Here is a 115,343-nt window from a genome sequence, read left to right as displayed (position 1 = left end):
AGTAAAATTAGGAATTACTGGTATCAAATATTCAGAATATTTTTGATTTTCTAAAATTGATGTTTTCTCAATATATTTATCCAATCCTTTTGTTGCCAAATTATCAAAAGAAGTCTCATAAGTTCCTTCAAAATTAAAGAAAACCTGAACTTTATAATTACCTAATATCATCATCAAATTAGTTAATGTTTCTATTGTATTTTTTTCTGTTTTTTCATCATTCGAAGTCCCTTTAAATCTCGCTCTAACCTTTTTCTCACCTTTTTTAATATCTAAGTCAACATTTGGATAAATTGCAAACCAAACTGTATTATCGAAATCATTTTTCATATTAACCGTATTTAAAAACGCTTGCAATCTCTCTTTATTCCCTGATTTTGCAATCATTTCTGCCTTTACATTAGTAATTAACAAAGTTGGTTTCATCATAGAAATTTTCGTTTCATATTGTTCAAAAAACATTTTTATTCCTAATAATTTCTCAATCAAAGGTTTTGCAATTTTCACAAAATCTTCCTGTGCAAACTTATAAAAACTCAAATAATTATTATAATTCTCAACTTCTTGTTCTTGATCAATCTCAACAAAGTTCTTAGCCAATGGAACAAAAGTTCTCACCACTAAATCTTTAATATACTGATTTGGTTCTTCTGTAACACTTTCATAATCATCTTGAAACGCTTCCATAAGTGCAGTCGTATTCTTCTCTTCAATTAGAGCTAACTCATTTGATTCATTTTGTTTATACTCGATAACCTCTAATTCTCCCTTTTCTCCAACTTGCAACATTCCCAATTTAATTTTTTCAGATTTAAAACTACTCTCGTCACTTCCAATCAAAAGCCGAGTTTTTATATCCTCAATTGCCAATGGCAACATTCCTAAAATATTATTATAATTTTGAGAAGCTTCCTCAAACTTATTATTCAGTTTATCTCCATACTCTAACTTTTTAGGATTTTCGTCATCTAATTCCTCATACTTATTAAAAATATACGCAATTTCCTTTCTAGTCTGCTTTATATCTTCAATAACCTTCTTCGGCGAAATCAACTCTAAAATATTCTCAAATTTAAATTCAACATTCTTATTCCCTTGTGATTTCCTAGCCTCCATTAAAGTACTCAGCATTTTAAAAAATACATTTCCATTATCAATTTTTATTTCATTAATAAATTCTTCTGGAATTCCTTCTGGCTTCTTTAAAATATACTGAATTCTCTGATTTTCTGCATTATAATAACTATAAACCTTTGGCTCAAACTTCTCCAAAAATTCATCAAAACTCGACACTAAAAGATGTTTATTAATCTCAAGTATCTTCTCATCATCCAAAGAATCAATTCCTTTGACATCATCAATCAATGTAAGCAAATCCATTTTCTCTGGATTAATTTCCTCAAATAACATAGTTCTATTAGTTTGATTAATAACCCCTTTATTATTCATATTTTTTCAATTATAAATAACATTAACAAAACCTCAATTTATAATCTATTATTTATAATCTTATTTTCCCCCTTTCTCAAATTTTTGATTTTTAAGATTGTTTTTTAATCTTTTTTTAATCTATTTCATAATACATTATTTTAAGTTTTTTGTCAACAATTTTTTTAATTTATTTTTAATTTTTATTTAGAATTGTATTTTTTTCTTTTTCGATATGCTACAAAATTTAGGATTGAAGATAAATAATTCCTATTTATCTCCATTTCCACACATTTTTTTAATACTAAAACCTCTTATTTATCTAACTTTTTTAACACCCCAACACACTCAATATGTGCTGTCTGAGGAAACATATCCACCGCAGTAATTTTCTCCAATTTATACCCTTTTTCAATCAAAAATTTACTATCTCTAGCAAAAGTTGCTGGATTACAAGAAATATAAACAATTTTTTCAATTTTATTTTTCACAACGCTTCTAAGTGCTTTTTCATCAATTCCTCTTCTAGGCGGATCAAAAATTATTCCACTAATTTTCTCTTTTTTCAAAATTTCAGGTAAAACTTTTTCAACTTTTCCATTTAATAAACTCACATGCTTCAACCCATTTTCTTCAATAGTCATATTCCCCGCAACAACCGAACTTTCAACACTTTCAATACCAATTACTTTTTCCACATCTTTAGAAAGTATCATCGCAATTGTCCCAGTCCCAGAAAACGCATCAATCACGGTTCCTTTTTTATTTTCTCCAAAATATTCAATCGCTTTGTCGTACAATTTTATTGCCTGTCTTTTATTAATTTGAAAAAATGAATCTGGATAAATCTTAAATTTTATTCCTTCAATTTCCTCTTCTAAATAACTTTCACCAAAAATATGTCTACTCTCATCACCTAAAATCACATTATTCTGCTCTTTTTTTACTGAAATATAAACTGATTTTACTTCTTCATTTTCTTCATACATTTTTTCTAAAACTTTAACTAAATGTTTATATTGCGAAGTTTTATTCACAACAACAACAATCATAACATCGTTTTTTTCGTTATTTCTAACCATTATATGCTTCAAAAATCCGCTATTATTGACTTCATTGTAAACTTTAAATTCATTTTTCGTTCCATTAAAACTGTTTATTTCTTCCAAAAATTTATTTATTATTTTATCAGCAATTTCTGAACGCAACAGATTTTCCTTCGCTGTAAAAACATCATGAGATCTTCTCGAATAAAATCCTGTCATAATTTTTCCATTTTTTTTATAAATCGGCTCTGCTGTCTTGTTCCGATAATTTTTTTTATGTTCACTCGCAATTATATTTTCCAAAATAACTTCTTCAAGATTTATCCCACCAATTTTTGTCAAGACCTCTTTCAACATCTCATTTTTATACTCTAGCTGCTTCTCATATTTAAGCATTCCAAAATCACATCCGTCAAAATCTTCAAAACTAACTTTTGACAAATCTTCAACTCTGTCCTTCGAAGGCTCAATAATCCGTGTAATAAGTCCTCTCCCGTAAGTTTTTTTCAAAGAAATTATCTCAATTTCAAGTCTATCTCCAGGCACACTCATCGGCACAAAAATCGCAAAACCATCAACTCGCCCTATTCCTTCGCCACCAAACACAATTTTTTCAATCTCAATTTCTACTTTTTGCCCAATTTCAAATTTATTTATCATTCCCTAATTTTTCTCCTAATTTTATAAATCATTTTTTCAATTCCAAAATAGTTACTTTAAAATTTCTTACTATTTATTCAAATACTCCAAAATATTTTTTAATTGCAATCCAATCCCATATTTTATTGCTTCTTCATCTACATTAAATTTTGGATGATGCAAATCGTAAACCATATCTTTCGCTTCATTTCTTGTCCCCAATCTAAAAAAACATCCTGGAATTTCATTCAAGAAATAACTTACATCTTCAACATCCATTCTTGCCTCTTTAATTGTTTCAAGTGCATCTTTTCCAAGCAAATCAACAATATTTCCAGCAACAAAATCTGTCATTTCCTCATTATTTATCACAGGTGCGTAACCGAGTCTTATACTAACTTCAGCTTTTCCTCCAAGACTTTCCACAAAAATTGGTAAATCCCTCTCAATTGTTTCTTTTATAAAAAGTCTAGTCTCATTTGAAAGAGTTCTAATTGTCCCTAACATTTCCACTTTATCACAAACAATATTATTTGTTTCTCCACCTTTAAACGAGCCAATCGTAATAACCGCACCCTCTCTAGGATCAATTCTTCTGCTCACAATTGACTGAAAGAATTCCAAAACTTTTGCTCCAATTAATATCGCGTCAACCCCTTTATGTGGTAATGCCGCATGAGCTGAAACTCCATGAATAGTAGCTTTCAATTGTGCTGAACAAGCATGGGTCTTTCCAACTTTCACTCCAATTTTCCCAGTTGGAATTTCAGGTGCCATATGAAGTGCAAAAAATGCATCAATTTTTCTGTCGGTACCTTTACTATTTTTCTCTTTATCCTCAAAATCACTATTCCCAGCAGATCTTTTTTCAAATTTCAAAGCACCGCCTTTTATCATTCTATCAGCACCACCATCAGTTTCCTCTGCAGGTTGAAAGAAAAATCTCACAGTTCCATTCCATTTATCCTTATTTTCCGCCAAAACTTTTGCAACTCCCAATTGAATAGTTGTATGGGTATCATGACCACAAGCGTGCATTTTTCCAAGATTTTTCGACTTATACTCCACATCATTTTCCTCAAAAATTGGCAACGCATCAATATCCGCCCTAGTCGCAACAGTATGATTTTTACCATTTTTTTCATCATCATTATAAATTGTCGCAACCACACCAGTATTTATAATCTCAAAAAATTCAATATTATTTTTTGCCAAAAATTCTTTAATTAGTTTACTCGTTTCAAATTCTTTGTCCCCCAGTTCAGGATTCATATGTATAGTTCTTCTAATTTTCAGCATTTCATCATAAATTTTATCAACATTTTCTTTTATAAATTTATTTAATTCTTGTGAATTCATCATTATCACTTCTTTCTCTTTTTGTTTCCTATATTATATTTGAAAAATCAAATAAAATCAATGTTTATTTGATTAATGACTAAATAAACTTTTTTAAAAAATTGTATATTAAAACCAAACTTAAAAGCTATGGCTATTTACTTAAAACCTAAATTTTTACCATTTCATTAGTTTAATTTCAAATTGATTCGAATATATATTTTAAAAAATAAAAATAATTATAAAAAGCACCAAGAAATTTTTTTCTCAGTGCTTTATTTTTTTATCTTTAAATTTAATAATAATCTATATTTATAATATTTTTAGTTTAAAAATTCATTTAATTTACACAATTTATCCAATTTTCCCCTTTACAAACGCTCCTATTTTAACAATTAACATTATAACAATCAAAGCCACTATTATAGCTGGTCCTGATGGAATATTGAAAATATATGAGAATAATAATCCGAATAATATTCCTAAAAATGAGAATAATATTGACAAATATATTATTACACTGTATTTTCTTGCGATAATTGCCGCTGTTGCTTGTGGTATTGTTAAAATTGAGATTATTAGAATAATTCCAATTGTTTTTATATTTATAATAATCGCTGATGAAATTATTATAATCATGAAGTAATTTACAAACTTGACTGGTACACCATATAATTTATAAAAATTTTCATCAAAACTTGAATAAACTATTGCTTTGTAGAAAATTACGAAAAATATGATTGTAATAATGTCTAAAATTAATAGCGAAATTATATTTGTGCTATTTGACAACAAAATATTTCCAAAAAGATAAGTTGACATATCTGCTTGATAACCTGGCGTCATAAAAGAAAATATAATTCCAATCGCCATTCCAAATGACATCATTATTCCAATTCCTAAATCACCATTTACACCAAAAAAATCTTTTAGTATAAGTATCAATACTCCCGATAATATTGAAAATATTAATCCAAAAATCAATGGATCATTTAGTGGCAATTTGAAAAAATATATTAAATATACTCCAATTCCGATTCCACCATATGAAGCATGACTGATACTCGACGATATGAACACCATTTTTTTGTTTACTATGTAAGTTCCTATTATTCCACAACAAATGCTTGATAAAATCCCTACAATAAGAGCATTTCTCATGAAAGCATAGTTAAAAATTTCTAAAAATTCCATTTTTCTCCCATTCTTTATGCATTTCCTTTTTTGTAAAAATATTAATATTTTTATGATTTATTAATTTTACTGTATTCTTACTATTTTTGAAAAATTTATATTTTTAATAATCGTTAGCTAAAAATCTAAATTTTATGATTATGAACATGCCTGTGAGCAAATTCACTCTTGAAAAATTCATTTTTATCTTCAAAAATACGAATTTCTTCTTCTACAATAAAAATCGAATCGACATAACAGCACAATTTATCCAGTTCATGCGAAATTACAACAATCGTAGAATCCGATAATTGTTTTATTTTCTCATACAACTCAAACTCAAATTTTTTATCCAAAAAAGATTCAGGCTCATCTAAAAACAAAATCTCTGGTGACGATATCAGAGCTCTCGCAATCAAGGCCCTTTGCAACTGACCTCCAGATACTTCGCTAATTAACTTATCTTTTAATTTTTCAATCCCAAATTCAACAAGCAAATCATTTGTCTTTTTTCTATCTTCTGCACTAAATTTTTTAAATAAATTCGACTTTTTTGTAAGTCCTGAAATCACTAAATCAAAAATATTAATCGGAAAAGAAGTATCAAATTCTCTAATTTGTGGCAAATACCCAATTTTATTCTTGTCAACATAATAATTTATTTCTCCAGATTTTTTCTTCAAAAAACCAAGCATCAATTTTACTAAAGTTGACTTTCCGCCACCATTTCTCCCAATTATTGCAACATTTTTCCCTTTATAAATATCTAGCGAAACATCGCTCAAAATAGCATCTTTTCCATAATTAAAATTCAAATTTTTTACTGATATTAACTTTTTGTTATTTTGCTTATTATTCTGCATCTTTTCCCCTTAATTTTGTAACTCTATTTATTAATTACACAAAAACAATTATTGTAAACTATCCACAAATTTTCTTAAATTTTCAAAAACATTTTCTTCATCTGTATTAAATGTTACAATTTTTGCATTTGGAATTTCTTTTGCAATAATGTCAATACTTTGTTTTGGAAATTGAGGTTGCACTAAAATAGTTGAAATTCCATGTTCTTTTGCTTCACTTATTATCTCTTGAATTTGCTTAGCTGATGGTTCTTTACCTTCAGATTCAATCGCTTCTTCTTCAATTCCAGTCCCTTTCAAGAAATATTCCAAAGCTGGATGGTAAATCATAAATTCTTTTTTTATTTTTTTAGACATTTTTTCTGAAATTTCTTTTTTAAATCCATCCAATTCTTTTATAAAGTCATTGTAATTTTTCTCAAATTTATCTTTTTGATTCGGATAAGTTTCAACCAATTTATTTTTTATATTTTCTGCAACTTTCGGCATCATCTCTAGTGAAAACCAAACATGCGGATCAAACTTCCCATTATGTTCATGCTCATCGTGATGATGTCCACCATGTTCGTCGTGATCGTGATCTTCCAAAAATAAATGTGGATCAATTCCATTTAAAACATTCAAAACTTTATTTTTATCATTAATCGTACTTGTAATTTTTTCTTCAAAATTTAAAGCATCATATGTAAAAAATAATTTAGATTTTTCAAGTTTTATCAAGTCATCTGTTTTTGGCTCAAACAATTCGTGATTCATATTCGGCTGAATTACAGAAATTACATTATACTCGTTTCCTGCTATTCTTTGAACTATCCATTTTAATGGTGGAACACTCGCAACCAAAGTTTCTTTTTCTGCATTTTGTGATGAAATTTTTTGTGAACTAGCTGAATTTTTCCCATTCTCTGACTTATTCCCACACGAAATAAGTGCCATTCCTGCTAAAAATACAATTATCATTTTTTTCATTTTATTGCCTCCTCATTATAATAAAATCTCATAAATCTGTAAATTCAATTTTACTATAAAATGGTATTAAAGTCAACAAAATTACATATGAATACTTGTTTAGATGTGTATGAATAACCATTTTCACGATTAATTTCCTTTTCTTAATCTCGACACAACCTCCATATGTGGCGTAACTGGAAACATATCAACCGTAACCATTTTCACTAATTCATACCCATTTTCCTGTAAAACCTTCAAATCCATATTAAATGTTTTTGGATTACAAGACACATAAATTATATCTTTCACATCGTATTTCAGCAATTTATTAAGCGTCTTTTCACCAACACCTGCACGAGGTGGATCCAAAATTATAATATCTGGCTTGATTCCATTTTTATCAAACTCATCTAATTTTTCAAAAACATCTCCTGCGATAAAATGTGCATTTTCGATACCATTCAATTTTGCATTTTCATTAGCTTTTTCAACAGCTTCTTCCACAAGCTCAATTCCATAAACTTGTTTTGCCTTTTTGGAAACAATTTGCCCAATCGTACCTGTTCCACTGAATAAATCGAAAACAACCGAATTATGAATGTTTTCCCCTTCAATTTCATCTAAATAATCCAATACTTTTCCGTATAATTTTGCCACTGTTTTTGAATTTGTTTGAAAAAAACTGTACGGACTAATTTTAAATTTTAATCCTAAAATTTCTTCTTCCAAATCTCTTTTTCCAAAAAGAATTTCCTCACTTTCAGAAACAACCGAATCAGAAAAATTATCATTAAATGTATGTAAAATTCCTGTTATTTTAAACCCATTTTCAAGCTCCAAAGCCAACAATCCTTCAACTAAACCTTTTTGAAATTCCAATTTTTTCTCATCTTCAATTTGAGTTGTCGTAACCATATTTACTAAAATTTGTTTCGTAAAATCCGCTTTTCTAATAACCAAATTCCTAAAAAAGCCAATATGATCCAATCTATGATAAAAATCCAGCCCTGTCGCTTTTGAAAATTCATTACAAAAAACATAAATTTTATTAAAGTTATCATCCATCAATTTCAATCCATCTACTTCAACAATATCATGAAAACTATTTTGTTTATGAAGTCCCAAAATCATAGGCCCATCTTTCACAGCATTTCCGTAGCTAAATTCCATTTTATTTCGATATTTTTCTACTTCGACACTTCTAACCGGCTCTTCAAAAGTAAAATCATATTTTGCAATTTTCTTCACCTCTTTTTCAATGTTAGAATTTTTCATCGCAAGTTGCTCATCGTATGAATAATACTGATAATTACAACCACCATTTTGTCTAGCAATTTCGTCATAAATCGCATTTTTTCTTCCTGCAAAATCAATAATTTCACATCGAATCAATTCATACTTTCTTCTTCTCTTCACAAAAATTCCTTCAACAATTTGCCCTTCAGCCGCATTTATATTTGGAAAAATACGATTTTCGTCATCTCCATAAAAACCGTACGCACGACCTTTCGTATTAAGTCCTGCTATTTTCAGCTGCATTTTATCACCTTTTCTTAAAACTTTTTTCTCTTTATTTTCCATTCCATCTCCATTTTCCATAAAATTTTTTTCACTTTAATTAAAAATAAATTTGGTAATCCCATCATTTATACAAGATTACCAAACAAATTTTCTAAAATTTCAAAAATTAATTTTTATTTTTATTTAGATTCAATATATTTTTTCAATCTCGCAATCGCTTCTTCCAACACAGGCAAGTTATGCACAATTGAAAATCTCAAATATCCTTCCACTTGGAATGTAACCCCAGGAACTATCGCCAATTCTGTTTTTTCCAATAAATCCAAGACAAAATCAAAAGAATCCACATCTTTAAACTTATCAATTGTTTTATATGTCGCAAACACATAAAATGCCCCTTTAGGCTTCAAGCACTTAAATCCTAATTTTTCCAATTCTTCCACAAAATAGTAAACTCTTTTTTTGTAAATTTCTGACAATTCAGTCGTGTCTGAACAGTAATCTAATGCTGCAATTGCTCCATATTGTGACAATGTCGAAGCACTTGTAACTGTATATTGACTAATTTTTTTCACTTGTGACTGTAAATTTTCACTGGCAATCGTATAACCTAATCTGTATCCAGTCATTGAATGTGATTTTGAAAAACCATTAACAACTATCAATTGCTCCTTCAAAATCTCACTATATTTCGCAAACGAAGTGAATTTTTCAAATGCAATTTGAGCATAAATTTCATCACTCAAAAGATAAATTTCTTTATCCTTCAAAAATTCAACAATTTTTATCATTTCTTCCTCTGGAAGTGTTATTCCTGAAGGATTATTTGGATAAGTCAAAATTATTAATTTAGTTTTTTCTGTAACATATTTTTCCAAAATTTTCTCAGTCAAAACAAAATTATTTTCTTCTAAATCCATAAAAATTGTTTTAGCTTGTGAAACTGTAATTAATGGCTCATACCCAACATATGCTGGTGTTGGAATAAGAACTTCATCCCCTTTTGCCAAAATTGTTTTAAGCGTAGAAGAAAGTCCTTCAGTCGAACCAACTGTAACTAAAACATTATCTTTTTTATAATTTCCACCAAAAGTTTCATTATAGAATTTTGCAATTTTTTCTCTTAATTCTGGAATCCCACCTACTGGCGAATATTTTATAGGACTATTTAACGCATGATACGCAACTGCTTCTTTCACCTTTTGCGGTGCATCTGTATCTGGCTCTCCAATTGTCATATTTATAACATTTTTATAAGCCGACAATCTTTCATGAATTTTTCTTATATCTGATATTTCTATTCCTTTTATTATTGGATCTATATACATTTATTTACTTCCTTTCTTGATTTTTTATTTAGTTTTTGTTGCTTTAGTTTTTGGAATTACAATAACTTTCTTTTCCTTTGCTTTTACATCTTCTTTTTTAACTTTCACAGCTTTTGGTGCTTTTGTTGTAGCTGGTGTCGATGTTGCAGGTGTTGTAGTAACTGTTGCATTTTTTAAATTTGTATTTATCACTTTTACTTCATTTTTTACTTTTTTTGTTGCATTTTTTGTTTTTTCTTTTGTACCATTAACATTTTTTTGAATTTCTTCAGTTTTCACTTTAACAGCTGCTTTTGTATCATTTACTTTTGTATTTCCCACATCAATTTTTTCTTTCACTTTGTCTTTTATAGTATTTTTTGCATCATTATTTTTTACATCATTTGCAGTTGATTTTGAAGTATCATTCTGTATTTTGGTATCATTTTTATTTGGTGTTTCCATTTTGTTTAAAAGTTCAATAGCTTTGAATTTTATCTCGTCATCAACTTTACTCGAATTTGAACTATTATTTTGATTACTAATTTTCACATCATTTTTTGTTTTAAAAGTGCTCTTGTAATCTGATAATTGATTAATCACATTTTGTAATTTTTTATTAAACGCTTGAATTGAAAGATCTTTCAAATATTGCTTTTCAATCGTATACAAAACTATCGTTTCTTTTTTGCTTGAAGTCCATTGACCTCTATTTTTTACAGATTTTATCGCCTCACTTGAAATTTGATCAGCTAATTCTTTCATTGTTTTATTATCAAATCCAGGCCCGCTCACAACTGAACTTGCCAAATAATTACTCAAAATCTCATACGAATAATTTTTTATCGCTGTTTGCATTGTTAAAATCCCGTCATTTTGAGCTTTTGTTACTGATTCTTGTGTATTTCCCTTAACTTTTGAAGCTACTGCTAATTCGGTATCCAAGTTATAATTTCCAAATATTAAATTTTTCATTTCTTTATTTGAAGAAAAAATATCTTGTGTTCGATTATTCAAATATTGAGCTGAAAAACCAGTCATCATCAGTAAAAAAATTGACAATGTTACATATTTTTTCATTACACTCACCTCTCTATTTCTTAAATTTTATTAAACTTTTATTTTTTATTTTGTTATATTATATCATATTTTCAAGATATTTCTATCCTTTTATTGTTGTATTCTTTATAAAAATAAAATCTCAAAATCTTGTTATCTATTCAGAAATATGTTAAAATTAAACAATCTTAAATATGAAAAAATATAATTTTAATGGAGGTCTTATGAAAAAATTATGGGAAGGACGTTTTAATAAGGAAACTAATAAATTATTAGAAAAGTTTAATGCGTCGATTACTTTTGATAAAAGAATGTATGAAGAAGATATAACAGGAAGTATCGCTCATAGCAGAATGCTTGCTAAACAAGGAATTATTGGAAAAGATGAGCAAGAACAAATTGAAAAAGGATTGTTGCAAATCAAATCTGAAATTGAAAATGGTACTTTTGAGTTTAAAATTGAGGATGAAGATATTCATATGTCGATTGAGAAAAGATTGACTGAAATAATTGGTGCTGTAGCTGGAAAATTACATACGGCTAGAAGTAGAAATGACCAAGTTGCTTTGGATGTTAGAATGTACGTTAGAAAAGAAGCTAAAGAAATCAAAAAATTATTGTTTCATTTAGAACACACTTTATTGGAATTGTCTGAAAAATACAAAACTACTATCATTCCAGGATATACACATTTACAAAGAGCTCAACCAATTCTTTTTTCTCATCATTTGATGGCTTATTTTCAAATGTTTAAAAGAGATATTTCTAGAATTGATGATTTTTTAGTAAGAATTGATGAATTGCCACTTGGAGCTGGAGCTTTGGCAGGAACTACTTTTAATCTTGATAGACATTTTGTTGCTGAGCAATTAGGATTCTCAAAACCAACTGAAAATAGTTTAGATTCTGTAAGTGACAGAGATTTTATCATTGAATTAGCAATGATTATTTCTGTAATTTCAATGCATTTGTCAAGATTTTCTGAAGAAGTTATTATCTGGTGTACTTCAGAATTTTCATTTATTCAATTAGATGATTCATTTGCAACTGGTTCATCTATCATGCCTCAAAAGAAAAATCCTGATATTGCAGAATTAGTTAGAGGTAAAACAGGTAGAATTTACGGAAATTTAATGGGAATTTTAACTACAATGAAAGCGTTGCCTTTGGCTTATAATAAAGATATGCAAGAAGACAAAGAAGGAATTTTCGATTCGATCGACAACATTAAATTATCTATCGAAATTTTTTATTCAATGCTTGCGACTATTTCTGTAAATGAAGAAAAAATCTTAAAATCTATGAGAGCTGGTTTCTTAAATGCTACAGACGTTGCAGATTATTTAGCAAAACATAATGTTCCATTTAGACAAGCACATAAAATCGTTGGAGAAATCGTTTCTTACTGTGAAAACAAAAATATAGCAATTGACGATATGTCACTTGATGAATTCCACAATTTCTCTAAAGTTTTTGGTGATGACATTTTATCAGAAATTACTATTGAAAACTGTGTAAATAAAAGAAATTCTTTCGGTGGAACTTCTGTAAAAAATGTTGAAATGCAAATTGAAAATGCTAAGAAATTTTTGGATGTAGAATAATTTTTTTAATCTTAAGATAAAGGGAGTTTCCATTTACTTCCTTTTCTTTTTAATTTTTTCTAAGCAAAAAAACAACTTCTTCATTATTAAGAAGTTGCTAAAAAATAAATTTCAATATTTTTTAATTTTTATAGATAATATTTCTATTTACATTCAAAACTACTTGCCTTATTCTTGTCCCCACCAATATAAGTTGCTACCTTTGGATATGGACAAAGTGGTTGTTCTTTATTTGGATCTGGATATTCTTTTCCAGCTTTTCCGACAATGTAATCTGGAGCAACACCATTTTCTGTCCATTTTTCAAGGGCTGTCAATGCGTCAAAGTTTTCCATTGCAGGGCCTCCACCACAGTGATTCATTCCAGGAACCATGAATAATCTTACAAAATTATCAACATTTCCCATATTTTCCACTAATTTTTTATACCAGTCTCTAATATCATTAGCAGAAAATACTGGATCAGATACACCTTCATAAATAATCATTTTCCCACCACGAGCTTTAAATGTCGACAAATCAGTTTTATCAGCATCATTTAATCCACCAATTTCATTTGTTTTGGCAACATCCTTATCAAAATCAAATTCTGTTGATTTCATTCCAGGTTTTGCAGGTTTCATATAATAATCACTCAAACTTGACACACCCATCATGAAATTCATTGAATTTGGTGTTCCTGTTTTTGAAGTACCATGTTTCCACATACGCCAACCTCTTGTACTTATTCCCGCATCATAAGGCCAAGACGCATAAACATTTTTGCCTTTACTATTTTTCGCACCATTGAATATTGCATTTAATAACGCAACTTTTTTCTTTCCTATCTTTTTCTCAACCATTTCAGGTTTAAAGTCACATTTTTCCCAATTATTTATAATTCCATCCTTCAATCCATCTTTAGCATCGCATCTGTCAAGCACACCTTGAGCAACAGCATCCAAATCTTCTTGCGTCAAAGCATCTGCAACTATTTTGTTACCATTTTTATCAGTCGGTGCATATTTCAGAAACTGATTATTATCCCATGCTTCACCAATCGCAGCTTTCGATAATCTAAATCCAGGATTTCCTGCTATAATTCCATCAAACTCATTTGGATAGTACATGGCAGCCTGCATTGCTTCACGACCTCCATTTGAGCATCCCATAAAATAACTGTGTTTTGGCATCAAATTATACATTTCGTCAATTAATTGTTTTGCAACATTTGTAACTTTTCCAGTAGATTGGAATGCATAATTTAAAACAGCCTGCTGATCTTTTGCAAAACTTGTATCTCTTGATCCTGAATGTCCGCCATCAGTACTAACAACTGCATATCCACGAGTTAGAGCAGGTGTTGCTGTTGACCCTGATGGACGAGCTTTTCCAACTGCTGGTGAAACAGTTCCATCCAGACCTCCTCCACCTTGAAACAGAAATTTATTATTCCATTTCGAAGGAAGTCTCAACTCAAATCCAATCGAATAATCTTTCCCATCTGCACCTTTTCTCTTTTCAATTTCCCCTCTAACTACACAATGTGCGGGAGCTGAAGCCTTAGCTGTACTGGAACCGCTAAATCTGGCATTTTCATCTTCTTCCAGAGGCCCCTCCTCTTTCCATTCTGTGCTTATAATATTCGTTTGATAAATCTTAATATTTTTCAAATTTTCACATTGTTCTTTTGTCGCAACTTTTGGAACTTCTGAATTAATTTTTTTCACTTGCGATTTTTGATTATTCAACTTTTGTGCAAAAGCAGTTACACTTATCGCAGTCGCAAGTAATGCTGTCAATACAATTTTTAATTTTTTCATAACTTTATTCCTTTCTGCTCTAATCTCTACTCTTAGTATACCACATTTCACAATAAATCATATAATAACATATACAAACTTTAATAACTTCTTTATAAATTTAATACTCTTCATTTTTTTAAACATACTAAATATCGTATATTTTTTATTCTCTTTCTATGAGTCAAACATTTCTCAAAATCCAAGCAAACCCTTTCCCAGTCCGCACATCCGAATCTCTAAAATGATTTCCCTCATTCCATTCCAAGACACATTTTTCCAAATCTTCAGAATTTCTCAAAATCTCAAAATATTCCCTTATATTATCCCCAATCTTTGATAAAACCTGATGTTTAGTCTTTTCCTCCAAATCTCCAAGACTCAAATAAACATTTTTTACCAAAATTTCATTATTTTTCACAAACTTAATCCAATCTTTATACCAAACTGATGGTGAAGCTCCAACAACTCCTGCAAAAATATCTGTCTGATACCCACACCACAACGAAAATAATCCCGCAAGTGAATATCCTCCTAAAACATATTTCACATTATTTTCTTGAATATTCATAAGTTTTACCAAATTTGGAATCAATTTTTCCTTTATAAACTCTAATGTTTTACCAGCTCCATCGCCAAAATTTCCTTTTCCACGAAGAAGCGGCATTTCCCAAGGTGTCAGCTCACTATTCCAGTCTTCTATTTTGAAAGCTGCCAAGCTAAAACTTTTATCTGTATTTTCAGAAATATATTTCACTTCATTGTCTAAAAGTTGCATATCATGCTCATCAACAGGCTGTATTAAAATATATTCTGTCTTTTTATTTTCATTTGTATATAAAATACATTCTTTTTCTTCTATTTTGAAATTTAATTTTTTCATATTTGCTCCTTTTTTAATATTTTTTGAATATTGAATTTATTTTAAATAGATTTTGATTAATATAATTAATTATAGCATATGTTTTTAAAAATTTTATTCAATTTATTTATACTATTTTTATAATTTTTTTCTTTGCTTAAATATATTTAATTTTTTTTTAAATTATGGTAAAATAAACTAAAATATTTGATAAAATCTGGAATTTTTGTAAACTCTATCAACAAAAAAATATTTATAGAGAGGATAATGAAATGTTTAGAAGGAAAAAAGAAATTTTTTATGTTGGAAAAGTTAAAATTATTATTAATGAATCAACCCTTGATGTATTTAGAAATACAATCTATTATGTAGATGTGAAAGATGCTCTGTGTATTAAAAGTGTTCCGTTTATTACCTGTGATATTTATGAAGATGAATTTTCTGACCATTTAATTGCTCAGGTGGGACTGGAAGATGATGAGGAAAATGATACATTACCAAGTATAGAGGAACTGAAAAATAAAAAAATTGTTTGCTTTATTCAGTTAGATGAGCATATAATAAGATAAAATTGTTGAAGTGTTCAAAATTATATACAAAATATTCAAATGGAGGTTATTTTTATGAATATAGAAACAGCACAAATATGTAATATTGTATTGTCCACTAAAAGTGCTTTGAAAAAAAGAAATAGGATTAGATATAAGCCCATATATTATGAAAAAAAAGTTGAATTTATATTTTTTAATAATAAAAAATATAAAGCTAAAAGTGTTGAGGAATGGTTTGATTATTGTATTGATAGAGGATTACAAAATATTAAGTTCTTAATTCCTCTACCTATAAAAGATAGTAATTTTCTTAATTTTACTAATATAAGTCAAGCTAGTATAGTCTGCTTTTTTGACAATAAATTAGTTACTTATTTTACTCCAAAATGGGAAGATTACAATAATGAATGGTACATTATTTACACAGAACATGAATGGGAACCTCCTCTAAAAGCAAAACCTAAATTTTATGATAATACAGAAGATTTTAAAGATGTATTGAATAGAATAGCAATTTTAGCTGATAAAATTGATTTTCAAAATTTTGGAAATATCTTTAGAAAAGCTATTAGTATTTTAAATGGCGAAGAGATTGAAAATATACAAAAAACTTTTTATGGAATATATTTTTCTGAATTACCCAAAATTAATAAACTCCTTTTTTATGCCTCAGATATTTCTGACGTTTTTGGCGGAATGGGTTCCTGGAATGACAGCCCTCCTTATTATGCACACGAAAAAGGGCTTGAAAGTGAATATGACAATCTTACGGAAGAACTTTTGACACAAATTAGGCTTGCTCTTTTATATTCTGTAAATGAATGGTAAAATATAGTAAAATTATAATGAAGGATTTATGGAATTTTTTCAAAAAGATACACTTATTGTTGTAGTTGTAGTAACAATTATTTTTCTAATAAAAAAATTAATGGTAACAAAAAAATTGGAAAAAAAGGAGAATAAAAAATTGGAAAACAAAAATTTATCTATATATGAATTAATCAAATCTTCTATTCGAGAGTGTGGAAAATTACCTGAAGATTTTGCTTTGCCTCAAGAAGAGGAGAATGGAATTCCTTGGGCAGATGGTGCAATGGATGGCGTTTTTTTGTATCATAGTAATACAAATGAAGAAAATATAGAAACTTTGAAGAATATTGTATTTCAAATTTCAGAAGGAAAATTTAAAGAAGCTCAAAATAATTTAGACCATTTAGATTTTTTAATGATTTCATCAAGAACTTCCTTGCTAAATTGGATTATTCAAGAAAGTGAAAAAATAAATGCTAATAATTTGTATGAATTTACTATCTCTCAATTGAAAACTTCTAAAAATAAAGAAAGTATAAAATTTTCTTTAGCTGTACTATTATTAATGGGAGTTGAGAATGATGTTAAAGCAATGGAAATAATAAAAATTTTAGCTCTTTCTAACGAGTTTACCTTATTTTGTTTAGATATAATAGCTAGGCTAGAAAATTCAAATGAAGAGATTTTTGAAATTGCTAAAAAGGTTAAAGGATGGGGAAGGGTACATTCTATCGCATATTTAGAAGTTACTAATGATGAAATAAAAGATTGGTTATTAGAAGAAGGTTGTCACAATGAAATAGACCCAGCATATACTGCTCTAACTTGTGCAAAAAAAATAAATTTACTAGAATTATTAGATGAAGAAAATATTTCTAATAAAAAATTTAATGATATTTCATATTTAATTACTGCTTTATTAAATGAAGGACCTGCTTTTGGAATTTCATCCTTAGAAAATAAAGAAATGCTGATTGAAAAATATTTAAAAAAAGCAAAATATTTATCTTTAACAGAAAACGATTATCGTGCTGTTATGATGATTCAAGAATATATAAAAGATGATGAAAAAATCAATAATAATTTTATAAAAATTTGCAATGAGATTTTAAATTCTGAAAGAACTGTAAATAATATAAAAGAATTAATGAAAAAAGGATATTCTTATGATATAGCAAAATATATAAAAATAGACATTGAACCGTATGCTTTAGAATATTTACAAAGTAATCTTCTAAAAAATCCCTATATAATATATGATATATCAAAAAAAGAAAATATGGAAAAACTTGTCTCACTCGTAGAAAAAAGACTACCATTAGAAAAAATGAAAGGATCTCCTACTGATAAAATCAATTTTAAATATGAAGAATTTACAGTTTTAGATGTTGCAGTTAGAACTCTAGAAAATTTTGAAGGGACAGGAAAAAATTTAATTATATGTGCCCTAAATTCTCCTTATGTAAATGTGAGATATGGAGGAACTAATACATTGCAAAAATGGAAAGATACAGGATATATTTTTCCTAATGAAATAATAGAAAATATAAAAAACTTAGAAAAAATTGAAGTTGATGATGAATTGAAAAAAAAATTAAATAAATTAGTAAAATAATACATTATATCTTTTTATAAATTTGAATAAAATTAAAAAACAAATTAGTAAATCAAAAAATATGGAGGATAAAGAAATGAGTATAAGTTTTTATGTGAAAAACAAGAAAAAATTTTTAGGTTATAAATCCGTTTTAAATGTTGAAACTGCATTGAGTTTACTTGATAAGGAGCTTTATACCTACAATACTGGAAATATTGATATTAATGATTTGCTGTTATCTCCAGTTTCTAATTATCAGTGTCTTTTAATAGGAGATGGCAAGGAAAGTTCAAGAGGATTTGAATTATCTTATGATACAAAATATAATAATTATGTTGTAAGGATTTTTACGCCATCATCTAGGGAAGATTGGATTTTGGCGTTGGAATATATAAAAGCGTTGGCTAAAGAATTTGATTCGGAGATTTTGAATGAGAGAGGTGAAGTTTATACTGCTGGTAACATTAATAAATTTGACTATGAATCAGATATACTTTATGGAATAAAAGTAATTACAGAAAATATAAAAAGTGGAGAATCAGATACTTATGTTATTTTTGGTACAACTAGACCTGTTTCTTTCAATGAAGAAATGGTAGATGAAATAAATAATTCAAATAATCCCATAGATACTTTTTCAAGAATAGTAAGAAACATTCAAAATTTAGATGCTTATTCGGCAAATCAACGTTTTTATAAAAATGATGAAGATGAAAGAATTATGGGAGCTTATAGTCTGACAGAAAATGTTAGAACAATTCTTCCTTATAAACCTAGCGTTGAATTTCATAATTTAGATATCGTTAAAAATGATGATATAGCTTTTTGGAATATAGGTTTCGTTACTATTGATGGAGATGAAAATGACCCAAACAGTTATCAGGTTATTGGTCAATTAGATTATAATGATTTTATAAAAAAATTACCAAAAGATAAGTATCGTTTTATTGACGCTTCATACATTCTTGTTGAACCATTAAGTAAAGAAGAAATTTTAGGATTTTTGGAAATATCTGTTAATTAGAATAAAATGACTTTAAAATACTAAAATTAGGAGGCATAAAATGGATAAAAATCGTAAAAGATGGGGTTATATCTTTGATGAAAAATTAGATATGTTGATTCCTAATATTCCAAGACAGAAAAAATTTGTAAAAATATTTTTGATTTTATCATTAATATTTTTTATCATTGCTCTAATGCAATTATATTTTTTAGATAAAACTTCCCCAAAACAAATAATATTTTTGATTTATAGTGGAGGTTCAGTTTTTTTTCTTTTATTTTTGGCTATTGTTATAAAAGTAAATATTTCTTTCATCGAAAGAAAATTGAAACAACTTGAAGAAATGACATTGCCATATGAATTTGAAATTCATCCACTAAAAGATAATTCATATATTTTTTTGTGTATTATATTATTTATTATGTTTATTACAATACTCTATTTTAAATTAAATGAATTGTTAAAAAATTTTACATCAAAAGATATTTTTTTCGTTATTTTTATGATTATAACGATTGCCGTCAATTTTAGCTTTTTTTTGGAAAATCTCAAAAAAAGAAAATATTCTTTAATTATAAGTGGAAGAATTATAAAATTATTATATGAAAACAATGAAATAGAATTTATAGAAATTGATAATATCCGTTATGCCAAATTTTATGCGGCTAATGCTGGAAAAGGCAGAAAAGAAAGAAATCCCACTTTTCAAATTTTTGATAAAGAAGAGAAAAAATTTGTTGAAATGTCTATCAAGCCAACTGATTATTGTTTGCTGAAAAAATATTTTACAAAATATAATGTGATGATTGTTGATTTATATGATTATTTCTAAGAGTCTATATGATTTTAGAAATAAAAATTTTTTTTAATTACAAAATTAAAAAATAAGGAGAAAAATATAATGTTTATTTTTATGTTGATATTGCAATTAGTAGTACTTATTATTAGTATCACAACTATTATCTATTTAATAACAAGAAAAAATACAATGGAATGTTTTTACATAGAAAATGAAATTTTATGCCTAAACTCTATGCCTACAAAAAAGATTCCACTTTCTGATATTGATTACATAGAATTTTATTGCAGTCGTTTTCGTAACAGTTGCAGAGGATTGATAAAGATTCATACGATAAATTCAAAAGTAGTCAAACGATTTTTTCAAACAAGTAAATTTACATTTTTTGTCACTGAACAAATGGTTTTAGATGAAATTAATAAATTGACACCTATTTTGAAGGAATATTCGATACCATATACTATTAATTATAATTAAACTTCGAATGTTGTAGTTATAGAATTTTAAAAAATTTAATTATATTTATTAAAAATAACAAATCTTATACTAAAAAGGAAGTGTTTTAAATGGGAATATATGAAATAATTATAGGAACAATGTTTATACCATTTTTATTTATTTTATCAATATTTTTTTCTTTATCATTAAGAAAAAGAAACATGCAAAAAATTATATCTGCTGAAATTAGTGACGACTTAAAAGACTTAAAACCACGAGAATTTTTTTATAATTTATTAAAAATGGAAAGAACAGCAAAACCAGTTTACTATGCAGAAATTTTTTTGTTGACAATAGATACCATTTATATCTTATTCGGTGGGTATGCTGAATATCTAAAAGAGTTAAAATTTGCACAAGAGTTTCCTGATTTTCCAATAAATCCTATGTTATTTGTATTCATTAAATTTGGTATCCCAATTTTCTTATGGTTTACTATACTTTTTCTATTATTATTTGCATTATTTATGAAAAAGAAAGAAAATAAAAGATTAGCCGACATGCTAGATAACTTAGAAAAATACAGATTTTTAAATTATGCAAAAGAAGATTTTATCAACTCTGAGAAAATAGTTAAAACTGGAATGGTCGCACAAAGTGATTTAAAAATTGGAAGCAGATATTTATTTTCTGTCTATCCAGCATACATAATTCCTTATTCTTGGATTTCTGACATAAAAGTTGATAGAGTTTATAATCGTGGAGGAAGTTATTCATCTTTAACTTTTATTTTTACTAAATCTTTTAAATCTGAGAAATTATTTTTTGCTAAAAAGGAAGTTGCTGAAAAGGTTAGAGATTTTATTTTGAAAAATGAAGATTTTCATTAAATACATAAATTGAGTGTGTTTATAATTTTGTATAAACTAATAGATAATCCAGTGAATTCAATACTTTACTGTTCTATTTACACAAAATTTTTACACACTCTTTTGAAATTATCAAATTTTACTTCTCTAAAAATTCCTTCTCAAATTCCTCCTCTGTCAATACTCTAACTCCTAATTCTTCTGCTTTCGATAATTTACTTCCAGCTTTTTCACCAGCAATCAAATAGTCTAGTTTCTTTGTCACACCTGAAAGATAATTCCCACCTTTTGCCAAAATAATATCTTTTATATCATTTCTTTTATATTTTTCTAATTTTCCAGTCGCTAAAAAACTCTTACCTTTTATAGGATTATCCTCAATCTTTTCTTCCTCAGCTTTCTCTGCTTCAAACTGTAAACCAATTTCCTTCAATGCAACAATTTTCGCCCAATTATTTTCATCATTCAAATAAGTATGAATCGCAACAGCAACTTTATCGCCAATTCCCTTTATTTCCAACAAATCTTCTATACTTTTTTCTTTTAGCAACTCAATGCTATTATAATTTTTTGTCAATAAATTTGCATTAAATTTCCCAACGAAAGGAATTCCTAACGCATACAAAACTTTTGAAAATCCCTGTTTTTTACTTTCTTCAATACTATTGATCAAATTCTCAACACTTTTTTTACCCATTTTCTCTAGATTTTCTAGCTCTTCTGCATAATTTTTTAATGAATAAATATCAACAACCGTTTTTATTTTTCCAAGCTCAATAAATTTCTCAACAATTTTCTCTCCAAGCCCAGTAATATTCATCGCATCCCTTGAAACAAAATATGCAATTTCACGTTTAACTTTTTCTGGACATTGCGGATTCAAGCATTTTAAAGCAACTTGTCCTTCTTCTTTCACTAATTCACTATCACAAATTGGACAATTCGTAGGAACTTCGATATCTTTTTCATCACCTTTTCTATCTTCAAAAACAACATTCACAACCTGTGGAATAATTTCGGCCGCCTTTTCGATAATAACGTTATCTCCTATTTTTATTTCTTTTCGTCTGATTTCATCAAAATTATGTAAACTAGCCCTCTTCACGACAGATCCCGACAAATTTACAGCTTCAAGCTCAGCAACTGGCGTTACAACACCCGTTCTTCCAACTTGAAATGTCACATCATAAAGTTTTGTTTTCACTTGCTCTGCTGGAAATTTATAGGCAATCGCCCATCTTGGACTTTTTGTCGTATACCCAAGCTCATCATAATGCTCAAATTCATTGACTTTTATTACTAATCCATCTGTTTCATAATCCAATTTCTCCCTTTTAGTTTTCCAAACATCAATTGCCTTTTCCAGTTTTCCAAAATCATTATACAACTCAAAAATTTTTGTAGTCTTAAATCCTAATTTTTCAATATATTCAATACTTTCTTTATGTGTTTTCATGCCATATTCTTCAGCATTAACCAAATAATACAAATAGCAATCCAATTTTCTTTCCTTAACAATACTTTTATCCAACTGACGAATCGTTCCAGCCGCTGCATTTCTAGGATTCGCAAACACATCTTCGCCTTCATCTTCCCTTTCTTGATTTATTCTACCAAATTCACTTATTGGCAAAATTACCTCTCCCCGAACCTCAAGTGAAATAGGCTCTTTCAACTTTTTAGGAATCGACTCAATCTCCATTATATTTTCCGTAACATCTTCTCCAATTTGTCCGTCACCTCTAGTAATCCCTTGTTTCAAAACTCCATTTTCATAAATCAAGCTAATACTCAATCCATCCAATTTAAGCTCCAAAACATAATCAATTTTCTTTTTAACATCTATTATTTTTTTTACTCTCTTATCAAAATCCTCAATTTCAGAAATATTATAGGTATTTGATAAACTAAGCATAGGAACTCTATGTCTAACTTTTGAAAATTTCTCACTTGCAATTCCACCTATTTTTTCAGTCGGACTCACATTTTCATTTTCACTTTTCTCACTTCCAGAACCCACTTTTGAATTTTTTATCTCATATTCCACTTTCAAGTCAGGATTGCTCTCCTCTAAATCCCTCAACTCTCTTATTAATTTATCATATTCCATATCAGAAATTATTGGATTATCTTCATTATAATACAAATTATTATGCTTCTCTATCTCTTTCCTCAACTTTTCATATTTTTCTTTCATTCCATCTTCAAATAATTTAATATCTCCACTCATTATTTTCTCCCTATATTTTTATATCCTTTAAGTATTTTATCATTTTATTGAAAAATTTTGTATCTTTTTAACAAAATTTATAAAAAAAAATTCGATATTCTAAAAAATAATTTAAGTTTAAATTTTCTAGATTTATCGAATTTTTCTATTTATCTCTATTTTTTATATCTATCCCATTCTTAAACTAAATCTCTCACGACTTAAATCATGAAAAATCACAAATGTTCTAGCTTAATTAATAAAATTCTTAAAAATTATTTCAAAGCAAATGCTTTATGATTTAAAGGACCTACAAATTCACCTAATTTAAATGATTGTCTTAACGCTTCTGTAATCAATGTTTTTGTAGTTTCCAAAGCCTCTTTCACTGTAGCACCCTTAGCTAATTCAGCAGTCATACATGCTGCAAATGAACATCCAGCTCCATGAGTATAAGGTGTATCGATTTTTTCAGTTTCTATTACATCAAAATTTGATCCATCATATAAAACATCTATCGCAGAATTTTTACTAAATGATTTTCCACCTTTAATAACAACATTTTTTACCCCAAAGTCATATATTTTTTTAACAGCTTCTTTTAAATCATCTAAATTTGTTATTGGCTCAACATCTGCTAATTGTGCGGCTTCAAATAAATTCGGTGTTGTAACTGTTGCATTTGGAAGCAATGCTTTTCTCATTGCAATTGTATTTTCAGGAAAAAGAGCTTCTTTTACACCTTTACAAACCATAACTGGATCAATTACGATTGGAGTATTTTTTAAATCTTTAATTAATTCTCCTGCATAATTGATAATTTCTACTGTTGGTAACATCCCTGTTTTTACTGCATCTACTCCAATTGCATTGAAAACTGTGTTTGCTTGTTCCTTAATAGTATTCATATCAACTGGAAATACTTTATGCGACCAATCTTTTGGATCCATTGTAACAAGAACTGTGATGATGTTCATTCCATAAACGCCTCTTTCTTGGAATGTTTTCAAATCAGCTTGAATACCAGCTCCTCCACTTGTATCTGATCCTGCAATTGTAACTACTTTCTTTAAATTTGACATATTGATTACCTCCTAAAATATGGTATTAAAAAATTCTAAATACTTTACTTATCTATAAGTATATACTAAACTTATGATAAAGTCAAGAAATTCCCTTAAAAAATAATTTTTAAATTTTTAATTTTAAAAAGATATTAATTTAATGATATTCTCAAATAAAAAAATACTATTAGCTATCGAAATATGATATAATAAACGAAATGAACAATTAAAGAAAGGAAGAGGATAAATATGGAAGATAATACAAATATTACTGAAAAAAAAGACTATAAAAAATGGGGAACGGGAATTTTAATTGTTGTCGTTGTATTGGGTGTTTTATGGAGCATTTTTGGTGGAAGAAAAACTACCGTTCAAAAAGTCGCTACATCTAATGTTTCAAATTCAGAAACTAAAAAAGCATCAACTAAAACTTTTAAAATGGGAGAAAAGATAACTACCGAAGTTGCCGAAGTTATAATCGAAGGAAAACAAGTTAAAGATAAGTTAATGGATGAAACTGGATATTTTGAAAATAAACCTAGTGCCGAAGGAAATAAATTTTTAATTTTATATGTGAACGTAAAAAACCTTACACAAGAACCTTTAAATCTTAATTCTAGTAGCTTTATTTTGAATGCTTCTAGCACACAATCATTTTCACCTGTAACTCTACTTATAAAAAATAGCTTGTTTATTGATGCAATTAATCCAGGACAACAAGTGAAAAAACTAGTATTTTTTGATGTTCCTGCAGCAGTTGCTAATTCAAAAAATTTGAAAATAACTTTAGGAACAAATATTTCATCTAAAACTAGCGAAAATAAAGAGATAATTTCTGTTAACTTACAATAATATAATTTTCTTAAAATATGTTTCAAAAACATATAAAGTATTAAAGATTTTTCTATATTATTTTTATAGAAAATATGTTATTATATAAAGAAGTTAAGTACAGATATTAAAGGAGGGAAAACGAATATTTTGAGATATTCTTAGCAAATATGATTAAAAAAGATAAAGATGGAAAAATTGATATAATTGGAATGAATCTAGAAGAAATGGTAACTACTTTCGTAGGTTTAGGGTTGAAAAAATTCAATGCAACACAAGTTTTTGACTGGATTCATAATAAAATGGTATTCAATTTTGATGAATTTTCCAATATTTCAAAAAAAGATAGAGAATTTTTAAAGGAACATTTTTACATTGCACAATTAACCTTTAAAACTCATCAAATATCAGATGATAAAGATACTGAAAAGTTTCTTTTTGAATTAAGTGATAATAGGTTAATTGAAAGTGTGTTGATTTCACATAAAAATCGTCATACTCTTTGTGTTTCTTCACAAATTGGATGTTTGATTGGTTGTGATTTTTGTGCCACTGCTACGATGACTTACGAAAGAAATTTAAGTGCTTCTGAAATTTTATTACAGTTTTATTATGTGCAAAAATATTTATCAGAAAGAGGCGAAAGATTAGGAAATGTCGTTTATATGGGAATGGGAGAACCATTTTTAAATTACGATAGCGTAATCGAATCAATTAATATTTTAAATTCGCCTAAAGGACAAAATTTTTCAAAAAGAAACTTTACAGTTTCAACGAGTGGAATTGTTACTGGAATTGAGAAATTTACTGAAAATGAAAGCCAAGTTAATCTTGCAATCTCACTTCATTCTGTTAGAGATGATAGAAGAACTGAAATTATGCCTATTAACAAAAGATGGGGTGTGCAAGAATTGAAAAAAGCTCTGATTAATTATCAGAAAAAAACTAAAAACAGGATTACTTTCGAATATATTTTAATTGATGATTTTAATTGCGAGTATAGTGATGCGTTTGAATTAGCTGATTACTTGCGTTCGTTCTCTTGTTTAGTAAATCTTATTCCTTATAATCCTGTAAAGGGTAAAATTTATAAAACGCCTTCTAAATCGAAGCAAAGAGAATTTTATAAATTATTAAAAGACAAAAATATTAATGTAACATTGCGTGAAACAAAAGGTCAAGATATTGCCGCTGCTTGTGGACAATTGAAAGCCAAAAAGGAGATGGAAAATGGCACAGAAAATTAATCCTAACGATTTTAAGAATAATGGGACCGATCCTGTTAAAGCTACAAGAAGAAAATTTTTTCTTTCGCTTTTCTTAAAATTTATTATATTTTTATTTATTGTTTGTTTAGGTGTTTTAGGGTATATTTTTTATACAATTCGAAGAGAAACACCTGTAGATTTAATTGACAGTTACGCACCAACTTCTCCGTCGATAATTTATGATATTAACGGAAATCAACTTGATACAGTAAATGTAGAAAATCGTTCGCCTGTAAGTATAAAAGATGTACCTCTTAATGTACAGAATGCTTTCTTGGCAATCGAAGATAGAAAATTCCGTTCACATCATGGATTCGACTTTTTACGTACAGGTAGAGCTATTTTAACAACTCTTTCTGGAAGAAGAAGAGAAGGTGGAAGTACCATTACTCAACAATTAGCAAAAAATGCTTTCTTGACACCTGAAAGAACAGTTATGAGAAAAATTAAAGAGGCTATTTTAGCAGTTGAGATTGAAAGAAAATATACTAAAGATGAAATTCTTGAAAATTATTTAAATACAATTTATTTTGGTCAAGGAGCTTATGGTATAAAAAATGCTGCTATCAGATATTTTAATAAAGAACCTAAAAATTTAACAATTGCTGAAGCTGCAGTTTTAGCAAGTTTACCTAAATCGCCTACCAAATATTCAAAAATTGAAAATGCGGTTGAAAGGGAACATGTTGTTTTGAAACAGATGTTGTCTTACGGATTTATCAATGAAAACGAATATGAAGAAGCTGCTGCTGAAAAAATTAAATTTAAAAATGGAAATATTAAAAACAAAAATGAAGAAGAACAAATTTCTACTTCAAATACTGCACCTGAATTTACAACTATTGTATTGAGTGAAGCTAAAAAAATATTGAAAATTGATGAAGAAGATCAAAAATTCCTTTTTGATGGATATAAAATATATGCAACTGTTGATTTAAATATGCAAAGAGCTGCTTATAAAGCATTCAACAGTAATTATAATTTAAGAAATCGTGCTAATATGAATGGAGCTTTGATTTCAATTGATCCAAGTAATGGTTTTGTAAAAGCAATGGTTGGAGGAAAAAATTATAAAAAAGGTGAATTTAATAGAGCTTTAAACTCTTTAAGACAACCTGGATCTTCATTTAAACCATTGATTTATCTTGCTGCTTTGCAAAAAAATATGGGAATGAACAGCGTTATGGAAGATTCGCCTATTAAAATTGGAAACTGGACTCCAAAAAACTATGATGGAAGTTTTAGAGACAGTATGACACTTGATAAAGCTATTGAAATTTCTAATAATATTATTCCAATAAAATTATTACAATATGTTGGAATTGATGCTGTTGAAAAAATTTGGCGTGATTCTGGTGTTACTGGTGGAGATTTCCCTAAAAACTATACACTTGCTTTAGGATCTATTTCTACAAGACCTATTGATATGGCATTATTTTATGCAGCACTTGCAAATGGTGGATACCAAATTACACCACAATATATTTACAAAATTGAAAATAAATATGGTGAAGTTATTTACGAAGCAAAAGCAAAAAATAAAAAGATTTTTGACTCAAAAGATGTTGCAATCCTAACTCAAATGCTTGAAAATGCAGTAAATTACGGAACTGGACAATCTGCGAAAGTATTTAAAAACGGTCAACTTATTCCAATGGCTGGAAAAACAGGAACTACAAGTGATTATATCTCAGCTTGGTTTACTGGATATACACCTACTCTAGCTACTGTAGTTTATGTCGGAAACGATGACAATAAATCAATGGGTAGTGGTATGACAGGAGGAAGTGCAGCTGCACCTTTATGGAAGAGTTATATGCAATCTGTTGTAGATATGGATAATTATAATGTTGGAGTTTTCGAATTTATTGATGATTACATAAAACGTAAAGATCTTATTCAAAAAGATATTGACTTAAAAATCGGATTACTTGATTCTGATGGTGTAGATAAGAGAAATGCATTATTCAAAGCTGGTACTGAACCAATAGAATTTGAAAATAAATTTAAAAATGGAATTGTTTTCTAGATTATTTCTTAGATTAAAGAAAATAAGAGAAAACTAGTTTTTTATTATTCTTATTTACAAATTTATAAAAAAATTTTTATATCTAAAATAAAAAAAAGAGTTGTTTTAAAGTATTTTACTTATAAACAACTCTTTTTATTTAAAAATTAATTTTCTCTTAACGCTAAAGGCATTGTAAAGTAAAGCGATTTGTCTGAATCTTCATCTTTTATAATTACAGAACTTTTGCTATTCAATAATCTTATTTCTGTCACTTTTCCGCTTATTATAGAAATATAGTCTAACAAGAATTTAACATTTAATGAGATTTTTATATCATCACCCTCTTGAATAGTTGGCAATTCTTCTTTAATTTGAGCATATTCATTTGTACCTGTTAAATACAATTTATTATTTTGGAAATTAAAAATTCCTCCATTTTTTGTCTCTTTATTATCTCTCGCAAATATTAAAGTTCTTCTTAATACTGATGTAAAATCTTTTGTATTCAATAATATTTTTTTATTATGGTCTACATTTTTCAATATTGTTTTATAATCAGGGAATTGCAATTCAATTACTCTTGTCAAAATTTCAACATTAGCTATTTTGAAAAATACTTTTGAACTATCAGATTTTATTGTAATTGTTTCCTCGTCTATAAGTTTCATAATTTTAATTAATCCATCAATAGTTTTTAATGGTATGCTTACATTTAAGTCTTCTTTATTTCTTTGACTTTCTGGCAATTCTTCTTCAATAAAAGTTAATCTATAAGTATCAGAAGAAACCAATTTCAATTTATTTTCTCCAATTTCAAGTCTTATACAGTTTACAGCCAAATTTTCCACTTCAGTCGCAGCCGAAATTTTTACATTCTCTATATGAGTCAATAATTCGTCTTTATTAAAATTATATTCCACTCCTGTTTCCAATTTCGTTTGAATAGGAAAATTTTCTGCATCATATATTGAAAATTCTGTATCTGTAGCACTTGTCTTTATTACTAATTTACCAGATTCTTCATTCAACTCAATTTTATCATCTGATATTTGTTTCAAAAATTCTTCTATCAATTTATGTTTAATTACAATTTTCCCTTCTTGAATAACTTCACATTCTATCTCAGTACTAATCGATACTTCTAAATCTGTACCTTTTAAAATCACCTTATTTTCTTTCGCCTCAATGTATATTCCTGATAAAACTTCTCTAATTTTATTCTCTTTTACAGCATTTTCTACAATGTGAATAGCTTTTAACAATTCTCTTCTATTTACAATTACATTTAACATTTTCTCACCTCTTTTTTATTATCCCTAAAGTCACACATACTTGTATTATATCATATCTTTATAATTTTTAAAGTGTTCTTTTAATTTTGTTATTGCTTTTTTTTCTATTTGTCTTACTCTTTCTCTTGTGATATTCAATTTAAGACCAATCTCTTTCAAAGTATGAATTTTATTATCGTATAAACCATATCTTAACTCAAGTATCTCTTTTTCTCTTTCAGTTAAGACCTTATCTAATAATTCTCTCATTTCGTATAGTTGATCTTCTTTTATAATCTTTTCTTCAACATTATCTTCTTTTCCTACAATATCCTCCAAATAAATATTATCTCCTATAGTTTCATTTAAAGAAACTATATCTTGGAACTCATTTAACAACAAAATAACTTTACTTTCTTTCAAATCAACTTTCTTTGCTATGTATTCTGTAGAAGGGCCTTCACCGTACTTAGCCGTATATTCTTTAATAACTTTATTCACCTTTGCTAATTGTTCGTATTTATATGAAGGTATTCTGATATCTCTCCCTGTATTAATAATTGACTTTTTTATCGCCTGTTTTATCCACCAAACCGCATATGTACTGAATCTATGTCCCTTTTTATAATCAAATTTATTAATAGCCTTTATCAATCCAATATTTCCTTCACTTATTAAATCTATCAATGGTAATCCATTTCCTAATGATTTTTTAGCCGTACTTATTACTAATCTTAAATTTGATAAGATTAAAAGTTGTCTAGCTTGTTCATCATTTTCTTCTCTTATTCTTCTTAATAAATCGTATTCTTCTTCCTTTGATAGCAAATCAAATTTTTGAATATCACTTAAATATAAAGAAATTAAGTTTAAGTTGTTTTCTTCCATTTCACTCTCCGTTGGTAATTAATTTTTTTCTTTTTGTTTTTATATGAATTCTGATCTTAAATTTCTATTCATAAACAACGAAACTAATTCGTTTACAGGTCGATTTTCATAAATCACCTCATAAAGTGCTGACATAATTGGTGCTTGAATATTGTTTTCTTTAATAATTGCATATAAAGCTTTTATTGTTTCAGCTCCTTCCGATACCATTTTCATGCTTGAAATGATGTCGTCTATTTTTCTTCCTTTTCCCAATTCTTCTCCTACATATCTATTTCTACTATGTTTACTTGTACACGTAACAATTATATCTCCAAGTCCTGATAATCCCATAAATGTTTTTGGATCTGCATGATAATATTTACCAATTTCCAAAATTTCATTTATTCCTCTTGTAATCAATGCTGCTTTTGAATTATCTCCAAAACCAAGACCATCAGAAATTCCTGCTGCTATTGCCAAACAGTTTTTTACAGCTCCTGATAACTCTGCTCCCACTAAATCAGTTCCAGTATAAACTCTAAAATAAGAATTACTAAATAAATGTTGGATTTCCAATGCTGCTTTTTCATCTAATGATACTGATAAAATGGCTGAAGGTAATTTCAATGCAACTTCTTCTGCATGTGTAGGTCCAGCTAACAATACATAGCTATAATCTTTTCCACTAAGCTCTTCATCGATAACTTCTGAGATTCTCTTCTTAGATTTAATTTCTATTCCTTTAGCCACATTTACAATTATCACTTTATAACTCAAACACTCTTTTAAATTTTTTAAAATCGGTCTTAAAAATTGTGTTGGAGTAGCCAATAAAATCACATCTATCTTTTCATTTTTCAATGTTTCGCAATAACTATCAACCACATTTAATTCGTTTGGCAATTTTATGTTAGGTAAAAATACTGGATTTTCTCTTTTTTCTCTAATTACATTTCTCGTTTTCTCATTATACTCCCATAAAAATACATTATTTTTATTTTCAACAAGTAATTTTGATAAACAAGTTCCCCAACTTCCACCACCAATCACTAATATATTTTTCATCATTTCCACCAACTTTCTTATTTTTTTATTCTTATTTTTATTTTAAAATTATTTTTTCTTATTTATTGAAAATTTTGATTCTGTCCCATTTAGTAATCTTTGAATATTACTTTTATGTCTCACTATTATCAAAATAGCAATTATTATACCAAAAATAGTAAGTGGTATATTTTTATAAAATAATATTATCCAAATTGGCAAAGAAATTGCTCCAATCATTGAAGATAACGAAACATATCTTGTAATACCAAAAACTAAAAAGAAAATTACAGCTGCTAACAAAATCGCACCTGGAACTAACACAATAAATACTCCAACTGTTGTAGCTACTGCCTTTCCACCTTTAAATTTCATAAAAATTGAAAAACTATGCCCTAAAATCGCACAAATTCCAACTAAAATTACACTAATCGATGATTCTAATAACATTGTCGCTATCAAAGTAGGAATTGCACCTTTAGATATATCTAAAATCAATGTCAAAATACCTAATTTAGCACCTAAAACTCTTGCTGCATTTGTTGAACCTGTATTTTTGCTTCCATGCTCTCTAACATCAATTCCTTTAAATACTTTCCCTATCCAAAGAGCATTTGGTATACTTCCAAGTATATACGCAACTATCATTAATACTACTACCATATCAATTTTCTCTCTCTTTCATTTCAATATTTTTTTGTTTTCTACTCAAATCTTTTATTTCTAATATTGTAAATATTAACAACACTACAAAAAATATAATATCTGTAGCTGGCTGTGCATACCAAACCCCAACCAATTTCCAGTAATATGAAAATATCATCATAAGTATTAAAAATATTACAACTTGTCTAAGTATATTCAATACTGTTGAATATTTTGGACGCCCTATTGCTTGGAAATAATTTGGTACTATTATTCCGAATGAAGATAAAATCGATGTTGAAAAATAAATTCTTAGCGCTCTTACTCCTTCTTTTAAAGCAGATTCAGTACTTTTTTCATTGAAAAATAATACTAATTTGTCTGGCATCATCATCATTGTTAGGCAAAAAATTCCAGATAGAACAATACTTATTAAAATTGACATTATTAATGATTTTTTTACTTTATTATACCTTTTTGCACCGTAATTAAATCCGATTATAGGTTGCATCGCTTGTGACACAGCATATATTGTCATTGTCATTATCGGTAAATAAGAATTTATAATTGTAACAACAGCTACTCCTGAAGTACCACCATTTACCTCAACAATTTTATTCGTTACTAACCCTACAACAGAACTTGCTAATTGAAGTAAAAAAGGTGACATACCAATTGTTAAAATATCCTTTACTGTTTTTGGAAATAATTTCAAATATTTAAATCTGAACTTTATATTACTCATATATTCCAATTTGTATCCAAATAAATTTATTTTAAATGGTAATTTTCCAAATACTATAAACCACATTACAATAAGAGCTGCTAATACGTTTCCTATTAGTGTAGCATAAGCTGTTCCCTCTACTCCTGTTTTCAAAATCATTACAGCTACATAATCTAAAATAATATTTGTTACTGCACCTACAAGCATTGAAAACATTGCCACTCTTGGTGTTCCAGCTGCATTTAAAAGATTTGATATTCCATATGAAAAAAACAATGGAATTATAGCAAAAAGCATTATTTGCAAATAAGTTTTCGCATATGGTAATGTTTCTCTATTTGCACCTGAATATAACAAAATGTTATCTAAATTTAATTGCAATATTAAAAATAAAAGCGCTCCTAATATTAGAAATATTGTAATCGTATTTCCTAATATTTTTTGAGTTTCAGCTTTTTTCTTTTGACCAAGTCGAATCGAATAAATCGTTCCTGCTCCAACTCCAACTAACATCGAAAAAGCTATAAATATCATAACTATATAAAATGATACTCCTACTGCAGCCAATGCTTCTTCACTAATTTTTCCTACGAAAAATCTATCAACTAAATTATACAAAACTACTAAAACAGAACTTATTAATATAGGAATAAAATTTTTAATAAATAGTTTAAATATCGAGTTATTCATTAACTCTTCTCTTTTTTCTTTCATTTCACAATCCTCTTAAATAATATTTAATAATTATTATTTACTCTCTTTTATTTTTTCAATTAGATAATCTGATATTTTATTTAAAACACCGCTATTACCCAATTTTTCTCGTTCTTTTTTTAATTCCAAAACAATTTTTTCTTCATTTTTTTCAAAATTTTGACATTGTAATAATAATTTTTCAGCTGAAAAATTTTCTTGTAACAACTCTGGAAAAATCTCTTTATTTGCGTTTAAATTTGTTAAACTAATATAAGTTATTTTAACAATTTTTCTAGCAATAAACGCATTAATAGGAGAAGTTTTATACACAACTATTGTTGGTAATCCCATCAATGATAATTCAAATGTTACAGTCCCTGAAGTTGCAATCGCATATTTAGAATCTTTTCTCAAATTTTCAATAGCATCAAAACTTATTTCTACATTTTCAATATTTTCTAAATTATATTCTTTCACATATTCTAAGTGTAATTTATCCGCAAATTTTAAAATAAATTTCTGATTTTTCATTTCTTTTAATTTTACAAATTTTACTATTTCAGGAATAAATTTTAAAATTTCTTGTCGTCTACTTCCTGGCAATAATAAAATTTTATCACCTAAATTTTCAGAAAACTCATATTTGTCAACCAACGGATTTCCAAAATATTTCACGTTTATTTTTTTTGAACTTTCTAAACTGTCATAATACGCTTTTTCAAAGGGAAAAATTACTATTACATCATCAAATTTCTTCAATTCTTTTATTCTCGATTTTCCCCAAGCCCAAACTTTTGGTGGAATATAATAAATTGTCTTTATTTTTGGTATTTCCTTTTTCAATAAATCAAAAAATTTTAAATTAAATCCACCAAAATCTACAAATATAACCGTGTCTATATTATTTTCTTGTATGAATTTTAAATATTCTTTAGCTTTATTTTTAAAATATTTATATTTTTTTAAAGCTTCAACAAATCCCATGATATCATTATCTTTAATGTGATTTACTTTATTCGCTCCAGCTTTTATAGACTTATCGCCTACAACACCGTAAAATTCTATTTCACTATCTTTTTTTCTAATACTATCAATAATATACGATAAATGTAAATCTCCCGACATTTCTCCACAAGATACAAATACTTTTTTCATTTTATTCATGTTTTATTCCTTTAATAAATATTTTATTTTTATTCGCATATTCCACAACTTCATCTTGATTAATGAATAACATTTTATCCGCTTCTATTACAATTCCTCTTGCTTTAATTTCCACAACTTTTTTTATTGTTTCAACACCTATTGTCGGCACATCTATTCGGTAATCTTGATTTCTTCTAGCCATTTTTACAACAATACAGTCTTTTCCAGCTAATTCTCCACCTCTCAAAATCGCTTTATCAGTACCTTCAATTCCCTCCAAAGCAACGATAGATTCATCTTTAGCAACTACCGTTTGCCCTGCATCAATATCTGTTAACATTTTCGCAGCTTCTATCCCAATTTTGATTGTTTTTTCGTCATTTTCGCTAGGAATTTTTTTCGTATAAACCTTCTCTTTAGCTATATAATCATCCAACAAATAATTTTGTGGCAATACTGTTATTCCTTCAGATTCAATGTAATCAATAATTGCCTTCAATATATTTTTATCCTTCTTATTTTTTGAAGAAAATAAAATTTTTGCTGCAACAAAATCAAACTTTAAATTTGAGAAGATTAAATCTTTTTCAACTTTTCCAAGCATAACAACTTGGGAAACACCCTTTTTCTTAAAATAAGAGATTATTTTCCCAGGTTGTGCTACACTATATTTAGCTGAATTTATATGTTTTTTCACACTTTCTTCAACACTATCGAATAAATAAACAGAGAATAATTCTATTCCCTGTAATTCACATTGTTCTAAAAATAATTCTGGCAATTTACCATTTCCAGCTATTAAACCTACTTTATTCATAATTTATCTTGCGATTCCTCTTTTACTTTTTCTAATAAATTCAACCAATTTTACTACATCTTCATTATCTTTGTAGTCATTTTCCAATATATGTAATGCTTCTTCTAATTTTAGTTTTTTCTTAAATATAATTTTATAAACTTCTCTCAAAGTTTTAATTTGTTCTTCCGAAAAACCTCTTCTTTGAAGTCCTACAATATTAATGTATACCGCTCTAGCTTTATTTCCTTCAGAAAGCATGTAAGGTACAACGTCTTGAGTTACAGCTGAGCATCCTCCTATCATCGCATGTCTTCCTACTCTTGTAAACTGATGAATAGCTGTCAATCCTCCAACAACTGCCCAATCTTCCACTTCCACATGACCTGCAAAAGTAGCAGCATTTGCTAATACGCAGTGGTCTCCTATAATACAATCATGTGCAATATGAACATACGCCATTATCAAACAATCATTTCCAACTCTTGTTTCATATTTATCAGTAGTTCCTCTATGAATTGTTACAAATTCTCTAATTTTGTTATTATTTCCTATTACAACTCTTGTCTTTTCACCACCAAATTTTAAATCCTGTGGATCCTTTCCAATTGATGCAAAAGAAAAAATATAGTTATTTTCACCTATAATTGTTTCACCTTCGATAACAACATGAGATTCTATAGTAGTTCCGTTACCGATAGTTACTTCTGGTCCTATCACCGAATAAGGACCTATTTTTACATTCTCTCCGATTTTAGCATTTGGATCAACAACTGCCGTTGGATGTATATTGTTCATATTCATAAATTAAAACCTCTTCTTTTGTTTTTTCTCTTTATTATACAAATTACATATCTGTAACTGCGAATTTTAGTTCTCCTTCACTAACTACATTTCCATCAACTACACATCTTCCTTTAGCGACAATAATATTTCTTCTAACGCTTAATTTTTCTACTTCTAATCTTAATTGGTCTCCAGGTACTACTGGTTTTCTAAATTTACATTTGTCAATTGACATAAATAAAGGTATTTTCCCTGGTTCTAACATTAATAATCCTACTGCTTGTGCCAACGCTTCCATTTGCAATACTCCTGGCATTACTGGTTTTCCTGGAAAGTGTCCTTGGAAAAATTCTTCATTCATTGTTAAATTTTTAATCGCTACTAAACTATCTGTTCCATTTTTTTCAATTACTCTATCCACCAATAAAAATGGATATCTGTGTGGTAATATTTTCATAATATCTTCTATATTCATAACTGTTTCCATATCTCTAATCCTCCTAAATTTTTCATCTTTTTATTTTTTAAATCTTAAATCAATTACTTAAAATTTGATAAAATTAAAACTAATAAACCTTCAATATTGAAGTTTTAATATTTTATATAGTTGTATATATTATATTTAATTTTTAAACAAATTACAACCATTTTTTTACTTTTTTACAAATTATTTATCATTAATTTTTTCAATTAAACTTTTTTACAATTTCTATTATAAATATTTTTTTGCAATCATTGCTGTCATTTTAGCATTTACAAAATGTCCAGCTTTTACAGCAATTATATGTCCCTTTATTGGTCTTCCCAAAACATACAAATCTCCAATAATGTCCAAAATTTTATGTCTTACAAATTCATCTGGATATCTTAAACCTTCTGGATTCAAAGGCCCATTTTCTCCAATTACAATCGCATTATCCAAACTTCCACCCAATGCTAAATTATTTTTTTTCAAAAAATCAATTTCATAATCAAATGCAAATGTTCTACATTTAGAAATTTTTTCAACATAATTATCAAAAGTTATTTCTGTTTCAAAATATTGTGATTTTAAAAAGCTGTGATTAAAATCAATTGTATAAGATATTTTAAACCCATCATAAGGCAATCCAATCACATATTTACCAGCTTTCTCATCACTAAATATAATCGGTTCTATCAAAACAACTGGTTCGATTTCTGTTTCTAGTTCCTTAAATCCTGCTTCTTGAAATTTTTCAATAAATTTGATAGAACTTCCATCTAATATTGGCAATTCATTTCCAGTTATTTCAACAAAAATATCGGTTATTCCTGAAACAGATAAAGCTGATAAAAAGTGTTCGATCGTATGAACTTTTACATCATCTTCATTTCTTATATTAGTCCCTCTTTCTAAATCAAATAAATGCGTATAATCCACAGTCACAATTGGATTTTTCCCTTCAACATCCATTCTTTTAAAAACAATTCCTTGTGGTATTTCAGGATTACTTCCATCATTAGGATTTAAAACCAATTTTATTTCCTCACCTTTATGAAGCCCAATTCCTACTATTTCCACTTCTTTTCCAATAGTTTTTCTTTTCATAAATTTACCTCCATTTATTTAATCTATCAAAAATTTTTCAGCTAAAATCAATGCTAATTTTTTTTCTCCAACCATAAAATCTATCGTTAAACTTTTTTTATCGACATGTTTTATTCTACCTTTTCCAAATTTTTTATGAGTTACTGTATCTCCAACTTTATATTTAGAGTTGGTTTCATGAATTTCTTTTGATTTCCTTATCGAAAATGGGTTAAAATTTTCTTTTTTAACTTGAAATTTATCTTCTCTAAAACTTGAACTTGAAATTTTCTTAGTTTTGGATAAAGTGATAATATTATTTACCAAATATTCAAGGTTATCTTGTTTCATTTCATATATAAATCTAGACGGTTTTCTATTATAATTCATTTGTCCCCAAGTCATTCTTTCTGACGCATACGAAATATACAATTCTTTTTTCGCTCTAGTTACTGCCACATAACAAAGTCTTCTTTCTTCTTCAATATCCTCTTCCGAACTTTCAAAAGAACATGAAGGAAATAACCCATCTTCCATTCCAGCAATAAATACATAATCAAACTCTAACCCTTTCGAGCTATGAATAGTCATTAACTTCACAAAATTCTCATTTTCTTCCATTTCATCAGTTGAAGCAGTCAAAGAAACCATATCTAGATAATCAGCCAACGAAATATGTGGATTTCTCTTCTCTAATTCAATAATGCTATTCAAGAGTTCTTCAATATTCTTAATTCTATCTTCCTTATTATCTTCAATTGAATCAAAATATTTTGTTTTAGTAATAACTTCATCAAAAACTTCTTTTACCGATAATTCATCTAAGCTAAGATAAATTCCTTGTATCATATTGTAAAAATCTTTTAAAGTATTTTTTACAGCTCCTCTAATATTAGTTTCATCCACAAATTGTAACGCATCTAACATTGGAATATTTCTTTCGTTTGCTATTTCTGCTATTTTCTCTAGCGTTTTTTCTCCTATTGACCTTTTCGGAACATTAATAATTCTATAAAAATTATGATTGTCATTTCTGTTATTCAATAAATTTAAATATGCCAAAATATCTTTTATTTCTTTTCTTTGAAAAAATTGCATTCCACCATAAATTTTATATGGAACATTTCCTTCTAATAATTTTTCCTCTAAAACCCGTGACTGTGCATTTGTTCTGTATAAAATTGTCATATCTTTGTAATCTACACCAGATTTTGATTTTGCTTTAATTTCTTTTACAATAAATTCTGCTTCATCGTAAGGCGTTTTCGCATTGAATATTTTAATTTTTTCACCTTCAGAACCATCTGTCCAAAGTTTTTTCCCTTTTGAACTTTTATTATTTCTTATTAATTCATTTGCTGTATCAAGAATTCTCTTCGTAGAACGATAATTTCTTTCTAATTTTATAGTATACGCATCTGGATAATCTTTTTCAAAATTAAGAATATTTTCTATATTCGCACCTCTAAATGCGTAAATACTTTGATCCTCATCTCCAACAACGCAAATATTTCTATATTTTGCAGCAATCAAATTAATAATTTCATACTGAATATTATTTGTATCTTGATACTCATCAACTACGATATATTGATATCTATTTTGAATAATATCTAGTACATATTTATCGTCTAAAAGTCTTCTCGCATTTAACAACAAATCTGAAAAATCCATTGCATTATTAGCCTTCAAAACCTCATCATATTTTTTATAAATATCATAAAATAATCGATTTGCTGGTATTTTTAAATCTAGCTGTCTAGAAACCTCATCTAATCCTACTCCATCTTCCTTTAACTTACTAATTCTATTTGCAATTCTCCCAGGTGCAATGTCATCTTTTATATTCATTTCTTTTTTTATTTTTGTAATTATTGACTTTTGATCATCGACATCGTATATATTAAAATTTCTTCCATAACCAATTCTTTCTGAATAAGTTTTCAATATTCTTACTGCAAACGAGTGAAACGTCGATACAACTAAATTATATGAATTTTCTTCACCAATAAGCTCTTCTGCTCTCTCCTTCATCTCTCTTGCTGCCTTATTAGTAAACGTCAACGCTAATATATTTAATGGAGAAATATTTTTTTCTTTTATCATATGAGCTATTCTATAAGTAACTGTCCTAGTTTTACCACTTCCAGCTCCAGCTAATATTAATACAGGCCCCTCAATCTTTTCTGCTGCTTTTCTCTGATTTTCATTCAATTTATTTAAAATACTCATTTTGTCCCTTCCTTTTTTGCAACTATTTTTATAACTATTGATTTCAAGCGAACTTTTTAAAATTCAAGTTTTATATAATATTTTTTCATTTCATTATACCATAATTTAAAATTTTTGTCTTTTTTATTTTCCACTTTTACTATAAATCTAATCTTTCAAATTAATCTATTATAAATCTATTACAAAAATGAAACAAAAATCAGATGCCACTTAACATCTGATTCTTTTCTATAAGTCTTATTCCTCTTCAGTCACTTTTTTTGAAGTTGTTTTCTTTTTGGCTACTGCTTTTTTTGCTGGTTTTGCCTTCGTATCCACAAAAACAATTTTTTTAACATCTTCATAAGTTTTCGCAAAATGGAATTTCATTTCACTTGCTATTTCTTTTGGTAATTCTTCTGTATCAACTTTGTTATCAAAAGGAAGTACAACTTCTCTAATTCCAACTCTATGAGCTCCGATAACTTTCTCTTTAATTCCCCCTACTGCTAAAACTTCTCCCGTAATCGTAATCTCACCAGTCATTGCAACATCTTGACGCACTTCTTTATTTGCTAATACTGAAATTATTGCAGTTGTAATTGTAATACCTGCTGAAGGTCCATCTTTTGGAACCGCTCCTTCTGGAAAATGTAAATGAACATCTGTTTTTTCATTGAATTTTTCTTCAATTCCCAATTCATTTTTTATATGTCTAACATAAGAATAAGCAACTCTAGCTGATTCTTGCATTACATCTCCTAGTTTTCCTGTAAGTTGCAATAATCCTTTACCTTCCATTTTAACTGCTTGAACTTCCAATGTAGTTCCTCCAACAGCCGTCCACGCAAGACCATTTACAACCCCAATTTTACCTTCATCCTTCTTAATCTTATCAGCTCTATATTTAGCATTTCCTAAATATTTCTTAATTTTAGTTTCTGTAACTGATAATTTTGATGTTTTTTCAAGTAAAATTTCTTTAGCCATTTTTCTGAATATTTTACTAATTTCTCTTCTTAGACTTCTAACTCCTGCTTCTCTCGTATACTCGTTTATAACTTTCAAGATTGAAGCATCTGAAAACGGTATTTTATAATCATTCAATCCATTTTCTTCTTTAGTTTGCGGAATCAAATATTTTTTAGCAATATTTAATTTTTCAAATTCTGTGTATGATTCGATGAAAATAATTTCCATTCTATCTCTTAATGGTCCTGGAATTCCACCAATATCATTTGCTGTACATACAAAGAACACTTTTGATAAATCAAAAGTATGATCAATATAATGATCTTCAAATGTACTATTTTGAGCTGGATCTAACACTTCCAACATTGCTGAAGCTGGATCTCCTCTAAAATCTGACGCCATTTTATCAATTTCATCAAATAACATTACAGGATTATTTACTCCAACTTGTTTCAATGAATTTACAATTCTACCAGGCATTGCTCCAACGTAGGTTCTTCTATGTCCTCTAATTTCAGCTTCATCTCTAACTCCACCTAAAGAAATTCTAGTGAATTTTCTATTCATTGAACGAGCTATCGAATGTGCAAGTGAAGTTTTACCCACACCTGGAGGCCCTACTAAACAAATAATTGAACCTTTTAACGTATTATTTAATTTTTTTACAGCTAAAAATTCTAAAATTCTCTCTTTTACTTCTTCTAATCCGTAATGATCTTCATCAAGTATTTCCTGAGCTTTTTTTATATCAATTTCATCTTTTGTAGATTTATCCCAAGGTAATTCTAACACAGTTTCAACATAACTTCTAATTACAGAAGCTTCTGAAGAAAAATCTGGCATTCTTTTTAATCTTGCAATTTCTTTTACTAATTTTCCTTTTAAATCTTCAGGAATTTTAGAATCCTCTATTTTTTGTTCTAATTCAGCAATTTCTTCATCAGAATCAGCTTCTTCTCCGATTTCTTCTTTTATTGCTTTTATTTTTTCCCGTAAATAATAATTTTTTTGAACCTCTGCCATTTGTTCTTTTACTCTATTCTCAATTTCTTTTTCAAGAGTAAAAATTTCAATTTCTCTTTCAATAATGCTTAAAATTTTATATGCTCTTTCTTCTACATCTAATATTTCAAGCAATTCTTGTTTCGCTACAGTCGGTATCATCAAATTTGTACAAATCAAATCAAATGCTTTATCTGTATTTTTAATATCTTTAATGTTATAAATAATATCTGGAAGAACTTTTTGAGTAATTTTTGCATAATTAGCAAATTCATCAATTACTTTTCTTTTCAATGCTTCAGATTTACTTTCATCAATTGGTTTTGAAAAAACTTCTGTATAATCAGCATAATTTATTCCATCAATATTAGTAACATCAGTAATTAAAACTCTATGTTTTGCTTCTACTAAAACTTTTACATTCCCATTAGGCATTCTCACGCTTTGAAGTACATGAACTAAAACCCCTGTTTCATAAACATCTTCAGGTAATTTTGGTTCTTCTATTTCTCCGTCTTTTTGCGAAGAAAGAACTAATTTGTTATCAAATTTCGCAAGTGATTCTTCAATACTCGCCAAACTTGATGGTCTTCCAATAAAAATTGGTGTTACGACACCAGGAAATACCACTAACTCCCTAGTCGCTATAAATGGTTTTTTCTGCATAATTCCCCTTTCTTTTTAAACTTACTTAAATATTATGCTTATTTATATGTTTAAAATATTTAAAATAATCTCACCCACAATTATTTTAACATACAAATGAAAAAAAGTATACCTATTATTTACTCCACTATTACTTTACTTTTATCATCAACAGCTTCTTTCGTAATTATAACTTTTGAAACTTCTTTCTTTGAAGGAATTTCATACATCAAATCAATCATTACACCTTCAATAATCGAACGAAGTCCTCTTGCTCCAATTTTTCTCTTCAAAGCTAATTTTGCTATTTCTTCAATAGCATCCTTTTCAAATACCAATTCAACATTTTCCATTTCAAAATATTTTTGATATTGTTTTACTAATGAATTTTTAGGCTCTGTCAAGATTTTTATCATCGCTTCTTCATCCAATCCATGAAGTGCAGTAATAATCGGTAATCTTCCTATCAATTCTGGAATTAACCCAAATTTAACTAAATCTTCTGGCAACACATTTTCAAACAATGTTAAGTCATCTAGTTTAGTTTCAGCAGTTTCCAATCCAAATCCTACTCGTTTTTCGTTAATTCTATTTTTTACTTTACTTTCCAATCCTTCAAATGCTCCACCAACAATGAATAAAATATCTTTCGTATTGATTTCAATCATTTCTTGGTTTGGATGTTTTCTTCCACCTTGAGGTGGTACACTTGCAACTGTTCCTTCAATTATTTTTAATAATGCTTGCTGAACCCCTTCACCAGAAACATCTCTCGTAATAGACATATTTTCTGATTTTCTAGCAATTTTATCAATTTCATCTATATAAATAATTCCATGTTCTGCAGTTTCTATATCATAATCTGCAGCTTTAATCAATTTCAATAATACATTTTCTACATCATCACCAACATATCCAGCTTCTGTCAATGTAGTCGCATCAGCAATTGCCAAAGGTACATTTAATATTTTAGCCAATGTTTGCGCCAACAATGTTTTACCACTTCCTGTAGGTCCAACTAATAAAACATTAGATTTTTGTAATTCAACATCGTCTTCTTTTCTTTCCATTTTATGAGTGATTCTCTTAAAATGGTTATATACTGCAACTGAAAGAATTTTTTTTGCATTTTCTTGACCAATAATATATTCATCTAATTTTACTTTAATTTCTTTTGGTTTCAACAATGTAATTTTCTTTCCACTATTATTTTCATCGTAATAATCATAACTCTCTAACAATTCTACACAGTCATCGACACAATCATTACAAATAAATACATCTGGATCTTCTGTACTTTGAATTAATCTTCCAACTTCATCTTCTTCTCTTCCACAAAAAGAGCAAAAATGTTCTTCTTTTTTTGGCATTTTTTCACCTCTTCTAAATATTTAAAATTTACCATTCACAAACTAGAATTACAATATTTTATCGATTAATCCATATTCTAACGCTTCTTCAGGAGACATAAAATTATCTCTTTCTGTATCTTTATAGATTTCTTCTACCGTTTTTCCAGTTCCTTCTGATAAAATTTTACTTGTTATTTGTTTCATTCTTTCAATTTCTTGTGCTTGAATTTGAATATCTGTCGCTTGTCCTCTTGCTCCACCTAAAGGTTGATGTATCATTATTCTAGAATTTGGTAATGAATATCTTTTCCCTTTAGTTCCAGCTGTCAATAAAACAGCACCCATACTTGCAGCTTGTCCTACACAAACTGTAGAAACATCACATTTAATATGTCTCATTGTATCATATATAGCCAATCCAGCTGTTATAACTCCACCAGGACTATTTATATACATAACAATATCTTTTTCTTTATCTTGAGCGTCTAAAAATAATAACTGTGCAACAATTGCATTCGCCATATTATCTTCAACTTCTCCACTCACAAATATTATTCTATCCTTTAACAATCTTGAGTATATATCGTAACTTCTTTCCCCACGACCATCGTTTTCAATTACTACAGGACTATACATCAGAACCTCTCCTTATTTTTAATTTTTAAAGAGGTAAGGGAATACCACTATTACTCGAGGTTAGACCCTTACCTTCTTAACATTTTTATTAACTAATAACTACTATTTAACTTTTGCTGAATTTACTAATAAATCTATTGTTTTTTCGTGAGAAAGTCTATATTTAGTTTCATCAATAAATCTTGCATAGTTTCCTGATTTTCTTACATCTGCTAATAATGCTTCTTTATCCATTCCATACATTGTAGCCATTTTATCGATTTCAGCATTTACCTCATCATCGCTTACTTCAATGTTTTCAGCTTTTGTAATTTCAGATAATACTAATTCAGTTTTAACTGATTTTTCAGCCATTTCTCTTGATTCTTCTCTCATTTTATCAAGAGTTTGTCCAGTCATTTGGAAATATTGTTCCAATGAAATTCCTTGCATTTGTAATTGTTGAGCAAATCTATTAATTTGATATTCAACTTCTCTATTTGTTAATTCAGCTGGTACTTCAACATTTGTATTTGCTACAACTGCTTCAACTACTTTTCCTTTAAATTCATTATTAATTCTAGTTTCTTCTCTCTTAGTCAAACTTTCTCTAGTTTTAACTTTTAAATCTTCAAGAGAATCATATCCTAATTCTTTAGCCAAATCATCATTTAATTCAGCTTCTTCTTTTCTCTTAATAGAATTTACTTTTACTTTGAAAATAGCTGGTTTTCCTGCTAAGTTTTCTGCACCGTAGTTTTCAGGGAACATAACTGTTACATCAAATTCATCACCTTTTTTATGTCCAACAATTTGGTCTTCAAAGTTGTCGATAAAACTATGTGAACCTAATGTCAAGTCAAATCCTTCAGCTTTCCCTCCTTCGAATGCTTCTCCGTCTATAAATCCTTCAAAATCAATATTTGCAACATCATTTAATTCAGCTGTAGCATCTGCTTCAACTTCTTTTAATTTAGCAGCTCCTTCTTTCAATCTTTCAATTTCAGCATTTACTTTTTCATCAGTAATATCTAAAGTTTCTTTTTCAACTTCTACACCTTTATATTCACCTAAAGTAATTGCAGGTAATACAGGAATTACGAATACAACTTCTACTGTTCCTTCTTTATTTTCATATTTTTCTAATCTTGGATCAGCTATAGGTCTTAATTCGTTTTCTACTACTGCTTTTTGGTATTCTTCAGAAATAATATGATTTAAAATTTCCCCTTCAATTTCTTTTTGAAATTTTTGTTCAAGAACTTTTGCAGGAACATGTCCTGGTCTAAATCCATCTACTTTTGCATCTTTAAAGTGTGATAAAACATGCTCTTTCAAGTGAGATAATTCATCTCCTGTTCTTGTTACTGATACTTCATAACTAGTTTCTGATAATTTTTTTACTGTTGCCATTTGTTTAATCCTCCTATAATTTCATATAAATAAATTGTTATGTTACTTTTCATCGAGCAATATTTCCTTTTTAAGCTATAAATTTAATAGCAAGGCTATGGCTTTTTTATGAGGAAAAACCTTCCCAAATGCTCTTTTTGGTACTGTAATCTTACGAATTACTTTTGCAAACCTAAAATTATTTTTATGAATTCATATATAAAAAACAATACGATTTATTAATAATATTTTAACATAAATTTATCTAAAATATCAATTAAAATCTTTTATTTTTAGTTCAATAAATAAATCCGAATGAACAGATTTAAATACTGGTGTATAGACTATACTATATTTTTTTGTCATATTTCTTGATTTTAATTTATGTCCTAAGTTGTATCCTATAACAGATATTATTCTATCATTTTTTCTAACAAAACCTTTAAAATGTCTATTATTTATTCCAAATTTTGTAAAACTGATAAAAGATATATTATTGTCGATAAAATTTGGTTCTTGGTTATCCAATCCAAAAGGCGATAATCTATTAATATCTAAAAGTTTATTTTTATTCATCCCTTCTATACTTAATTTACTATCTACATCAAGTACTTTCTCAACATTTTTCTTATTTGCATTCAACAATCTATGTTTCAAATATCTCTCAATCTGATTCAAATACTTTTCTGACACCAAAAAACCTGCTGCTAAATCATGTCCTCCAAATCGTTCCAATTTATCAGAAACATCATTTAATATATTAAAAATGTTCAAACCTTCAATACTTCTACAAGATGCCTTTCCAAAACCATTTTTTATCGAAACTAAAATCACTGGAATGTTATATTTTATTGATATTCTAGAACACACGACTCCAATCACGCCTGAATGCCATTTTCTACTTTTCATAAAAATATATTTTGGATTATTCAATTTTTGAATTTTTCTTTCAATCTCATCATAAATTTCTAATTCAAAATATCTACGCATTCTGTTTGCTCTTTTCATTTCTTCTATAATCGAATAAAGCTTTTCATCATCCTCTTGAATAAAGAAATTAACTACCATTTTTGAATTATCTACTCTTCCCAAAGCATTGAATATCGGTGCTATATAAAATCCAATATCACTTGCTGTTATATTTTGCGGATTCATTCTCAAATAGTTTATTATATATTTTAATCCTTTTATTTTCGTTTCTTTTAGATTACTTAATCCTTTTTTTATAATAAATCTGTTTTCATCAGTCATTGGAACAACATCTGCGACAGTTCCAATCATAACAATATCTATATAATCATAAAGTATCTTTTTATCTGCTCCTATCACTTCATAAATCGCATCCGCTAATTTAAAAGCAACTCCAGATCCTGACAAGTTTTTATTAGGATAATTACCTACTTTAGGATTTACCATCAAAACTCCTAAATCGCTAATATCCTCTATTTGTCTATGGTGATCTGTTATAATTACATCAATATTATTATCTCTTAAAAGTTTTATTTCATTTCTATCATTAATAGTTATATCTACTGTTATAAATAATTTTGTATTTCTTTTTTTTAGATATCTTATTAAGGATTTATTTATACCAACCCCTTCATGAGCTCTGTTTGGTATATAATAATCTACATCCATTCCTAGTTTTCTTAAAATTATTACTAAATAGGCAGTCCCAGAAATTCCATCAACATCATAATCACCGTAAATAACTACTTTTTCTCTATTATTCTTAGCTCTTAATATTCTATCAACTACCTCTCTCATTTCTTCAAAAAGAAACGGACTATACAAATCTTTTTCACTAGGATTCAAAAATTCTTCAACCTTTTCTGGCGTTGTAATTCCCCTATTTAGCAATAATTTAGTTATCAATTTACTTTCTTGAAACTCTTTACTTTTAGAAATTAAATAATTGCTATTATAGTTTTTTAATTTCCATTTCACAAATTATTCACTTTCCTTTTTCTTTATTTCATTCAAAATACTAGCGATTTTCACGCCATATTCAACACTATCATCTAAATGAATTCTTATTTCAGGAACAAATCTCATTGATAACTGTGACCCTAATTTTTTTCTAAAAAAACCTTTTAATTTATTTAATTCTTCAGACATTTTATCTTTATTTACATTATTTTTTAAGTCTAGAATCGAAAAAATTAAATCAAGATATCTTCCATCTTTCGTAAGCTCTACTTTATGAATTGAAACATAATTTTTTACAGTTTCATTTTTCACATCAGTAAGAAGTGTCATCCCAATTATTCTTGAAATTTCTTTTTCTAAACCTTTTTTTCTTCTATCGTTCATAATCCACCTACCTTTTCACATCTTATTTTTAAAATAGTGAACTATCGACTATCTTGGTATTTCTTCTAAAATATATGATTCAATTATGTCGCCTTCTTTGATGTCGTTAAAGTCTTGAATTCCAATTCCACATTCTTGTCCCATAACAACTTCTTTTGCGTCATCTTTAAATCTCTTCAATGATGCTAATTCTCCATCAAAAATAATAATTCCATCTCTAACAACTCTTATCTTAGAATGTCTACTTACTTTACCATCTACAACTATCGCTCCCGCAATATTTCCAACATTTGAAACTTTAAATACCTGTTTAACTTCAATTCTTCCTAAATAAACTTCTTTAAATTCAGGATCAAGCATTCCAGACATAGCTTTTTCAATTTCTTCTGTCAAGTGGTAAATTACGTTATAGTTTCTAATTTCTACACCTGTTTTTTCAGCTTCACTTATTGCTGGTGTTGTTGGTCTTACATTAAATGCGATTACAATTGCGTCTGATGCTTCAGCAAGTTTAACATCTCCTTCAGTTACTGCTCCCGCACTTGCTTGAATAATATTAATCATAACTTTTTCATTATTTAATTTAGCTAACGATTCTTTTAATGCTTCAACAGATCCTTTTGAATCGGCTCTTATGATACATTTTAATTCTTTCAATTGTTGTTCTTCCAACTCTTGTGATAAACTTTCCAAAGAAATATGCTTTTTCTTGTTTTGTTCGTTTATCTTTTTCTCTTTAATGAAGTCTTCAACTATTTTTTTCGCTTGTTTATCGTTGTTTACTCCATATAAAATATCTCCAGCATTAGGAACTGTACTAAATCCTGTTATCTCAACTGGTTGTGATAATGTAGCCTTTTTAATTTTATTTCCTCTATCGTCAACCATTGATCTTACTCTACCGTGAGATTCTCCTGCTACAAATATATCTCCAATTTCTAATTGTCCTTCTTGAATTAATAAATCGGCAACTGCTCCCATTTGAGGATCCAATCTCGATTCGATTACAACTGCTTTAGGACGTTTTTTAGGGTTAGCTTTTAATTCTTGTAATTCTGCAGTAATCAAAATTGTTTCTAATAATTCATCTAAATTAATTTTTTGTTTAGCAGAAATTTCTACAAACTCAGTTGTTCCACCCCAATCAGGCGACATTAATCCATATTCAGTTAATTCTGTTCTAACTTTCATTGGATCTGCACCTGGTTTATCAATTTTATTAATCGCAACAATTATTGGCACTCCAGCTTCTTTAGCATGTGAAATTGCCTCTACAGTTTGTGGTTTAACTCCATCATCTGCTGCAACTATCAAAATCGAAATATCTGTAATATTCGCTCCTCTAGCTCTCATTTCAGTAAACGCCTCATGTCCTGGAGTATCGATAAATGTTATTTTTTGACCTTTCCAGTTTACTTGGTACGCTCCAATTTTTTGTGTAATTCCTCCTGCTTCTCCTTGAATTACATTAGTATGTCTTAACGCATCCAATAATGAAGTTTTACCATGGTCAACGTGTCCCATAATTGTAATAATTGGTGCTCTTGTAACTAAATCTTGTTTTTTATCTTCTACTTCTAGATGATATTTTTCTCCGTAACTTACTTCTTCAACTTCTTCTTTTTCAACGATTACTTCATACTCTAGAGCAACTTCTTCAGCTTCTTCAAAACTCAAGATAGCATTAGCAGTAAGAACCTTACCTTCCATAAAGAATTTTTTAATAATATCAGAAACATTGATTCCTAATTTTTCAGCTAAAGTTTTAACAGGAATTTCTTCACCAATTGTTATCATTCCAATTGATTCTCCTTCTAATCTTACGATTTCATCTTTAACTGCTTTTTCTTGTTTTTTGTTTTTCTTTTTCTTTTTGTCATCTCTTCTAAAATCAGTTCTCAATTCTCTTAATTCTTGTTCTTTTTTCTTTTTATCTTTTTCATATTTTTTCTTATCGAATTTAGCTTTTCCTTTTCCACCTGATTTTGGTTTTTCTGTTGCTGGTGTAACTACTGCTGAAACATCATCTTTTGGAGCTTCTTTTCTTTTATTCCCAAAGTTTCTATTATCCCTATCATTTCTATCTCTGTTCCCAAAGTTTCTGTTATCTCGGTCATTTCTATCTCTATTCCCGAAATTTCTATTTTCTCCGTTTCTGTCGTTTCTGTCTCTATTCCCAAAGTTTCTATTGTCTCGGTCATTGTTTCTGTCTCTATTCCCGAAACTTCTATTTTCTCCATTTCTGTCATTTCTATCTCTGTTCCCAAAGTTTCTGTTGTCTCGGTCGTTATTTCTATCTCTATTCCCGAAATTTCTATTTTCTCCATTTCTGTCGTTTCTATCTCTGTTCCCAAAGTTTCTATTGTCTCGGTCATTGTTTCTGTCTCTATTCCCGAAATTTCTATTTTCTCCGTTTCTGTCGTTTCTATCTCTGTTCCCAAAATTTCTATTGTCTCGGTCATTATTTCTGTCTCTATTCCCGAAATTTCTATTTTCTCCGTTTCGATCATTTCTATCTCTGTTCCCAAAGTTTCTATTATCTCTATCGTTATTTCTATCTCTACTCACAAAATTTCTATTTCCTTCTCTATTTTCTGAAAATTTTCTATTTCTATTTTCGTTATTTTTATTGTTTTCTACATTTGACTTTTGATTATTGTTACTTTGATTACTCAAACTGTTCTTCATCTCCAATTTCTGATTATTTTGTTTTTTATTTTCAAATTTTTTATTTCGATTATTATCTAATTTATTTTTTTCTACTTCAACAGTTTTTTCTACTTTATTTTCACTAGCTTTTTCCTGTTTTTTTTGAAGTCCTTTTTCAATTATTTTTACTTCATCTTCGGATAGACTACTCAATGTCTTTTTATTTTGTATACCCATTTCTGATATTTTCCCAATAAAATCTGAGCTATTGTATCCTAATTTTTTAGCTAATTCATGTACTCTCACCCGTTGTCACCTCCACTTTGCTTAGTATTCCATTAATTACTTTCTTATTAAAGATTCCCACAACATTCAAATCTCTTGAAAAAATCTCTAAAAATGCTTTTTTCTTCTCAACAAATAAAATATCTACATTAAATTCTTTTCCTAATTTAATAAATTCATTGATGTACTTCTGTTTAATATCTTTTGGCAACACAATCAATTTAACTTTTTTAGACTTTATCGCCTCTATATTTTCATCTATTCCAAAAACAAAGAAATCCGAATTTTTCATAGGTTTCAATACATCAATTATATTTTTTTTGTTTTTCTTCAACTCTTCTAACATTTGTAGTAAATATTGAATATCTATATTATATTTCTTATGCTTTGATAATCTTTCTACACATTTTATATCTTTACAAACATAAAATCCCCTCGATTGAACATTCATTTTTTTATCAAAAACATATTTCCCTTCAAATTCCGATATTCTAAAAAAATCTTTTTTTTCTCGTTTTTTTCTACAACATACGCATGTTCTTTCAGGCATCTTACTCCTTTTCTTCTAGCTCTTCTGCTTCTTTTTCACTTTCTTCTTTATTTACATTTGCTGTATGAATATCAATTTTTATTCCACACAATTTTGCAGCCAATCTAGAATTTTGTCCTTTTTTACCAATCGCTAATGACAATTGATCTTCAGCAACTACTACTCTAGCTACTTTTTCCTTTTCTTTATCTTCTCCTTCTTCCCCTTCAACTATATCAACCGATAAAACTTCAGCAGGATTCAAAGCATTTTTTACAAAAACTTTCATATCTTCATCCCATAAAACGATGTCGATTTTTTCTCCTCTCAATTCATCAATTATACTTTGAATTCTCATTCCATTTTTACCAATACAAGCACCTTTTACATCTAAGTTTTTATCCTCAGAATAAACAGCTACTTTAGTTCTACTTCCAGCTTCTCTAGCTATTTGCTTGATCTCAATAGTTCCTTCTTCAATTTCAGGGATTTCTAATTCCAATAAACCTCTCATTAATTCATCAGCTTTTCTTGATAAATAACATTTTGTATATTTAGTAGCTTCTTCAACTGTTCCAATATAAAGTTTTATTCTATCTCCTTGAACGAATTTATCCACTTCTGATAATTCTTTTTCTGGAATAATAGCTTCTAAACCATTTATATCAATGTATAAATTCCCTTTTTCGTCTGTTTTTCTAACAACTGCTGACACAATAGTTTTTTCAATTTGTTTAAATTTATTATATATATTTTTCTTTTCACATTCTCTAACTTTTTGAACAACTATTTGTTTTGCATTTTGAATTGCGTTTCTTTTAAAACTTTCTGCACTAATTTCTAAGTTTAAAGTATCACCTATTTTTATTCTTTTTCTTACTCCCAATGCATCTTCAAAACTAATTTCTTCATCAGGATTTTCCACTTTTTCTACAACTAATCTTTTTGAAAATACTTTAACTTCTCCTGTTTGTCTATTAATAGTTACCTCTGCATTATCTTTTTCACCATAATTTTTTTTATAAGCCGCCATTAATGCAACTTCTACTGCCTCCAGTAACTCTTCTTTTACAATTCCTTTTTCTTTTTCTAATTCATCTAAAGCTTCCAAAAAGATTCTTTGATCTCTTGATTTCATTATTCCTCCTCGCTATTTAATATATCATTTGGTAATTCATATACAATATTTGATTTTTTTAATTTAATTATCGGTATTTCAATTAATTTTTCCAATCTTTCATCTTGAATGAATATCACTCCATTCTCACATTTTTCCAAAATACCTTCAAATGTCTTTTTCCCTTCGATTTTACTTTTTGCGTAAACCTTTATTTTTTCACCCAAAAATCTTAAGAAATCTTTTTCTTTCTTCAATTTTCTTTCAATTCCTGGAGTCGAAACTTCCAAAAAGAATTTCTCATCTATCATTTCATCTGCTATGTTATCAATTCTTTTACTAACTTCAATACAATCATCTAAGCTCGTAGTTCCATCTTCTTTCTCAACATAAATTCTTAAATAATTATATCCTCCCTCTCTTACATACTCAATATCTGAAAGTTCCAAATCCGTATCTTTTAAATGCTCTTCTATTTTATCTTCAAGTTCACTTAAAATTTTTTCCATATATTCACCTCGTAAAACTAAAGAGTGGGAAATAATCTCTCCCACTCCTCTCGTTAAAAATATCTTATCTTGATGTTAGTATAGCATATTCTTTTGCTTTTTGCAAGTGTTTTTAAAAAGCTCGACAGAGTAAAATGTATAGTTGTCAAACATTTGTTACAAAAACTTTAAAAATAAATAGAAAAGTTATCTTACTAATGTCTTAGCCTAATTGTTTGTCCTGTATTCTTTCAACATTTCATTTGGACTTTTAAAATTTAATACTTTTCTTGATATATTATTGTATCTGCTGCAATATCTTTTTACTGACCTTCTTAATTCTTCCAGACTTCTAAATCTTTTTCCTAAATAATAATTGCTATCTAGCCTGTGGCTCCTTTCCACTTTTCCGTTCTGCCACGGCGAACACGGTACTCTTCTGATATACTATTCATAGAAAGGTTTCTCCTTATGTAGTTTTGGTTGGCTTACATTATATCAGAAACCTTTCTTTTTTTCTTCTTTTTTGTTACATATGTATTGTACCACGACACTCTCCTTTAATTTAAAGTAAAAAAAAATCAATTTCTCTATTATTCCATGTTATACTTGACTTATTAAAATTATTTTAAAAATTTAGAGGTGATTATTTATGAAATCAGGTTATGAAATTTTGAATGATCCTTTTCTTAACAAAGGAACAGCATTTACAAAAGAAGAAAGAAAAAAATATGGATTATTGGGACTATTGCCAGCACAATTCCAAACGATAGAAACTCAAGCGAAACAAGTTTACAAACAATTTCAAGCGAAAGATAAATTAATAGAAAAAAGACATTTTTTGATGGAAATTTTTAACACAAATAGAACATTATTTTATTATTTATTTAATGAACACGTTGTTGAGTTTATGCCTATTGTTTATGATCCTGTAATTGCAGAAAGTATAGAAAATTACAGCGAATTATTTGTAAATCCTCAGAATGCGGCTTATTTGTCAGTAAAAGAACCAGAAAATATAGAAATAACTTTAAAAAATGCATCAAGTGATAGAAACGTTCGATTGATAGTTGTTACTGATGCTGAAGGAATTTTAGGAATTGGGGATTGGGGGACTAATGGCGTGGATATTTCAGTTGGAAAGTTAATGGTTTATACTGCTGCAGCTGGAATTGATCCTTCTACAGTTCTTCCAGTTGTGATTGATGCAGGTACGAATAGAAAAGAATTGTTGGAAAATGAATTTTATTTGGGAAATAAATTTGAAAGAGTTAGAGGTGACGAATATTATAACTTTATTGATAAATTTGTAAAAACAGCTGAGAAAATTTTCCCGGATTTGTATCTTCATTGGGAAGATTTTGGAAGATTAAATGCTGCTAATATTTTAAAAAAATATGAAAATGAAATTTCAACTTTTAATGATGACATACAGGGAACAGGAATTATTACTTTAGCTGGAATTTTAGGAGCATTAAAAATTTCTGGTGAAAAACTTACAGATCAAGTTTATATGTGTTTTGGTGCAGGAACTGCTGGAGCTGGAATTGCCAAAAGAATTTTTGATGAAATGATTGAACAAGGACTTTCTGAAACCGAAGCAAAAAAGCATTTTTATTTAGTTGATAAGCAAGGATTATTGTTTGAAGATACAGAAGGATTGACACCAGAACAAATTCCTTTTGTGAGAAAGCGTGATGAATTTGAAAATTCTGATGAACTAATAAATTTAGAAGCAGCAGTTAAAGCTATAAAACCAACAATTTTAGTAGGAACTTCAACGGTACCAAAAACTTTTACAAAAAAGATCATACAAGAAATGGCAAAACATACAAAAAGACCTATAATTTTTCCATTAAGCAATCCTACAAAATTAGCAGAAGCATCTGCGAAGGATCTTATTAAATGGACAGATGGAAGAGCCCTTATTGCAACAGGAATTCCATCAGATCCAATAGAATATAAAGGAACTGTTTATGAAATTGGACAAGCTAATAACGCATTAATTTATCCTGGATTAGGACTTGGAATTATTGCAACAAAATCAAGACTTGTAAATAACAAGATAATTTCAGCAGCAGCTCATTCATTAGGGGGAATTATTGATACAAACAAACCTGGTGCTGCAGTACTTCCACCTGTATCAAAATTAACAGAATTTTCTGAAACAGTGGCACTTGCGGTAGGAGAAAGTGTGTTAAAGCAAAAATTAAATAGAGATCCTGTTGATGATTTAAAAGAAGCAATTAAAAATACAAAATGGATTCCTAAATACAAAAAACTTTAATTGACAGAGTAAAAAATATAGGGGCAGCTAAAATAACATAATAAAATATTTTTAGCTGTCTTTTTTAAATCATTCTGCTTTGTGATATATTTCCTTCAGAACTTCCCTTATCAATCTTTCTCCTTCTCTTAAATATGGAATATTTGTCCCTTTTCCTGCTTCGATAATAATATCTGCCAAACAAAATGTAGTAGCAGACGCCTGTTTTCTTGTCTACATATTTTCGACGTTCAAAAGTTACATACCCAAAAGCAGTAGTAACAGTTCTTTTGATAAACCCTTTGCTTTTAAATCTATCCTTTCTTTCATTGGAATGAAAAAATCTGTCATCAACTTTTTTGACATAAACTCTAAACAATATTTCAAAAGCCTTTGTGATAAATAGTTTAAATTGTTGTTCAAACGAAAGTTTGAAGGAAAAAATATTTAAAAAAAATCTTTACAAGTGAATAAAAATCTGATATTCTAATCATAGAGGAAACCACCTTTCAATAGGATTGGGTGATTATATTGTAACTGGTTTCCTCTTTTTTGTTAATTAAAAATTTTATTAAATTTATTTGCCCCTATATTTTTTACTCTGTCTTACAAAAAAAGCAATTTATCTCCCACTTATAGAAGTCAGAGACTTCTTGCTATCTTTTTGTTAAAAATATAAACTACCTTGAAATTCCCCTATTATTTTGAAATTTTTTGTTTGCATATAGTTTCAAAATTTCTTCCCAAAATTTTCTTAACCTTATCATTCTTAACTTCAATTGACAAATCAAGATTTTCAATAGTTTCAGCAATTTCTCCTTTTTCTAAAATAATTAATTTATCACATAAGTAGTAGCAAGTTTCAAAATCGTGAGATATAAAAATATATGTTAAATTAAGACTTTCTCGTAATGAAGCTAGTAATTCTAGCATTTTATCTTGGATAATTGGGTCTAATCCGCTAACAGATTCATCAAATATGATTATTTCTGGTTCTAATATCAAGGCCCTTGCAATACATACCCTTTGTAATTGTCCACCACTTAGTTGAATAGCTTTTTGTGACATAAATTTTGGATCTAGCTCTACTTTTTCCAATAACTTTTCTGCACGGTTTTTCATTTCTTCATATGAAATTTGCTTTTTGTAATGTATTTTTAATGGCTCTGTTAATACTTCTTCCACTGTATATCGTGGATTTACTGAATTAAATGCATTTTGAAAAATTAATTGAATTTTCCTATGAATTTCTGCAATTTGTTTTTTTGTAATATTTTTGTAAGAAATCCCATTAAATATAATATTTCCTTCATCGAATGATTCTAGTCCGATAATTAATTTTGCAAGTGTACTTTTCCCAGAACCACTTTCTCCCATAATTCCAATACACTCATTTTCCAAAATCGAAATATTAATATTTTTCAAAATTATCTTTTTGTCGTAATATTTTTTCACATTTTCAATCACTAATTTTTTCAAGCTAAACCACCACTCTTTTTGTACCTTTTATATCGTTTCCTCAATATCAAAGCTTTCCCATACTCTGTTTTTGGACTTTCTAATAAATCTTCCGTTTTGCCACTTTCAATTAATTTTCCTTCTTTCAAAATAATCATTTTCCCACCAAGTTGTCTTGCAAAATCATAATCATGAGTAATTACAATAAGAGCTGTTTCTTGAGATTGCAATTTTTTTAGTATTTCAGCAATTTTTTCAGTATTGTAGTAATCCAACGCAGAAGTCGGTTCATCTGCAATTAACAAATCTGGTTCAAGCTGCATCATCATCGCAAACATTATCCTTTGCAACATTCCACCACTCAATTGAAACGGATATTTCTTCAACAATTCCTCTTGATGTGGCAAATTTAATCTTTTCATTCCATCAATTATTTTGTTCACACATTCTTTTTTTGACAATCCAAGTCGACTTTTAAAAAGTTCTACCACGTGAGACTCTATATTTTGAAAAGAATTGAAGACGGACATCGGATTTTGTGAAATATATGAGATTTTCTCTCCTCGATATTTGCTCCATTCTTTTTCAGAAATTTCCAATAAATTTTCCTCATCAAAAGTTATATTTCCAATAATTTCAGCATTTTCAGGCTTTAACCCAACTAATAATTTTGAGAATACCGTTTTCCCAGAACCACTTTCTCCAATAATAATCAGTGTTTCTCCTTTTTTTAAATCAAACGAAACATTATCTAAAACCTTTTTCCCATCAATATTGATTTTTAATTTATTTATACTTATTTTTTCCATATTCTCTTTATTCCTTTTTTCTCAAAAGTTTCTCCTAACAAGTTAAAAGCTAGGACTGTTAAAAAAATTGCCATTCCTGGATATAGCATTAATCCTGGTATTCTTCTGAAATAGGGTTTTGCGTCATTTAACATCATTCCCCATTCTGACACATTTGGTTGAACTCCTATTCCCAAAAATGAAAAACTTGAAATCATTAAAATTACGTTTCCTGTATTCATTAGTGCTGCCACTAAAACTGGCTTAAAAACAAATGGCAAAATATGCTTTCTAATTATGAAAAATGGAGACGCACCAATTGCTTGAGCTGATTGAACGTATTCTTGTTGTTTTACGCTTGAAACTGTATTTCGCAATATTCTCGCATAATAAACCCACTCAATAGCACTTACTGCAATTACGATATTTCCTATCCCTTGTCCCAAAATTCCAACAAAAGCCATTGCAAGTAAAAAGCTAGGAAATGACATAAAAATATTCACAATCCACAAAAAAATTTTATCAATTTTCCCTCCATACCAACCTGCTAAAATTCCAATTGGAAAACTGATACATAGTGTTACAATCGTAATTAGAGTCGAAATCATAAGAGATAATCTCGTTCCATAAATTAATCTTGAAAGAACATCTCTTCCCATCTGATCTGTTCCCAATTTATGAAGTTTACTCGGAAGCTGAAGTTTTTGAGAAATATCCATAAATTGTGGATCATATGGTGTTAATACAGGTGCAAAAATCGCAATAAAAATCAGAATTCCAATTAATATAATTGAAAAATAAAATAGTTTTCTTTTTTTCATAATTTATGCTACACCTCCATGTTTTGCTTCTTTCTTCATTTTCTCTTTTATTTTCAATCGTGGATCCATAAATTTCACCAAAATTTGAGTAACTTCATTCACAACAATTGACATAATTCCAAAAAACAAAAGCAATATTTGAATCAACGGAAAATCCCCTGTCCTAACCGCAGTCGCAAATAATTTCCCAATGCCAGGCCAAGCGAAAATCTCCTCAATTATCACACTTCCCGTCAACAAATACATAATATTCGAACTCAAAACAGTAATAATTGGAATTGCCGTATTTTTTAACAAATGGTTAATAATTACATTTTTTTTAGAAACACCACGGATAATCGCATTTTCCACATGAGAACTTTCCATTTCTTCTAAAATATTTTTTCGTATAAAAAAAGTTGTTTGTGCAATTAATGGAATAACCAACGTTATACATGGTAAAACTAAATTTTTCCAATCTCCTCGTCCTGAAACAGGCAAAATTCTTAATGAAACCGAAAAGAAAATGATTAAAATATATCCTAACCAAAATGTCGGAATTGATACACAAATATACGAAAAAAGTTGAATAATATAATCAGAAACTGTATTTTGCTTGATTGCACTTAAAATTCCTAGAAAAGGAGCTACTACAATTAAAATTATAAACGAAAATATTCCTAATTGAAAAGTTGGTACAAAGGCTTCTGTCACAAGATCTATAACAGGTGTTTTTTGAGTATAGGATGTTCCAAAATTCCCTTTTAACAAGTTTCCTAGCCAATTAAAATACTGTACTGGCAACGGATTATCCAATCCAAGATTCTTTCTAGTTTCTCGTAACGTTTCAGCCGTTATGCTCACATGGGATGCTCTCAAATAATTTTCAGCAGGATCTCCCGGTGATAGTTTCACAAGGAAGAATGTTATCACAGATATTGCAAAAAAAATTGAAATTAACGACATTACTTTTTTTATCATTTTATTAAAAATCCTCCTCCTTATAGTGAGTGTGTAAAAATTTTTGTGTAAACAGAATAGCAAAGTATTGAATTTACTGAATTCATCTATTAATTTACACAAAATTATAGACATTCTCTAAACCCAAATATTTTTTTATAAAAAATCTAAAAAATAGATTTTATCAACTAATAAATTCATCAATAAAATCTATTTCTAATACTTTAATTTATTTTACTTTTACAGTTGTCCAAACTGGTATTCTATTTTCTTCTGGCATAAATTTAACCCCTTCCAATTCACCTGTTCTATAAACACTCAATAAAGCTTGATATGTAATTGGAATATATACAGCTTGATCATTTAAAGTAGTCAATACATATTTATACATTTCTTTTAATTTAGCTTCATTTGGTTCCACTAGCAACGCTTTAATAGTTTTATCCAATTCAGCTTTCATTGGCAATCCTAATTGTGCAGCATAAGCTGGATTAGTTCCTTTTGTTGAATCATCAGCCATTGAAGTCAAATAAGCATGCGGATCCCATGGTGCTCCCCACGAAAAATCAGACATAAGGTCATAATTTCTAGTAATTGCATTTTCCCAGTATGCCTTTTCTTCCATCGCCTTCAAATCAACTTGAACACCGATTTTTTTCCATTCTCCTTGAATATATTCACCTACATTTTTATCTGTAACTTTTGAACTAATATATGGGAATAACAATACCATTTTCTTACCATCTTTTTCTCTTATACCATCAGCGCCTTTTTTCCATCCAGCCTCATCAAGCATTTTTTCAGCCTTAGCAATATCAAAATTATATTTCTTCAACTCAACATTTGTATTAGGTACATTTGGTGCAAAAATCGCATCTGCAGGTTTTTCAACTCCACCAAATATATTCTTAGCAATACTTTGTTTATCCACTGCATAACTCAAAGCCTGTCTAACTTTTAAATCTTTCAAAATTGGACTTGTAGTATTTAAAAGTATCATTCTTGTAGACATTGGATCAGAAGTTGCTGTTGTATATTTTTTATCTTGTCTATATGATTGGAATCTATCTAAACTAATCAATCCATTTCCATAAATCAAATCAATATCCCCTGATTCAAATTGAAGTGCAAGTGTTTCACTATCAGGAATATCCTTAATTACAACTTCAGATGCTGCTGGTTTTTTCCCCCAATAATATTCATTTCTTACAAACACTGCATATTCATTATTTTTATGTTCTTTCAAAACCCATGCTCCAGTTCCTACAGGTTTTTTAATCCCTTTCGAAGTATCTCCATTTTCAGGAAATCCAGCATCCCCCAAAAATCTTATAGGTCTAATCATCGCCAAATCATACAATGTCGCAGTATACGGCGTATCTAACACTATTTCAAATGTATAATCATCCACAGCTCTATATGACTTCAAATGATTCGTGAACGCAAACCAAGAATGATTAGGCTTATTTTCTTTAGAAAAAATAGTATCAAAATTTTTCACAACATTTTTTGCATCAAATTTTGATCCATCTGAAAATTTTACATTTTTTCTAAGATTAAAAGTATAAGTTTTCCCATCTTTAGAGATTTTCCATGATTCTGCCAACATTGGCTTAATTTCTCCATTTTCCCCATAAGATACAAGTCCATCATAAACCATATCTTGCGTAATAAATTGACTTGGTAAATACTCATGTGGATTCAAATTTCCTACGGGATCCTGATTAAACGCTAACGTAATTTTCCCTGATTTTTCTGTTTTTCCTTTTGCCGCTCCTTCTTTTTTAGACTGACAAGCAAAAAGAGTTCCCATCACAAATAAAACAAAAATTACTTTCAATAAATTTTTCATTTTTTCATCTCCTTGATTTAAATTTTATTATCTCACAAAATTCAAAAAATTTTTTTCATAAAAAAATCCGTTTCTAAACAAACGGTCAAACAACAATATAATTTCTTCAACTTTAAAATTTAAATCAAAAGTAAAAATAAACTTTTAACCCTATCTAAAAATTATAATTCTTTTAACCATCTTCCGTAGTTAATTTATGAATAATTGTTATGGATAGCTATCCGACTTAAAGACTTTTTCTTTTTACTCCTTTTCTTTTAGTAATTTGTCTTTTTACGGTTGCGGGACAGTGTGAGAATCGCACTCACTTTCCTATCTCTCGATTAATAAATCTGTCATAACAAATTAATTTTCATTTTTTATTGCAAAAATAATAATTTCTCTTTACTAGAATTCTAACATCTTTTGTACTTTTTTTCAATCAATTATTTAGAAATTTTAAAAATAAAAAAACATAATTTTCAAATCTTACTTTTTCAGTATGATCTGTCAATTATGTTTTTATCATAAATTATTTCTTGAATTTCAAAAGTAAAAAACTTTTATTAGAATTTTACATTCTTACTTTTCTGTAATTATCTTCTTGTGCAAGATTTTTCAATATTATTAGGTCCTCTATAGATAGCGTCTTTTCCACCTTTAAAGAATTCTATATCTCCACGTTTAGAAACATATCTTGCTCCACTTCCTGAAACTGCTACATTTAAGTTATAAACTTTTCCAGCTTTTGTTACTACTTTTGCAGTTTTTGTTGTTGGATAAGTAACTGTTATTCTTTCAGCTCCACAAGTGTATGATTCTGCTGCAGGTCTTTTTGCAACAACTTTTTTAGCAACTGTTTTTCTAGCAGGCGCTTTTTTTCTATTTTTAGGTGCTGCAGCGAAAGCCATTCCTCCAACTAAAGTCATTACAGATAATACTAACATAGATTTTTTCAATAGTTTCATAACTATCATCCTCTCTTCTTCATAATTTACTTCAGTAAGAGTATACTCTATATTTCTGTTAATTCAATTATAAATTTGTAATGATTTTTCATAGAAAACGAATAAAATTAACTAATTTTTTAGTTTTATATTTCAAATTTATTTTTTATCTTTGATTTCTCCATATTTAAAATTTTTTTTTTGAATCTCACATAACTATAGTTACAAATGTTCTGACACAATTAATAAATTTTCATATTTTTTTAGAAATCTTTTTACATATCTCATTAAAAATACTGACCTTGAAAGAGAAAAAGCCAAAAATGATAGCCACAGTCCGTGATTTTGATAAATTTCTGTTGCTAAAAAATAAAAAATCAAAAATACAATTAATGCTTGTAACATCGATTTTTTAATATATTTTGTTTCCATCACTCCAGTAAAATTACCGTATACAACCAATCCAAAACTCACAACTAACGGAAAAATAATTATCCAAATTTTATATTGATTTGTAATTTGTATAACTTCAATATTTTTTGTATAAAACATCAAAAAACTTTCATCAAATATTATAATTACAATACTTAAAAATATAGAAATAGCAATACTTGAATTTATTGACTTTTTTAGTGTCCACTTTAATTTTGAAAAATTTTTCTCACCAATCGCTATTCCTGAAAAAACACTTGAAGCATTTGCAAAACCATCAAAAATATATGCAATTAAATATTGAATTTGGAATAATATCGAATTAGCTGCTAGTACTATTTTTCCACTATGTGCCGCTTTTTCAAGAAATAAATTTGTTGTTATTAAAAGACAAAGTGTTCTAATCACTAAGTTAAAATTTACTGCTCCAACTTTTTTTATTTCTGACTTTTCTAAAATTTTCTTTAAATCAATATTACTAAAAATTTCTTTTATAGAAAAAGTTCTCAAAATTATTAATATTGATAAAATAGTCGTTAATATTTGTGAAACCAAGGTTGCAATTGCTACTCCAGCAACATCCATTTTTAAAACTTTTACAAAATATAAATCTAACATAATATTTGTGACATTTGTTAAAAGTTGTAAGATTAAGCACTTTTTGATTTCTTTTCGTCCCATTATCCAGCCTAAAAATGTGTAATTTAGTAGTACAAAAGGTGCCCCCCATATTAAAATATTGAAATAAATTTCTAGATATTTCGTTATTTCTTTTTCAGCATCAAAAAAGTTTGAAAATCCCCATAAAATAACTTTTTGAAAAAGAACGAAAAACATTCCGATTAAAACTGAAATTATCGCAGGACGGATTAAAGCTGTAATTTCTTCACTCTTATTCTTTTCCCCAAAAGCTTTTGCTGAGTATCCTGATGTACTTACACGCAAAAATCCAAATAGCCAATAAATCGTATTAAAAATCGTTCCTCCAAGCGTAACTCCACCGATAAATACTGGATTTGGCAAGTTCCCTACAACTGCAGTATCGACAGAATTTAACAGTGGCGTCGTCAATGTCGATAACGTAAACCCTAATGCTAACTTCAAGTACTCCCAATTTCTATAACTTTCCAAATTTATATTTTTCTTTTTCATCAAAATTCTATTACCGCCTCCAATAATTTTTTCGAATAATCTTTTTTAATATTTTTCAAGTTCCGTATATCATCAATTTTTTCTTCAATTTTTCCATCTTTAAAAAATATTACACTATCACAAATATAAGTTATCGTCAATAAATCGTGAGTTATAAAAATGTATGATAAATTATACTCTTTTTTCAACTTTTGTAATAAATCTAAAATCTCAACTTGTGTAGAAACATCTAGAGAACTAACAGCTTCATCCAACAAAATAAACTTCGGCTTTGTCACAATTGCCCGTGCTATACAAACTCTTTGAAGTTGCCCACCACTCAATTCATGTGGAAACCTTTCCAAAAATTCCTCTGAAAGTCCCACAATTTTTATCAATTTTTTCACTTCTTCGTCTATCTTATTTTTATCAATTTTACTTCTATTCACTTGAGAACTAATTATTAATGGTTCAGCAATAATCTGAGCAACTGAAAATCTAGGATTTACCGACGAAACATAATTTTGAAAAACAACACTAATATCATTTTTCATATTTCTATTTTCTTTTTGGTGAATATTTTTCCCTTCAAATTCGACTACACCAGAATCTGCCTTCTCAATCCCAGTAATTATCCTTCCAAGCGTACTTTTGCCACTCCCACTTTCTCCAATAATTCCAACACATTTTCCTTGCTCCAATGAAAGTGAAACATCATTTAATACTATTTTCACAGATTTTTTTAGAAATTTTTTCTGCGTATAACTTTTTTTAATATTTAGAACTTTCAGTAAAATGTTATTTTCATTTTTTATTTCTTTACTCATAAATTTAATTCTCACCTTCATTCGATATCCAATCAGCCACTTCTTTAAACTTTTTCATCAAAGCTCTTCGAGTTTCAATTAAAAAATTTGTATGTTCATGACTGTGATTATTTATTATTTCAGCTGTCGTTCCACTTTCAACAATTTCTCCATTTTGCATAACAATTAATTTATCTGCCAAATAAGACAAAACTCCCAAATCATGCGTTACAAATAGAATCGACACATTTATTTCATTTTTCAATATTTTAAATTCTTCAATAATATCTTTTTGATTAAGAGAATCTATTGCTGTCGTCGGTTCATCAGCTATTATCAACTTCGGTTTCAATGCAATTGCTATTGCAATCATCACTCTTTGCAACATTCCACCACTCAATTCATGCGGATATTTTTTCAAAACAACATCAATGTCCTTCATTCTCATTTTTTCTAACGATTCCTTCGCCAACTCTAGTGCGTCTTTAGCTGAAATATTCAAATGCTCCAAAAAAGTTTCAACCATTTGATTTTGAATTGTAAATAGTGGATCAAATGAAGTCATTGGATTTTGTAAAATCATGCAAATTTGTTTACCTCGGATATTTTTCATTTCTTTTTCTGTATAATTAATTAAATTTTTCCCATCAAAAATAATTTCTCCATTAATATTAAAATTATCATTCAGTATATTTAAAATTGACTTACAGGTAATACTTTTACCACTTCCACTTTCTCCAAGAATCCCAACACAGCTATTTTTTTCTATCGAGAAACTAATATTTTTTATAATTTTTTTATTATTTTTTTTTAGAATTACTTCCAGATTTTTAACTTCTAGTATATTCATCTTGTCAAAACTCCTTTATTGATTATCCTTAAAACTATCTCCTAATAAATTAAAAGCTGCAACTGTTATTACAATAGCAAGTCCTGGAATTAGCATTTGTTCTGGTCTTGTGCTAATTACATTTTTAGCCTCACTAAGCATTGCTCCCCATTCTGGAACTGGTGGCTGCACTCCCAATCCTAAAAAAGATAAAGTTGAAATGCTCAAAATCATCCAACCCATATCTAACGTAATTAATACAATTAATTCTGGCATTATAAGTGGAATAATGTGCTTTTTAAGAATATATGGTGTCTTCGCTCCAATTACTTTTGAAAAAAGAATATAATTTTTATCATTTTGACGAATTACATTTCCACGAATCATTCTCGCATACCACATCCATTTTACAACAATATTCGCAATAATTACATTTCTTATTCCTACTCCCAAGGCCCCAATTATAGCTAAAATCATTACTTGGCTTGGAAATGACATCATTACATCACAAAATCTCATAAGAATTTCATCAATAATTCCTCGAAAATATCCTGAAATAAGTCCCACAATTAATCCTATTAAAATGGTTGGAATCATTGTCGCAACTGATAAAAATAAAGTTGTTCTCACTCCATAAATTAATCTTGTAAACGTATCTCTTCCTAAATAGTCTGTTCCTAAAAGATGTTTTAATGATGGACTTTTAAATTTTTGAGTGAGACTTCCTTCAAGCGGATTGTAACTTGAAATAATTGGTGCAAAAATTCCTAAAAGTATAATTATTGCAAGTATAATTAAACACATTAACGCCACTTTATCCTTCAATATTTTTTTCATTTTACACCTCTTTCTCTGCAATTCTTGGATCAATATAACAACTCACAACATCCACAATTAAATTACACACGACAAACAAAACTCCCATAATTAGCACATATGCCTGTATTATCGGATAATCTCTCCCAAATATCGCTTGTACACAAAGTCGCCCAATTCCTGGCAACACAAAAATATTTTCAATTATAAATGTTCCAGCAACTAATTTTACAACACTCATTCCAAGTGCATTCAATGACGAATGAATAGAATTTTTCAACGCATGTTTAAAAATTATTGATTTTTTTGAAAGTCCTCTAACCTTCGCATAATAAATATGATCTTTCTCCAATGTTTCAATCATATTTGTCCGAATCAACCGAATATACGTCGAAATATAGCTCATACTTAATGCAAACGCAGGTAAAATATAGCCTGAAATCGAACCAACTCCGCTAATTGGAAATATATTAAGTTTTAATGCAAAAATTGATAAAAGTATAAGAGATAACCAATAATCTGGAATTGCAGTTCCTAAAAATACAATCACTCTAGTTATTTTATCAAAAAAGCTATTTTTCTTAATCGCACAAAGCACTCCAATTGGAATACTCATTCCAAATATCATCACAAGCGAAATCCCCGCCAATTTTAATGTTACAGGTAAACTTCTAGCAATTTCATCAGTAACTTTTCTATTTGTATTCACATATGAAATTCCAAAATCAAAATGCAAACTCTTCCAAAGCCAATCAAAATACCGTAAAAAAAACGGTCTATTTAATCCAAGTAATTCACGCATTTTCTGAATATCAGCTTGTGTCGGAGTAATATCATTCACACGCAAAGCCACTTCTGCTGGATCTGACGGAATTAAATTTATCAAACAAAATGCAATAAATGTAATCCCGATAATTAAAGGAATTGATATTAAAATCCGTTTTATTATATATTTTTTCATCTAATAAACTTCCCTTTCTAAATTTTTCAAATTCTATTTTAAAAAATTTCTCTTTAACATTTTACTTTAAACAAACTTATTCGATAACCAAAACTTTTTAATTTTTTGAAATTACCGAACAAGCCTAATATTAATCTGTATATTCAAATTTTCCAAATATACCAGATACAAATTTATTTTATTTTAAATTCATTGAATAATAAGGAACTTCGTATAATGATGTTCCAAATGTAACATCTTTTACTCTATCATTGAAAATCGCTCTATTTGTTTCGTAAGTTACTGGAATGTAAACAGCTTCATCTTGTAAAGTTGTCAATACATATTTAAATAATTCTGCTCTTTCAGACTCACTCGTAGTTTTCAATCCTTTTAAAATTGATTCATCAATTTTCGCTTTTTCTGGCAATCCTTGTTGTGCTGCAAAATCTCCATAAACAGGTTTTCTCATACCACCAAGAAATGATTGCGGATCATATGGAATTCCCCACGAAATATTAAATACGATATCAAAATCACCTTTTTTCATTCTATCTCTATACGATTGCTCTTCTTCCCCAATAGTTTTCAATTCTACTCCAATTTTAGCTAATTGTTGTCCAAAATATTCAGAAATTGATTTTTCACTAACACTATCCGCATTATAATTTAATGTAATTACTAATGGTTTACCATCTTTCTGTCTTTTCCCATCAGCACCTTGAACCCAACCAGCAGCATCCAACAATTTTTTCGCTTCATCTAATGAATAATTGTAAACCGGCACATCAATATTTGCATATGGAACTGTTTTTGCAAGAATTGAATCAGCTGGTGTCTCTGTTCCTTCAAAAATTCCTTCTGAAATTTCTTTCTTATCCAAAACATGTTGTAACGCTTTTCTTACATTTTTATCCTTTAAAGCACCTTTAGTAGTGTTTATAAGCATCATTCTAGTCGCAACTGGTTCAGACATTATAGCTGAAAATCCTTTTTTATCTTTAAATTTTTTAAATGATTCACTATCAATCATATCACGTCCAAATACTATATCAATATCCCCTTTTTCAAGTGCCAATGCTCTTGTTTGCTCTTCAGGAATAACTTTTACACGAATTGTCTTAATTGCTGGTTTTTTCCCCCAATATTTTTCATTTACCTCAAAAACTGCTTCTTCATCAGTTTTATTCGATTTTAAAACATATGGTCCAGTTCCAACATACTTGTCAACTCCATTTTTCGTACTCTTACCATTTTTCATAGCTTTTGGCGAAATAAATCTAAACGGACGAATTGAACCAAGCTCAATCAACATCGGATAATAAGGTTCTTTCAATTTAATTTTAAATGTATAATCATCTGGTGTTTCAAATCCATTAAATAAACGTACACTTTCAAGCCATCCGTGTCTATCTTTATTTTCCATAATTGCATCAAAATTCGCTTTTACAGCCTTCGCATCAAACTTTTCTCCATCTGAAAACACAACATTTTTTCTAAGATGAAATGTATACTCTTTTCCATCTTTTGAAATTTCCCATTTTTCAGCCAATTGTGGTGCTATACTCCCATCCTTATTAATTGACACGAGTCCTTCATACAAAATATTCTGCGCATAAAGCTCACCTGCATAATTATGTGGATTCAAATCTCTAATATCACGAAAATTAGCTGCTACAATTTCATCTTTACTAGCATTTTTTCGAACATTTCCTCCGCACGATATCACAAACATCAACATACCAATCATCATTACAACAAACTTGAAACTCCTGTTTTTTTTAATTCTACTCTTTCTCATCTTTTCCATCAAAAATTCCTCCTACAAAATAAATTTTTCTCAATTTGAACTAAAAAACTATTAATTTAATATAATTTTATGTAGCAAGAAATCCTTATTTAATAAACTTTCTAGACTTCTTGCTATTTTTATTAAAATAATTTAGAAATATGAAAAAAATTTCATATAGCTCATTGTATCACAATTTATTTTGATAGTCAAATTATTTTTTTATTTATATATTTTCATTTTTAATTTTCTTAAAATACTCCTTAGCCGCTCTCTCAAACTTATTCTCTCCAAACTTATAAAACTTGATTTTTTCATTCATGTAAACCTGATTAACATAATGATTTTCATAGTTATGAGGATATTTATAATCTTTTTTCCCAACTTTTGTAAGATGAGTTGGCACATCTTGAATTTTTTCATTCTCAACGTGACTAAGTGCTGAATTTATCGCATTATAAGCTGAATTACTCTTTGGAGAAATCGCTAAATAAATTGCAACTTCCGAAAGAATTATTCTTGCTTCTGGCATTCCAATCTCCTTTACCGCATTAAGTCCAGACACCGCAATTGGTAACGCCTGTGGATTTGCAAGTCCGATATCTTCAGAAGCCAAAATTACAAGCCTTCTAGCAATATACAAAATATCTTCGCCGCCAGAAAGCATTTTTGCCATCCAATAAATCGCCGCATCAGGATCACTCCCACGAATACTTTTTATCATCGCAGAAACCGTATTATACTTGTCTTCCGTCTTGTGATAAGACTTTTTCGTATTCAACACTTCCTTCACTTCATCAAGAGTAAAATCCACCCCAACATTCGTAATCAATTCCAAAATATTTATAGCCTGTCTCGCATCTCCTTCAATAATTTCTGAAATATATTTTAAAATCTCATCTGAAATTCCAATTTTCTCTTTTTCATTAATATTTTTCAAAATTTTAAGCAAATCTTTTTCACTCAATTTTTTAAATTCAAATGCCATACATCGTGATAACAACGCATTATTCAAATTATAATAAGGATTTTCAGTCGTAGCTCCAATTAAAATAATATTCCCATTTTCCAAATCCTGCAAAAGTGAATCCTGCTGCAACTTATTAAATCTATGAATCTCATCCAAAAACAAAAGTGTCTGCTGTCCGTTCGTACGAAATCTGTTGTGTGCCTTATCAGAAATGTCCTTTATATCAGTCACAGACGCCTTTATCGCATTCAAATATTCATAATGATAATTCATTTTTTCAGCAACAATTTCCGCAAGAGTCGTCTTCCCCGTCCCAGGTGCTCCCCAAAAAATCGCATTCATAAAATTTCCACGCTCAATAATCTTCCTCAAAATTCCATTTTTCCCAACCAATTTTTCCTGACCATAAAAATCATCCAAACTTTTCGGACGATATCTAAACGCAAGTGGCTTCTTATTTTCATATACTTCATCAAATAAATTCATTTTTTTACTCCCTTTTACTTTTCAAATTACAATAATAAATATAATCCTTTTATTTTATTCTAAAGTTATTGTAGTTCACTATACAATCTATTTTATAAATTCAAAACTATTTTGTAACAACCAAATAATTTACTTTTTCTACAATTCATATTATAATATATTCACTTAGTTAAAACAATAAAATTATTTATAAATAAAAAGGAGGAGTAATGAAGATGGGAAATCGCAAAAGAAAAAAATTACCAATTGGAATATCTGATTTTAAAGAGATTATCGAAAATAACTACTACTATTTTGATAAAACAAAATTTATAGAAAATATTTTAGAAGATGGCTCTAAAGTTAAATTATTTACTCGTCCGAGAAGATTTGGAAAAACTTTAAATATTTCGATGTTAAAGTACTTTTTTGACATTAAAAATAAAGACGAAAATAGAAAATTATTCGAAAATTTAGAAATTTCTAAAAGTGAATATTTTGAAAAACAAGGGAATTTCTTTGTAATCTCTATTTCTTTTAAAAATTATGATTCAGAAAACTGGGAAAGTGGATTTAACACAATTAAAAATGAAATAAAATTGCTGTATAACGAATTTTATTTGATAAGAGATAATTTAAATCAAAGTGACTTGGCAGATTTTGATGCTATTTGGCTGAAAAAAGATAATGCTGACTGGATTAATTCTTTATTTAATTTGACTAGATATTTGTATGAAATTTCTGGAAAAAAAGTTGTTGTTTTAATAGATGAATACGACCAGCCGATAATTGATTCCTATATAAAAGGAAATTATGAGAAATGTATTGCGTTTTTTAAAGCATTTTATGGAAAAGTTTTGAAAGATAATAATTATTTAGAAATGGAAATTTTAACTGGAATATTACGAGTTGCAAAGGAAAATGTCTTTTCGGGATTGAATAATTTGGAAGTTCACACAATTTTAGATGATGAATTTACAGAATACTTTGGAATTATGGAAAATGAAGTTGAAAAATCTCTTGAAGATTTTGACTTAAAATATGAATTAAATGATGTTCAAAAATGGTACAATGGATATTTATTTGGCGAAAAAAAAATTTATAATCCTTGGTCGATTATTAATTTTTTAAATCGTGGAAATTTAAAATCTTACTGGGTAAATACAAGTGGAAATGAATTAATCAAATTATATCTCCAAAAATTGAAAAATGATGTTTTTGACGATTTTTCAAAATTATTAAATAAAGAAAGTATTCTTAAAAGAATAAACAACAATATGACTTTTGAAAATTTGAAAACTAATTTTGGAAAAAATATTTGGAATCTATTTTTTCATAGCGGATATTTGACTTTGGCTGATAAGTATGATGTGATGAAAAAAAATGCTAGTATTAAAATTCCAAACAAAGAAATTCTAGAAATGTTTTCAGAAATGTTTATCGAAATTTATTTCAAAGATTCTGAAACCTTTCTAGATATGACTGATGCACTTACAACTGGAAACATTGAAAAATTTAAATTTGAATTGAATAAAATCTTATTAGAAAATATTGGTATTTTTGATGTAATTGGAATTTATAAAGAGCAGTTTTATCATGGATTAATGTTAGGACTAATCTTAATGTTAAAAAACGAATATGAAATTTCATCAAATAATTTTTCAGGAAAAGGTCGATATGATTTACTTTTGAAACCTAAAAATATTTTTGAAAGAAAAGAAGGAATTATCATTGAATTAAAAGCAATAAATATAGATAATTTGAAATTAAATTCAGAAAAGATTCACGAAAAATTGTTAAGTGAATGTGAAGTTGCACTAAATCAAATTGAAGAAAAAGAGTATACTTCAATTTTGAAAAATGCTGGAATTGACAATATTTTAAAAATTGGAATTGCGTTTTTTGGAAAAGAGTTTGAAGTAAAATTTGAGAGAGAATAATTCATGAAAAATTTTTTGTAATTTGAAGTTAATTTTTTTAATTAATTATATATTTGAACCTATTTAAAACCAAACTACTAAAATTGTATAAATTCGGATTTTGAGTAAGTAGACATAACTTTTGAGTTTAGTTTTAAAGTAGTTTTATAAATGAAAATTAAGAGGTAAAAACAATGAAAAATAACATCTATTTTTATGAGACAAACACTCCGATTGGAAAAATTGGGATTGCTACAACAGAAGATGACTCTCACATTACAGATTTGACTTGGGAATCTGATTTTGAAAATTTAAAAAAAGAAAATGATTTTCAAATTTGTGAAACTGAACTGATTAAACAAGCGAAAAAACAACTTTTTGAATATTTTGAAAAAAAACGAAAAAATTTTGATTTGCCACTTTTGAAAGAAGGAACACCATTTCAAATTTCTGTTTGGAGTGCTCTTGAAAAAATTCCTTATGGTGAAACTCGTTCTTACAAAGATATTGCAATCACAATTAACAATCCAAAAGCTGTTCGTGCAGTTGGAATGGCAAATAATCGAAATAAAATTGCTATTTTTATTCCATGTCATCGTGTGATTGGTGCAGATGGAAAATTGGTTGGTTATGGCGGGGGACTTCATATTAAGCGATTTTTGTTGGAATTGGAAGGTATTAAAATAAAATAATTTAATTAAATATTTTCGCTACTTTTTATTATCTTTTATGTTAAAATTTTATTAATTAAAACAACAAGAAAAGGTGTGAAATCGATGATAACCGTTTCTATAAATGCTAATCCTGACAAAGAAAATAAAATAAATAACTATGTTAAGGAAAATAATATCAACTTAAACCAGGTAATGTTAGATTTAATTCTTGAAAAAATCGAAGATGAAGAAGACTACAAATTGGCTGTTGAGGCTTATGAAGAATATAAAGCAAACAAGGAAAAAGCAATTTCATTTGACGATTTAGTAAAAAAAATGGGCTTGGAAGATGAAATATAAAGTCATTATCAGAGAAAAAGCAGAAAAACAATTGAATAAACTAGATAATTCAATAAAACTAAAAATTATGCGATATATCAAGCAAAAAAAAATATACTTTAGGAGTAATGTAATATAAATTTTTAAATACTCTCAAAAATTTATAAAACATACTCCTAAAATTTTTACTCCATTATAATTTATCCTTACATCTTGCTACTTAATAATCTAATCTTGTATAAATTGTTCTATTATCATAATTAATATCAATATTATAGCCATCTAAGTTTATATTTTTTAAATAATTTATAGCATCATTAAGTTCCTCCTTGTTGCTAAATTCTCCATTAGTAACATATGAAAATTTTATATTTCTATATCTTAAACCATCTATTCTGCATAATGGATATATCATTCTTATATAAAAACGTTTACTACCTGTTATTGTCGGTTTATAACTTGTTAATTTACCATTTTCACAATAACCTGTAACATTTTCAAATGTTTTAGTTCCTATTTCTCCAGCTCTTGCATAAGCTACCATAGAAGTAAAAAAACTCATTAATAGGAAAAATTTTTTCATTTTTTATACCTCCTTAAAATTTTAATTTAATAATTATTTGTGATCAATTAGTATAAAAACTAAATCTGTTATATTATATCCTCATAATATTTGATTTAAATTACATTTTAATAAAAAAAACTTAACAATTGTAGTCATATTTTTTAAATCTACTCTTTATAAAATTTTTTTAAAGGACATATTTTATACTATTAGAAAATTTATGAAAAAGCTTGTTTTGACAACCAAAATTATAACAGTGACAACTTCTTTTAAAGATATAAAAAAACTACACCTTCTAAATTACAAATAATCTTTTAGGTGCAGTTCATATTTTTTATAAAATCTCTACTAACAAACTTTGAAACCCTTCAAAAACAACTTTCTCTCCATCTTTTTCAAACCCATCAAAATTATTAATCAAAATCTCTCCAATTTTAATTTCTTTTTCTCCAAGAGCTTTTGCAATTTCACTTAATTTAACTTCTTGTTTCAACTCAGAAAAATTACTAATACAAAGAACTTTTTGATTCCCATATTTTCTCACATAAGCAATAATTTTTTCATTCTCCAACGGAACAGAAATAAAATCACCAAAAGTCAAGCAATCTGAATATTTCCCATTTTGTCTCAAATCAATCATTTTTTTGTAATGTGAAAAAATTGAATCTTTGTCATTTATTTGGTCTGCTACATTTGTTGTGGCTTGGCTTCCTGTTAATTTTATCCATGATTTTGAGTTTTCATCTTTTGAAAAACCAGCATTTTTGCTGTTACCCCATTGCATAGGCGTTCTTGAATTGTCACGGCTTCGTTTATTTACAAAATATAATGCTTCTTCAGATGAAAATCCTTCTCCTAAAGCCCGTTGATATTGGTCTTTACTTGCAATATCATCAAATTCAGAAATATCATTTCTCACAAAATTATCCATCCCAATTTCTTGACCTTGATAAATAAATGGTGTTCCTCGCAAGAAGAAAAATACATTTGCTAACAATTTTGCATTTGTTTCATTCGCTTTTTCACCAAAAAATTTATTCAAACTTCTTGGCAAATCGTGATTTTCTAAAAATGGTGCTCCCCATCCATATTTTTGCTGAGTCAACTGACTTTCAAAAATAGCATCCCTAAGCTCTATTGTTGGAATATCTCTCAATGAATAATAAAATCCGTCTTTTATCATATCTAAATCCGTATAGCTAAAATCAAAAATCATTGTAAAAAATCCATCATCTCCAATGAAATCATTGTATCTTTCATACTCAAGCATTGGAGTTTCCGCAACAGTCATCGCATTATATTTTTTGAAAGTTTCTTTTGCCAATTCGCTTAAAAACTCTTCAATTCCAGTCTGATTCAAAGTATATTCCACATTGTATGCCATTCCATCCGCTCCATCAACTGGCAAATCCAAATATCTTGCATCTTTTTTTATCGAATTAATCGCATCAACTCTAAATCCAGCAATTCCCTTTTCAAGCCAATAATTTACCATTTTGTAAAGCTCTTTCCTAACTTCAGGATTTTCCCAATTTAAGTCAGGCTGTTTTTTTGTAAATAAATGCAAATAGTACATTTCATTTCCATTTTCATCAGCTTCTCCTTCAACTTTTTCCCAAGCAGAACCTCCAAAATGTGATCTCCAGTTTGTTGGTGGCAATCCATTTTCTCCTCTTTTGAAAATATAGTAATTTCTGTACTTGCTTTCAGGATTTTTCAATGCTTCCAAAAACCACTCGTGCTCATCAGAAGTATGATTAATTACCAAATCTAAAATTACTTTTATCCCTCTTTTTTCGGCCTCTGCAATCAATTTTTCCAAATCTTCCTTTGTCCCGAATTCAGGATTCACATCATAATAATCTGAAATATCATATCCATTGTCATCCATTGGCGACTTAAAAATTGGACAAACCCAAATAAGCGTTATCCCCAAATTCTTCAAATAATCTAATTTCTCTGTAATTCCATTCAAATCTCCAATTCCATCGTTATTGCTATCATAAAAACTTCTTGGATAAATTTGATATCCAACTTCTTTTTTCCACCATTTTTTATCTAATTTTTTTATATCCATTTTTTCTCCTTCATATTTAATTTATAAACAATTTATAAACTTTTATTAATATAACTTTTTTCTTTTTTGGTTAATGAACATTGACATTATTTAACCTTTAAAAATTTATTTTTACAATTGATTAATAAAAAATACTTTATAAATAATTATATCATAAAAAAAGACACTACTTCAATAGCAGTGCCTTTATTTTTGCAATTTATTTTACTATACCATGCTGAATGGTTATTTTTTTAAATAATTATATCATAATTAATTAACATTTCAAGCACTAAAAATTATTTATTTCAAATCTGTTATTTCAAAACTGGCCAGAAATCTTTATTAGCCTCGATCAAGTCATCCAAAATAGCTTTTGCAACAGATGCACTTGGCACAGTTCTTGACAATGTAATTGCCTGCCATAATTTTTGGTATGAACCTTCAATCCATGCTTCTACTGTTAATTTTTCAACAGAAACTTGTTGTTCCATTAAACCTTTTTGGAATTGAGGGATTTTACCTTGAACAATTTTTTCAGGTCCGTTTGAACCTACTAAACAAGGCACTTCTACCATTGCAGTTGGATCAAAGTTTGATAACGCTCCATCGTTTTCTACGATTAACAACATTCTTTCTTTTGTATCATAAGCAATTGCTCTTGCCAAGTCAACTATGTATGAAGCGTGATCGTCTACATGAAGTTTACTATCTTTTGCAGTTCCTTTTTCAGCGATTGTTCTACATTCACCAAATACAAATTTTTCTCTTCCTTCCATTACTTCATTTGCTCTTGTGTGGTTAGGGTTTGAGTGTTCTACTACATAGTCTGGGAAGAAATAGTATTTTAAGTAAGTGTTAGGCATTGTTGTAGGATCAATTGCAAATACATCTCTTGCTTTTGTAAATGTATCATTCCAACTTGCTTCAGTGTTTTCTCCTTCAATTTCTACATTATACCCTATTTTTGCAACTTTTTCCTTTAATGCAGGCATTAAGTCTTTTCCATGTTTATCTCTAATATCTGTCCACCAACCAAAGTGATTCAATCCAAAGTATCTAATAACCATGTCTTTTCTTGATTCTAATCCTAACATTTCAGCCATTCTTATTTCAATTCCAATTGGCATATCACAGATATTCAATATTTTAGAATTTGGACGTAATCTTCTAGTTGCTTCTGCTACAATTGCTGCAGGATTTGAATAGTTTAACATCCAAGCATTTGGTGAATATTTTTCCATAAAGTCGACTAATTCAATAACTCCACCAATTGAACGCATTCCATAAGCAATTCCTCCTGGTCCGCAAGTTTCTTGTCCTAATACTCCATGTTTTAAAGGTATTTTTTCATCTTTTTCACGCATTGCATATTTTCCAACTCTTATATGTGCCATAACAAAGTCAACATCTGTAAACGCTGTTTCAGGATCAGTTGTATAAACAAAGTTAATATCAGGTGCTTTTTCTTTTATTATAATATCACATGCTTTTGCAATAACTTCTTGTCTTTCAGCGTCATTATCATAAAATTTTATTTGTCTAATTGGAAATTTTTCCAAGTTTTCTAACAACATCAAAACAATCCCTGGAGTAAATGTACTCCCTCCACCAGCTACTACGATTGAAAATTTTTTCATAAATAATCATCTCCTATAATTTATTTTTTATTTCCTTATTACAGTAACTATTATATCATAATTTTTTAAAAAGTCAATAGGTTTATATAAATCTTTTTTATTTTTTTTGATTTATATATATATCTTTTGATATGAGTTGATATTTTATGTAATTTATTGTATAATAAAATTATATTTGATTTAGTGAAATTTATCTATTTTACTCAATTTATTTATCTTTATTAAATTTAATTATTTAATACCTAAAAATTTGAGTGAAATAATAATTCTATGAAAGGTTTATATAAACGAATGAAAAAATATGAAAAAGTTTATCAAGATATAAAAGAAAAAATAAAAAATGGAGAACTTAAACCTGGTGATTTTTTAAAAAAAGAAGATGATTTGGCAGAAGAGTATAATTTTTCAAAACTTACTGTGAGAAAAGCTCTTTCAATGTTAGAAACAGAGGGGCACATTCAAAAAGTAAAAGGAAAAAAGTCAATTGTTTTAGAGAAAAAAAATTTAGAAAATATTTCTTTGACTTCTATCCAAACTACACAAGAACTTAATAAAATTCAAAATCTCCATCTTGAAAAAGAATTAATAAGTCTTTATATTGTGCAAGGGGTAAAGGAACTCATGGATAAATTCCAAGTTTCTGAAAATGCTGATTTTTATAAGGTTGTTAGGACCACTTCATTAAATGGTGAAGTGCTGAATTATTCTACTTCCTTTTTTGATAGAAGAATTGTTCCATTTCTAAATGAGGAAATTGCAAAAAATTCTATTTACGAATATTTAGAAAAAGACTTAAAATTAAAAATTGCCTACTCTCGTAGAGAAATAAAATTTAGAAAAATTACTTCTGAAGAGCAAAAATATTTTAAATTGAAAGATATAAATATGGTTGTTGTCATTGAAACTCATGCCTATTTATCAAATGGAACACTTTTTCAGTATGAAACAATAATTCATCATCCTGAGAAATTTACTTTTACCGCTATTGCAAAAAGATAATTTTTATACAAAAAAAGAGGTTATATCATTTTTGAAGCAACCTCTTTTTCTTTTATTTTGAAATTTTTTCAAATGCTTTAACAAATCCAATTTTAGACATTTCTAGTTATTATGCACTTTTCTTCCCTTAATCCTAATTTCACTCGGTGTCTCTATCCTAATATCTTTCTCTTTTCCAATCAAATTTATATCACTTCCATAAATTGACATTTCTCCTATTGATTCAAAACCAATATAATCATCTGATACAATGACAGTATTTTTCTCGCTTTTACTCACAATATTTTCTGCGGTTTTCGTACTAGTTTTAGAATTTCGAGTATAACCGTTCGCAATATTTACTGTTACTGAATCTTTTTCCACTTTAAAATTAAAATCGCTACCATTTATATGAAAATTCCTTTTCTCATAATTACTGAATCTTCCATTTCCTTCATTATTTATTGACCACGAAACTTTGGCAAATTGCTCATCTTCATTAGAAAAATATACTTCAACCATGTCATTAACTTCAGGTGTACAGAAAAATCCAGTATTTGTTTGTGAATAAAAAGTCTGATAGCTTAATGGATATCGCTCAATTCCATAATCTTTATACGCCTTACTCTTTTTATTTCCCAATTTACCAGCCACAATTTTATTCAATCCTTCATAAAACAAAACATTCATTTTTGCAATTCCATTTTCTGAGAAAACCTTCTCAACTCGGGCCTCCACTCCACTTCCTTTAATTTCAGAATTAAAAATTATCGGGAGTTTGTACTCATTAATATTTGTAGCTAAAAATTCGCTTTTCAAAATATAATTTTTCAAAAATATATTAGATTTTATAACTGTAAAACTATTTTGGGAATTTTCTTTTTTTACATTTTCAGAAGTATTGTTCCCACTTTTCTTCTCAACATCATTCAATTCATAGCTCAAACTGATTTCATCACCAATACTAATAACATTATTCGAGTAAATTTTATAATACAAATTCATATAATCTCGCACTGCTGAATAATTACTGAAAAAACGATTCTCTTTTTTAGAATTTCCCACTTCAATCCGTCCAAATGTAATAATTTCCTGTTCTGTCACAAACAAACAGGCCCCTAAATGTGATGCAATCCTAACTAAAAATTCCCAATCAGTTTCATCATATTGAACTATTATTTTTCCAATCTGTGTGTTCGCAATTTCAGAAAATTTTATTTCTAAATTTTTCTCTTTATATTCTTTATTAATTTCTCCAATAATATTTGCATATGTCCAGTTTTTATCCTGAAAAACTCTATATCTCTTCTCCAATTTTCTATCAAAAAATATGCTTTCTGAAAATGCTTTTATCAAAATTTTACAACCTTCACTTCCATAATCTAAAATTTCAAAATAATCAATTACTCCTCTAAAAATCTTCTTTGTAAAGTGACTATTTTCCAACTCAATCTGAAGTTTCACATCTTCCTTTTTTATAATCTCTTCTAATTTTTTCTTTTCTGCATCCTCTGTTTCAAACTCCACCTTCAATTTCTTATGATCGTTAATCTCTTCATTCAAAACAAATTTTTTAATAATAATATCCTCTATTTTCTTCCCATCAATAGTTATCTTAATGTTTTTACCCTCATACATATTTTCCATATTTTTCAACACCCCACTTTTATCCTCAAAAAAATCTCTTAATCCTCAACCTTTTATTTTACAACTATTTACTGAATCTCCATCTTGTCCTTTTGATGAAACTTCTGTTTTAAAAACAATTTAAATGTACCAATTCCCTTCTCGATACTAAATTCCTGCGAAAAATCATACACAAACATATTCAAAAATTTATAATCTATGCTTTTGTTCGCCCCTAAATCCACAAACATTTCAATATTTCTATAATCACTCTTACTTAAATACGATTCTGCCCATTTTACTAGTTCTATAACATTCTTTTTATTTTTCTCATATAAATTATTATCACTAACATGATTTGGATTTTCCAAATTTTTTTCTTCCAAATTAGAAATTATCTTCCCTGTGATTTCCATTTCCACACTACTTCTATTATTCGCAAAATCATTATTTTCAACCAACCCAATTCGATATTTCACTTCCAAAATCTCATCTTCTGAAATCTCTATTTTTTCTTGATTTTCTCCATTTAAAATATTTATCCTGTATTTCATTTTTCCCCCTCTTTACTAAAAAATTAAAAAACCCCAATTTCTCCTATTTTACTCGTTTCCTTAACATCAATCACGCCAAAATGCTCTTTCCAATAACATTTCACATCAAAATCAACAGGTACAAACAAATATTTCAAAATATTTATTTTACTTTTATTAATTGACGTACCTTCCTTATTTATATAAACAATTATTTCTGAATTTCTATTTCGATTCTGATAAATTATTGAATCTTTAAAAAAGATTTTTATTCCAACTTCAAAAATTTTACTCCATTGCCTATGACAAGAAATGAAATTATACAATAACAGAGAAATACTATTTTTGTCTTCTTCCGATAATTTTCGAAACTCTCTAGAAATTTCTTTTCCGTAAACTCCTTCTCGTATCTCCTCCGAAATTTTTTCCAAATAAATATCAATAATTGTCGTTCCAGAAATAAAATCCAATTTTTGTAAAAATTTCATTGTTACATCAAATATTTTTGAATAAATTTCCACATATATTTCCTTAATCTCATGATTATTCTCTAAATTAAATGGATTTTTCCTATTCTCTTTTTCTATTTCCTTCGCAAATTTTCCAAAACTAATAAATTTACCAAAATTATAATTAAAATCAGAAAATAAATCATTAAATCTTAGATAAGGATTTACTTCAATTTCAGTTTTCCTCTGCAAATTACTTTTATTTAAACATTCACTATTTATTTCCAAATACGGCGAAACTGCTTCACTCATTTTAAAAATCATCTTTTCATTCGAAAAAGCCCAAATGTATTGGAACCCTTTTTTATTAATATTCGCCATACAAAACCCCTCTGCAATCATATTCTGGTATTTTCAACTGAATTTCTGACAAAACAAAATTTATCTTATCAATAGAATAATCAGTTTTTTCATTAATTTTCACAAAGAAATTTATCTTATCTTTTTTCTTTCTTTTTTTATGTAAATCCTCAAACAATCCCTCATTATAATTGACAATTTCCATGTAAGTACTCTCTTTTTTATTAAAACTAATGTCAATCAACGAAATCTCTTCTCTTAAAAATTTATAATCTAAAAATTTCTTTTTAAAAAAACTCATACTTCTAAAATTATTTATACTGTCTTCTTGAATTTTTTCAATAAAACTTTTTTCATAATAATTCGTAAAATGAAAATATTCTTTATCATATTTTTCTGAATCAAGATTTTTATTAATTTCGAGCACTTTATTACAAGTTTCTATATTTTTTATCGCATAAATATTCCAAATCGTTCCATTATTCTTTTTAGAAATTATGTGCAATTTATTAGCATTTTCCTTTTCGATATATCCACATAAAACATCATTTTCCTCAGAATTTTTAACCAACATTGTCTCGTTTTCGGACATCTCTAAAACATATTCAAATGAAATATCCATCTTCACAGGTCTCACAAAAATCGTACTCATAATCTGTTTTTTCTCAATATTCCAAAGTAATTCATAACCTCTTAAAATATCATTCTCATTTCTTCCAAACTCATAATTTATCTCATATTTCTGATTTTGTATTCCATCTAAAATTTCTTTCGTCATTTCAAAATCATAGTCAACTAATTTTACTTTATACATCCGCATAAAATGTGCCATATTCAGCGTTTTCCATTGCCTACCATTCAATTCAAACACTTCCCAAAGCCTTTTTACCTCTTCAAAATATCGTTTATCTCTCTCAAAACTTACCTTAACTTCAAAACTTTCATTTTCAATGTCAATCCAAGCTAAAAATTCCTCTTCTTCAATTTCCGCTATTTTATCCAAAGAAAAATCCAAATACACATTTTCTAAAAAAATATCCTTTCCCATCTCTTTATAATCATTTCGAGATATTACAGGAAAAAACGCCTCATTAAACTTGTAACTTTCTTCCTTTTTCACCAAAATCGTTTCTAAAAAAATATCCTTTTTCTTATTTTCAATTCCATTCAATAAATTTTTCTTAACCTCAAAAAATCGCTTATTTACCTCATTTTCCATTTCAAAAAATAATTCTCTAATTGTCTTCCCCAAGACTTCCTTCTCAATTCCCTCAATTTTTTCTCTCAAATTTTCACCCTCTTTTATTAAATTTTAATTAATTTTATCATACAAAAAAATATTTTTCAACTAAAAATTAAAATTTATTTAAAATTATTAAAATAAAAAATCGAGAGTAACACTCATAATTTGTGTAAATATATAAATCTAATATAGAATTTTTTACACAAAAAGTTTTCACTCTCGAAATCAATTAATTAAATCAGTCTATCAAATATATTTTCAAAGCTACCTCATCATCAAATGGAATCGGAATAGCAACTATCTTTTTCCCAGCATCTATAAGCCTTGCAATTACTTCATTATGCTCAGTCGGTAAATATCCAACCTTTTCTTTATTCTCATTATAAACTGCAACAGCATTCAATGCAACGGCATTAAATTCACGATACAAATCCAATTTCACAGAATCTTTTATTTTCAATGAAAAATTTCTAATATACTTAGTTCCTGCTAAATAAGTGTCCAATAAAAATATTTGTTTCGATTGATTTATATACTTATCCAACAAAATTTTAGCATATTCAAACATTATTTCTTTTCCTAATTTTATTTGCTCTTCAATTCCATTCTTTTTATGAATTAGTAACATTCCATTTCCTAAATCAAAAGTATTTATTGCATAATTTCTCTGCGTTTTCAATAATTCAAAATAATCCATCATTTCTTCAAATATCATCACTTCTTTTTGAGTAATTTGAAAAGAACCCTTTTTCAATTCAACCGATGTTGTCTCAATATACGAATAATAAAATCTTCCATCAGGAAAAATTTCCAAATCGTAATTTCCACCATAATAAAGTCCTTCAAACTCAAGTTTTATCCCATTAAACGTATTAGACAGCATATTACATACCTCACCTTACTTTTTAAATTTATTTCAACTATCTTTCTTTATCTTATAATTATTTATTTTCTTCCAATATTTTTACATTTGCATCCAATTGATAAATAATATCTTTTCTTTCAACAATTATCTTCACTTTTTCCTTTAATTTCTCATTATTCTTTATTTTTTTAAATAATTTTTTCGCTGGATTTATCGCAATTGCATTCTCAACCGCTTTAAACATCGTCAAATCTCCAGTTGTATCTCCATATGCAAACGATTTTTTCAAATCAATATCATATTTTTTACAAAATTCTTTAATCGCTTCCTTTTTACTCTTTTCATCCCACATTGGCTCAACTTCGCCTGTAAAAACGCCATTTTCATTCACTTTATAAATTGACGCTCTATAGTCATCTGCTCCATATTTTTCAGCTAATTTTGCAACTAAAAAATCTGGACTTCCAGAAATGATAATAACTTTATGACCCTTTCCCTTGTGATATTTAAGTCTATCTCGCGTGTATCTATAAACTTTATCTCCCTTCAATTCCATAACTCTTTTTGCCACAAAATCCATTTCATCTTTATTAAAATTTTTCAACGCTTCCATATAAGTTCTAACCAATTCATCTAAATAATCATCATAATCTCCAGTTCGATTTTCCCATTTCAAAAATTTCTCTTTCACTTTTGATTCCCAACTCATCATATTAATATATTCATATTTCAAAAGCATTTTAAAATGCTCAATCAATAACGAATCCCTGTAAATAGTTCCATCAATATCAAAAAAAGCTGCTATATTTTTACTCATAAATTCCCCTTTCATAAATTACAATTAATAAAAATTATCACTATAATTATAATACATTAATTTTATAAAAACAACTCAATAATAGAAAAAAGTTATTAGATTGACTTTCATCTTTCTAATAACTTCATTCTTTTTATTCTGATTTTATAATTTTTAGAGATTATTATCTTCTATTTTTCAACTCTTGAACTTCTTGCATCAATTGTTTAATCAATTCAGAATTTTCTCTATTTTTACTTGCTTCTTCTTCAAGTTGTTTTTTCAATTGTCTACTGTAACTATCTTTTTGTTGTTCCAATAATGTTACCATAGATTTTAATCTATCTAATTCGTTAGGCTCTACATCTCTCTTACCGAATTGATATCCCATTCCTAAACCTACTGTTACATCATTTTTGTTATTTAAACTTGCACTTGCTTTATAAATGAATCTTCCACCATCTGAAATTCCACTAAATCCTAAAGCCATCGCTCTACCATTTTTATAAGCTCCTCCAGCTACTGCTACATTAAATCTATTAGCTGCTGCATCATTTATTTGTGGTAAGTTAGCCATTGCCGCTACTCCTGCGATTCCTGCTGTCAAGTTATCATTTACTCCTGCTAATTCTGCTCTTGTTGCTTTATCAGCTGTTCCTGCTATTACAGCATTGTAAACTTGTCCTCCAGTTACAACATCTCTACTTGTTGGTGTTATATCACCTTCAGCAATATTTGTAAGTTTCTTACCTCCACCATCAATTCCATTTGATGTTATACTTGGTCCACCGTTAATTGTTACTCCATCGTTATTTACAACTGTGTTACCCATTGTAACGCTTCCATTTGGTCCTAAATTTACATTTTCTGCTAATTTAACTTCCAATGTATCTGTACTAGATGCTACTACTCCAATATTTCCTGTAGTTAATGGTCCAGTTGCTCTTCCGACAACATTTAAGTTTTGTCCTAAATTACGTGTCAATGTAGTTCCATTATCATCAGTATAAGTTAGAGGATTATTTTGAAGATAATTATGCACTGTAGATCCTGTTACTGTATTATTATCTCCTGCTGCAATATTTCCAGTTCCAATACTATTTAACGTATCTTTCGTAGATTGTGATAAATCAACTTTGTAATCTGTAATATTGTTAGCATCTTTAGTTCCTGGTGTTACTGAAACAAAGCTACTTCCTCCTGAAACTGTCGTTCCATCTGCATCAATTTTATAAATTGTTTGTTTATTTGCTCCTTGTGTAGAAGTAACTGTTGTATTTGTTCCAGCTACTACTTCAGTTTTTGCTGCACCAATTGCCGTATTTAAGTTATTAACTGCTGTATCTAATTGGCTTACATTTACTGCATCTGTTGGAGCTACTCCTGCTGCTACATTTGTAATTTTGTTTCCACCATTGTTTAATCCAGCATTTGTCAAGCTTACTGTTGTTCCACCAGATGTAATTGTAATTCCGTTAGAACCAACATTTGTAATATCTCCAGTTGCATTTGTATAAGTGTTTCCTGCTGCTGTTGCTACATTCGAGTTTCCTGCTGCATCTGTCAATTTATTGCTTGTAGCAGTTGAAACATTAGAATTTCCTGCAACATCCGTAATTGTTGTTCCAGTTGGATTTAATACAGTTGTATTTCCTGCTGGATCTGTTGCTGTCACACTATTTACGCTCAAATCATCTTTAGTTGCAATTGAAATTGTCTTACCATTTTGTGTTACTGCGATATTCTTACCTGCATCAATTGTTACTGTTTCTCCAGCTTTAACTGCTTCAACTGATGTTCCAGACACTGTTCCATTTGATGCCGATGTTGTTACATTAAATCCTTGATTCAAGTAACCAATTGCATCATGCACAGTATTCTTACCAGTATTACCAATATTTGATGTTGTTAATGTTCCATCAGGATTTACTACTGAATTTCCGCCAATTATATTCGAAACACTTGTAGCATTTTTATACAATTGACTTCCATTAATAGCATCTTTACTTGTCGGTGAAATTAATCCATCTGCTATATTTGTCAATTTACTTGGGTTCGTAGTAGTTCCATCTGCATTTAACAAGCTATGATTAATATCAGTAGGATTTACAGCCACTGCTCCTGGTAATGGATTTCCATTTGCATCCACATCTGAAGCTTTGTAATAATTTCCATCATTTGCTTTTACAACCTTATCTCCTGCTGCATTTGTATATACTACTGGTCCGTTATTTACAGCGTTATTAACTGTATTTTTCAATTGAGTTACATTTACTGCGTCTGTTCCATTTACACCAGGTGCTACATTTGTAATCGTATTTCCACCATTGTCTAATCCATTTTTTGTCAACGATACTGGGTTTCCTGCTGCTCCATTATTAATTGTAATTCCATTTGGTCCTACTTTTGTAGTATCTCCTGAAGCTGATGTATAAGTTGTTCCTGATGGCGTTGTAACTGTTGTATTCCCTGCTCCATCACTTATTGTCAATCCTGTTTTATCAAATTTATTATTTCCAGCTGTTACACTGTTAATATTAATATCATCTAACAATGAGTATGTAATCTTACCATTCGCTGCTTGTTCCACTTTCAAGTTCTTACCTGCTGCCATATCAATTACATCTCCTGGATTAATTACTTCATCTCCTGTTGATGATCCTAATGTTCCTCCATTTGCACTTGATTTCAATGTAAATCCTGATTTATTAATTGCATCGGCTACACTTCCTGCTGTTACTACTTTTCCTGCATCTGCTGTACTTGGTGCAGTTACTGATCCATTTGCTCCTGTTGTCAATGTCGTAGTATCTAGTCCTAATGTATACGTAGTCGTCTTAGTTCCGTCTGAATCTGTTGTTGTCGTTGGTGTCAATGTTAATCCTGTTCCTGTTGTTGCTACTTCTGATTTATCTGCATTTACTTTGTAAATTGTTTGACCATTTGTTCCTGTACTACTTGTTACATTTGTATTTGTTCCACCTGCTACTTCTGTTTTTGATGCTCCTGTCGCTTTTGTCAATTGATCTACATTTACTGCATCTGTTCCATTTTTCCCTGCTCCAACATTTGTTATTGTATTTCCACCGTTATTTAATCCTGATGGTCCTAATGTTACTGGACTTCCTGCTGCTCCATTGTTAATTGTGATTCCACCATTATTTAACGTAGTATCTCCAGCTTTTATACTTCCTGCTGCTCCTAAATCTACATCATCTAACAATGAGTATGTAATCTTACCATTCGCTGTTCCACTTTCAAGTTCTTACCTGCTGCCATATCAATTACATCTCCTGGATTAATTACTTCATCTCCTGTTGATGATCCTAATGTTCCTCCGTTTGCACTTGATTTCAATGTAAACCCTGACTTATTAATTGCATCGGCTACACTTCCTGCTGTTACTACTTTTCCTGCATCTGCTGTACTTGGTGCAGTTACTGAGCCATTTGCTCCTGTTGTCAATGTTGTAGTATCTAGTCCTAATGTATACGTAGTCGTCTTAGTTCCATCTGCATCTGTTGTTGTCGTTGGTGTCAATGTTAATCCTGTTCCTGTTGTTGCTACTTCTGATTTATCTGCATTTACTTTGTAAATTGTTTGACCATTTGCTCCTGTACTACTTGTTACATTTGTATTTGTTCCACCTGCTACTTCTGTTTTTGATGCTCCTGTCGCTTTTGTCAATTGGTCTACATTTACTGCATCTGTTCCATTTTTCCCTGCTCCAACATTTGTTATTGTGTTTCCACCATTATTTAATCCTGTTGGTCCTAATGTTACGTTGCTTCCTGCTGGATTTGTAATTGTTACTCCTCCATTCGAAATCTTCGTATCTCCTGTTGTTACACTATTTAACGAGATATCATCTTTCAAGCTATATGTGAATGTTCCTCCTGTTTGGTCTACATTCAAGTTGTTTCCTGCTTGTAATTTTACTGTATCTCCTGGTTTTATCAATTCATTTGCTACTGTTCCTGATGTCGTTCCTGTTCCTGTTTTATCTGCTACTACATTCCATCCCGAACTGTTTACTGCATTTTGGATTGCATTTGCCACATCTCCTGCTGTTGCATATGTATTTCCTCCTGTTGTTGGAGTTACTACTGCTGCTCCTGTTGGTGACGTTGTTGTTGTTAATCCTGATTGCGCTATTGTTACTTCTACTTTATTTCCTGTTGCTGTCGTAGATATTCCATTGCTTCCTGTGATTTCAAATTCTAATCCACCATCTTTATTCAAGTTTTGTTTTCCTGTCACTGTTCCATCTGCAGCTTTTAAGTTAATTGTGTTATTTCCTAACGCATTTATCGCATCTGCTACTGTTTGTGCTGTTACTGCTTGGTTTCCATTTCCTGTTGGTACAGTGGCTTTTCCTCCTGTTGAAGAATTTATTGGTGTTGAATTTGTCAATGTCAATGTTGGTGTTGTTACTCCACCGTTATTGATTGTTGTATTTCCTGCTGTTACGCTTCCGGCTGTTCCTAAATCAATGTTATCTTTAATATCGTATACAACTTTTCCATTCGCATCTACTGAAGCAACTGTATTTTTACCATCTTGGAAATCTAATCCATCTGATAATGTTGTTGTTTGATTATTAGCTCCATTCGCTTTATACGTCAAGTTTGTATTTTTTGCTATTGATGCTGTATCTACCTTCAAGTCATAATTTGAATGTCCGTCAGTGCCTGTTGTTTCTACTACTGTTACTGATTTGTCTGCTGACGTTACAGTTGTTTTTGCTGCTGCAACCGCATCACTTACATTCGTTTTACCTGTTCCACCAATGTTTGCTCCTGTTGTATTTATAGCTCCTGTTGTTGGATCTACTGTTGTTCCTCCACCAATTGCATTTGCTACTGACGTAAAGTCTGTGTTTACAGTATAAATTGTTTGATCGTTTGCTCCTGTTGTACTTGTTACAGTTACATTTTTACCTGCTTGTACTTCTGTCTTCGCTGCTTTTACTTGTCCATAATTTGCTGCATCATTATTATTTACTCCAGGTGCTACATTCGTTATTGTATTTCCACCATTATTTAATCCTGTTGGTCCTAATGTTACGTTGCTTCCTGCTGGATTTGTAATTGTTACTCCTCCATTCGAAATCTTCGTATCTCCTGTTGTTACACTATTTAACGAGATATCATCTTTCAAGCTATATGTGAATGTTCCTCCTGTTTGGTCTACATTCAAGTTGTTTCCTGCTTGTAATTTTACTGTATCTCCTGGTTTTATCAATTCATTTGCTACTGTTCCTGATGTCGTTCCTGTTCCTGTTTTATCTGCTACTACATTCCATCCTGAACTGTTTACTGCATTTTGGATTGCATTTGCTACATCTCCTGCTGTTGCATATGTATTTCCTCCTGTTGTTGGAGTTACTACTGCTGCTCCTGTCGGTGACGTTGTTGTTGTTAATCCTGATTGAGCTATTGTTACATCTACTTTATTTCCTGTTGCTGTTGTAGATATTCCGTTGCTTCCTGTGATTTCAAATTCTAATCCACCATCTTTATTCAAGTTTTGTTTTCCTGTCACTGTTCCATCTGCAGCTTTTAAGTTAATTGTGTTATTTCCTAACGCATTTATTGCATCTGCTACTGTTTGCGCTGTTACCGCTTGATTTCCGTTTCCTGTCGGTACAGTGGCTTTTCCTCCTGTTGAAGAATTTATTGGTGTTGAATTTGTCAATGTCAATGTTGGTGTTGTTACTCCACCGTTATTGATTGTTGTATTCCCTGCTGTTATGCTTCCTGCTGTTCCTAAATCAATATTATCCTTGATATCATACACAACTTTTCCATTCGCATCTACTGAAGCAACTGTATTTTTACCATTGTTAAAGTCTAATCCATTTGCTAATGTTGTTGTTTGATCATTTGTTCCATTAGCTTTATACGTCAAGTTTGTTCCTGCTGCAATTGAATTTGTATCTACTTTTAAGTCATAGTTTGTGTGTCCGTCTGGATCTGTTGTTGGACTTACTGTCACTGAACCATTTTTTGATGTAACAGTTGTTTTAGCTGCTGCAACCGCATCACTTACATTTGTTTTACCTGTTCCACCAATGTTTGCTCCTGTTGTATTTATAGCTCCTGTTGTTGGATCTACTGTTGTTCCTCCACCAATTGCATTTGCTACCGACGTAAAGTCTGTATCTATCGTAATTTTATTTCCTGATTGAGTAATACCAATATTTTTACCAGCATCAATTGTTACTACTTCATTTGGATTAATGTCCTCAACAGTTGTTCCACTTACAGTTCCTGTTGATTTTGATGTTGTTAATTGCCATTTGCTATTTGCAATCTTGTCATCTAATTGACCAACATTTACTGCATCTGTTTTATTTGTTCCTGCTCCAACACCTGTTATTGGATTTCCACCATTATTCAATCCTGTTGGTCCTAATGTTACTGGACTTCCTGCTCCATTATTAATTGTGATTCCACCATTATTTAATGTAGTATCTCCTGCTTTTATACTTCCCGTTGCTCCTAAATCTACATTATCTGACAATGAATATGTAATCTTACCATTTGCTGCTTGTTCTACTTTTAAGTTTTTACCTGCTGCCATATCAATTACATCTCCTGGATTTATCACTTCATCTCCTGTTGATGCTCCTAATGTTCCTCCATTTGCACTTGATTTCAATGTAAATCCTGAATTATTAATCGCATTTGCTACATCTCCAGCTGTTACCACTTTTCCTGCATCTGTTGTACTTGGTGCAGTTACTGATCCATTTGTCCCTGTTGTTAACGTTGTTGTATCTAATCCTAATGTATACGTTGTTGTCTTCGTTCCATCTGAATCTGCAGTACTTGACGATGTCAATGTTAACCCTGTTCCTGTTGTCGCAACTTCTGATTTATCTGCATTTACTTTATAGATTGTTTGTCCATCTGAACCTGTTGTAGTATGCACATTTGTATTAGTTCCTGCTATTACTTCTGATTTTGCTGCTTTTACTTGTCCATAGTTTGCTGCATCTGTATTATTTACTCCAGGTGCTACATTTGTTATTTTGTTTCCACCATTATTCAATCCTGACGGTCCTAATGTTACTGGACTTCCTGCTGCTCCATTATTGATTGTAATTCCACCATTGTTTAATGTAGTATCTCCTGCTTTTATACTTCCTGCTGCTCCTAAATCTACATCATCCTTAATATCGTACACAACTTTTCCATTAACATCTACTGAAGCAACTGTATTTTTACCATTGTTAAAGTCTAATCCATTTGCTAATGTTGTTGTTTGATCATTTGTTCCATTAGCTTTATACGTCAAGTTTGTTCCTGCTGCAATTGAGCTTGTGTCTACTTTTAAGTCATAATTTGTATGTCCATCTGCATCCGTTGTTGGACTTACTGTCACTGAACCATTTTTTGATGTAACAGTTGTTTTAGCCGCTGCAACTGCATCACTTATATTTGTTTTACCTGTTCCACCAATGTTTGCTCCTGTTGTATTTATAGCTCCTGTTGTTGGATCTACTGTTGTTCCTCCACCAATTGCATTTGCTACCGACGTAAAGTCTGTATCTATCGTAATTTTATTTCCTGATTGAGTAATACCAATATTTTTACCAGCATCAATTGTTACTACTTCATTTGGATTAATGTCCTCAACAGTTGTTCCACTTACAGTTCCTGTTGATTTTGATGTTGTTAATTGCCATTTGCTGTTTGCAATCTTGTCATCTAACTGACCAACATTTACTGCATCTGTTTTATTTGTTCCTGCTCCAACACCTGTTATTGGATTTCCACCATTATTCAATCCTGTTGGTCCTAATGTTACTGGACTTCCTGCTCCATTATTAATTGTAATTCCATTATTATCAATTTTTGTTCCACCGTTTGTTGTTATACTATCTAATCCTGTTAAATCTTTTGCCAATTCAATATTCAATGTGTCAGTTCCATCTGCTTTTACTGCGATATTTCCTGTTGTTGTTGCCCCTGTTGCTCCACCTTTTACGTTTAATTTTTCTCCTAATTTTCTTGTTACATCTGTTCCACTATCTCCTGCAAATGTTAACGGATTATTGTTAATTAAATCTGTTTTTGCATTGTTTATCGCTGTATTTACAGTATCTCCTGTTACTAACTTGTTATTTCCTGGTGTTACTGTTCCTGATGTATCTACTTTCAAGTCATAAATTGTATTTCCATCTGTTCCTGCACTTGATGTTACACCTATTGAATTATCTGATGATTTTACTTCTGTCTTAGCTGCTTTTCCTACATTTGTTATCGCTGTTGCTAAGTCTCCCGCTTTTACATAACTATTTGGATCAGTTGTTGAAACTGTTGTTCCACTTGTAGTCAATGATGTATTTTTTACTGCTACTGTGTAGTCTGTTACGTTATTTGTTCCTGCTGCTGATGTTACTGTTACTCCATCTCCTGCTACTACATTTGCTCCTTTAGCATCTACTGTAAATGTAGTTTTTGTTGTTCCATCTGTATTTGTTGATGTTGACGTTGTTACACCAGCTATATTTGTTCCAGCCACTACATCTACCGAATTTCTCGCAATATTATTTATTACACCTTTACCAGCATTCGTAATATTACTCAAATCTTTATTTGCTGCATCTAATTTCGTTATATCTACTGACAAGTCATAAACATCTTTGTTTCCATTTGTTGATTTACTTACTACAACTGAATTATCATTTGATGTCACTTCTGTCTTCGTGCTATCTACATACGTTTTATTAGTTGCATCTGTTCCTGCTGTTGGTGCATTGTTAATCGTTACTTTATCTGCTGTTACTGTCGGTGTTGTAATTCCACTATTGTTAATTGTTGTATTTCCACCATTTGTTGTTATGCTGTCTAACCCTGTTAAATCTTTTGCCAATTCAATATTCAATGTGTCAGTTCCATCTGCTGTTACTTTAATATTATTAGCTGCTGTTGCCCCTGTTGCTCCACCTTTTATGTTTAATTTTTCTCCCAATTTTCTTGTTACATCTCCTCCAGCATTATCTCCTGCAAATGTTAACGGGTTGCTAACTGCTTTATTTATTGCTGTATTTACAGTATCTCCTGTTACTAATTTAGTATCTCCTGCTGCAACTTTTCCAGTTTTATCTACCGTAATATTGTAAATTGTATGTCCATCTGGTGACGTATTATCAGCTGTTACATTTATTGAACTATCTGGCGATTTTACTTCTGTTTTCGCTGCATTAGCTGCATTAGTTATTGCATTTGCAACATCTCCTGCTTTTGCAAAATTATTATTATTTCCAGCTGTTACTGTTGTTCCATTTGTTGTCAATGTTGTGTCTTTTACTGCTACTGTGTAGTCTGTTACGTTATTTGCTCCTGCTGCTGATGTTACTGTTACTCCGTCTCCTGCTACTACATTTGCTCCTTTTGCATTTACAGTAAATGTCGTTGTCTTTGTACCATCTGCATTTGTTACTGTGTTTGAAGTTACATCTTTTACATTCGTTCCTGCCGCTACATTTATTGATTTAGTTGCAATATCGCTTATTACACCTTTTCCAGCATTATTAATGTTACTTAAATTTTTGTTAGCTGCATCAACTGATAAATCATAAATTGTATTTCCTTTCGCAGGATCTGTACTTGAAGTCACTGTCACTGAATTATCTGTTGATTTTACTTCTGTCTTAGCTGCATTTACTTGACTTACATTTGCTGCATCTGTAGGATTTACACCAGGCGAAACATTTGTTATCGTTTTATTTCCAGCATTAATACCATTATTATTAATTGTTACAGGTCCTGCTTTAAGACTTCCATTTGGTCCTAAATCCACATCTTTTTTCAATGAGTAAGTATATTTCTGAGTACCTGTTGATGTTTCTTGTTTTATAGATAAATTATCTCCTGCAATAAATTGTACTTCATCTCCGGGCATAACTTGAGTAGAAGAAGCTGTTCCAACTAATTCCCCACTTCCAGTTTTTCCAGCATTTCCTTTCCAAGTTTTCCCAAGTTCATTTGCTACTGCAAATAATTGTGAACCATTGATTGCATCTGTTGAATCTTTAGTAACTCTACCTGCTGCAACATTTTGAATTTGTCTTTCATTTCCAGCTGTTCCAACTGAAACTGCTGATTGTGGATTATTTCCTGCAAATGTTCCATAAGTAATAGATTTTGAACTTGGCGGTGTTATTGTTGCATTTGAAACTGCTGTAACTGCTTTTGTTGCAGAGCCTGAACCTAAAGCTACATCTCCGTTTGCAGTATTTGCTGATGTTCTATTTCCAATAGCCATTGAATCATCTTTGCTTGCTTTTGAACTTTGACCAATTGTTATTGCTGCTTTCCCTGTCGCTTCAGAATATGAACCAATAGACACAGAGTTATCAGTATATGCTTTAGAGTTTGTACCAAGACTTACAACATTCTGTACTTTCAAGCTTCCACCTGTAGTGTATAATCTAGTTGCATTTGTCCCCACTATAATATTGTTGTCACCTTCTACTCCACCAATACCTGCTTGGTTTCCTATTACAGTATTAGAACTTCCTTTTAAGCCTTTAGCAGATTGATAACCCATTGAAATATTTTGATTACCTTTTACTGCTTGACCTGACTGCCATCCTATAGCAGTATTACCTAATCCATCAGTATTCTGTCCTGAATCTGCTCCTATTGATACATTGTTATTATTTTTTACTCCAATTCCTGCATTAGCTCCCATTGCTGTATTATAGCTTCCTGTTACACTTTTTCCTGAGCCTGAACCAAATGCAACGTTATAATCTCCATTACTAGTTTGACCTGAACTAGTTCCTAAGAAAAGGTTGTCTTTTCCTCCCATTCCTTTTCCTGCTTCAGATCCTATTGAAACGTTTCGAATATCAGTATTATTTGAAGAACCTGCCACTTGAGTTTTTCCTGTTTCTGTTTTATACCCAATTGCTATATTTTGCATATTATTTGCATTAGAACCACTACCTAACGCAATTCCATCAGAACCTTTTGCACTCGCTCCATTCCCAATTGCTACTGCACTTGATCCAATTCCTGTTGAACCACCAATACTTCCAGTACCTATTGCCACAGAATTTGCTGTTAATGATTGAGAATTTGTTCCCATTGCTATTGTATTATCTTCCGTTGATCCTGTATTACCAGATTTTGAATTCAACCCAATTGCTATAGAACCTTTATTGTTTGCTTGTGACCCATATCCTATTGCTGAAGCAGATTCTCCAACTGTTGTTACCTTTGTCCCTATTGCAATAGCCGTTGCTCCTACTGAACTTGCTGCCCCACCTATAGCAATCGAACCTTGTCCATCTGAAGTCGCTCCTACTCCTAATGCTGTAGAAAACTTACCTGAGGCTTTTGTTTTAGTACCAAATGCTGTAGCCAAATCTCCTGCTGATGTCGCTTGTACTCCCACTGCTATTGAGGCTTCTCCACTTGCCTTTGTTTGAATCCAACGATCTGTACCTGTACCAACTAACGGAGCTCCTGTTAATGAACTATAAAGAGTCCCTACTGTTCTATTAGCTGCATCTAAATCATCTCCTCCAATTGCTATCGATGATGATCCACTTGCAACAGTATCTCCACCTATACTGATAGACTGATCTCCTGTTGCTTGAGCACCTCTATCATTTTGAATATTTCCTCCAATTGCTACTGACTGTCCTCCTGAAGCTTTTGAGTTATAACCTAAAGCTACTGCCGATTTATTCAAAGCATTAGAATCTTTTCCTATAGCTATAGCTCCCTCTTGAACAGATGTTGAATCTTTACCCAAAGCTATTCCATAAGCACCACTAACTTTTGAAGATTTACCTATTGCTATTCCCTCTAAATTTCCAGATCCTATTAACGAAGCACCTGTCGGTGTAACAGATGATCCACTTGTTGAACCTATTGTTACGTTTGCTTCTGCATTCTTAGTCGCAACCATCTCTCCCGCAACTACAGTCGTAGCCAACGACGCTACTTTTGCTACTTTATTAAATACTACTTTTGATATTTTTTTCTTGCTTTTCTTTTTCTTTGTGTTTTTCATTTGACCTCCATTGTAATTATTTTAGAAAAGTTACTCTATCATATATTTTATAAATGATAGCCTTTTTAGTTCTTTATTTATTTTTGATTTAAACTCCTCATATATTAATTTTATAAATTATTTAGAGAATACTTTTTTATTCTATTTAGTACTATTTTTTTCTAGACTATATTATACCTTATTTCTTACGCATTTACAAGAATTTTTTTTATATAACATCTGTTTTTTTTCGTTTTTTATCAATTTTTGTCATTTTCTTTTATTCTAAGAAAATCTATTTTTAAATTTTCAAATATTATAATAGTTGTTATTTATATTTTTTCTCCTAATAATATATTTTAATTATTTTTAATATTACTCCTTTTTACAATATTTCCAATTTTTAACAATTACAAATCATAATTTTAATATATTTTTTGTTAATTCTTCATTTAAAAACAAACAAAAAAAGTCAAAAAATTCTAAAATGTTAAAAAACTATAAATTTATATCAATCATTCTATTATTAATACTATCTTTATTGTTTTATTCTAATCGAATTTTCTGACTCTATATACCTTTAATGGTTTTTACTGAAATTTATCTTTTTTCGATATTTGCTTCTTCAAATTTAATTCCGTATCTTCCATATTGTTCTTGGAATTTCTTATAGAATAAATCTCTTAATTCTTTTTGAACTTTATCTTTTGGTTCTAAATATCTTCTTTTTATTTCTGCTTCTTTTTCTGGTCTTGTATATTTCGCATAAGCCGTATATGGCAAGTCACTATACACTTTTTCTGATGGATCTATTTTTTTATCTTCTATTAATTTTTTCCAAACATATTTATTTTCTGTATTTGCTACATAATATTGAATTTCTTCAACTTCCATTTTAGACCCTTCTACTCTAGCTCCAGGCGTATCCAATCTACATAATCTGACCATTTCTCCAGTAATGCTGTCTTCCCTCAAAATAGAATGTCCTTTTTTACTTCTGCAATGTTTTGCAGGTGCGTCATCTAAATCAGAATACACAATTATCTCGTTACTATTATCTCGTTCATTCAAAAAATTACTTCTATATTGTTTACCTTTTGTACTCATTTTTGGAAACGCATCACTTTCCCTCGAATATGGCACCACATATCTTTTTCCTTCAATTTCACGAGACTCTCCTACAAATCCCGTCGAATATGAATTAACCACTCCTAAAAGCATTCCTGCTATAATCAATATCTTCTTTTTCATTCGTTCTCCTTTTTTATCTATCAATCAGTCAATTTAAAAACACTAACTAATTTCTCTAATTATCCAAACGATTTTATCATATTTATATACCCCTGTCAATTACATTTTTTTAATCTTTTCCATTTTTTACAAAAAAAATAGAGCCTTCTACTAAAGCTCTATTCCTTTTTTAACTAATCTAAATTCCACTCTTCTATTTTCAAATCTTCCTTCAGGAGTATCATTCGACATAAGTGGATTTTTTTCTCCTCTTCCTAAAGTATCTTGTATTCTATCAGGCGACATTCCCAATGCTACCAATTTTTCTCCAATATTCTCTGCTCTCTTTAACGACAATCTTTCATTGTAAGAAGGTCTCCCAAACGAATCTGCATACCCAACAATAGTCATCACAAGATCATTAGATTCCACATAATCTTTAATTTCTTGTAATATCTTTTCCGAGTCTTTCGGAACATGTGCACTATTCTTTTCAAAATTCATATCTTTTGCCTTAACCAACAACACTTCGACCTTCGATATTTCCAAATTATTAACAACGCTATTTACACCAGTTGCTAAATTATCTTGAGATACAGGCTGTGCAGGAGACACTTTATTTTCTGTAACTGTTTTATCACTAATTGAAGTTCCCGCCGTCGTTTGCACAATATTTTGTCTAGGCTGTTGATGCACTTTTTTTTCTTTTAATTGGGGTGTCGTTCCATCTTGAGACAACTCAACCATTATCAAATCTGGATCATTTGCAAAATCTTTTTTCTTCTTATTCGGATTAACATCATGAATAGCCGGAATATCATTTTTTGCAGTGTCCTTTAACACATCTACTGCATTTGATTTTATAATTTCTTTTCTCATATTGGCTGTTGTTACTTTGTCTGACATTGTAGGAATTGACATCGCTACCAACGAAGACACCGCAAGTACAGACGGTTTTTTCGCCATAAGAATCTTCCTCCTTTTCTTTTTTTATTTTATTATTTTTAAGTTTTCCATTTATTTTTCAAAATTTCCATTAATTTCTAATGTTAATTTTTTATAAATTAGAAACTATTTTTTCACTTTCAATCCATATTTATTAATTAATTCATCATATTTTCCATTTGATTTTAATGTTTTCAACTCTTCATTAATTTTTTGAATTAATTCTGTATGTTTACCTTTATCAAAAGCTATTGCCATTCCACTGTCTAATGGTTTTTCTCCAATTACTTCAAGATCAGTATATTTTTTCATATATTCAAGTGCAATTACATTTTCCAAAATTAAAACATCAACTTTTCCAGCTTCTAAATCCATTATAGATTTTACAGTATCTTCAATAGGAACTACTGTAGCACCTGGTATTTTTCTAGCTTCAATTTCTTGAATTGTTCCTAAAGATGCACCAACTTTTTTACCACTTAAATTATCAATTGATGTAACGTTATTGTTACCTTTTTTCTTTAAGTATACATCTGTTGATTTAAAATATTCATCTGAAAAATCTACAGATTTTTTTCTTTCTTCAGTCGCTGTCATTCCAGAAATAATCATATCAATTTTCCCTGCTTTTAATGTCGGTATCAATCCATCAAATGATTGATCTTCAATTTCAATTTTGTATCCTAAATCTTTCCCAATTTGATTAATCAAATCTACGTCAAACCCTACTATTTGTCCATTTTCTTTATATTCAAATGGTGCAAATACTGAATTTAACCCTACTCTTAATGTTTTGCTCTCTTCTTTTTTACCACAAGATAATACTGCTAACATAAGTATCATCACTACTGCTAAAATTTTTTTCATACCCTTTACTCTCCTCACAATTTTAATTTACACTACTATTATACCACATTTTTTATATTATTTTTAATTTTTCAAGATTAATTAATAATTTAATCCATATTTTTTAAGTAACTCATCATATTTCCCATTTTCTTTCAATTTTTTCAATTGTTCATTAAATTGTTTTACTAATTCTGGATTTTTACCTTTATCAAAAGCAAAAGCCATTCCAGCTGGTAAGTTTTCTTTGTAGAAAATTTCTATTCCTGGATTATTTTTAACATACTGTAACGCCACAATATCTTCCAATATTACAGCATCATTTTTCCCAGCATTTAAATCCATTATAATTGTAGCTGGTGTTTCATTTGGAACAACAATAGCACCTTTTATTTTTTTAGCTTCCATCTCTTGAATAGTTCCTAATTGAACTGCAACCTTTTTACCATTCAAACTTTCTTTAGAATTTATACTATTGTTCCCTTTTTTTCTCAAATAAACTTGTTTAGATTTAAAATATTCATCTGTAAAATCTACTGATTGTTTTCTTTCTTCAGTAGCACTCATTCCTGAAGCGATCACGTCTAATTTTCCAGCCTTCAAAGATGAAATTAATCCATCAAACGGCTGAACCTTAAATTCTACTTGATATCCTAATCCTTTCGCTATTTCAGAAATCAAGTCCATATCAAATCCTACTACTTTCCCATTTTCCATATATCCAAACGGTGGAAAAACTCCATCTGTTCCTACTACTAATTTTTTCTCTTTTGTTGCATTTCCTGCACTTTTATTTCCACAAGAAATCATTCCTAACATTAATAACAACGCTACAAAAATTTTTTTCATACCATTACCTACCTTCCTACTCTTACTTCTCTACATATTTTAATACCTAAAACTAAATTTTTCAAAATTTAAGCAGTTCCAACATTCCTAATAATCTAAAAATTCAGTTATCTAAAAAATTTTTAATGATTCAACACTTTATCTAAAAATTCTTTTGTTCTTTCTTCTTTCGGATTCTCAAAAATTTCTTTTGGACTTCCATCTTCTAAAATAGTCCCTTGATCCATAAAGAATACTCTATTAGCAACAGTTCTAGCAAATCCCATTTCATGCGTCACAACAATCATTGTCATTCCTTCCCTTGCCAAATCTTTCATTACTTCTAAAACTTCTCCAATCATTTCAGGATCCAATGCAGAAGTTGGCTCATCGAATAAAATAACTTTTGGATTCATTGCCAATGCCCTAGCAATCGCAACCCTTTGTTTTTGACCTCCAGACAATTTATTCGGATAAACATCTTTTTTATCTGCCAATCCAACTTTTTCTAGCAAACTAATCGCTATTTTTTCTGCCTCTTCTTGAGAAGTTTTCTTCAATTTTATCGGTCCAATTGTTATATTTTCCAATACAGTCTTATGCGGAAACAAATTGAAGTGCTGGAATACCATCCCAACTTTTTCTCTAATTTTATTTATATCTACTTTAGGAGACACTATATTTTCTCCCTCAATATCAATTTCACCATTTGTAGGCTCTTCAAGTCTATTTATACATCTTAAAAAAGTTGATTTTCCACTCCCAGAAGGTCCAATTATTGAAATAACTTCACCTTCTTTTATATCAGTCGAAATACCTTTTAATACTTTCAAATCTCCATATGTTTTCTCTAAATTTTTAATCTTAATCATTTTCTTTCAACTTCCCTTCTAATCTCTTACCAAGATATGAGAATATTTTTACACTGACATAGTACACTACACCAGTAAATATAATTGGTTTTGGATTATAGTAAGCTGCTTGTAAACTTTTACTATTAAATGTTATTTCAATTGCTCCAATGTAACCAATAATTGAAGTTTCTTTAAATAAAGTTATAAATTCATTCACCAACGCTGGTAAAATATTTTTTATAGCTTGTGGAATAACAATTTCGCTCATCGCCATTTTAAAAGGCATCCCAATTGCTCTTGCTGCTTCCATTTGTCCTTTATCTATACTTTCAATCCCTGATCTTACAATTTCTGCTGTATATGCTGCACTATTAAGCCCTAAAGCCAAACATGCCACAACAAAGCTATTTCCTGATTTTAATATTACTAACGAAAATATTAGTAATTGTAACATCATTGGAGTTCCCCTCATTATATCAATATATTCATCTATAAAAATTTCTTTAATTAAATCCAAATACTTATTACGAAGTTTTTGAAATCTAAAAAATGCTAATAATACTCCCACTATGATTCCTATTATCGCTCCAAAAAAAGTTGCTCCTATAGTTACACCGTAACTTTTTACATATTCTATCCATTCTACAGGTTTAACTTCATGAGGAAATGATAATAAAGTAGCCACAACGATTATTACTACTATAAGAATCGTTCTCATTACAGTTCTTAACTTTTTTAATTCTGTCATTTTAATCATGTAAATTTAAAAAATTCACATCCTCCTTCCCTAATTTCACTCTTCATTGACGGAGACCTTTTTATAAATAAAAATAATTTTTTTTAATTATAAATACTAAAATTTCTATAAATAAATATAGTTTAAATATCATACAATTTTTGAAATATTCTCTCTAATTTTTATAAAAATATTAAAATCTGTAAAATTAATGATTTGATATTTTATATCATAAAATAGTCTCTCAATTTTTTAGTCTATGTTATATTATACATAAATTTATATTTTTTTTCAATAAGTAATCTAAAAAAAGCTATCATTTTTTCAAATAATCTTAAATTTTTTACGATTAAAATTATAATTATTTTATTAATAACTAAAAAAGCACAATTATACTTTATCATTCAGTTATTTTTCCATTCATTAACTGTTTCTAATTTTATAAACAGTAACTCTTATCATTTTTATAAAAAACAACTAATATCAAAAGTACCCTTGTGCTAATTAATAAAATTAATCATAGATTATTTTTTTCTAGTTTTATAATATTCTTCTCTCACACTTTCAAGAGCTTTTTTCAATTTTTGTTCTTTAGATTTTTTAGAATCTTTAGAACTTTTTTTATCTTCTTTTTTATCAGTAGTAGTTACTTCATTAGTTTCTTCAGTTGCTACTTCTTGACTAGTCTCTTGTACTTGTGCTTTTTCCTCTGCCTTTTTTTGTTCTTTAGAAACTTTCTCATCTGCTAATTTTTGTTCTTTCGCATTTTTTTCTTCTAATTTTTTCTTTTCTTTGGCAGCTTTTTCTTCTGCCAATTTTTGTTCCTTATTTTTCTTTTCTTCCAATCTTTTTTTCTCTTTGGCAGCCTTTTCTTCTTCTAATTTCTTCTTTTGTTCCAATTTTTCTTTTGCTTTATTTTGATTAATAGTCTCTTGTTGAGCTTTGTAATAATCATCTCTCGCTTGTTTCAATAAATCTTGTTTATTATTTGCAAATATTGGCAATCCTAAAGCAAATACCATTCCTACAAACAATAATCTTTCTCTTTTCTTCATAATAAAACCTCCATTTTAATACTTTATTTATATTTATAAAATTGATAATCAATAATTTTAAATTCACAAATACTAATTATCAATAAAATTTTATAAATCTACCTTAATATCACTTTATTCAAACACTTCCGTAGCATTCGTAACTTCTTTCCCCAATGCAACATTCAAAGCAACGATTGCAACTTCCAATTGTTTTTCATCTGGCTCACTCGTAGTAACTTTTTGTAACCACATACCAGGTGTTGCAATAATTCTTGCGACAGAATTATTCAAATGATAACTTGTCCATCTTTGTAACTCATATGCTAATCCAGCAATTACAGGTACAAACGCTACTCTAGTAACCAATTTGTATAATAACAAAGCAACTCTTTGTAAAAATTCTTTCCCTTCTGGAACTGGAAATATCAAATCAACAATTATAAATACCAAAATACTAATCAACATTACGATTAACAAAAAGCTTGTCCCACATCTAGGATGTATTCTAGTACACTTCTTCGCATTTTTAGGTGATAATTCTTCACCCAACTCATAATTCATAATACTTTTATGTTCTGCTCCGTGATATTCAAACACTCTTTGAATGTCTTTCAAAAATGATATCCCAATAATATATCCTAAAAATAACACTAATTTTATCAACGCTTCCACCAAATTAGCCATAACTTTATTATTTTCAAATAATAAACCACCAATAAATGAAGGTAGCGCCATAAAAACTCCAATACCTAAAGCAATTGATACAAAAACTGTCCATCCAATTTCTTTATCACTCAATTTCTCTTCTTCAAATCCCGCTTGATTCGATGCAAAAATCAACTCTTTCGTACCTACAACCATCGCATCATAAAGAGCAATAACTCCACGAACGAACGGAACTTTCAACCATTTATTATTTTTTTCAGTTAATTTTTTTCTTTTGTACACAATACTTCCATCTTTTTTCCTAACTGCCGTTGCAATAGCCTTTGGACCTCTCATCATAACTCCTTCTATGACAGCTTGACCACCTACAACCACTTTTTCATTCTTCATATATTCCCACTTTCTATACTTAATTTTTATGATTTTTTCTCATTTGTATAAACACTTGTCTAAACAATTGTCATATTTTACTACTTAACTAATTAATTTTCAAGTTAATTACATTTGTTTTTGTCAAATAAATTAAGAATTAATAAATTAATCTCTTTCAAAAACAGATCTGTTTTTCAATCTTCTCAATGATTTTACTATATGATTTGATTTTTGTTTACTAATACCTTTTATTTGTGCAAAATCTTCTACATTTGCTAATAAAATCGATTGAACTCCTGAAAATTCCTTAACTAAAAGTTCTGTATCTTTTTTAGTAATTTTGTTAACATTACTTAATAAATTATATCCTCTTGATTCCATTATATCATCAAGTCCCAGCTTTTTTTGTTCGTATCCTAATATATTCACAATATTTTCATTTATCAATAACTCTTCTTTATTTAAAGTTTTTATTTCTTCAATTATTCTTTCAGCCCTTTTATTATGAATTTTATAATCTTTTATCAATGATATAAATTTCTCTTCTTTATTAAGCATTATTTCTTGATATTGTATTCTTATCAATCTTCCTTCAGTTCCTAACTCAGTCATATATCCCATTAACTCTTCAGACATTTCAAATAACAATCCGTACATTCTCACAATTTCAATAACATCATACAACGTAACCATATTATCAAATTCTAAAATAGACAACGCCACCAAACTATTTTCTATTGCTAAAGAATATTTTTCCAATGCCGTAATAGCTTGAGAGCTTTTTACCAACAAATCACTGATATCATGCAACGGATATCTTTCTTTTCCAATATACGCTGTTATTTTATTTCTTCTTTCTGAAACCGTAACTACTAAACAGCCCTTTTGTTGAGCTAATCTATGAGCAGCTTGATGTCTAGTTCCACTCTCATCAGTTTTTATTTTATAATCAGGCTGTATTTGAACATTTGCTCCATAAATAGTTTTTATATCTTTTGATACAATTATTCCTCCATCCATTTTAGCTAATTCATAAACACCTTGTGGCGTATATTCAGCATTCAACTCAAATCCTCCAGCTTTAACATCTTTTAATGTTTCCAAATTTCCCAACACAATCAATGCACCAAGATTTGCTTCTTGTATTCTATTTATAGCTTCCCTCAATGGAGTGCCAGGTGCTATTACTGAAAAAATATATTCTCGTATTTTTTTTCTTTCTTTATTTTTCATAAACTACTTCACCCTCTCAATCAGCTCACTAATATTACTAATATAATTTAACTTTATTTTTATATTTTCTTTATCCAAATCGTCTTTATGGCTTCTCGGCAAATAAACTCCTGTAAATCCTAGCTTTTCCAATTCATTTATCCTATTTTTAATAAATGATACTTTACGCACCTCTCCTCTTAAGCCCAACTCTCCAATTGCCGCTATTTTTTGACTAATTGGTTTTTGATTAACTGACGAAAGCAATGAAAATATTACTGCTAAATCTGAACTTCTATCTTTTAATTCAATTCCACCAGGAATGTTAATGTAAATATCTTTTGAATTTATATCTATTTTTAAAGATCTCGACAATACTGCACTCAATATCTCAACTCTATTTCTATCATATCCCTCTACAGTCCTTTTCGGTATTCCAAAATTAGGTGTACTCAATAAAGATTGTACTTCAAATAAAAATACCCTACTTCCTTCAAATATGGGAACTATAATACTTCCTATATTTTTTTCATCTCTATCACTAATAAAAAATTCAGAAGGATTTTTCACTTCACTTATTCCATTTTCCTTCATATCAAATATTGATATTTCATTCGTCGAACCATATCTATTTTTAATTGATCGAACAATCCTAAAATAATTATTTTCTTCTCCTTCAAGCTGTAAAACTGCATCAACCATATGCTCCAACAATTTAGGCCCAGCCAATTTACCATCTTTCGTAACATGACCCACAATATAAAATGCTATCTCATATCTTTTTGCAATTTCAATTATTTTTAATGTCGTTTCTCTAATTTGTGATACACTTCCTGGCAACGAATTACTATTCACTGATTGCAACGTTTGTATCGAATCTATTACAACGACTTTCGGTCTTTCTTTCAAAATAACCGATTCAATTTTTTCAATCGTTATCTCATTTAAGATATATAAATTCTCACTTCTTACATTTATTCTATCAGACCTTTGTTTTATCTGTCTGGGTGATTCTTCTCCAGATACATAAAACACAGTTCCAATTTTTGAATATTCCTGTGACAACTGTAATAAAAATGTCGATTTCCCTATTCCAGGACTTCCTGTTATAAGAACCACTTCCCCTTTTATCAATCCGCCACCCAACACTCTATCAAATTCACTATATTGAGTAACCATTCTAAATTCTTTTTCTATTTTTATCTCAGAAATTTTTGTAATTGACACCTCTTCTGATTCTATATTTTTAAAGTTTCTTTTTATTTCAACTTCCTCTTCAAAAGTCCCCCACGAATCACAATTTGGACATTTTCCCAGCCATTTTTGAGAGGTATAACCACATTCTGAACATATATATTTTGATTTTGTGTTTCTCTCTGCCAACTTTAACTCCTTTTATTTTTGCTTAACCTTTTTATGCTCTATCTATTATGTTTAATCTCTTTGACTTTCTTTCTTAACTCTTCTTCAACTAGTTTTGGAACAAAAATTCCCAATTCACCTTCATTCAGCGCTATTTCTTTCACTAAACTAGAACTTAAATACAAATATTCCCTAGAAGCCGTCAAAAAAACTGTTTCAAAATCATTTTTCGCCAACGCACTATTCGTCAAAGCAAATTGCAATTCATACTCGTAATCTGACAATGCACGCAATCCTCTTATTAAAATATCCACATTTTCTTTAAACATAAAATCCACTAACAATCCATTGAAAATTTTAATTTCTGCTTTTATATTTTCTTTTTCTAAAATTTTTTTTATCATTTCAGCTCTCTCTTCTTCAGTAAACCAAGACTTGCTCTTTGAAGAATTTTTGAAAATACCAATTATCAATTTGTCAAATAAATCAGCCGAACGTCTTATAATATCAATATGTCCTTTTGTTATCGGATCAAAACTTCCCGGATACAACGCTGTCTTTTTCATTTCTAATCTCTCTCCTCATTTAAAGCTCTTCTATCTTTTCTAACGCTTCTCTAGCGGCATTTTTTTCAGCTTCTTTTTTACTTTTCCCAATTCCTACACCGTATATTTTATTATCTAATTTCACAGCAATCTTAAATTCTTTGTTATGATCTGGGCCTTTTGTAGAAAGTAATTCATATTCTGGCATTTTTCTATATTTACTTTGAAAAACTTCCTGTAAAATAGTTTTATAATCTCCAGTCCCTTCAATTTCCTCCAAATTATTAATCTTCTCCAACAAAAATTTCAATGCAATATCTTTCGTAGTGTAATAATCAGAATCTTTAAATATTGCCCCCATTAAAGCCTCAAACGCATCCCCTAAAATAGACTTTCTTTCTCTACCACCAGATAATATTTCTCCATTACTCAAATACAAATAATCGCCTAATTTCAAATCATTTGCAATAGCTGAAAATACTGGCTCACTTATTATTTGGCTCTTTAATTTTGCCAATTCACCTTCATTTTTATCTTTTTCTAAATTATAAATATACTCTGTTGTAATTAAATTCAAAACAGCATCCCCTAAAAATTCCAATTTTTCATTATCGAACTTTTTAGTTTTATCATTTTCATTCGAAAACGATCTATGAGTCAACGCTTCTTTCAAATATCCCTCATTTTTAAAACGATAATTTATCTTTTCCATTAATTCTTCAGAGCTTTTATTTTTCAACATTGAATATTTAACTGCTATAAAAAAAGCAGTGCCCTCCTTTTTTCTCTATTTTAATTCATCTTATGTTAAATTTAATAGAACTGTCATACTCCATTCTATCAATTATTCAATTTATTTAATTCACAAAAAAGAGAAATCACAAAACTTATAAAATCAACTTTTTATAATCAGGAACATCAATTTATCAATCATTAATTTTTAAAAGTCTTCTAATATTCCATACTAATAAAATCAAATTTTTAAAATTATGTAATCTCTCTTTTGTTTATTTATTATCCTTTATATTTTCTAAATGCTAAAACTGCATTGTGTCCACCAAATCCTAATGAACTAGACATTCCTACTTCTATTTCTTGTTTTCTAGCTTCATTTGGAACATAATCCAAGTCACATAATGGATCAGGATTTTCATAATTTATAGTTGGAGGTAAAACTCCTTCATCAATAGCTAATGCTAAAAATGCTGCTTCAATTCCTCCTGCTCCTCCTAATAAATGTCCTGTTGCTCCTTTTGTCGAACTTACTGCTAATTTATAGGCATGTTCACCAAATGCAGATTTTATTGCTTGTGTTTCATTTTTATCATTTGCAGGTGTAGATGTTCCGTGTGCATTTATATATCCAACTTCTTCAGGTTTAATGTTTCCTTGTTCTAATGCCATTCTAAATGCTCTTGCAGCACCTTCTCCACCATCAGATGGAGCTGTCATATGGTAAGCATCTCCTGTTTCTCCATATCCTACAACTTCTGCATAAATTTTTGCTCCACGTTTTTTAGCATGTTCCAATTCTTCTAATATCAATACTCCTGAACCTTCTCCTAGCACAAAACCATCTCTATCAGCAGTAAACGGTCTTGAAGCCTTTTTAGGATCTGGATTTGTTGACAATGCTTTTAAATTAGCAAATCCTGCAATTCCTGATGGAGTTACTGTAGCCTCAGTTCCTCCTGCTATCATCGCATCAGCTTTTCCTAACAAAATTGTTTGAAATGCATCTCCAATTGAATTCGTTCCAGAAGCACAAGCTGTAACAACTGTTTTATTTGGTCCTTTTGCTCCTGTATAAATTGAAGTATTTCCTGAAGCCATATTCAAAATAGCTGCTGGAATATAAAATGGTGATACTCTTTTTGGTCCTCTTGTTACAAGTTTTTCCACTTCTTGCTCAATTACATCCAATCCACCGATTCCAGAACCAATGATTACTCCTATTCTATCTGCATTTTCATCATTAATTTCCAATTTAGCATCTTCTAATGCTTCTTTTGCTGCTGCAATCGCAAATTGTGAAAATCTTGCTATTTTTTTCATTTCTTTTTTTTCAATATAATTTTCAGGTACAAAATCTTTTACTTCTGCTGCAATATGCACTGGATGTTGCGAACTATCAAATTGAGTAATTGTATCAATTCCGCATTCTCCATTTAATAAATTTGTCCACGCTTTTTCTTTTCCTGTCCCTAACGGAGTTACTAATCCTATTCCCGTTATAACTACTCTTCTCATTTACACACCTCTCATTTTTTTATTTAAAATTATTTTTATATTATTATATCATCTTTTATATTATACTAGTTTTTTTTAATTTTTTCAATAAAAAAAGGGGACAATTCCCCTTTTTTTCAGATATTTATTGTTTAGCGTTGATGTAGTCAATTACATCTTTAACTGTTTTAATTTTTTGTGCATCTTCATCAGGGATTTCTACATCAAATTCTTCTTCGAAAGCCATAATTAATTCTACTGTATCTAAAGAATCTGCTCCTAAATCATCTACGAATGAAGCGTCTTCAGTAACTTGACTTTCATCTACTCCTAATTGGTCCGCAACTATTGATTTAATTTTATCTAGCATTATAATGCCACCTCCATTTTTCATATTCCAAATTATTATACCAAAACTTCTAAAAAATTGCAACTGTTTTTAAATAACCACTGTTATTTTTTAAAATAAATTTTTATTTTAATTATCAAAATTATTATGTGAACTGCTTCCACTTACTTAAATATTTTCTAAACTTTCAACATTCTCAATATTGATTACTTCTATACTTTTATCAATTTTCTTTATCAATCCAGCTAGCACCTTTCCTGGACCAACTTCATAAATTTTTGTTACTCCATTTTCAGCCAACTTATTAATTGTGTCAACCCATTTTACAGGACCGAATGTTTGATGATATAACTCATCTTTTACTTCATCAGCTTTTACTAATAAATTAGTTGTAGTATTTGCTACGATTGGAGTTTTCACATCATTCCAATTATAATTATCGAATTCTTTTTTCAAAACTTCAGCAACAGGTTTCATCAATGATGAATGGAAAGGCCCTGAAACAGCTAAAGGTAACGCTCTTCTTGCTCCTTTTTCTTTAAATGTTTCTAAATTTGCTTCTAAAACACTTCTTTCTCCTGCAACTACAGTTTGTTTAGGTTCATTGTAATTAACTGCTTCTATTACACCATCAATATTTGAGCAAATTTCTTCCACTTCAGTAGCCGATAATCCTAAAATTGCTGCCATCGAACCGTCTACTTTAGCATTACTCATAATATCTCCTCTTTTTGCAATAAGTTTCATAGTTTCAATTTCACTTAAAACTCCTGCTGCATATAACGAACTATATTCACCTAAACTGTGTCCCGCTACAAATTCTGGCTCAATCCCCTTTTCTTTTAACAATTTTGTTAAAATTACTGAATACAAAGCAATTGCAGGTTGAGCAAACTTAGTATTTTTTAATTCTTCGTCAGTTCCTTCAAACAAAACTCTTTTTACTTCTTCATTTTCTAAATTAGAAAATATTTCGTCTATTGATTTTTTTGTTTCTTCATTTACTTCTTCGTATAATTTTTTTCCCATTCCAGCAAATTGTGTTCCTTGTCCAGGAAATACAAAAGCAATTTTTGACATTTAAATTCCTCCAACTAATTATTTTTTATCTTGATCTACAATTTCAGCATCTTTAATTTCATTTACTTTTGATGATTTAGAGCTATACACTGTTTTTTCTGTTATTTTCTTTTTTTCAATAATTCCTAATGCTAATATAACTCCTCCAAATACTAAAATTCCAATTGGTAATATGAAGTTAAATTGTTCTTTAAAGAAATCATCTAAATATAAATAAACACCTATTCCTATCAATGCCCATCCAAATTTTTTCTTTTTAATTGAAAAGAAAATTCCAATCAAAATAAACAATACTTGATAATTTAAAATATATCTTGCTGCTTCAGGAATATATTGTTGTAGCAAATAAAATAGACCAACCAAGATAACAATTAATCCCCACCATATTTTCTTATTCACAGTACATCATCCTCTCTATAATTTTTTTTATTTTATTTTTTATTTTGACCATTCAAATAAAATCGAACCGTATGTTAAACCTCCACCAAATCCAGTAGCTACGATTTTATCACCTTTTTTGAATCTTCCTTCTTTACTAGCTTCATCCAATGCTATTGGTATTGACGCTCCCGAAGTATTTCCATATTTATGTAAATTAACAAAAAACTTATCCAATGGTTGTTTAAATCTTTTTGCAATAGACTCAATAATTCTAACATTTGCTTGATGTGGTATAAAAATATCAATATCATCAGCTATTAAATTTTGTTGTGTTAAAACATTTTCTACTGATTCAGGGAATGCTTTCACAGCAAATTTAAATATTTCTCTACCATTCATTTTTAAATAAACTTCTCTATTTTCAATAGTTTCTGCTGTTGCAGCTTTTCTAGAACCACCTGCTGGTACAATTAATTCACAAGCTCCTGAACCATCTGCCGCCAAATGACTTGCCAAGAATCCTCCTGTTTCAACTTCTCCTAGTACCACAGCACCAGCTCCATCTCCAAACAAAATACAAGTCCCTCTATCTTCCCAGTCTATCACTCTCGACATTGTTTCTGCACCAATTACAAGAACTTTTTTGTAAATTCCAGCTTTTATAAAACTATATCCTGTTGTAAAACCATAAATAAATCCTGTACATGCTGCACTCACATCAAATGCCGCTGCTTTAATCCCCAATTTATCTTGAACCAATGCTGCTGTCGAAGGCGTTAAATGATCCTGTGTCATTGTCGCAACAATTATTAATTCAATCTCATTTTTATCAATTCCTGCATCAATTATCGCCTTTTCTGCGGCTTTAAATGCTAAATCAGAAGTTGCTTCATCGTCTGCTGCTATCCTTCTTTCACGTATTCCTGTTCTAGTTGTTATCCATTCATCATTTGTATCAACGATTTTCGCTAAATCATCATTTGTCAATATTCTTTCAGGAACGTAAGAACCTGTTCCCATTATTCCAACTCTCATTTGTTCACCTCTTTTTTATTCTATCAATTCTTAGTTTTCAATTATCTAAACTTGTCCTATTTTAGTTTATCACAAAATTTAAAAAAATACAATTGATATTGATTATTTATTATAGTCTTTTATCTTATAATAAATATAGATATCTAAAAAAAATTTCGTATACCAACAAATTTTACTAAATATAAATTTTTACAACTTGTCAAATATACGAATTTTTCTTTAATTTAAAGGAATTCCAATTCCATTTTCAAAAACATTTATTTCGTTCTCTAATTCTTTCAAATCTTGATGAATAAAGTGCTCGTTATCCAATCCTAACCTAAACATTCTAAATAATACTTCATTTTTATAATTCATTTCAAACATATATTCTTCAATAATTAATTTCAATTTATTTTCATCTTTCTCAAAATCTATTACTAAAGTTACTGTTGCATCGCTCATTTCCTCAATATTTAATTTTCTTTTGTTTACCAAGTAATCTACGATACTTCTTTTTATAATAATTTCTAAATTTTCTTCCACTTCTTCTCTAGTTTTATCTAAATTTTCTTTAAGATAGACAACTACTTTATCTAAAAATATCAGTTTTCTCATCTCCTATTTATTTCTATGTTAAACAAATTTATGATTAAAATTTATAAGTATAACCTAAAGAAAATACTCCAACTTCTTTATCATATTTAACTTTCGATTTATCCAATTTTATTCCATGAGTTATTTCTGGCTCTCCATTTTCTGAATTATATTTAACATATCCAACACCAAATTTCCATTCATGATTTTCTGTCGGCTTAAATGTCAATCCTGTCGTATAAATTTGTGCATTTATAGCATATTCAGTATCGTTGTACGATTGTTTTGGAGCACCTGTGTGAGCATAATTATAACCTGCGTGCCAAGTCCATTTTGGCGAAAATCTGTAGTCAACTCCAAAGTTCACTTCATGTCCGTCTCTATAGTCTATTCCATCCATATTTGCTGCTTTATTGAAGTAATGAATATATCCTCCTGAAACAGTCCAGTCATTAATATCTTTAGAAACTCCTAACGACAATACTCCTGGTAAATCTCTTCTTGAATTTACACCATTTGCATATTTAGGATAAAAATCTGATAATCCAATTTTTCTCCCAGCTAAAGTCATATCTGTACTTTCTGTAGCTTTTGTCTTGAATTTCAATTTTACAGGCGTTTCATATTTTACAGCAAAATTCAATGTATCAGTCGCTTTATAATCTAAACCTAATACCGCTCCAACACCATCTGCTCTTCTTCTAGAATCTAAATACAATTCATTTCCTTTCAAACTAACTCTTGCACCAACAAATGGATTATATCCGAAAGAAGCGTATCCATTTAATTTTCTCATGGCGTGAACATATTTTAGTCCTCCACCGATTGATAATTTATCAGTCAATTGATGCGCTCCTCCAAGCATTAATTGATAATATCTATTTTGTCCACTAAATTGATTTCTAGTAACTTTTGCTCCTAATAATCCACGAGTCATATTATCAAATGTTTCTGCTGCCAAATTTATTCCAGCCACTCCTTCATCATATTTCAAAGTAGCTCCTCCCGCAACAACACTTGCATTAGCAAAAATAGAATTACTTCCCTTCTTTTGAACATAGTTAAACGACGGTGCTCCAGCATATCTATTTGAAGCCATCTTTTTCCCATTCAATGTCATTGATTCTTGAATCATAGAATTTTGCATATTTACATTAAAATATTTTCCATCTTCCAAAAATGCCGTTCCTGCTGGATTGTAAAATACTCCTTCTACAGTTATTTTTCCAGTTTGCGATGGATTTTGAAAATATGAAGCCGAATTATTTGATAAATAGTCCATACTTACTGCATTCAATGCCAAAGTACTTAAAAAAGCTGCTAATATTATTTTTAATCTCATTTTTCTCCTTAATTTCCTATAATTTTTCATTTTTAATATAAGTTTTTATTTTTAATATTTTACAATTATTTATTCTAAAATCATCAAATTTATTATAAAATAATAAATAAAATCAATGTTAAAATTGCAACTTATACTATCATTTGTTTAATATAACACATGTTATACTAATTGTCAACCAAAAATTATTTGATAATCAAAGAATTTTATTGAACATATACTCCAAAATCTTTATTGTCAACTAAAATCTCAATATTCGGAACATCTTTATATTTTGGATAAATTTCCGTCAAAAACCAAGCTACAAGCTCTTCATCTCTTTCAA

95 protein-coding genes, 1 pseudogene and 1 riboswitch (2 of these 97 cut by a window edge) are annotated in these 115,343 nt (G+C 29.1%); of the genes and pseudogenes, 16 read left to right on the top strand and 80 right to left on the bottom strand.

The genetic code is table 11. The features are described 5' to 3' along the window. The 9 genes from J4863_RS04025 to J4863_RS03985 form a co-directional block, all read right to left on the bottom strand. Positions 1 to 1,449, bottom strand: partial view of a transcriptional regulator gene (locus tag J4863_RS04025; protein WP_211619175.1) — the 5' portion only. It extends 711 nt beyond the left edge of the window; 1,449 of the gene's 2,160 nt are visible here — the first part of the coding sequence; its start codon is at positions 1,447 to 1,449; its stop codon lies beyond the left edge, outside the window. 293 nt (positions 1,450 to 1,742) lie between these two features. Then, entirely contained in the window at positions 1,743 to 3,134 is a 1,392-nt protein-coding gene (rlmD, locus tag J4863_RS04020; RefSeq protein WP_211619174.1) for a 23S rRNA (uracil(1939)-C(5))-methyltransferase RlmD, read from the bottom strand. 69 nt (positions 3,135 to 3,203) lie between these two features. Further along, positions 3,204 to 4,472, bottom strand: a complete 1,269-nt coding sequence (locus J4863_RS04015; RefSeq protein ID WP_211619311.1) for a M20 family metallopeptidase — start codon at positions 4,470 to 4,472, stop codon at positions 3,204 to 3,206. A gap of 333 nt (positions 4,473 to 4,805) precedes the next feature. Then, on the bottom strand, positions 4,806 to 5,645 hold the full coding sequence (locus tag J4863_RS04010; RefSeq protein WP_211619173.1) for a metal ABC transporter permease: 840 nt from the start codon (positions 5,643 to 5,645) through the stop codon (positions 4,806 to 4,808). Between the two features lie 125 nt (positions 5,646 to 5,770). After that, on the bottom strand, positions 5,771 to 6,487 hold the full coding sequence (locus tag J4863_RS04005) for a metal ABC transporter ATP-binding protein (RefSeq protein WP_211619172.1): 717 nt from the start codon (positions 6,485 to 6,487) through the stop codon (positions 5,771 to 5,773). Between the two features lie 48 nt (positions 6,488 to 6,535). Beyond that, a complete protein-coding gene (locus J4863_RS04000; protein ID WP_211619171.1) occupies positions 6,536 to 7,456 on the bottom strand; it encodes a metal ABC transporter solute-binding protein, Zn/Mn family in 921 nt (306 codons plus the stop codon). A 129-nt stretch (positions 7,457 to 7,585) separates the two neighbouring features. Then, complete coding sequence (rlmD, locus tag J4863_RS03995) at positions 7,586 to 9,019, bottom strand: 23S rRNA (uracil(1939)-C(5))-methyltransferase RlmD (protein ID WP_211619310.1); 1,434 nt, start codon at positions 9,017 to 9,019, stop codon at positions 7,586 to 7,588. Positions 9,020 to 9,138: 119 nt separating this feature from the next. Beyond that, a complete protein-coding gene (locus J4863_RS03990; protein WP_211619170.1) occupies positions 9,139 to 10,287 on the bottom strand; it encodes a pyridoxal phosphate-dependent aminotransferase in 1,149 nt (382 codons plus the stop codon). 24 nt (positions 10,288 to 10,311) lie between these two features. Beyond that, positions 10,312 to 11,346: a hypothetical protein gene (locus J4863_RS03985; RefSeq protein ID WP_211619169.1), complete on the bottom strand. Its 1,035-nt coding sequence runs from the start codon at positions 11,344 to 11,346 to the stop codon at positions 10,312 to 10,314. Positions 11,347 to 11,549: 203 nt separating this feature from the next. On the opposite strand from J4863_RS03985, the gene argH reads away from it, so the two are divergent. After that, positions 11,550 to 12,929 (top strand): argininosuccinate lyase, encoded by a 1,380-nt coding sequence (gene argH / locus J4863_RS03980; protein ID WP_211619168.1) that lies wholly within the window; start codon positions 11,550 to 11,552, stop codon positions 12,927 to 12,929. A 143-nt stretch (positions 12,930 to 13,072) separates the two neighbouring features. Here the strand turns inward: argH and J4863_RS03975 are convergent, their stop codons facing one another. Both J4863_RS03975 and J4863_RS03970 read right to left on the bottom strand, forming a co-directional pair. Next, positions 13,073 to 14,731, bottom strand: coding sequence for a tannase/feruloyl esterase family alpha/beta hydrolase (locus J4863_RS03975; protein WP_211619167.1), 1,659 nt, complete (start codon positions 14,729 to 14,731; stop codon positions 13,073 to 13,075). 163 nt (positions 14,732 to 14,894) lie between these two features. Beyond that, positions 14,895 to 15,593 carry an esterase gene (locus J4863_RS03970; protein WP_211619166.1) on the bottom strand — a complete coding sequence of 233 codons (699 nt, stop codon included), beginning with the start codon at positions 15,591 to 15,593 and terminating at the stop codon, positions 14,895 to 14,897. A gap of 251 nt (positions 15,594 to 15,844) precedes the next feature. On the opposite strand from J4863_RS03970, the gene J4863_RS03965 reads away from it, so the two are divergent. The 7 genes from J4863_RS03965 (at position 15,845) to J4863_RS03935 (ending at position 21,663) form a co-directional block, all read left to right on the top strand. Next, a complete protein-coding gene (locus J4863_RS03965) occupies positions 15,845 to 16,141 on the top strand; it encodes a hypothetical protein (RefSeq protein WP_211619165.1) in 297 nt (98 codons plus the stop codon). 54 nt (positions 16,142 to 16,195) lie between these two features. Then, on the top strand, positions 16,196 to 16,951 hold the full coding sequence (locus J4863_RS03960; RefSeq protein WP_211619164.1) for an RNA polymerase subunit sigma: 756 nt from the start codon (positions 16,196 to 16,198) through the stop codon (positions 16,949 to 16,951). Between the two features lie 28 nt (positions 16,952 to 16,979). Next, complete coding sequence (locus tag J4863_RS03955) at positions 16,980 to 18,548, top strand: hypothetical protein (protein WP_211619163.1); 1,569 nt, start codon at positions 16,980 to 16,982, stop codon at positions 18,546 to 18,548. 76 nt (positions 18,549 to 18,624) lie between these two features. Further along, positions 18,625 to 19,554 carry a DUF4299 family protein gene (locus tag J4863_RS03950; RefSeq protein WP_211619162.1) on the top strand — a complete coding sequence of 310 codons (930 nt, stop codon included), beginning with the start codon at positions 18,625 to 18,627 and terminating at the stop codon, positions 19,552 to 19,554. 40 nt (positions 19,555 to 19,594) lie between these two features. Further along, positions 19,595 to 20,368 (top strand): hypothetical protein, encoded by a 774-nt coding sequence (locus tag J4863_RS03945; RefSeq protein WP_211619161.1) that lies wholly within the window; start codon positions 19,595 to 19,597, stop codon positions 20,366 to 20,368. A gap of 69 nt (positions 20,369 to 20,437) precedes the next feature. Continuing rightward, positions 20,438 to 20,812, top strand: coding sequence for a hypothetical protein (locus J4863_RS03940; protein WP_178937905.1), 375 nt, complete (start codon positions 20,438 to 20,440; stop codon positions 20,810 to 20,812). A gap of 89 nt (positions 20,813 to 20,901) precedes the next feature. After that, positions 20,902 to 21,663, top strand: a complete 762-nt coding sequence (locus J4863_RS03935) for a hypothetical protein (RefSeq protein ID WP_211619160.1) — start codon at positions 20,902 to 20,904, stop codon at positions 21,661 to 21,663. Positions 21,664 to 21,781: 118 nt separating this feature from the next. Here the strand turns inward: J4863_RS03935 and ligA are convergent, their stop codons facing one another. Next, entirely contained in the window at positions 21,782 to 23,872 is a 2,091-nt protein-coding gene (gene ligA / locus J4863_RS03930; protein ID WP_211619159.1) for an NAD-dependent DNA ligase LigA, read from the bottom strand. 254 nt (positions 23,873 to 24,126) lie between these two features. Continuing rightward, positions 24,127 to 24,933 carry a bifunctional hydroxymethylpyrimidine kinase/phosphomethylpyrimidine kinase gene (gene thiD, locus J4863_RS03925; protein WP_211619158.1) on the bottom strand — a complete coding sequence of 269 codons (807 nt, stop codon included), beginning with the start codon at positions 24,931 to 24,933 and terminating at the stop codon, positions 24,127 to 24,129. A gap of 231 nt (positions 24,934 to 25,164) precedes the next feature. Here thiD and J4863_RS03920 point away from each other — a divergent pair, with 231 nt between their 5' ends. The 3 genes from J4863_RS03920 to J4863_RS03910 all read left to right on the top strand — a co-directional run bounded on the left by J4863_RS03920 (position 25,165) and on the right by J4863_RS03910 (position 29,043). Beyond that, positions 25,165 to 25,767 (top strand): DUF4352 domain-containing protein, encoded by a 603-nt coding sequence (locus tag J4863_RS03920; protein WP_211619157.1) that lies wholly within the window; start codon positions 25,165 to 25,167, stop codon positions 25,765 to 25,767. Positions 25,768 to 25,916: 149 nt separating this feature from the next. Then, positions 25,917 to 26,993, top strand: a complete 1,077-nt coding sequence (rlmN, locus tag J4863_RS03915) for a 23S rRNA (adenine(2503)-C(2))-methyltransferase RlmN (protein WP_211619156.1) — start codon at positions 25,917 to 25,919, stop codon at positions 26,991 to 26,993. After that, positions 26,977 to 29,043 (top strand): transglycosylase domain-containing protein, encoded by a 2,067-nt coding sequence (locus tag J4863_RS03910; protein ID WP_211619155.1) that lies wholly within the window; start codon positions 26,977 to 26,979, stop codon positions 29,041 to 29,043. Before rlmN ends, J4863_RS03910 begins: the two co-directional genes overlap by 17 nt. A gap of 146 nt (positions 29,044 to 29,189) precedes the next feature. On the opposite strand, the gene dnaN is transcribed toward J4863_RS03910, so the two are convergent. The 22 genes from dnaN to J4863_RS03800 form a co-directional block, all read right to left on the bottom strand. Continuing rightward, positions 29,190 to 30,317: a DNA polymerase III subunit beta gene (gene dnaN, locus J4863_RS03905; RefSeq protein WP_211619154.1), complete on the bottom strand. Its 1,128-nt coding sequence runs from the start codon at positions 30,315 to 30,317 to the stop codon at positions 29,190 to 29,192. A gap of 45 nt (positions 30,318 to 30,362) precedes the next feature. Beyond that, complete coding sequence (locus tag J4863_RS03900) at positions 30,363 to 31,184, bottom strand: RNA polymerase sigma factor RpoD/SigA (RefSeq protein WP_211619153.1); 822 nt, start codon at positions 31,182 to 31,184, stop codon at positions 30,363 to 30,365. A 39-nt stretch (positions 31,185 to 31,223) separates the two neighbouring features. Continuing rightward, complete coding sequence (locus J4863_RS03895; RefSeq protein WP_211619152.1) at positions 31,224 to 32,231, bottom strand: NAD(P)H-dependent glycerol-3-phosphate dehydrogenase; 1,008 nt, start codon at positions 32,229 to 32,231, stop codon at positions 31,224 to 31,226. Positions 32,232 to 32,279: 48 nt separating this feature from the next. Continuing rightward, complete coding sequence (plsY, locus tag J4863_RS03890) at positions 32,280 to 32,873, bottom strand: glycerol-3-phosphate 1-O-acyltransferase PlsY (RefSeq protein ID WP_211619151.1); 594 nt, start codon at positions 32,871 to 32,873, stop codon at positions 32,280 to 32,282. A gap of 1 nt (position 32,874) precedes the next feature. Next, positions 32,875 to 34,296: an MATE family efflux transporter gene (locus J4863_RS03885; RefSeq protein ID WP_211619150.1), complete on the bottom strand. Its 1,422-nt coding sequence runs from the start codon at positions 34,294 to 34,296 to the stop codon at positions 32,875 to 32,877. A 33-nt stretch (positions 34,297 to 34,329) separates the two neighbouring features. Beyond that, positions 34,330 to 35,442 carry a lipid-A-disaccharide synthase gene (gene lpxB / locus J4863_RS03880; protein ID WP_211619149.1) on the bottom strand — a complete coding sequence of 371 codons (1,113 nt, stop codon included), beginning with the start codon at positions 35,440 to 35,442 and terminating at the stop codon, positions 34,330 to 34,332. After that, entirely contained in the window at positions 35,435 to 36,241 is an 807-nt protein-coding gene (locus J4863_RS03875) for an LpxI family protein (RefSeq protein WP_211619148.1), read from the bottom strand. The genes lpxB and J4863_RS03875 overlap by 8 nt, the downstream gene beginning before the upstream one ends. A gap of 3 nt (positions 36,242 to 36,244) precedes the next feature. Then, complete coding sequence (gene lpxA, locus J4863_RS03870) at positions 36,245 to 37,018, bottom strand: acyl-ACP--UDP-N-acetylglucosamine O-acyltransferase (protein WP_211619309.1); 774 nt, start codon at positions 37,016 to 37,018, stop codon at positions 36,245 to 36,247. A gap of 49 nt (positions 37,019 to 37,067) precedes the next feature. Then, entirely contained in the window at positions 37,068 to 37,493 is a 426-nt protein-coding gene (gene fabZ, locus J4863_RS03865) for a 3-hydroxyacyl-ACP dehydratase FabZ (protein ID WP_211619147.1), read from the bottom strand. 225 nt (positions 37,494 to 37,718) lie between these two features. Further along, positions 37,719 to 38,576 (bottom strand): UDP-3-O-acyl-N-acetylglucosamine deacetylase, encoded by an 858-nt coding sequence (lpxC, locus tag J4863_RS03860; protein WP_211619146.1) that lies wholly within the window; start codon positions 38,574 to 38,576, stop codon positions 37,719 to 37,721. Positions 38,577 to 38,594: 18 nt separating this feature from the next. Next, complete coding sequence (locus J4863_RS03855) at positions 38,595 to 40,787, bottom strand: ATP-dependent helicase (protein WP_211619145.1); 2,193 nt, start codon at positions 40,785 to 40,787, stop codon at positions 38,595 to 38,597. Positions 40,788 to 41,024: 237 nt separating this feature from the next. After that, complete coding sequence (gene lon, locus J4863_RS03850; protein ID WP_211619144.1) at positions 41,025 to 43,406, bottom strand: endopeptidase La; 2,382 nt, start codon at positions 43,404 to 43,406, stop codon at positions 41,025 to 41,027. A gap of 119 nt (positions 43,407 to 43,525) precedes the next feature. Then, positions 43,526 to 44,755, bottom strand: coding sequence for an ATP-dependent Clp protease ATP-binding subunit ClpX (gene clpX, locus J4863_RS03845; RefSeq protein ID WP_211619143.1), 1,230 nt, complete (start codon positions 44,753 to 44,755; stop codon positions 43,526 to 43,528). 48 nt (positions 44,756 to 44,803) lie between these two features. Next, positions 44,804 to 45,373 (bottom strand): ATP-dependent Clp endopeptidase proteolytic subunit ClpP, encoded by a 570-nt coding sequence (gene clpP / locus J4863_RS03840; protein ID WP_211619142.1) that lies wholly within the window; start codon positions 45,371 to 45,373, stop codon positions 44,804 to 44,806. A gap of 102 nt (positions 45,374 to 45,475) precedes the next feature. Beyond that, the gene (gene tig, locus J4863_RS03835) at positions 45,476 to 46,765 is read right to left on the bottom strand and encodes a trigger factor (protein WP_211619141.1); all 1,290 of its coding nucleotides are present in this window, start codon (positions 46,763 to 46,765) and stop codon (positions 45,476 to 45,478) included. Positions 46,766 to 47,017: 252 nt separating this feature from the next. After that, complete coding sequence (gene recJ / locus J4863_RS03830) at positions 47,018 to 48,691, bottom strand: single-stranded-DNA-specific exonuclease RecJ (RefSeq protein WP_211619140.1); 1,674 nt, start codon at positions 48,689 to 48,691, stop codon at positions 47,018 to 47,020. Positions 48,692 to 48,694: 3 nt separating this feature from the next. Beyond that, positions 48,695 to 49,057 carry a 30S ribosome-binding factor RbfA gene (gene rbfA / locus J4863_RS03825; protein WP_211619139.1) on the bottom strand — a complete coding sequence of 121 codons (363 nt, stop codon included), beginning with the start codon at positions 49,055 to 49,057 and terminating at the stop codon, positions 48,695 to 48,697. 48 nt (positions 49,058 to 49,105) lie between these two features. After that, positions 49,106 to 52,012: a translation initiation factor IF-2 gene (infB, locus tag J4863_RS03820; protein ID WP_211619138.1), complete on the bottom strand. Its 2,907-nt coding sequence runs from the start codon at positions 52,010 to 52,012 to the stop codon at positions 49,106 to 49,108. Beyond that, positions 51,999 to 52,541 carry a DUF448 domain-containing protein gene (locus J4863_RS03815; protein ID WP_211619137.1) on the bottom strand — a complete coding sequence of 181 codons (543 nt, stop codon included), beginning with the start codon at positions 52,539 to 52,541 and terminating at the stop codon, positions 51,999 to 52,001. Before J4863_RS03815 ends, infB begins: the two co-directional genes overlap by 14 nt. A gap of 1 nt (position 52,542) precedes the next feature. Then, the gene (gene nusA / locus J4863_RS03810) at positions 52,543 to 53,658 is read right to left on the bottom strand and encodes a transcription termination factor NusA (RefSeq protein WP_211619136.1); all 1,116 of its coding nucleotides are present in this window, start codon (positions 53,656 to 53,658) and stop codon (positions 52,543 to 52,545) included. After that, entirely contained in the window at positions 53,658 to 54,146 is a 489-nt protein-coding gene (gene rimP, locus J4863_RS03805; RefSeq protein ID WP_211619135.1) for a ribosome maturation factor RimP, read from the bottom strand. Before rimP ends, nusA begins: the two co-directional genes overlap by 1 nt. Before the next feature lie 207 nt (positions 54,147 to 54,353). Beyond that, on the bottom strand, positions 54,354 to 54,569 hold the full coding sequence (locus tag J4863_RS03800) for an integrase core domain-containing protein (RefSeq protein WP_256439031.1): 216 nt from the start codon (positions 54,567 to 54,569) through the stop codon (positions 54,354 to 54,356). Between the two features lie 208 nt (positions 54,570 to 54,777). On the opposite strand from J4863_RS03800, the gene J4863_RS03795 reads away from it, so the two are divergent. Further along, positions 54,778 to 56,412 (top strand): malolactic enzyme, encoded by a 1,635-nt coding sequence (locus J4863_RS03795; RefSeq protein WP_211619134.1) that lies wholly within the window; start codon positions 54,778 to 54,780, stop codon positions 56,410 to 56,412. A gap of 184 nt (positions 56,413 to 56,596) precedes the next feature. On the opposite strand, the pseudogene J4863_RS03790 reads toward J4863_RS03795, so the two are convergent. From J4863_RS03790 to J4863_RS03725, 14 genes and pseudogenes are all read right to left on the bottom strand, one after another. Then, a pseudogene (locus tag J4863_RS03790) lies at positions 56,597 to 56,885 on the bottom strand (UPF0236 family transposase-like protein); the annotation flags it as partial. Between the two features lie 205 nt (positions 56,886 to 57,090). After that, positions 57,091 to 57,870, bottom strand: a complete 780-nt coding sequence (locus tag J4863_RS03785) for an ABC transporter ATP-binding protein (protein ID WP_211619133.1) — start codon at positions 57,868 to 57,870, stop codon at positions 57,091 to 57,093. Beyond that, positions 57,867 to 58,658: an ABC transporter ATP-binding protein gene (locus J4863_RS03780; protein WP_211619132.1), complete on the bottom strand. Its 792-nt coding sequence runs from the start codon at positions 58,656 to 58,658 to the stop codon at positions 57,867 to 57,869. Before J4863_RS03780 ends, J4863_RS03785 begins: the two co-directional genes overlap by 4 nt. Then, positions 58,646 to 59,458 carry an ABC transporter permease gene (locus J4863_RS03775; RefSeq protein WP_211619131.1) on the bottom strand — a complete coding sequence of 271 codons (813 nt, stop codon included), beginning with the start codon at positions 59,456 to 59,458 and terminating at the stop codon, positions 58,646 to 58,648. The genes J4863_RS03780 and J4863_RS03775 overlap by 13 nt, the downstream gene beginning before the upstream one ends. A gap of 3 nt (positions 59,459 to 59,461) precedes the next feature. Continuing rightward, positions 59,462 to 60,418 (bottom strand): ABC transporter permease, encoded by a 957-nt coding sequence (locus J4863_RS03770; RefSeq protein WP_211619130.1) that lies wholly within the window; start codon positions 60,416 to 60,418, stop codon positions 59,462 to 59,464. Between the two features lie 208 nt (positions 60,419 to 60,626). Then, positions 60,627 to 62,249, bottom strand: a complete 1,623-nt coding sequence (gene nikA / locus J4863_RS03765; protein WP_211619129.1) for a nickel ABC transporter substrate-binding protein — start codon at positions 62,247 to 62,249, stop codon at positions 60,627 to 60,629. 197 nt (positions 62,250 to 62,446) lie between these two features. Further along, a riboswitch (cobalamin riboswitch) is annotated at positions 62,447 to 62,601 on the bottom strand. A 223-nt stretch (positions 62,602 to 62,824) separates the two neighbouring features. After that, complete coding sequence (locus J4863_RS03760) at positions 62,825 to 63,196, bottom strand: MliC family protein (protein ID WP_211619128.1); 372 nt, start codon at positions 63,194 to 63,196, stop codon at positions 62,825 to 62,827. 201 nt (positions 63,197 to 63,397) lie between these two features. Continuing rightward, positions 63,398 to 64,759: an MATE family efflux transporter gene (locus J4863_RS03755; RefSeq protein WP_211619308.1), complete on the bottom strand. Its 1,362-nt coding sequence runs from the start codon at positions 64,757 to 64,759 to the stop codon at positions 63,398 to 63,400. Beyond that, positions 64,759 to 65,565: an ABC transporter ATP-binding protein gene (locus J4863_RS03750; protein ID WP_211619127.1), complete on the bottom strand. Its 807-nt coding sequence runs from the start codon at positions 65,563 to 65,565 to the stop codon at positions 64,759 to 64,761. Before J4863_RS03750 ends, J4863_RS03755 begins: the two co-directional genes overlap by 1 nt. Positions 65,566 to 65,569: 4 nt before the next feature. Next, positions 65,570 to 66,394: an ABC transporter ATP-binding protein gene (locus tag J4863_RS03745; RefSeq protein ID WP_211619126.1), complete on the bottom strand. Its 825-nt coding sequence runs from the start codon at positions 66,392 to 66,394 to the stop codon at positions 65,570 to 65,572. A gap of 15 nt (positions 66,395 to 66,409) precedes the next feature. Next, positions 66,410 to 67,210 carry a nickel/cobalt ABC transporter permease gene (gene opp1C, locus J4863_RS03740; RefSeq protein ID WP_211619125.1) on the bottom strand — a complete coding sequence of 267 codons (801 nt, stop codon included), beginning with the start codon at positions 67,208 to 67,210 and terminating at the stop codon, positions 66,410 to 66,412. A gap of 1 nt (position 67,211) precedes the next feature. Beyond that, on the bottom strand, positions 67,212 to 68,150 hold the full coding sequence (opp1B, locus tag J4863_RS03735; protein WP_211619124.1) for a nickel/cobalt ABC transporter permease: 939 nt from the start codon (positions 68,148 to 68,150) through the stop codon (positions 67,212 to 67,214). Positions 68,151 to 68,328: 178 nt separating this feature from the next. Further along, positions 68,329 to 69,939 carry a nickel ABC transporter substrate-binding protein gene (gene nikA / locus J4863_RS03730; protein WP_249111570.1) on the bottom strand — a complete coding sequence of 537 codons (1,611 nt, stop codon included), beginning with the start codon at positions 69,937 to 69,939 and terminating at the stop codon, positions 68,329 to 68,331. A gap of 205 nt (positions 69,940 to 70,144) precedes the next feature. Continuing rightward, on the bottom strand, positions 70,145 to 71,374 hold the full coding sequence (locus tag J4863_RS03725) for a replication-associated recombination protein A (RefSeq protein ID WP_211619123.1): 1,230 nt from the start codon (positions 71,372 to 71,374) through the stop codon (positions 70,145 to 70,147). A gap of 215 nt (positions 71,375 to 71,589) precedes the next feature. Here J4863_RS03725 and J4863_RS03720 point away from each other — a divergent pair, with 215 nt between their 5' ends. From J4863_RS03720 to relB, 3 genes are all read left to right on the top strand, one after another. Beyond that, on the top strand, positions 71,590 to 73,293 hold the full coding sequence (locus J4863_RS03720) for an AAA family ATPase (protein ID WP_211619122.1): 1,704 nt from the start codon (positions 71,590 to 71,592) through the stop codon (positions 73,291 to 73,293). Positions 73,294 to 73,466: 173 nt separating this feature from the next. Beyond that, positions 73,467 to 73,964 (top strand): methylated-DNA--[protein]-cysteine S-methyltransferase, encoded by a 498-nt coding sequence (locus J4863_RS03715; RefSeq protein WP_211619121.1) that lies wholly within the window; start codon positions 73,467 to 73,469, stop codon positions 73,962 to 73,964. Between the two features lie 84 nt (positions 73,965 to 74,048). Next, a complete protein-coding gene (gene relB / locus J4863_RS03710) occupies positions 74,049 to 74,285 on the top strand; it encodes a type II toxin-antitoxin system RelB family antitoxin (RefSeq protein ID WP_211619120.1) in 237 nt (78 codons plus the stop codon). 199 nt (positions 74,286 to 74,484) lie between these two features. Here relB and J4863_RS03705 read toward each other — a convergent pair whose 3' ends face one another. The 3 genes from J4863_RS03705 to J4863_RS03695 all read right to left on the bottom strand — a co-directional run bounded on the left by J4863_RS03705 (position 74,485) and on the right by J4863_RS03695 (position 78,525). Further along, positions 74,485 to 74,847 (bottom strand): hypothetical protein, encoded by a 363-nt coding sequence (locus tag J4863_RS03705; protein WP_211619119.1) that lies wholly within the window; start codon positions 74,845 to 74,847, stop codon positions 74,485 to 74,487. Between the two features lie 316 nt (positions 74,848 to 75,163). Then, complete coding sequence (locus J4863_RS03700; RefSeq protein ID WP_211619118.1) at positions 75,164 to 76,906, bottom strand: alpha-glucosidase; 1,743 nt, start codon at positions 76,904 to 76,906, stop codon at positions 75,164 to 75,166. A gap of 296 nt (positions 76,907 to 77,202) precedes the next feature. Next, a complete protein-coding gene (locus J4863_RS03695; protein WP_211619117.1) occupies positions 77,203 to 78,525 on the bottom strand; it encodes a 6-phospho-alpha-glucosidase in 1,323 nt (440 codons plus the stop codon). Positions 78,526 to 78,816: 291 nt separating this feature from the next. Between J4863_RS03695 and J4863_RS03690 the strand changes: the two genes are divergently transcribed. Then, positions 78,817 to 79,524 (top strand): GntR family transcriptional regulator, encoded by a 708-nt coding sequence (locus J4863_RS03690; protein WP_211619116.1) that lies wholly within the window; start codon positions 78,817 to 78,819, stop codon positions 79,522 to 79,524. A 102-nt stretch (positions 79,525 to 79,626) separates the two neighbouring features. Here the strand turns inward: J4863_RS03690 and J4863_RS03685 are convergent, their stop codons facing one another. The 28 genes from J4863_RS03685 to J4863_RS03550 form a co-directional block, all read right to left on the bottom strand. Beyond that, positions 79,627 to 81,150, bottom strand: coding sequence for a contractile injection system protein, VgrG/Pvc8 family (locus J4863_RS03685; RefSeq protein ID WP_211619115.1), 1,524 nt, complete (start codon positions 81,148 to 81,150; stop codon positions 79,627 to 79,629). Positions 81,151 to 81,218: 68 nt separating this feature from the next. Then, positions 81,219 to 81,683 carry a hypothetical protein gene (locus tag J4863_RS03680; RefSeq protein WP_211619114.1) on the bottom strand — a complete coding sequence of 155 codons (465 nt, stop codon included), beginning with the start codon at positions 81,681 to 81,683 and terminating at the stop codon, positions 81,219 to 81,221. A 23-nt stretch (positions 81,684 to 81,706) separates the two neighbouring features. Continuing rightward, the gene (locus J4863_RS03675) at positions 81,707 to 82,492 is read right to left on the bottom strand and encodes a hypothetical protein (RefSeq protein ID WP_211619113.1); all 786 of its coding nucleotides are present in this window, start codon (positions 82,490 to 82,492) and stop codon (positions 81,707 to 81,709) included. Further along, positions 82,479 to 83,759, bottom strand: a complete 1,281-nt coding sequence (locus tag J4863_RS03670; RefSeq protein WP_211619112.1) for a hypothetical protein — start codon at positions 83,757 to 83,759, stop codon at positions 82,479 to 82,481. Before J4863_RS03670 ends, J4863_RS03675 begins: the two co-directional genes overlap by 14 nt. Positions 83,760 to 83,952: 193 nt before the next feature. After that, entirely contained in the window at positions 83,953 to 84,597 is a 645-nt protein-coding gene (locus J4863_RS03665; RefSeq protein ID WP_211619111.1) for an HIRAN domain-containing protein, read from the bottom strand. 58 nt (positions 84,598 to 84,655) lie between these two features. Further along, on the bottom strand, positions 84,656 to 85,396 hold the full coding sequence (locus J4863_RS03660) for an HAD family phosphatase (RefSeq protein WP_211619110.1): 741 nt from the start codon (positions 85,394 to 85,396) through the stop codon (positions 84,656 to 84,658). A 163-nt stretch (positions 85,397 to 85,559) separates the two neighbouring features. Next, positions 85,560 to 88,598: a YadA-like family protein gene (locus J4863_RS03655; RefSeq protein ID WP_211619109.1), complete on the bottom strand. Its 3,039-nt coding sequence runs from the start codon at positions 88,596 to 88,598 to the stop codon at positions 85,560 to 85,562. Then, entirely contained in the window at positions 88,592 to 97,414 is an 8,823-nt protein-coding gene (locus J4863_RS03650) for a hypothetical protein (RefSeq protein WP_211619108.1), read from the bottom strand. The genes J4863_RS03655 and J4863_RS03650 overlap by 7 nt, the downstream gene beginning before the upstream one ends. 579 nt (positions 97,415 to 97,993) lie before the next feature. Next, entirely contained in the window at positions 97,994 to 98,644 is a 651-nt protein-coding gene (locus J4863_RS03645; RefSeq protein ID WP_211619107.1) for a hypothetical protein, read from the bottom strand. 150 nt (positions 98,645 to 98,794) lie between these two features. Then, positions 98,795 to 99,589: an OmpA family protein gene (locus J4863_RS03640; protein WP_211619106.1), complete on the bottom strand. Its 795-nt coding sequence runs from the start codon at positions 99,587 to 99,589 to the stop codon at positions 98,795 to 98,797. A 105-nt stretch (positions 99,590 to 99,694) separates the two neighbouring features. Beyond that, positions 99,695 to 100,435 carry a basic amino acid ABC transporter substrate-binding protein gene (locus tag J4863_RS03635; protein ID WP_211619105.1) on the bottom strand — a complete coding sequence of 247 codons (741 nt, stop codon included), beginning with the start codon at positions 100,433 to 100,435 and terminating at the stop codon, positions 99,695 to 99,697. An 81-nt stretch (positions 100,436 to 100,516) separates the two neighbouring features. Then, on the bottom strand, positions 100,517 to 101,263 hold the full coding sequence (locus J4863_RS03630; protein WP_211619104.1) for a basic amino acid ABC transporter substrate-binding protein: 747 nt from the start codon (positions 101,261 to 101,263) through the stop codon (positions 100,517 to 100,519). Between the two features lie 122 nt (positions 101,264 to 101,385). After that, positions 101,386 to 102,114: an amino acid ABC transporter ATP-binding protein gene (locus tag J4863_RS03625; protein WP_211619103.1), complete on the bottom strand. Its 729-nt coding sequence runs from the start codon at positions 102,112 to 102,114 to the stop codon at positions 101,386 to 101,388. Beyond that, positions 102,107 to 102,844 carry an amino acid ABC transporter permease gene (locus tag J4863_RS03620; RefSeq protein ID WP_211619102.1) on the bottom strand — a complete coding sequence of 246 codons (738 nt, stop codon included), beginning with the start codon at positions 102,842 to 102,844 and terminating at the stop codon, positions 102,107 to 102,109. Before J4863_RS03620 ends, J4863_RS03625 begins: the two co-directional genes overlap by 8 nt. A gap of 512 nt (positions 102,845 to 103,356) precedes the next feature. Then, positions 103,357 to 103,887, bottom strand: a complete 531-nt coding sequence (locus J4863_RS03615) for a hypothetical protein (protein WP_211619101.1) — start codon at positions 103,885 to 103,887, stop codon at positions 103,357 to 103,359. A gap of 114 nt (positions 103,888 to 104,001) precedes the next feature. Beyond that, positions 104,002 to 104,925 (bottom strand): DUF1385 domain-containing protein, encoded by a 924-nt coding sequence (locus J4863_RS03610; RefSeq protein ID WP_211619100.1) that lies wholly within the window; start codon positions 104,923 to 104,925, stop codon positions 104,002 to 104,004. 147 nt (positions 104,926 to 105,072) lie between these two features. Next, positions 105,073 to 106,140, bottom strand: coding sequence for a DNA integrity scanning diadenylate cyclase DisA (disA, locus tag J4863_RS03605; protein ID WP_211619099.1), 1,068 nt, complete (start codon positions 106,138 to 106,140; stop codon positions 105,073 to 105,075). A gap of 3 nt (positions 106,141 to 106,143) precedes the next feature. Continuing rightward, positions 106,144 to 107,502 (bottom strand): DNA repair protein RadA, encoded by a 1,359-nt coding sequence (gene radA / locus J4863_RS03600; protein WP_211619098.1) that lies wholly within the window; start codon positions 107,500 to 107,502, stop codon positions 106,144 to 106,146. Between the two features lie 38 nt (positions 107,503 to 107,540). Then, positions 107,541 to 108,047: a pantetheine-phosphate adenylyltransferase gene (gene coaD / locus J4863_RS03595; RefSeq protein ID WP_211619097.1), complete on the bottom strand. Its 507-nt coding sequence runs from the start codon at positions 108,045 to 108,047 to the stop codon at positions 107,541 to 107,543. Positions 108,048 to 108,066: 19 nt separating this feature from the next. After that, positions 108,067 to 108,768 carry a ribonuclease III gene (rnc, locus tag J4863_RS03590; RefSeq protein ID WP_211619096.1) on the bottom strand — a complete coding sequence of 234 codons (702 nt, stop codon included), beginning with the start codon at positions 108,766 to 108,768 and terminating at the stop codon, positions 108,067 to 108,069. A 272-nt stretch (positions 108,769 to 109,040) separates the two neighbouring features. Beyond that, positions 109,041 to 110,276, bottom strand: coding sequence for a beta-ketoacyl-ACP synthase II (gene fabF / locus J4863_RS03585; protein WP_211619095.1), 1,236 nt, complete (start codon positions 110,274 to 110,276; stop codon positions 109,041 to 109,043). Positions 110,277 to 110,400: 124 nt separating this feature from the next. Next, positions 110,401 to 110,625 carry an acyl carrier protein gene (gene acpP / locus J4863_RS03580; RefSeq protein ID WP_211619094.1) on the bottom strand — a complete coding sequence of 75 codons (225 nt, stop codon included), beginning with the start codon at positions 110,623 to 110,625 and terminating at the stop codon, positions 110,401 to 110,403. Between the two features lie 147 nt (positions 110,626 to 110,772). Next, positions 110,773 to 111,684: an ACP S-malonyltransferase gene (gene fabD, locus J4863_RS03575; RefSeq protein ID WP_211619093.1), complete on the bottom strand. Its 912-nt coding sequence runs from the start codon at positions 111,682 to 111,684 to the stop codon at positions 110,773 to 110,775. An 18-nt stretch (positions 111,685 to 111,702) separates the two neighbouring features. After that, complete coding sequence (locus tag J4863_RS03570) at positions 111,703 to 112,083, bottom strand: hypothetical protein (RefSeq protein ID WP_211619092.1); 381 nt, start codon at positions 112,081 to 112,083, stop codon at positions 111,703 to 111,705. Positions 112,084 to 112,122: 39 nt separating this feature from the next. Then, the gene (locus J4863_RS03565; RefSeq protein WP_211619091.1) at positions 112,123 to 113,100 is read right to left on the bottom strand and encodes a beta-ketoacyl-ACP synthase III; all 978 of its coding nucleotides are present in this window, start codon (positions 113,098 to 113,100) and stop codon (positions 112,123 to 112,125) included. Between the two features lie 219 nt (positions 113,101 to 113,319). Continuing rightward, positions 113,320 to 113,697, bottom strand: a complete 378-nt coding sequence (locus J4863_RS03560) for a hypothetical protein (RefSeq protein WP_249111569.1) — start codon at positions 113,695 to 113,697, stop codon at positions 113,320 to 113,322. Between the two features lie 34 nt (positions 113,698 to 113,731). Next, positions 113,732 to 115,018, bottom strand: a complete 1,287-nt coding sequence (locus J4863_RS03555) for an OmpP1/FadL family transporter (protein ID WP_211619090.1) — start codon at positions 115,016 to 115,018, stop codon at positions 113,732 to 113,734. Between the two features lie 206 nt (positions 115,019 to 115,224). Continuing rightward, positions 115,225 to 115,343, bottom strand: the end of a protein-coding gene (locus J4863_RS03550; RefSeq protein WP_211619089.1) for a radical SAM protein. The gene runs 586 nt beyond the window's last position; the window shows 119 of its 705 coding nt (coding positions 587–705); its start codon lies off the right edge, out of view; it ends in the stop codon at positions 115,225 to 115,227.

This window comes from Leptotrichia sp. oral taxon 221 (assembly GCF_018128245.1).
Lineage (GTDB): Bacteria > Fusobacteriota > Fusobacteriia > Fusobacteriales > Leptotrichiaceae > JABCPH02.
This window is presented reverse-complemented; position numbering and strand designations above follow the sequence as displayed.

Bases quoted from the DNA above. Each gene is read 5' to 3' on its own strand.
- J4863_RS03900 (WP_211619153.1), bottom strand. From the start codon at position 31,184: ATGGAAGAAAACAACTTAAACTTAATTTCTTTATATTTAAGTGATATT.
- lpxA (WP_211619309.1), bottom strand. From the start codon at position 37,018: ATGAACAATATACATCCAACGGCAGTTGTTGATCCAAATGCTAAAATC.
- J4863_RS03750 (WP_211619127.1), bottom strand. From the start codon at position 65,565: ATGAGTAAAGAAATAAAAAATGAAAATAACATTTTACTGAAAGTTCTA.
- J4863_RS03955 (WP_211619163.1), top strand. From the start codon at position 16,980: ATGGAATTTTTTCAAAAAGATACACTTATTGTTGTAGTTGTAGTAACA.
- plsY (WP_211619151.1), bottom strand. From the start codon at position 32,873: ATGGTAGTAGTATTAATGATAGTTGCGTATATACTTGGAAGTATACCA.
- J4863_RS03705 (WP_211619119.1), bottom strand. From the start codon at position 74,847: ATGAAAAAATTTTTCCTATTAATGAGTTTTTTTACTTCTATGGTAGCT.
- J4863_RS03885 (WP_211619150.1), bottom strand. From the start codon at position 34,296: ATGAAAGAAAAAAGAGAAGAGTTAATGAATAACTCGATATTTAAACTA.
- J4863_RS03795 (WP_211619134.1), top strand. From the start codon at position 54,778: ATGAAATCAGGTTATGAAATTTTGAATGATCCTTTTCTTAACAAAGGA.
- opp1C (WP_211619125.1), bottom strand. From the start codon at position 67,210: ATGAAAAAAATATTGAAGGATAAAGTGGCGTTAATGTGTTTAATTATA.
- acpP (WP_211619094.1), bottom strand. From the start codon at position 110,625: ATGCTAGATAAAATTAAATCAATAGTTGCGGACCAATTAGGAGTAGAT.
- fabD (WP_211619093.1), bottom strand. From the start codon at position 111,684: ATGTCAAAAATTGCTTTTGTATTTCCTGGACAAGGAACACAATTTGCT.
- J4863_RS03725 (WP_211619123.1), bottom strand. From the start codon at position 71,374: ATGAATTTATTTGATGAAGTATATGAAAATAAGAAGCCACTTGCGTTT.
- J4863_RS03690 (WP_211619116.1), top strand. From the start codon at position 78,817: ATGAAAAAATATGAAAAAGTTTATCAAGATATAAAAGAAAAAATAAAA.
- tig (WP_211619141.1), bottom strand. From the start codon at position 46,765: ATGGCAACAGTAAAAAAATTATCAGAAACTAGTTATGAAGTATCAGTA.
- J4863_RS03630 (WP_211619104.1), bottom strand. From the start codon at position 101,263: ATGAAAAAAATTTTTGTAGCGTTGTTATTAATGTTAGGAATGATTTCT.
- J4863_RS03975 (WP_211619167.1), bottom strand. From the start codon at position 14,731: ATGAAAAAATTAAAAATTGTATTGACAGCATTACTTGCGACTGCGATA.
- J4863_RS03935 (WP_211619160.1), top strand. From the start codon at position 20,902: ATGGGAATATATGAAATAATTATAGGAACAATGTTTATACCATTTTTA.
- J4863_RS03660 (WP_211619110.1), bottom strand. From the start codon at position 85,396: ATGAGTAAAAATATAGCAGCTTTTTTTGATATTGATGGAACTATTTAC.
- nikA (WP_249111570.1), bottom strand. From the start codon at position 69,939: ATGGAAAAGATGAGAAAGAGTAGAATTAAAAAAAACAGGAGTTTCAAG.
- rlmN (WP_211619156.1), top strand. From the start codon at position 25,917: ATGATTAAAAAAGATAAAGATGGAAAAATTGATATAATTGGAATGAAT.
- nusA (WP_211619136.1), bottom strand. From the start codon at position 53,658: ATGAAATCAAGAGATCAAAGAATCTTTTTGGAAGCTTTAGATGAATTA.
- J4863_RS03780 (WP_211619132.1), bottom strand. From the start codon at position 58,658: ATGGAAAAAATAAGTATAAATAAATTAAAAATCAATATTGATGGGAAA.
- J4863_RS03625 (WP_211619103.1), bottom strand. From the start codon at position 102,114: ATGATTAAGATTAAAAATTTAGAGAAAACATATGGAGATTTGAAAGTA.
- J4863_RS03855 (WP_211619145.1), bottom strand. From the start codon at position 40,787: ATGAGTATTTTAAATAAATTGAATGAAAATCAGAGAAAAGCAGCAGAA.
- fabZ (WP_211619147.1), bottom strand. From the start codon at position 37,493: ATGGAAACAGTTATGAATATAGAAGATATTATGAAAATATTACCACAC.
- J4863_RS03965 (WP_211619165.1), top strand. From the start codon at position 15,845: ATGTTTAGAAGGAAAAAAGAAATTTTTTATGTTGGAAAAGTTAAAATT.
- J4863_RS03560 (WP_249111569.1), bottom strand. From the start codon at position 113,697: ATGAGAAAACTGATATTTTTAGATAAAGTAGTTGTCTATCTTAAAGAA.
- J4863_RS03685 (WP_211619115.1), bottom strand. From the start codon at position 81,150: ATGGAAAATATGTATGAGGGTAAAAACATTAAGATAACTATTGATGGG.
- J4863_RS03675 (WP_211619113.1), bottom strand. From the start codon at position 82,492: ATGGCGAATATTAATAAAAAAGGGTTCCAATACATTTGGGCTTTTTCG.
- J4863_RS03940 (WP_178937905.1), top strand. From the start codon at position 20,438: ATGTTTATTTTTATGTTGATATTGCAATTAGTAGTACTTATTATTAGT.
- J4863_RS03695 (WP_211619117.1), bottom strand. From the start codon at position 78,525: ATGAAAAAATTTTCAATCGTAGTAGCTGGTGGAGGGAGTACATTTACT.
- J4863_RS03950 (WP_211619162.1), top strand. From the start codon at position 18,625: ATGAGTATAAGTTTTTATGTGAAAAACAAGAAAAAATTTTTAGGTTAT.
- J4863_RS03640 (WP_211619106.1), bottom strand. From the start codon at position 99,589: ATGGCGAAAAAACCGTCTGTACTTGCGGTGTCTTCGTTGGTAGCGATG.
- ligA (WP_211619159.1), bottom strand. From the start codon at position 23,872: ATGAGTGGAGATATTAAATTATTTGAAGATGGAATGAAAGAAAAATAT.
- thiD (WP_211619158.1), bottom strand. From the start codon at position 24,933: ATGTCAAATTTAAAGAAAGTAGTTACAATTGCAGGATCAGATACAAGT.
- J4863_RS03815 (WP_211619137.1), bottom strand. From the start codon at position 52,541: ATGCCTGAAAGAACATGCGTATGTTGTAGAAAAAAACGAGAAAAAAAA.
- J4863_RS03970 (WP_211619166.1), bottom strand. From the start codon at position 15,593: ATGAAAAAATTAAATTTCAAAATAGAAGAAAAAGAATGTATTTTATAT.
- J4863_RS03650 (WP_211619108.1), bottom strand. From the start codon at position 97,414: ATGAAAAACACAAAGAAAAAGAAAAGCAAGAAAAAAATATCAAAAGTA.
- J4863_RS03760 (WP_211619128.1), bottom strand. From the start codon at position 63,196: ATGAAACTATTGAAAAAATCTATGTTAGTATTATCTGTAATGACTTTA.
- fabF (WP_211619095.1), bottom strand. From the start codon at position 110,276: ATGAGAAGAGTAGTTATAACGGGAATAGGATTAGTAACTCCGTTAGGG.
- J4863_RS03715 (WP_211619121.1), top strand. From the start codon at position 73,467: ATGAAAAATAACATCTATTTTTATGAGACAAACACTCCGATTGGAAAA.
- J4863_RS04005 (WP_211619172.1), bottom strand. From the start codon at position 6,487: ATGCAGAATAATAAGCAAAATAACAAAAAGTTAATATCAGTAAAAAAT.
- opp1B (WP_211619124.1), bottom strand. From the start codon at position 68,150: ATGAAAAAATATATAATAAAACGGATTTTAATATCAATTCCTTTAATT.
- J4863_RS03620 (WP_211619102.1), bottom strand. From the start codon at position 102,844: ATGACAGAATTAAAAAAGTTAAGAACTGTAATGAGAACGATTCTTATA.
- J4863_RS03615 (WP_211619101.1), bottom strand. From the start codon at position 103,887: ATGAAGAAAAGAGAAAGATTATTGTTTGTAGGAATGGTATTTGCTTTA.
- J4863_RS03895 (WP_211619152.1), bottom strand. From the start codon at position 32,231: ATGAAAAATATATTAGTGATTGGTGGTGGAAGTTGGGGAACTTGTTTA.
- J4863_RS03555 (WP_211619090.1), bottom strand. From the start codon at position 115,018: ATGAGATTAAAAATAATATTAGCAGCTTTTTTAAGTACTTTGGCATTG.
- relB (WP_211619120.1), top strand. From the start codon at position 74,049: ATGATAACCGTTTCTATAAATGCTAATCCTGACAAAGAAAATAAAATA.
- J4863_RS04015 (WP_211619311.1), bottom strand. From the start codon at position 4,472: ATGAATTCACAAGAATTAAATAAATTTATAAAAGAAAATGTTGATAAA.
- rlmD (WP_211619174.1), bottom strand. From the start codon at position 3,134: ATGATAAATAAATTTGAAATTGGGCAAAAAGTAGAAATTGAGATTGAA.
- rbfA (WP_211619139.1), bottom strand. From the start codon at position 49,057: ATGAACGATAGAAGAAAAAAAGGTTTAGAAAAAGAAATTTCAAGAATA.
- dnaN (WP_211619154.1), bottom strand. From the start codon at position 30,317: ATGTTAAATGTAATTGTAAATAGAAGAGAATTGTTAAAAGCTATTCAC.
- J4863_RS03610 (WP_211619100.1), bottom strand. From the start codon at position 104,925: ATGAAGAATGAAAAAGTGGTTGTAGGTGGTCAAGCTGTCATAGAAGGA.
- clpX (WP_211619143.1), bottom strand. From the start codon at position 44,755: ATGCCAAAAAAAGAAGAACATTTTTGCTCTTTTTGTGGAAGAGAAGAA.
- disA (WP_211619099.1), bottom strand. From the start codon at position 106,140: ATGAAAAATAAAGAAAGAAAAAAAATACGAGAATATATTTTTTCAGTA.
- J4863_RS03945 (WP_211619161.1), top strand. From the start codon at position 19,595: ATGGATAAAAATCGTAAAAGATGGGGTTATATCTTTGATGAAAAATTA.
- argH (WP_211619168.1), top strand. From the start codon at position 11,550: ATGAAAAAATTATGGGAAGGACGTTTTAATAAGGAAACTAATAAATTA.
- lpxC (WP_211619146.1), bottom strand. From the start codon at position 38,576: ATGAAAAGAAAAACTATTGGAAAAGAAGTGGAAATAGTAGGAATTGGG.
- lon (WP_211619144.1), bottom strand. From the start codon at position 43,406: ATGCAGAAAAAACCATTTATAGCGACTAGGGAGTTAGTGGTATTTCCT.
- rnc (WP_211619096.1), bottom strand. From the start codon at position 108,768: ATGTTGAAAAATAAAAGCTCTGAAGAATTAATGGAAAAGATAAATTAT.
- rimP (WP_211619135.1), bottom strand. From the start codon at position 54,146: ATGGAAAAAATTTTAAGTGAACTTGAAGATAAAATAGAAGAGCATTTA.
- J4863_RS03680 (WP_211619114.1), bottom strand. From the start codon at position 81,683: ATGAAATACAGGATAAATATTTTAAATGGAGAAAATCAAGAAAAAATA.
- rlmD (WP_211619310.1), bottom strand. From the start codon at position 9,019: ATGGAAAATAAAGAGAAAAAAGTTTTAAGAAAAGGTGATAAAATGCAG.
- J4863_RS03990 (WP_211619170.1), bottom strand. From the start codon at position 10,287: ATGTATATAGATCCAATAATAAAAGGAATAGAAATATCAGATATAAGA.
- coaD (WP_211619097.1), bottom strand. From the start codon at position 108,047: ATGAAAAAGACAGCGTTGTATCCGGGAAGTTTTGATCCGATAACAAAA.
- J4863_RS03665 (WP_211619111.1), bottom strand. From the start codon at position 84,597: ATGCTGTCTAATACGTTTAATGGGATAAAACTTGAGTTTGAAGGACTT.
- J4863_RS03635 (WP_211619105.1), bottom strand. From the start codon at position 100,435: ATGAAAAAAATTTTAGCAGTAGTGATGATACTTATGTTAGCAGTATTA.
- J4863_RS03775 (WP_211619131.1), bottom strand. From the start codon at position 59,458: ATGAAAAAAAGAAAACTATTTTATTTTTCAATTATATTAATTGGAATT.
- J4863_RS03920 (WP_211619157.1), top strand. From the start codon at position 25,165: ATGGAAGATAATACAAATATTACTGAAAAAAAAGACTATAAAAAATGG.
- J4863_RS03700 (WP_211619118.1), bottom strand. From the start codon at position 76,906: ATGGATATAAAAAAATTAGATAAAAAATGGTGGAAAAAAGAAGTTGGA.
- clpP (WP_211619142.1), bottom strand. From the start codon at position 45,373: ATGTATAGTCCTGTAGTAATTGAAAACGATGGTCGTGGGGAAAGAAGT.
- nikA (WP_211619129.1), bottom strand. From the start codon at position 62,249: ATGAAAAATTTATTGAAAGTAATTTTTGTTTTATTTGTGATGGGAACT.
- J4863_RS03770 (WP_211619130.1), bottom strand. From the start codon at position 60,418: ATGATAAAAAAAGTAATGTCGTTAATTTCAATTTTTTTTGCAATATCT.
- lpxB (WP_211619149.1), bottom strand. From the start codon at position 35,442: ATGAATAAAATGAAAAAAGTATTTGTATCTTGTGGAGAAATGTCGGGA.
- J4863_RS03910 (WP_211619155.1), top strand. From the start codon at position 26,977: ATGGCACAGAAAATTAATCCTAACGATTTTAAGAATAATGGGACCGAT.
- J4863_RS03565 (WP_211619091.1), bottom strand. From the start codon at position 113,100: ATGAGAGTTGGAATAATGGGAACAGGTTCTTACGTTCCTGAAAGAATA.
- J4863_RS03745 (WP_211619126.1), bottom strand. From the start codon at position 66,394: ATGAATATACTAGAAGTTAAAAATCTGGAAGTAATTCTAAAAAAAAAT.
- J4863_RS03720 (WP_211619122.1), top strand. From the start codon at position 71,590: ATGGGAAATCGCAAAAGAAAAAAATTACCAATTGGAATATCTGATTTT.
- J4863_RS03755 (WP_211619308.1), bottom strand. From the start codon at position 64,759: ATGAAAAAGAAAAATATAAATTTGGAAAGTTATAGAAATTGGGAGTAC.
- J4863_RS03645 (WP_211619107.1), bottom strand. From the start codon at position 98,644: ATGAAAAAGAAGATATTGATTATAGCAGGAATGCTTTTAGGAGTGGTT.
- J4863_RS03985 (WP_211619169.1), bottom strand. From the start codon at position 11,346: ATGAAAAAATATGTAACATTGTCAATTTTTTTACTGATGATGACTGGT.
- J4863_RS03875 (WP_211619148.1), bottom strand. From the start codon at position 36,241: ATGAATAAAGTAGGTTTAATAGCTGGAAATGGTAAATTGCCAGAATTA.
- J4863_RS04010 (WP_211619173.1), bottom strand. From the start codon at position 5,645: ATGGAATTTTTAGAAATTTTTAACTATGCTTTCATGAGAAATGCTCTT.
- J4863_RS04000 (WP_211619171.1), bottom strand. From the start codon at position 7,456: ATGAAAAAAATGATAATTGTATTTTTAGCAGGAATGGCACTTATTTCG.
- J4863_RS03960 (WP_211619164.1), top strand. From the start codon at position 16,196: ATGAATATAGAAACAGCACAAATATGTAATATTGTATTGTCCACTAAA.